This window comes from Sphingobium sp. AP49, assembly GCF_000281715.2.
In the GTDB taxonomy this organism is placed as follows: domain Bacteria; phylum Pseudomonadota; class Alphaproteobacteria; order Sphingomonadales; family Sphingomonadaceae; genus Sphingobium.
On sequence record NZ_CP124576.1, the window covers coordinates 458,203 to 569,835 of the forward strand.

Annotated in this window: 106 protein-coding genes, 1 pseudogene and 2 riboswitches (1 of these 109 only partly in view); of the genes and pseudogenes, 55 read left to right on the forward strand and 52 right to left on the reverse strand. The window is 63.2% G+C overall.

What is annotated here, in order from left to right:
* On the forward strand, nt 1-2,757 hold the 3' portion of the coding sequence (gene mobF / locus PMI04_RS02210) for a MobF family relaxase (protein ID WP_007711025.1). Its footprint begins 6 nt before the window's first position; the window shows 2,757 of its 2,763 coding nt (coding positions 7-2,763); the start codon falls outside the window, past its left edge; the stop codon is at nt 2,755-2,757.
* Between the two features lie 230 nt (nt 2,758-2,987).
* On the opposite strand, the gene PMI04_RS02215 is transcribed toward mobF, so the two are convergent.
* On the reverse strand, nt 2,988-3,557 hold the full coding sequence (locus tag PMI04_RS02215; protein ID WP_007711022.1) for a DUF4142 domain-containing protein: 570 nt from the start codon (nt 3,555-3,557) through the stop codon (nt 2,988-2,990).
* Between the two features lie 124 nt (nt 3,558-3,681).
* Between PMI04_RS02215 and PMI04_RS02220 the strand changes: the two genes are divergently transcribed.
* Nucleotides 3,682-4,119 carry a DUF3597 family protein gene (locus PMI04_RS02220; protein ID WP_007711019.1) on the forward strand — a complete coding sequence of 146 codons (438 nt, stop codon included), beginning with the start codon at nt 3,682-3,684 and terminating at the stop codon, nt 4,117-4,119.
* A 103-nt stretch (nt 4,120-4,222) separates the two neighbouring features.
* On the opposite strand, the gene PMI04_RS02225 is transcribed toward PMI04_RS02220, so the two are convergent.
* Complete coding sequence (locus PMI04_RS02225) at nt 4,223-5,116, reverse strand: SDR family oxidoreductase (protein ID WP_007711016.1); 894 nt, start codon at nt 5,114-5,116, stop codon at nt 4,223-4,225.
* A 368-nt stretch (nt 5,117-5,484) separates the two neighbouring features.
* Here PMI04_RS02225 and PMI04_RS02230 point away from each other — a divergent pair, with 368 nt between their 5' ends.
* Nucleotides 5,485-7,176, forward strand: a complete 1,692-nt coding sequence (locus PMI04_RS02230) for an FAD/NAD(P)-binding protein (RefSeq protein ID WP_007711013.1) — start codon at nt 5,485-5,487, stop codon at nt 7,174-7,176.
* Nucleotides 7,177-7,193: 17 nt separating this feature from the next.
* Nucleotides 7,194-7,673 carry a DUF1543 domain-containing protein gene (locus PMI04_RS02235; protein ID WP_238535929.1) on the forward strand — a complete coding sequence of 160 codons (480 nt, stop codon included), beginning with the start codon at nt 7,194-7,196 and terminating at the stop codon, nt 7,671-7,673.
* A 60-nt stretch (nt 7,674-7,733) separates the two neighbouring features.
* Here PMI04_RS02235 and PMI04_RS02240 read toward each other — a convergent pair whose 3' ends face one another.
* The 12 genes from PMI04_RS02240 to PMI04_RS02295 all read right to left on the reverse strand — a co-directional run bounded on the left by PMI04_RS02240 (nt 7,734) and on the right by PMI04_RS02295 (nt 16,922).
* Entirely contained in the window at nt 7,734-7,910 is a 177-nt protein-coding gene (locus PMI04_RS02240) for a hypothetical protein (RefSeq protein ID WP_007711008.1), read from the reverse strand.
* A 544-nt stretch (nt 7,911-8,454) separates the two neighbouring features.
* Nucleotides 8,455-8,601 carry a lmo0937 family membrane protein gene (locus PMI04_RS02245; RefSeq protein ID WP_007711003.1) on the reverse strand — a complete coding sequence of 49 codons (147 nt, stop codon included), beginning with the start codon at nt 8,599-8,601 and terminating at the stop codon, nt 8,455-8,457.
* A gap of 46 nt (nt 8,602-8,647) precedes the next feature.
* The gene (locus PMI04_RS02250) at nt 8,648-8,842 is read right to left on the reverse strand and encodes a hypothetical protein (protein WP_007711000.1); all 195 of its coding nucleotides are present in this window, start codon (nt 8,840-8,842) and stop codon (nt 8,648-8,650) included.
* Nucleotides 8,843-8,949: 107 nt separating this feature from the next.
* Nucleotides 8,950-9,426: a hypothetical protein gene (locus tag PMI04_RS02255; protein ID WP_007710998.1), complete on the reverse strand. Its 477-nt coding sequence runs from the start codon at nt 9,424-9,426 to the stop codon at nt 8,950-8,952.
* A gap of 260 nt (nt 9,427-9,686) precedes the next feature.
* Nucleotides 9,687-9,872, reverse strand: coding sequence for a hypothetical protein (locus PMI04_RS02260; protein WP_007710994.1), 186 nt, complete (start codon nt 9,870-9,872; stop codon nt 9,687-9,689).
* 117 nt (nt 9,873-9,989) lie between these two features.
* Nucleotides 9,990-11,054 (reverse strand): AI-2E family transporter, encoded by a 1,065-nt coding sequence (locus PMI04_RS02265; protein WP_007710991.1) that lies wholly within the window; start codon nt 11,052-11,054, stop codon nt 9,990-9,992.
* A 114-nt stretch (nt 11,055-11,168) separates the two neighbouring features.
* A complete protein-coding gene (locus PMI04_RS02270) occupies nt 11,169-13,388 on the reverse strand; it encodes an amylo-alpha-1,6-glucosidase (protein ID WP_007710989.1) in 2,220 nt (739 codons plus the stop codon).
* Between the two features lie 8 nt (nt 13,389-13,396).
* Entirely contained in the window at nt 13,397-14,491 is a 1,095-nt protein-coding gene (locus PMI04_RS02275; protein WP_007710986.1) for a glycosyltransferase family 4 protein, read from the reverse strand.
* Nucleotides 14,492-14,651: 160 nt separating this feature from the next.
* Complete coding sequence (locus PMI04_RS02280; RefSeq protein WP_007710982.1) at nt 14,652-14,852, reverse strand: hypothetical protein; 201 nt, start codon at nt 14,850-14,852, stop codon at nt 14,652-14,654.
* Nucleotides 14,853-14,909: 57 nt separating this feature from the next.
* Nucleotides 14,910-15,626: a Crp/Fnr family transcriptional regulator gene (locus PMI04_RS02285; protein WP_007710979.1), complete on the reverse strand. Its 717-nt coding sequence runs from the start codon at nt 15,624-15,626 to the stop codon at nt 14,910-14,912.
* Nucleotides 15,627-16,019: 393 nt separating this feature from the next.
* Nucleotides 16,020-16,310, reverse strand: a complete 291-nt coding sequence (locus tag PMI04_RS02290) for a hypothetical protein (protein WP_007710974.1) — start codon at nt 16,308-16,310, stop codon at nt 16,020-16,022.
* A gap of 60 nt (nt 16,311-16,370) precedes the next feature.
* The gene (locus PMI04_RS02295; protein ID WP_007710972.1) at nt 16,371-16,922 is read right to left on the reverse strand and encodes a type 1 glutamine amidotransferase domain-containing protein; all 552 of its coding nucleotides are present in this window, start codon (nt 16,920-16,922) and stop codon (nt 16,371-16,373) included.
* A gap of 297 nt (nt 16,923-17,219) precedes the next feature.
* Between PMI04_RS02295 and PMI04_RS02300 the strand changes: the two genes are divergently transcribed.
* Nucleotides 17,220-17,480 (forward strand): hypothetical protein, encoded by a 261-nt coding sequence (locus PMI04_RS02300; RefSeq protein WP_081491019.1) that lies wholly within the window; start codon nt 17,220-17,222, stop codon nt 17,478-17,480.
* A gap of 332 nt (nt 17,481-17,812) precedes the next feature.
* Here the strand turns inward: PMI04_RS02300 and PMI04_RS02305 are convergent, their stop codons facing one another.
* A complete protein-coding gene (locus tag PMI04_RS02305; RefSeq protein ID WP_007710970.1) occupies nt 17,813-18,307 on the reverse strand; it encodes a nucleoside deaminase in 495 nt (164 codons plus the stop codon).
* A gap of 185 nt (nt 18,308-18,492) precedes the next feature.
* Nucleotides 18,493-20,637 carry a catalase gene (locus PMI04_RS02310; protein ID WP_007710968.1) on the reverse strand — a complete coding sequence of 715 codons (2,145 nt, stop codon included), beginning with the start codon at nt 20,635-20,637 and terminating at the stop codon, nt 18,493-18,495.
* A 538-nt stretch (nt 20,638-21,175) separates the two neighbouring features.
* Here PMI04_RS02310 and PMI04_RS02315 point away from each other — a divergent pair.
* Entirely contained in the window at nt 21,176-22,024 is an 849-nt protein-coding gene (locus PMI04_RS02315) for a transglutaminase family protein (RefSeq protein WP_007710966.1), read from the forward strand.
* A 154-nt stretch (nt 22,025-22,178) separates the two neighbouring features.
* On the opposite strand, the gene PMI04_RS02320 is transcribed toward PMI04_RS02315, so the two are convergent.
* From PMI04_RS02320 to PMI04_RS02330, 3 genes are read right to left on the reverse strand one after another with little or no spacing between them, the layout of a single operon-like run.
* Nucleotides 22,179-24,200 carry a M3 family metallopeptidase gene (locus PMI04_RS02320; protein ID WP_007710963.1) on the reverse strand — a complete coding sequence of 674 codons (2,022 nt, stop codon included), beginning with the start codon at nt 24,198-24,200 and terminating at the stop codon, nt 22,179-22,181.
* The gene (locus tag PMI04_RS02325; protein WP_037486620.1) at nt 24,193-25,008 is read right to left on the reverse strand and encodes a transglutaminase family protein; all 816 of its coding nucleotides are present in this window, start codon (nt 25,006-25,008) and stop codon (nt 24,193-24,195) included. Before PMI04_RS02325 ends, PMI04_RS02320 begins: the two co-directional genes overlap by 8 nt.
* On the reverse strand, nt 25,002-25,952 hold the full coding sequence (locus PMI04_RS02330) for a transglutaminase family protein (protein ID WP_007710958.1): 951 nt from the start codon (nt 25,950-25,952) through the stop codon (nt 25,002-25,004). Before PMI04_RS02330 ends, PMI04_RS02325 begins: the two co-directional genes overlap by 7 nt.
* Before the next feature lie 32 nt (nt 25,953-25,984).
* On the opposite strand from PMI04_RS02330, the gene PMI04_RS02335 reads away from it, so the two are divergent.
* On the forward strand, nt 25,985-26,743 hold the full coding sequence (locus PMI04_RS02335; RefSeq protein ID WP_007710956.1) for an N-formylglutamate amidohydrolase: 759 nt from the start codon (nt 25,985-25,987) through the stop codon (nt 26,741-26,743).
* A gap of 60 nt (nt 26,744-26,803) precedes the next feature.
* Here the strand turns inward: PMI04_RS02335 and PMI04_RS02340 are convergent, their stop codons facing one another.
* Complete coding sequence (locus tag PMI04_RS02340) at nt 26,804-27,214, reverse strand: hypothetical protein (protein ID WP_238535928.1); 411 nt, start codon at nt 27,212-27,214, stop codon at nt 26,804-26,806.
* 167 nt (nt 27,215-27,381) lie between these two features.
* Nucleotides 27,382-27,936 (reverse strand): hypothetical protein, encoded by a 555-nt coding sequence (locus PMI04_RS02345; protein WP_007710951.1) that lies wholly within the window; start codon nt 27,934-27,936, stop codon nt 27,382-27,384.
* 465 nt (nt 27,937-28,401) lie between these two features.
* On the opposite strand from PMI04_RS02345, the gene PMI04_RS02350 reads away from it, so the two are divergent.
* Entirely contained in the window at nt 28,402-30,102 is a 1,701-nt protein-coding gene (locus tag PMI04_RS02350; RefSeq protein WP_037486637.1) for a GGDEF domain-containing protein, read from the forward strand.
* 78 nt (nt 30,103-30,180) lie between these two features.
* On the opposite strand, the gene PMI04_RS02355 is transcribed toward PMI04_RS02350, so the two are convergent.
* The gene (locus PMI04_RS02355; protein WP_007710939.1) at nt 30,181-30,342 is read right to left on the reverse strand and encodes a hypothetical protein; all 162 of its coding nucleotides are present in this window, start codon (nt 30,340-30,342) and stop codon (nt 30,181-30,183) included.
* A gap of 303 nt (nt 30,343-30,645) precedes the next feature.
* Between PMI04_RS02355 and PMI04_RS02360 the strand changes: the two genes are divergently transcribed.
* Nucleotides 30,646-31,374 carry a glutathione S-transferase gene (locus PMI04_RS02360; RefSeq protein ID WP_157178137.1) on the forward strand — a complete coding sequence of 243 codons (729 nt, stop codon included), beginning with the start codon at nt 30,646-30,648 and terminating at the stop codon, nt 31,372-31,374.
* 556 nt (nt 31,375-31,930) lie between these two features.
* Here the strand turns inward: PMI04_RS02360 and PMI04_RS02365 are convergent.
* From PMI04_RS02365 to PMI04_RS02375, 3 genes are read right to left on the reverse strand one after another with little or no spacing between them, the layout of a single operon-like run.
* The gene (locus PMI04_RS02365) at nt 31,931-32,158 is read right to left on the reverse strand and encodes a hypothetical protein (protein ID WP_007710937.1); all 228 of its coding nucleotides are present in this window, start codon (nt 32,156-32,158) and stop codon (nt 31,931-31,933) included.
* Nucleotides 32,159-32,187: 29 nt separating this feature from the next.
* Complete coding sequence (locus PMI04_RS02370; protein ID WP_007710936.1) at nt 32,188-33,483, reverse strand: sorbosone dehydrogenase family protein; 1,296 nt, start codon at nt 33,481-33,483, stop codon at nt 32,188-32,190.
* A complete protein-coding gene (locus tag PMI04_RS02375) occupies nt 33,480-33,908 on the reverse strand; it encodes a DUF2231 domain-containing protein (RefSeq protein ID WP_007710935.1) in 429 nt (142 codons plus the stop codon). The genes PMI04_RS02370 and PMI04_RS02375 overlap by 4 nt, the downstream gene beginning before the upstream one ends.
* Nucleotides 33,909-34,093: 185 nt before the next feature.
* Here PMI04_RS02375 and PMI04_RS02380 point away from each other — a divergent pair, with 185 nt between their 5' ends.
* The 5 genes from PMI04_RS02380 to PMI04_RS02400 are packed head-to-tail and all read left to right on the forward strand — an operon-like array spanning nt 34,094 to nt 39,585.
* Nucleotides 34,094-35,062 carry a cytochrome c oxidase subunit II gene (locus PMI04_RS02380; protein ID WP_007710934.1) on the forward strand — a complete coding sequence of 323 codons (969 nt, stop codon included), beginning with the start codon at nt 34,094-34,096 and terminating at the stop codon, nt 35,060-35,062.
* On the forward strand, nt 35,059-37,581 hold the full coding sequence (locus tag PMI04_RS02385; RefSeq protein ID WP_007710932.1) for a cbb3-type cytochrome c oxidase subunit I: 2,523 nt from the start codon (nt 35,059-35,061) through the stop codon (nt 37,579-37,581). Before PMI04_RS02380 ends, PMI04_RS02385 begins: the two co-directional genes overlap by 4 nt.
* A complete protein-coding gene (locus tag PMI04_RS02390; RefSeq protein ID WP_007710930.1) occupies nt 37,578-37,955 on the forward strand; it encodes a hypothetical protein in 378 nt (125 codons plus the stop codon). Before PMI04_RS02385 ends, PMI04_RS02390 begins: the two co-directional genes overlap by 4 nt.
* Nucleotides 37,952-38,548 carry a cytochrome c oxidase assembly protein gene (locus PMI04_RS02395; RefSeq protein WP_007710928.1) on the forward strand — a complete coding sequence of 199 codons (597 nt, stop codon included), beginning with the start codon at nt 37,952-37,954 and terminating at the stop codon, nt 38,546-38,548. The genes PMI04_RS02390 and PMI04_RS02395 overlap by 4 nt, the downstream gene beginning before the upstream one ends.
* A complete protein-coding gene (locus PMI04_RS02400; RefSeq protein WP_007710925.1) occupies nt 38,545-39,585 on the forward strand; it encodes a c-type cytochrome in 1,041 nt (346 codons plus the stop codon). Before PMI04_RS02395 ends, PMI04_RS02400 begins: the two co-directional genes overlap by 4 nt.
* Before the next feature lie 200 nt (nt 39,586-39,785).
* Here the strand turns inward: PMI04_RS02400 and ligD are convergent, their stop codons facing one another.
* Genes ligD through PMI04_RS02415 form a run of 3 tightly spaced genes read right to left on the reverse strand, consistent with a single transcriptional unit; the run spans nt 39,786 to nt 43,656 of the window.
* The gene (ligD, locus tag PMI04_RS02405; RefSeq protein ID WP_007710922.1) at nt 39,786-42,299 is read right to left on the reverse strand and encodes a DNA ligase D; all 2,514 of its coding nucleotides are present in this window, start codon (nt 42,297-42,299) and stop codon (nt 39,786-39,788) included.
* The gene (locus PMI04_RS02410; RefSeq protein ID WP_007710920.1) at nt 42,296-42,772 is read right to left on the reverse strand and encodes an MgtC/SapB family protein; all 477 of its coding nucleotides are present in this window, start codon (nt 42,770-42,772) and stop codon (nt 42,296-42,298) included. Before PMI04_RS02410 ends, ligD begins: the two co-directional genes overlap by 4 nt.
* The gene (locus PMI04_RS02415; RefSeq protein ID WP_007710919.1) at nt 42,772-43,656 is read right to left on the reverse strand and encodes a Ku protein; all 885 of its coding nucleotides are present in this window, start codon (nt 43,654-43,656) and stop codon (nt 42,772-42,774) included. Before PMI04_RS02415 ends, PMI04_RS02410 begins: the two co-directional genes overlap by 1 nt.
* Before the next feature lie 315 nt (nt 43,657-43,971).
* Between PMI04_RS02415 and PMI04_RS02420 the strand changes: the two genes are divergently transcribed.
* Both PMI04_RS02420 and PMI04_RS02425 read left to right on the forward strand, forming a co-directional pair.
* Nucleotides 43,972-44,580 carry an NAD(P)H-dependent oxidoreductase gene (locus tag PMI04_RS02420; RefSeq protein ID WP_007710918.1) on the forward strand — a complete coding sequence of 203 codons (609 nt, stop codon included), beginning with the start codon at nt 43,972-43,974 and terminating at the stop codon, nt 44,578-44,580.
* 5 nt (nt 44,581-44,585) lie between these two features.
* A complete protein-coding gene (locus tag PMI04_RS02425; protein ID WP_007710917.1) occupies nt 44,586-45,533 on the forward strand; it encodes a cation diffusion facilitator family transporter in 948 nt (315 codons plus the stop codon).
* On the opposite strand, the gene PMI04_RS02430 is transcribed toward PMI04_RS02425, so the two are convergent.
* The 3 genes from PMI04_RS02430 to PMI04_RS02440 form a co-directional block, all read right to left on the reverse strand.
* Entirely contained in the window at nt 45,530-46,465 is a 936-nt protein-coding gene (locus PMI04_RS02430; RefSeq protein ID WP_007710916.1) for a cation transporter, read from the reverse strand. The genes PMI04_RS02425 and PMI04_RS02430 overlap by 4 nt on opposite strands.
* Entirely contained in the window at nt 46,462-46,908 is a 447-nt protein-coding gene (locus tag PMI04_RS02435) for a hypothetical protein (RefSeq protein WP_007710915.1), read from the reverse strand. The genes PMI04_RS02430 and PMI04_RS02435 overlap by 4 nt, the downstream gene beginning before the upstream one ends.
* A 530-nt stretch (nt 46,909-47,438) precedes the next feature.
* Nucleotides 47,439-48,677 (reverse strand): site-specific integrase, encoded by a 1,239-nt coding sequence (locus tag PMI04_RS02440; RefSeq protein ID WP_007710914.1) that lies wholly within the window; start codon nt 48,675-48,677, stop codon nt 47,439-47,441.
* 678 nt (nt 48,678-49,355) lie between these two features.
* Between PMI04_RS02440 and PMI04_RS02445 the strand changes: the two genes are divergently transcribed.
* Nucleotides 49,356-49,859, forward strand: a complete 504-nt coding sequence (locus tag PMI04_RS02445) for a hypothetical protein (RefSeq protein ID WP_157178136.1) — start codon at nt 49,356-49,358, stop codon at nt 49,857-49,859.
* A gap of 446 nt (nt 49,860-50,305) precedes the next feature.
* Nucleotides 50,306-51,211 carry a LysR family transcriptional regulator gene (locus tag PMI04_RS02450; RefSeq protein WP_007710910.1) on the forward strand — a complete coding sequence of 302 codons (906 nt, stop codon included), beginning with the start codon at nt 50,306-50,308 and terminating at the stop codon, nt 51,209-51,211.
* A 34-nt stretch (nt 51,212-51,245) separates the two neighbouring features.
* On the opposite strand, the gene PMI04_RS02455 is transcribed toward PMI04_RS02450, so the two are convergent.
* The 4 genes from PMI04_RS02455 to PMI04_RS02470 all read right to left on the reverse strand — a co-directional run bounded on the left by PMI04_RS02455 (nt 51,246) and on the right by PMI04_RS02470 (nt 54,531).
* Nucleotides 51,246-51,671, reverse strand: a complete 426-nt coding sequence (locus PMI04_RS02455) for a putative quinol monooxygenase (RefSeq protein ID WP_037486610.1) — start codon at nt 51,669-51,671, stop codon at nt 51,246-51,248.
* 61 nt (nt 51,672-51,732) lie between these two features.
* Nucleotides 51,733-52,584, reverse strand: coding sequence for a VOC family protein (locus PMI04_RS02460; protein ID WP_007710903.1), 852 nt, complete (start codon nt 52,582-52,584; stop codon nt 51,733-51,735).
* A gap of 101 nt (nt 52,585-52,685) precedes the next feature.
* Nucleotides 52,686-53,699: an aldo/keto reductase gene (locus PMI04_RS02465; protein ID WP_007710900.1), complete on the reverse strand. Its 1,014-nt coding sequence runs from the start codon at nt 53,697-53,699 to the stop codon at nt 52,686-52,688.
* A gap of 283 nt (nt 53,700-53,982) precedes the next feature.
* Nucleotides 53,983-54,531, reverse strand: a complete 549-nt coding sequence (locus PMI04_RS02470) for a molybdenum cofactor guanylyltransferase (protein WP_007710898.1) — start codon at nt 54,529-54,531, stop codon at nt 53,983-53,985.
* A gap of 72 nt (nt 54,532-54,603) precedes the next feature.
* Here PMI04_RS02470 and PMI04_RS02475 point away from each other — a divergent pair, with 72 nt between their 5' ends.
* Both PMI04_RS02475 and PMI04_RS02480 read left to right on the forward strand, forming a co-directional pair.
* Entirely contained in the window at nt 54,604-55,821 is a 1,218-nt protein-coding gene (locus PMI04_RS02475) for a cupin domain-containing protein (RefSeq protein WP_007710890.1), read from the forward strand.
* Nucleotides 55,809-56,375, forward strand: coding sequence for a pseudouridine synthase (locus PMI04_RS02480; protein ID WP_007710887.1), 567 nt, complete (start codon nt 55,809-55,811; stop codon nt 56,373-56,375). Before PMI04_RS02475 ends, PMI04_RS02480 begins: the two co-directional genes overlap by 13 nt.
* Nucleotides 56,376-56,845: 470 nt before the next feature.
* Here PMI04_RS02480 and PMI04_RS02485 read toward each other — a convergent pair whose 3' ends face one another.
* Together PMI04_RS02485 and PMI04_RS02490 are read right to left on the reverse strand one after the other, a co-directional pair.
* The gene (locus tag PMI04_RS02485) at nt 56,846-57,652 is read right to left on the reverse strand and encodes a hypothetical protein (RefSeq protein ID WP_157178134.1); all 807 of its coding nucleotides are present in this window, start codon (nt 57,650-57,652) and stop codon (nt 56,846-56,848) included.
* A gap of 186 nt (nt 57,653-57,838) precedes the next feature.
* The gene (locus tag PMI04_RS02490) at nt 57,839-58,324 is read right to left on the reverse strand and encodes an Lrp/AsnC family transcriptional regulator (protein WP_004209492.1); all 486 of its coding nucleotides are present in this window, start codon (nt 58,322-58,324) and stop codon (nt 57,839-57,841) included.
* Nucleotides 58,325-58,418: 94 nt separating this feature from the next.
* Here PMI04_RS02490 and phhA point away from each other — a divergent pair, with 94 nt between their 5' ends.
* From phhA to bluB, 11 genes and pseudogenes are all read left to right on the forward strand, one after another.
* A complete protein-coding gene (gene phhA / locus PMI04_RS02495) occupies nt 58,419-59,285 on the forward strand; it encodes a phenylalanine 4-monooxygenase (protein WP_007710882.1) in 867 nt (288 codons plus the stop codon).
* A pseudogene (locus PMI04_RS02500) lies at nt 59,282-60,492 on the forward strand (amino acid aminotransferase). Before phhA ends, PMI04_RS02500 begins: the two are co-directional and overlap by 4 nt.
* Before the next feature lie 10 nt (nt 60,493-60,502).
* Nucleotides 60,503-61,543 (forward strand): 4-hydroxyphenylpyruvate dioxygenase, encoded by a 1,041-nt coding sequence (gene hppD / locus PMI04_RS02505; protein ID WP_007710877.1) that lies wholly within the window; start codon nt 60,503-60,505, stop codon nt 61,541-61,543.
* A complete protein-coding gene (gene hmgA, locus PMI04_RS02510) occupies nt 61,536-62,852 on the forward strand; it encodes a homogentisate 1,2-dioxygenase (protein ID WP_007710875.1) in 1,317 nt (438 codons plus the stop codon). Before hppD ends, hmgA begins: the two co-directional genes overlap by 8 nt.
* Nucleotides 62,849-64,141, forward strand: a complete 1,293-nt coding sequence (gene fahA / locus PMI04_RS02515) for a fumarylacetoacetase (RefSeq protein WP_283184842.1) — start codon at nt 62,849-62,851, stop codon at nt 64,139-64,141. The genes hmgA and fahA overlap by 4 nt, the downstream gene beginning before the upstream one ends.
* Complete coding sequence (gene maiA / locus PMI04_RS02520; protein ID WP_238535992.1) at nt 64,111-64,782, forward strand: maleylacetoacetate isomerase; 672 nt, start codon at nt 64,111-64,113, stop codon at nt 64,780-64,782. The genes fahA and maiA overlap by 31 nt, the downstream gene beginning before the upstream one ends.
* A complete protein-coding gene (locus PMI04_RS02525) occupies nt 64,779-65,156 on the forward strand; it encodes a Rieske 2Fe-2S domain-containing protein (RefSeq protein WP_007713519.1) in 378 nt (125 codons plus the stop codon). The genes maiA and PMI04_RS02525 overlap by 4 nt, the downstream gene beginning before the upstream one ends.
* A 30-nt stretch (nt 65,157-65,186) precedes the next feature.
* Nucleotides 65,187-65,429: riboswitch (cobalamin riboswitch) on the forward strand.
* Nucleotides 65,430-65,605: 176 nt separating this feature from the next.
* Nucleotides 65,606-66,658 (forward strand): cobalamin biosynthesis protein CobW, encoded by a 1,053-nt coding sequence (cobW, locus tag PMI04_RS02530; RefSeq protein WP_007713521.1) that lies wholly within the window; start codon nt 65,606-65,608, stop codon nt 66,656-66,658.
* Nucleotides 66,658-70,377: a cobaltochelatase subunit CobN gene (cobN, locus tag PMI04_RS02535; RefSeq protein WP_007713523.1), complete on the forward strand. Its 3,720-nt coding sequence runs from the start codon at nt 66,658-66,660 to the stop codon at nt 70,375-70,377. Before cobW ends, cobN begins: the two co-directional genes overlap by 1 nt.
* 2 nt (nt 70,378-70,379) lie before the next feature.
* A complete protein-coding gene (gene cobO, locus PMI04_RS02540) occupies nt 70,380-70,985 on the forward strand; it encodes a cob(I)yrinic acid a,c-diamide adenosyltransferase (protein ID WP_007713524.1) in 606 nt (201 codons plus the stop codon).
* Complete coding sequence (bluB, locus tag PMI04_RS02545; protein WP_007713525.1) at nt 70,985-71,620, forward strand: 5,6-dimethylbenzimidazole synthase; 636 nt, start codon at nt 70,985-70,987, stop codon at nt 71,618-71,620. The genes cobO and bluB overlap by 1 nt, the downstream gene beginning before the upstream one ends.
* On the opposite strand, the gene PMI04_RS02550 is transcribed toward bluB, so the two are convergent.
* Nucleotides 71,607-72,467, reverse strand: a complete 861-nt coding sequence (locus tag PMI04_RS02550) for an ABC transporter substrate-binding protein (RefSeq protein ID WP_007713526.1) — start codon at nt 72,465-72,467, stop codon at nt 71,607-71,609. The two genes, bluB and PMI04_RS02550, sit on opposite strands and share 14 nt — an antisense overlap.
* Nucleotides 72,468-72,534: 67 nt before the next feature.
* A riboswitch (cobalamin riboswitch) is annotated at nt 72,535-72,728 on the forward strand.
* Between the two features lie 141 nt (nt 72,729-72,869).
* Between PMI04_RS02550 and PMI04_RS02555 the strand changes: the two genes are divergently transcribed.
* From PMI04_RS02555 to cobU, 8 genes are read left to right on the forward strand one after another with little or no spacing between them, the layout of a single operon-like run.
* Nucleotides 72,870-74,825 (forward strand): TonB-dependent receptor, encoded by a 1,956-nt coding sequence (locus tag PMI04_RS02555; protein ID WP_037487094.1) that lies wholly within the window; start codon nt 72,870-72,872, stop codon nt 74,823-74,825.
* A complete protein-coding gene (locus PMI04_RS02560; RefSeq protein ID WP_007713529.1) occupies nt 74,825-75,232 on the forward strand; it encodes a DUF1636 domain-containing protein in 408 nt (135 codons plus the stop codon). Before PMI04_RS02555 ends, PMI04_RS02560 begins: the two co-directional genes overlap by 1 nt.
* Complete coding sequence (gene cobT, locus PMI04_RS02565) at nt 75,229-76,242, forward strand: nicotinate-nucleotide--dimethylbenzimidazole phosphoribosyltransferase (RefSeq protein ID WP_007713531.1); 1,014 nt, start codon at nt 75,229-75,231, stop codon at nt 76,240-76,242. The genes PMI04_RS02560 and cobT overlap by 4 nt, the downstream gene beginning before the upstream one ends.
* Nucleotides 76,239-76,808: a histidine phosphatase family protein gene (locus tag PMI04_RS02570; protein ID WP_007713534.1), complete on the forward strand. Its 570-nt coding sequence runs from the start codon at nt 76,239-76,241 to the stop codon at nt 76,806-76,808. Before cobT ends, PMI04_RS02570 begins: the two co-directional genes overlap by 4 nt.
* Nucleotides 76,805-77,524, forward strand: a complete 720-nt coding sequence (locus tag PMI04_RS02575) for an adenosylcobinamide-GDP ribazoletransferase (protein WP_007713536.1) — start codon at nt 76,805-76,807, stop codon at nt 77,522-77,524. The genes PMI04_RS02570 and PMI04_RS02575 overlap by 4 nt, the downstream gene beginning before the upstream one ends.
* Nucleotides 77,521-78,504 (forward strand): threonine-phosphate decarboxylase CobD, encoded by a 984-nt coding sequence (cobD, locus tag PMI04_RS02580; RefSeq protein ID WP_283184843.1) that lies wholly within the window; start codon nt 77,521-77,523, stop codon nt 78,502-78,504. The genes PMI04_RS02575 and cobD overlap by 4 nt, the downstream gene beginning before the upstream one ends.
* The gene (gene cbiB / locus PMI04_RS02585; RefSeq protein ID WP_007706648.1) at nt 78,497-79,450 is read left to right on the forward strand and encodes an adenosylcobinamide-phosphate synthase CbiB; all 954 of its coding nucleotides are present in this window, start codon (nt 78,497-78,499) and stop codon (nt 79,448-79,450) included. Before cobD ends, cbiB begins: the two co-directional genes overlap by 8 nt.
* Nucleotides 79,447-79,953 carry a bifunctional adenosylcobinamide kinase/adenosylcobinamide-phosphate guanylyltransferase gene (cobU, locus tag PMI04_RS02590; protein WP_007706652.1) on the forward strand — a complete coding sequence of 169 codons (507 nt, stop codon included), beginning with the start codon at nt 79,447-79,449 and terminating at the stop codon, nt 79,951-79,953. Before cbiB ends, cobU begins: the two co-directional genes overlap by 4 nt.
* 28 nt (nt 79,954-79,981) lie before the next feature.
* On the opposite strand, the gene dapD is transcribed toward cobU, so the two are convergent.
* The 4 genes from dapD to PMI04_RS02610 all read right to left on the reverse strand — a co-directional run bounded on the left by dapD (nt 79,982) and on the right by PMI04_RS02610 (nt 83,242).
* Complete coding sequence (gene dapD / locus PMI04_RS02595) at nt 79,982-80,821, reverse strand: 2,3,4,5-tetrahydropyridine-2,6-dicarboxylate N-succinyltransferase (RefSeq protein ID WP_007706655.1); 840 nt, start codon at nt 80,819-80,821, stop codon at nt 79,982-79,984.
* Nucleotides 80,818-81,489 carry a pyrimidine 5'-nucleotidase gene (locus tag PMI04_RS02600; protein ID WP_007706669.1) on the reverse strand — a complete coding sequence of 224 codons (672 nt, stop codon included), beginning with the start codon at nt 81,487-81,489 and terminating at the stop codon, nt 80,818-80,820. The genes dapD and PMI04_RS02600 overlap by 4 nt, the downstream gene beginning before the upstream one ends.
* Nucleotides 81,490-81,552: 63 nt before the next feature.
* Nucleotides 81,553-82,431, reverse strand: a complete 879-nt coding sequence (locus tag PMI04_RS02605; RefSeq protein ID WP_007706672.1) for a TIGR00730 family Rossman fold protein — start codon at nt 82,429-82,431, stop codon at nt 81,553-81,555.
* A 112-nt stretch (nt 82,432-82,543) separates the two neighbouring features.
* Nucleotides 82,544-83,242: an extensin family protein gene (locus PMI04_RS02610; protein WP_007706675.1), complete on the reverse strand. Its 699-nt coding sequence runs from the start codon at nt 83,240-83,242 to the stop codon at nt 82,544-82,546.
* Nucleotides 83,243-83,401: 159 nt separating this feature from the next.
* Here PMI04_RS02610 and PMI04_RS02615 point away from each other — a divergent pair, with 159 nt between their 5' ends.
* From PMI04_RS02615 to PMI04_RS02625, 3 genes are all read left to right on the forward strand, one after another.
* Nucleotides 83,402-84,562, forward strand: coding sequence for a phosphoserine transaminase (locus PMI04_RS02615; protein ID WP_007706678.1), 1,161 nt, complete (start codon nt 83,402-83,404; stop codon nt 84,560-84,562).
* A gap of 138 nt (nt 84,563-84,700) precedes the next feature.
* Nucleotides 84,701-86,281 (forward strand): phosphoglycerate dehydrogenase, encoded by a 1,581-nt coding sequence (gene serA, locus PMI04_RS02620; RefSeq protein ID WP_007706682.1) that lies wholly within the window; start codon nt 84,701-84,703, stop codon nt 86,279-86,281.
* A gap of 149 nt (nt 86,282-86,430) precedes the next feature.
* Nucleotides 86,431-87,561, forward strand: a complete 1,131-nt coding sequence (locus PMI04_RS02625) for an ATP phosphoribosyltransferase regulatory subunit (RefSeq protein WP_007706684.1) — start codon at nt 86,431-86,433, stop codon at nt 87,559-87,561.
* Here PMI04_RS02625 and PMI04_RS02630 read toward each other — a convergent pair.
* Complete coding sequence (locus PMI04_RS02630) at nt 87,555-88,415, reverse strand: alpha/beta hydrolase (protein WP_007706688.1); 861 nt, start codon at nt 88,413-88,415, stop codon at nt 87,555-87,557. The genes PMI04_RS02625 and PMI04_RS02630 overlap by 7 nt on opposite strands.
* Before the next feature lie 227 nt (nt 88,416-88,642).
* Between PMI04_RS02630 and PMI04_RS02635 the strand changes: the two genes are divergently transcribed.
* From PMI04_RS02635 to PMI04_RS02650, 4 genes are all read left to right on the forward strand, one after another.
* A complete protein-coding gene (locus PMI04_RS02635) occupies nt 88,643-89,932 on the forward strand; it encodes an adenylosuccinate synthase (RefSeq protein WP_007706690.1) in 1,290 nt (429 codons plus the stop codon).
* Between the two features lie 5 nt (nt 89,933-89,937).
* Entirely contained in the window at nt 89,938-90,120 is a 183-nt protein-coding gene (locus PMI04_RS02640) for a hypothetical protein (protein ID WP_007706693.1), read from the forward strand.
* Nucleotides 90,121-90,180: 60 nt separating this feature from the next.
* Complete coding sequence (locus tag PMI04_RS02645) at nt 90,181-90,750, forward strand: NAD(P)H-dependent oxidoreductase (protein WP_007706695.1); 570 nt, start codon at nt 90,181-90,183, stop codon at nt 90,748-90,750.
* A 73-nt stretch (nt 90,751-90,823) separates the two neighbouring features.
* Nucleotides 90,824-91,708 carry a bestrophin family ion channel gene (locus PMI04_RS02650; protein WP_007706696.1) on the forward strand — a complete coding sequence of 295 codons (885 nt, stop codon included), beginning with the start codon at nt 90,824-90,826 and terminating at the stop codon, nt 91,706-91,708.
* Nucleotides 91,709-91,771: 63 nt separating this feature from the next.
* Here PMI04_RS02650 and PMI04_RS02655 read toward each other — a convergent pair whose 3' ends face one another.
* Both PMI04_RS02655 and pdxH read right to left on the reverse strand, forming a co-directional pair.
* A complete protein-coding gene (locus PMI04_RS02655; RefSeq protein WP_007706698.1) occupies nt 91,772-93,103 on the reverse strand; it encodes a dicarboxylate/amino acid:cation symporter in 1,332 nt (443 codons plus the stop codon).
* 180 nt (nt 93,104-93,283) lie between these two features.
* On the reverse strand, nt 93,284-93,859 hold the full coding sequence (gene pdxH / locus PMI04_RS02660; protein ID WP_007706700.1) for a pyridoxamine 5'-phosphate oxidase: 576 nt from the start codon (nt 93,857-93,859) through the stop codon (nt 93,284-93,286).
* A 133-nt stretch (nt 93,860-93,992) separates the two neighbouring features.
* Between pdxH and PMI04_RS02665 the strand changes: the two genes are divergently transcribed.
* The 6 genes from PMI04_RS02665 (at nt 93,993) to PMI04_RS02690 (ending at nt 100,712) form a co-directional block, all read left to right on the forward strand.
* Nucleotides 93,993-94,916: a J domain-containing protein gene (locus tag PMI04_RS02665; RefSeq protein WP_007706704.1), complete on the forward strand. Its 924-nt coding sequence runs from the start codon at nt 93,993-93,995 to the stop codon at nt 94,914-94,916.
* 56 nt (nt 94,917-94,972) lie between these two features.
* Nucleotides 94,973-95,896: a YihY/virulence factor BrkB family protein gene (locus PMI04_RS02670; RefSeq protein WP_007706706.1), complete on the forward strand. Its 924-nt coding sequence runs from the start codon at nt 94,973-94,975 to the stop codon at nt 95,894-95,896.
* A complete protein-coding gene (fabI, locus tag PMI04_RS02675; protein WP_007706708.1) occupies nt 95,893-96,699 on the forward strand; it encodes an enoyl-ACP reductase FabI in 807 nt (268 codons plus the stop codon). Before PMI04_RS02670 ends, fabI begins: the two co-directional genes overlap by 4 nt.
* A 27-nt stretch (nt 96,700-96,726) precedes the next feature.
* A complete protein-coding gene (aroC, locus tag PMI04_RS02680) occupies nt 96,727-97,800 on the forward strand; it encodes a chorismate synthase (protein ID WP_007706710.1) in 1,074 nt (357 codons plus the stop codon).
* Between the two features lie 264 nt (nt 97,801-98,064).
* Nucleotides 98,065-99,846: an SLC13 family permease gene (locus tag PMI04_RS02685; RefSeq protein WP_007706712.1), complete on the forward strand. Its 1,782-nt coding sequence runs from the start codon at nt 98,065-98,067 to the stop codon at nt 99,844-99,846.
* Between the two features lie 80 nt (nt 99,847-99,926).
* The gene (locus PMI04_RS02690; RefSeq protein WP_007706716.1) at nt 99,927-100,712 is read left to right on the forward strand and encodes a PhzF family phenazine biosynthesis protein; all 786 of its coding nucleotides are present in this window, start codon (nt 99,927-99,929) and stop codon (nt 100,710-100,712) included.
* Here the strand turns inward: PMI04_RS02690 and PMI04_RS02695 are convergent.
* Nucleotides 100,709-101,833, reverse strand: coding sequence for a serine hydrolase (locus PMI04_RS02695; protein ID WP_007706719.1), 1,125 nt, complete (start codon nt 101,831-101,833; stop codon nt 100,709-100,711). The genes PMI04_RS02690 and PMI04_RS02695 overlap by 4 nt on opposite strands.
* Before the next feature lie 38 nt (nt 101,834-101,871).
* Here PMI04_RS02695 and PMI04_RS02700 point away from each other — a divergent pair, with 38 nt between their 5' ends.
* The 3 genes from PMI04_RS02700 to PMI04_RS02710 all read left to right on the forward strand — a co-directional run bounded on the left by PMI04_RS02700 (nt 101,872) and on the right by PMI04_RS02710 (nt 104,618).
* Nucleotides 101,872-102,192, forward strand: a complete 321-nt coding sequence (locus tag PMI04_RS02700; RefSeq protein WP_007706723.1) for a hypothetical protein — start codon at nt 101,872-101,874, stop codon at nt 102,190-102,192.
* Nucleotides 102,193-102,283: 91 nt separating this feature from the next.
* Complete coding sequence (gene recQ, locus PMI04_RS02705) at nt 102,284-104,056, forward strand: DNA helicase RecQ (RefSeq protein WP_007706724.1); 1,773 nt, start codon at nt 102,284-102,286, stop codon at nt 104,054-104,056.
* Nucleotides 104,057-104,189: 133 nt separating this feature from the next.
* Nucleotides 104,190-104,618, forward strand: coding sequence for a TIGR01244 family sulfur transferase (locus tag PMI04_RS02710; protein WP_007706725.1), 429 nt, complete (start codon nt 104,190-104,192; stop codon nt 104,616-104,618).
* A 161-nt stretch (nt 104,619-104,779) separates the two neighbouring features.
* Here PMI04_RS02710 and dmeF read toward each other — a convergent pair whose 3' ends face one another.
* The 6 genes from dmeF to crtY form a co-directional block, all read right to left on the reverse strand.
* Nucleotides 104,780-105,808, reverse strand: coding sequence for a CDF family Co(II)/Ni(II) efflux transporter DmeF (gene dmeF, locus PMI04_RS02715; RefSeq protein ID WP_037485650.1), 1,029 nt, complete (start codon nt 105,806-105,808; stop codon nt 104,780-104,782).
* Complete coding sequence (locus PMI04_RS02720; protein ID WP_007706727.1) at nt 105,805-106,077, reverse strand: metal/formaldehyde-sensitive transcriptional repressor; 273 nt, start codon at nt 106,075-106,077, stop codon at nt 105,805-105,807. Before PMI04_RS02720 ends, dmeF begins: the two co-directional genes overlap by 4 nt.
* Before the next feature lie 704 nt (nt 106,078-106,781).
* Nucleotides 106,782-107,771, reverse strand: coding sequence for a phytoene/squalene synthase family protein (locus PMI04_RS02725; RefSeq protein WP_283184844.1), 990 nt, complete (start codon nt 107,769-107,771; stop codon nt 106,782-106,784).
* Between the two features lie 54 nt (nt 107,772-107,825).
* Entirely contained in the window at nt 107,826-108,407 is a 582-nt protein-coding gene (locus PMI04_RS02730; protein ID WP_007713780.1) for a TIGR00730 family Rossman fold protein, read from the reverse strand.
* Nucleotides 108,408-108,438: 31 nt separating this feature from the next.
* The gene (locus PMI04_RS02735) at nt 108,439-109,920 is read right to left on the reverse strand and encodes a phytoene desaturase (protein ID WP_007713782.1); all 1,482 of its coding nucleotides are present in this window, start codon (nt 109,918-109,920) and stop codon (nt 108,439-108,441) included.
* On the reverse strand, nt 109,920-111,068 hold the full coding sequence (crtY, locus tag PMI04_RS02740) for a lycopene beta-cyclase CrtY (RefSeq protein ID WP_037487151.1): 1,149 nt from the start codon (nt 111,066-111,068) through the stop codon (nt 109,920-109,922). Before crtY ends, PMI04_RS02735 begins: the two co-directional genes overlap by 1 nt.
* Between the last annotated feature and the right edge of the window lie 565 nt (nt 111,069-111,633).

Genomic DNA, 111,633 nt, shown 5'->3' on the forward strand with positions numbered 1-111,633 from the left:
GCATCGGTATCGGCATTGACCAGTTCTGCGCAGGCCAGCAGCTATTATGAGGCCGACGACTATTATGCCCAGGGCGGATTATCCCCCTCCCTTTGGCAGGGACAGGGCGCTCAAGCGCTCGGCCTGTCTGGCGAGGTGGATCGCGACCAGTTTCGTGCCTTGCTGGATGGAAGGATCGGCGATCAGCAGCTTGGCACTTATCGAGGTGGTGCGCTTGAGCATCGTCCCGGCTGGGATGTAACCTTGAGCGCGCCCAAGTCGGTATCGATCATGGCCGAGGTGGCAGGTGACCGGCGCCTGATCGAGGCGCATCGTCAAGCCGTGAAAACGGCGATGGCCCATGTCGAACGCCATATGGCGGCCACCCGTGTCCGCGATGGCGGCACCGTTGCGCGCGCGGCGACCGACAATCTGGTCATTGCCAGCTTTCAGCATGGTACCAGCCGCGCCCAGGACCCGCAGCTTCATACCCACAATGTCATCATGAACGCCACGCAGGGTGAGGAAGGTGGCTGGCGCAGCCTCGAACCACGCGCGCTCTACCAGCTGCAAAAGCAGATCGGCGCGATCTACCGGCAGGAACTGGCTTTGAAGGTGCGGGAATTGGGCTATGAGATCGATGCAGGCAAGGAATCCCTGTTCGAGATCAGACACGTGCCGGCCGGCGTCATTGACGCGTTCAGCACCCGGAGCGCCCAGATCGAGGCAGCGCTTGTCGAACGGGGGACATCTCGTGATGCCGCCAGCGCTCTGGAGAAGCAGGTTGCCGCGCTCGACACGCGCGAAGCCAAGGTCGCCGCCGATCAGGTGGGACTTGTTGCGCAATGGCGCGAGACGGCAGCCAGAGCCGGATTCGGGCCGGAGGCACGGTCGATGATGGTAAGAGAAGCCCAGGCCCGAGCGGCCGATCCTTGCCATCGCGCAAGAATGGCATTTCAGGGTGAGACCGCCGCAGCCCGTGCGGTTGCCCACGCCGCCGAAAAGCTGGGCGAGCGACAGTCGCTATTCTCGGCGGCCGCCTTGAGACAGGAAGCTGGACGGATCGGACTGGGTCGGATCGGCTACGAGCACATCGGCGCCGCGATCGATACGGCCATGCAGCAGGGCGACTTGCTGGAGCGCATCTTTATCGACCGGCGCGGCGCCACGTTTGCCGGATTCACTACCCGGCAGAATGTAGAGACCGAAGCCAGGATGCTGCGGATCGAGGCGGACGGCCGCGGCGCGCTGGCCCCCATCGCATCCCCTCTTGCTGCCGCCAAGGCGGTAGCGGCCGCAGCAGCGCAGGCCGAACGCGCGGGTCATAGCTGGAATTCCGATCAGCGCTCTGCCACCCAGCAGCTCCTGACCAGTCGCAACCGGATCACGGCTGTTCAGGGCTATGCCGGCACGGCCAAGACCACGACCGTGCTGGCGACCTTTGCCCGTGAGGCTCAGGCACGCGGTGTGTCCGTCACCGCTCTTGCTCCCACGGCGTCAGCGGCGATGACGTTAGGGGCGGCGCTGGGCACAAATGGCGATACCGTGGCGCGACACCTGCTATCGCCAGAGCGTGGAGGACCTGGTCGCCCTGCCGCGTGGATCGTCGACGAGGCATCCCTGTTGTCCGCGCGCGACACGGCGAGACTGTTCGAACTGGCCGCAAAGCATGATGTCCGCATTCTGCTTGTCGGGGACGTGAAGCAGCTGGGTTCAGTCGAGGCGGGCGCGGCCTTTGCCCAGTTACAGGGCGCTGGCATGGAAACCGCCAGGCTGACCGAAATCGTGCGACAGATCAATGGCGCCACCAAAGAAGCGGTGCTGGCATCGGTCGAGGGGGATGCCAGGAAAGCCATGGCCGCGCTGGATCGAGGTGGTGGGCAGGTAATCGAGGGCGCGGACCGGATGGAGCGGTTCGCTGCCATAGCCCGGCGATATGCGGCGCTCGACAAGGCAGGGCGTGCCCGCACCATCATCATCGAACCATCGCGCGAAGGGCGCGATGCGCTGACTGCCGACATTCGCGCCGCCCTCGCTCGATCGGAGATATTGACCGGTTCCGCCGTCGCCGTGGAAAGTCTCGCCAACAAGGGACTGACTCGAGCCGATGCGCGCGATCCGCTGAGCTACGACAAGGGCGACGTCGTCCGCTTCACCCGTGACTATGCCGAAAAGGGAGTGGCACGTGGAGAGGCCTATCGCGTCGAGAGCATCGATCCGGCCAGGGCTGCCATCGCGCTCAGGGCCCAAGATGGTCGCGAGGTCGACTGGCGCCTGCGGCAATGGGGGGCTGGCCATTCCCAGGTCTTCTTAGCCCAGCCGATCGAAATCAGGGCCGGCGATGCCATCCGGTTCACCCGAAATGACCGCGAGACCGGCCGGGTCAACGGCGCGCGGGCGCATGTGCTTGCAGTTGATCGGGAGGCCCGCACTGCCACGGTCCGGACCGACCGAGGCAAAACCGGGACGCTCCATCTCGATTCCGCCCGCGACCGCCATATTGCCCATGCCTATGTCGATACCGCCTTCGCCGCGCAGGGACGGACCGCCGATCATGTCATCATCCATGTCGATAGCAGAGCAACCAATCTGGTCGATCAGAAGTCCTTTTACGTGGGAATCTCCCGCGCAAAACTGTCCGCGACCATCTACACCAATGATCGCGACAGGCTGGTGGCTGCGATCAACGAGCGGGCAGGCCAGGTGCAGACCGCGCTATCTCAGGCCAAGGTCCCGGCGCTCGCTGCTGGCGCCATGAAAGGCGCTGGTCTGGGGTGAGGCCCGGCCTGCATCAGTCACCCTTTCATCTCGCAGATGAAGGGCGGACGCGGGCAAGCGCTATGGCCCAAGGCTTCCTGTTCTGCGGACCTTGCATTCCCGGTCACTGCGTTCCGGACAGCAACATTGTCGGCTCGCCCCCCCCGATCCGACAAAGGGGCGCGAGCAGGGTAAGCAGTCACCTGACAAGACTGTCCAGCTTTATGTATATGCTCGGGCTTGGGTGCAGCTCAGGATTTGAGACCATTTGCCATATTGAGATGTCCGGTCACGACAGGCACCAGGCTGGATGCGAAATGCTTCAGCGACGCTACCTCGCCCGTTGCTGAATAGGCTTTGAGGGCATCGAGCATGCCTCGATGGGCCTTGACCTGCGCGTCAATATAGGCGGCATCGAAGTCGGCCCCCTTCTTGCCCTTGAGAGCATTCAGCGTTTCCTGCTGATCGGGTGTCAGCGCCGGGTTCGGCAGGATAGAGGGAGAGGCGCTGCGGGCAGCATCAGCCAGTTTCGCGCTGGAGTCGCCATGCGCCTTGATCATCGAGGCGGCGAACTTCTTCACCGACGCTGACTGGCTATTGGTCTCGGCCAGCTTGGAGCTCTCGATCTCGAAGGCGTCGCTTGCAGCCGCGACATTGGCAAATTGCTGTCCTTGCGTCTCTGCGACAGGCGCCTGCGCCGCGTTGGCGCTGTTGTACGCCATCGCGCCATTTTCACCGGACATGGTGTCGGCCTTCTTGCCACATCCGCCAAGCGTCAGGGCCGCCAAGGAAATTGCCACGATTGTGAGCTGCGTCTTCATCGATCGTCTCCGGGATTGGTCTGTGTTGGCGCTTCAACCCGTGGCTCTCAAGCGCGTTCCGCTGGAGCCTTCTTTGTCGCTCGTCGTTTGAGGATGGTTCAATCGAAATTTTGGAGGACGCGATATGGGCATCTTCAGCAAGATCAGGGACAAGATTTTCGGACATGCTGACGCGAAGGGGAGCGACAAGACTGCCGCCAACCCGACGAAGAGCAACACACAAGCTCCTGCGCCAACGCCCGCTGCAGCTCCCACCACCTCGCCGGCAGCCCCGGCGGCGACACCGCAACCAGCTTCCTCCGTCGAGGTCGATGTCGGCACGGTCCTCTCGGCAATGGCTCAAGCCAAGGGAGGCGGGGGAAATTATGAAAGCTCGATCGTCGACCTTTTGAAGCTGCTCGACCTTGATTCCAGCCTGACGGCCCGCAAGGAGCTGGCAGACGAGCTTGGCGTGCGGGAAGGCGCAGATGGCAGCGCGGAGCAGAATATCGCGCTTCACAAGGCGGTCATGTCAAAACTGGCTGAAAATGGCGGTCTCGTTCCGGAAAGTTTGCGTCACTGAGAATATTCGCGAAGGTCGGGTACGCAAAATCGATTGCGGCGGCATCCTCTCCAGATATTTGTCACGATAACGGCTCCGCAGTGATGCGGAGCCGTTATTTGCATCACGCGATACCGGCGCCCCCGGTGACGCCATAGACTTCGCCGGTGATATAGCTGCCCTCCTGCGAGGCCAGCAGCACATACACAGGAGCGATTTCGACCGGCTGGCCAGGACGACCGAACTGGCTCTGCTCCCCGAACTTTTTGACCTTTTCCTGCGGCTGCCCCCCGCTGGGTTGCAACACGGTCCAGAATGGGCCGGGCGCGACCACATTGGCCCGGACACCCTTCTCGATCAGTTGTTTTGCAAGCGCCTTGGTATAGGCGACAATGCCTGCTTTGGTCGTGGCATAGTCCAGAAGAATAGCCGACGGCTCATAGGCCTGCACCGATGCGGTGGTGATCACGGATGCGCCAGCTGGAAGATGGGGAACCGCCGCCTGCGTAATCCAGTGCATGGCATAGAGATTGGTCTTGAGCGTGCGATCAAAATCTTCCGAGCTCACGGCCGTGACGTCATCGCGATATTGTTGATGGCCAGCATTGATGACGAGGATGTCGATCCCGCCGAGGCCGGAAAGCGTCTCATCGACAAGCTTGTGGCACCAGCACTCGTCGGTGATGTCGCCCGGTAGCGCGACGGCCTTGCGCCCCTCTCGCTCGATCAGCTCGATCACTTCTCTTGCGTCAGCTTCCTCGCTCGGAAGATAGGAGATGGCGACATCGGCGCCCTCTCGCGCAAAGGCGATGGCCGCAGCCCGCCCGATGCCGCTATCGCCACCGGTAACGAGCGCCTTGCGGCCGCTGAGCTTTCCTGAACCGACATAGCTGTCCTCGCCATGATCAGGTTCGGGATCCATGTTCGCGGCGATGCCCGGAGCAGGTTGCGGTTGCTCGGGGAATGGCGGCCTGGGATATTGCGTGCGTGGATCCTGCATGGTGAGACGCTCTGCCATGTTCGCTCCTTGCTGAGTGCTATGATGGACATTGTCCGGTTCGCCTTTTGAGGCGACAGGGCAATTTACGAGCCGTCCCGGCATCTGGTTCCAATGATCAGGTTGCGTCGATCAGTTTGACGGAGCGCCAGATGAGGGCAGCGGTCGACCTGCTGCCGGGGCGCCATTGCATCACCAGCTGTCGCGACAAGCGCACAGGATATTGAGCTGTCATGGCGACGGGTCGGGCGGTTCTGAGTTTGAGGCCGCGCTCCGCATCCTGATGCGTTGCAGAGGATGGAAGTCCGGGTGGCGTTGAAAAGAGCTTAATTCGCATCAACTTTGACGGCATCCATGGCACTGAACTGCGTCACGGGAATTGCACCGACATGGCTACCGCAATTGCTTTCGTCGGCGCAGGTCCGACTACCATCTATACCTTGAACCAGCTGATCGATTCCCTTGGCAATTTTACTGGCCGGCCTGACGCCAATATCTCCATCTTTGAGGCCCAATCCCAGCCAGGTCTTGGCACCCCATATCGACCAGGCTGGAACGACCCTGCGATGCTGTCCAACATTGCGAGTGTCGAAATTCCCCCTCTGGCTGAGACATTAATCGATTGGCTCGGCCGCCAGGATGACGACCGGCTTCGCGCGCTCGGCATCGATCCATCGGGCGTCGACGAAAGAACCTTCTATCCTCGGCTAGCGCTCGGCCGGTTTTTTCTCGACCAGTTCACCCAACTGGTCGAGCGCGCCCGAGCGAAGGGAATCGATGTCAATGTCCGCGCACGAACGAAAGTGGTCGACATTGAAGCGGTCGGAGATGGCCTGAAGCTGACTGTCGCGTCCGCCCGCCTGCCCCGGTCAGAGGAATGGTTCGACTATGTCGTGCTGGCGACCGGGCATCAGTGGCCCGAAGAGCCCGAAGTGCGGCCCGGCTATTATCTGAGCCCATGGCCGGCAAGCGCGCTCCAGCGGATTGCCGCCACGAAGGTTGGTCTGCGGGGAAGCTCGCTGACAGCAATCGATGCCGTGGTGGCTCTGGCCGTCGCCCATGGCCAGTTCGAAGGCCATGAAGGCGAGGCTCTGACATATCGGTCAAAGGCCGACGGCGACGCGCTTCAATTGACGATGATGTCGCGCAAGGGGCTGCTTCCGGAGGCTGATTTCTATCATCCCATCCCCTACACACCGCTTGCGATCTGCACGCAGGCAGCGGTCATTCATCTGATCGAGGATGGAGAAGGCGATATTCTTCATCGAGCCTATGCGCTTTTCCGGCAGGAGCTGGAGGAGGCTGACCCGGATTATGCGACAGGCATTGCGCTTGCAGACCTCACGCTCGAGCAATTTTCTGATCGCTACTTTGGTGAGCGCGCGGATGTCGATCCGTTCGAATGGGCGCAGGCCAACCTCGCCGAAGCCAGGCGCAATTTCGCCAAGGAGATCACCGTTCCATGGCGCTATGCCATCTTGCGCATGCATGAGGTGATGGCGCTGATCGTCCCGCATCTCGAGGAAGATGAACTTGAGCGGTTTGATCGCTTTCTGAAGCCGATCTTCGTCGACGACTATGCCACGGTACCGCACCTCTCCATCGAACGCCTGATCGCTTTGCATCGGGCGGGTATTTTGGATGTGAAGGCCCTGGGCGAAAATTACAGGATCGATAGTCATGGCGCTGATCGTGGTGCGCATGTGTTGATCGATGGCGAGGATCATCATTATCCTGTGTTCATCGAAGCGACCGGACAGCGTCCGCTCGATGTTGACGCCTTTCCCTTCCCTACAATGATCGAGCAGGACATCGTGCAGAACGCTGCCGATACACAAGGCTGCAGCGTCAAAGGCATTGCGATCGACGAGGGCTATCATCCTGTCTCTGATGACCCGGTGACCCACCGCCTATACTGTCTGAGCCTGCCTTTCATTCTTGGCCGGCATCCGTTTGTCCAGGGCATCACCAGCTCGCATGAGATGGGTCTGGTGGTCGGCGCCGAACTGGCTGCCGCCATCGCGACGCGGGCTTCCCGGACGGCTGTCCGACCCGACCAACAGGCCGGAGCATCGATATGAAGCTTTTTGCAATATATGTGGGCGGCGAGCATCCCAAAGCCCACATCGAAATCCACGATATGCGGTTCGTCGTGGCCGATACGATCAAGGACACCTATGCCGCATTGCGGGAGCAATGGTGGGGAACACCAGGCACGCTTCACATCGATTGCTGGGCCATTATCGATCATGCCGATGGCTATGACGTCACGCTGCGCCCGGAGCGATGGACGGGCGCCGAGAAATTATATTATGTGAACCTAGGGGGATATGATCCGGCGGAATTCACAGAGCAGCATCGCAACATGTTCGTCGTTGCGACCAGCCTGACGCGAGCGAAGGCCAAGGCGATCGAAGCAGGGGTGGGCTGGAAGGACGCCCATCGCGACGACATATATGAAGCCGAGCAGGTTTTCGCGCTCGATGCCCTGATAGGGGAACAGCTCCACAACCATTTGACGCCAAGCATGCCAGCTCGCCCGACACGGTTCACATGCAGCTACAAGCCGCTCAGATAGATGAGCGCCAACGAAAAACGCCGCCCCGTCTGGGGCGGCGCATTCTGACCTTGAAGATTGTCAATCGCCGGTGCCGGGCTTGTCGGTCTTCGGCGGCTTGCCGTCTTCGATCCGCCCCTCATTGCGAAGGTCCCGGCCTTCCTGGGCCTTCTTCTGGCTTTCCGGCGATTTGCCGTGCTCGAAAGCTTCTTCCTTCACGTAACCGGCGGCTTCCTTGGCCTTGCCTTCAATGCTCATGATACTCTCCAATTTCGCCAGGGGCGGATGCCGCCCAACACCAAGATCAATCCCTGGCCAGGCAGGCCGTTCCCGGCCAATCGGCTGACTTTGATCTCGATCAGTACGATTTCGCGAAGAGTTTCCAGCGCGCCGGCATGACTGAGCATGCGTGCCAGGAGGCGGACCTGATGCACGTCGCGATCTACCGGGACCATGTGCGCGTCAATTGCCCGGCAACAAGCCAAGCGGGCGATAGCCATGATGGGGATACACGCCGTTTTAAAGCCCGTGGGCGACGGCGTTGCTCAGGCGCGCCCGAGTGCGGTGAACGCAAGCGTCAGGATCGGCCGTGCCCGCTTGGATGACCCGTCCGACTGTTCGATTGCAGAAACCGGACGTCGCGCCGCGCCGCAGCTACCCATATTCTCCGTTCTATCCCCGGCTTCTTCAGCTGTCTTTTCAGCGCGAACATCCTTGTGCGGCATGGCAGTCTTCCTCTTGGGCCGACCGCGCCATCTCCGATCGCGATTGGCATGGGTTTTCACGCGCTCGGTCGGGCCGGTCAGGCTCGTCGTCCGGTGACGAACTGATAGACCAGAACAATGACGGCGAGAACCAGGAGGAGATGGATCAGACCACCCCCGATCGGGATGACGAACGCGCCCAGAACCCAGAGAACCAGGATGACGAGTAGAATTGTCCACAACATGAAGGGGCTCCTGTTTGTGATTTTGGAGACGTTGCCCGGCCGGTCTTTACCGCAGCCCACGCGCGAGCAGCATGGCAGTGAGCAGCATCGCGCCACCCATTGCGACATATTGCCCGCTGACAGACCGGGTCGGCATATGGTCGTCCGAAAGCTGCAGCTCTTCCGCATCCGAAAACATGCCTATCTGCGGCAGCGGGGCGGGTAGCGTCTCAACGAAATGCATGACGGGGGGAAGGTGCATCGGCTTGGTCTCTCCTTGATGCAATGAACGCCCCAATGTCTGAAATGGTCCATCCTGAGCATCCACTTGTTAAGCGGTATCAGGCTGCAGGCCGGCGGTGATGGCCGCTAAGATGTGCTTCCGGTGACCGGATCATATTTCGGTAAAGCCAGGCTGTTGATCCGATCCAGCATCGTCTGGCTGGGCGCGACGCAACAAATGTCCCAATTCTGTCCCGCCGGATATGCGCCTACCGCCAGAAAGTCCCGGCTCTGCTCAATTGCGCGATGCCCGGTTCCAGCAGGCAGCAGCAACGCGTCGCCGGCTCTGACCTTGATTTCAAATGCCTTGGATCCTCCAAGCGCGAGAATGGCATGACCCGATGCCATCCCCAGCACCTCATGTGCGGTCGAGTGATAATGATCATAATCGTAGATCTGATCACGCCATTCGGGCTCCCAGCCATGTCTCTGAAAGCGTGCCTCGAAAGTTTCGGCCAGATCCGTCCGCTCACCTGGCTCCACTTCGAGATAAAGCTTGACCGGCAGGACGGGATTATTTGGCACCCACCCATTTCGTGGCAAGAGGATCGACTTAGGAACCATGCCTGGTCCCCGATGATATCGAGATGGCGCACCAAAGCTTGGGTGCGGCTTGTTCATGTGGCTGCGACGAATGGCTGCGCTTTCGCGCCGTAAAGAGTACGAACAAGATCGAAAAATGAGCGATGATGCTCATGTCACCATCGCTCCGAACATTTGAAAGGTATCGGTTCTGACTCGCTCGGGCTGCGCGAGACCGGAAACAGGATTTCGAACGACAAATGCCTGTTGGAGGACGCGGCCGCGCCAGCGTCCCGCTCGCGTCAAAGAGCCATCTCGACGATATCCAGGCGATTGTCCTGCGCGTAGATCATCGCGGCCTGCAGGGCATCCATGCGAGAGGCATAGCCCCCATTTTCGAGATTGAGAACAGGGTCTCCCGCCCGCCCGCTCTCGGCACTGACATGCCAGCGGCCCTTTTCCTGCCTGATCGCAACATATTTGAACATGATCGAAGACCTCGAGTGCGGCGCCTTTGGTCCGCCGACAATGCGGCAATCGTCCGATCGTTCCACTATTTCGATTTCGTGTTCCCGGGCACTTTGCGCGGACTGGCAATCGACGCTTCAGTCGCATGTGGAAGCGCCTTTCTGCTCTGACAATATATCCCATCCCGTGAGGAAGAATGCCGCACCGATCGGCCCCACCACGATGCCGCTAAGGCCAAGCGTCTCGATTCCGCCCAGAGTCGTCACCAATATGAGCCAGTCCGGCAGCCCGGTGTCCCGACCAACGAGCATTGGCCGCAGGAGATTGTCGACAAGACCGATCACGAAGACGCCTGAAGCAATCACGGTGATTGCCTGCCAAAGATCGCCCGTCGCAAGCAGATAGGTCGCCACAGGAAGCCATATTATCGCAGGCCCGATCGCTGGCAGCAGGGCCGCAATCGCCATGAGCACCCCCCATAAGAGGGCGGCCGGCATGCCGACTATCCAGAAAGTGGCGGCGCCCAGAACGCCTTGCGCCAGGGCAACGATTCCCGATCCCTTTATCGTCGCGCGCACAACGATCACGAAGCGGGCTACGATCCGATGGGATATGGCCTGTTCGAGAGGTAATCTCTTGATGATCTGAGGTGTCAGCGCCTCCCCATCTCGCAGGAGAAAGAAGCTCACATAGAGACCCACGCCGAAGGAGAGTACGAAAGCAGCAGCATCCGCGCCGATCGTCAGAGCGCGTTGCGTCAACATGCTGGCGCTGGCGCTCAACGCCTGAGAAATCTTTGCCTGCGCTCGTTCGAACGTGCCAAAGCCGGCATTCTCGACCCAATGCTGGATGCGCATCGGCAAGGCAGCATGAACCTGACCAAAATAGGTTGCGAAGTCGATCTGGCCGCTTCTGATCTTTGCGTAAACGCCGCTCGCCTGCTCGACAACGAGGCTTCCAATGATCAGGGCCGGCATGATGACGGCAATGATGATGATGAGCAGCGTCAGCGCTGCCGCCAGATTACGTCGTCCGCGACAATCGGTCAGGATATGCCTGTAAAGCGGCTGAAACAGCAAGGCTGCCAAAGCGGCCCATAGCAATGCCGAGATGAAACCGGAAATAATCAGACCAAGTCCGACCGTCGAGATAGCGATGAAGAGGATCAATCCTCCATTGTCGATACGCTCGCGTGATATCATTCGAAATCCGATCGATCATGGCTGACATGCGCAGTCCGGCTGGCGCCTTGTACGGGAGGAGACAATCCGCCTCTGCCATCCGGCTCGTCTCTGCGGCTTGGGCAAACAGGATGGTCACGCTATGGTGACGATCCTTACCCGACTGTCACGATGCTGCGGCTTGACGACCGCCGTATCTCCGAGGCGGTCGAGCATGATATCCGCTTCTCCCGCCCCCAATGGCAGCGACGCGATGAAAAGACTGTCGAGAAATGTCGGCAAGGTCGGTTGGCGGAAGATGATTTCGTTGGACGACACGTCGAACCCCAGCCCCAGACTGGCCTGAATGAGCGACAGGGGAGCCGCTGCCGACCATGCCTGGGGACTGCAGGCGACCGGATAGAAGGTCGGGCCCTGCGAACGCCGCCGCGGAAAACCACAAAACAGCTCCGGCAGGCGCAGGAGATCAACATAGGTTGCAGCGGCAAAGAGGCCTTCGAAAATCTGCGCCGCCTGACGCTGAAAGCCATATCGCGAAAAGCCCGCGGCAATCAGCGCATTGTCATGTGGCCAGATCGACCCGTTATGATAGCTCATGGGATTATAGCGTTTCTCGGTCGACGCTATCGTCCTTACGCCCCAGCCGGAAAATGAGGCGGGCGCCATCAATGTCGCCACAACCATGGGTGCGCGCTCTGGTCGGGCCAGACCAGTATAAAGGACATGGCCTGCGTTGGAGGAGCGAATGCGACAGGGCTGCTTCTGCCCATCGAGCGCGAGCACATATGTGCCCAGTTCCGCGTCGAAGAAAGTCGCGTCGAAACGATCCTGCAGATCTACGGCTCGAGCGAGATAGGATTCCGAGCGATCCAGATCCCCTTTTGCGCGATAAATGCTGCTCGCCGCCTGCCACGCGCCATAAACATAGGCTTGAACTTCGGCGAGAGCGATCGGGCCTTTGGCGATACTGCCATCAGCATGGAATATGGAATCATGGCTGTCTTTCCAGCCCTGATTCTGCAGGCCCTGATCCGTCAGTCGTCCATATTCAACGAAGCCGTCGCCATCGCGATCGCCATGATTGTCGATCCACTGCAATGCAGACTTGATATTGGGTAATATTCTGGCGAGAAACTGAAGGTCTCCTGTGCGTTCCAGATATGCACCGGCCAGCATGACGAAAAGCGGCGTGGAATCGATGCTGCCATAATAATGGCGGAAAGGAACTTCACCCAGTTCGGCCATTTCGCCATGACGCACTTCATGCAGGATTTTACCTGGCTCGGCATCGGCGGCTGGATCGAAATGCGTCGCTTGGTGCGCGGCGAGATATCCCAGCACGCCTCGACTGATAGCCGGGTCCATCCAGATCGTCTGGAGTGCGGTTATCAGTGCATCCCTGCCGAAAACCGTGCTGAACCAGGGAATGCCTGCATAGGGATATGGCCCATATTCCGTATCGGTGGAGAGCATCGAGATATCGGATACCGAACGTCGCGTCACAGCGTCGAAGAGGTCATTGGACGATCGCATCGATGCGCCGCGGCGGCGCGAAACCTGAAGCGCACGCATGGCCTCGCGCAGGGATTTGAGGAACAGCTTGGGCAGGGGCTGATCAACTTCGCTCACATGTTCGCAGGCAACACGTGCGAACAATGTGCATCGACCGCCGGGAGCAACAGAGACATCGAATAGCGCCTGCTCTGCCGTCAGCTGCGCTGGCGCGGGATCAAAATGGAGATGTGTCGACCGCTCAAGGCCATCACGCCCCTTATATCCCAGCAGGACATCGGCCTCTGCGACCTTGGGCTCGTGCATGGTACCACGGCGCATTCTTGTCATGCCGCGTATCTCGAACAGATCCGCGAAATCGGAAGCGAAGGAGAGGCCCACGGATACTCGGCGCTCTGCAATGTCAAAATTGCGCACGATGATCCGTTCGTAGATCGCGCCGTCCCACAGGAAGCGGCTGCGACGCAGATGGATCAGATCATGCTCCACTTCGACGCGGCCGTCTGATCCGAGGAAATCCGGGTTGGCCAGATCGCAGGTCAACATCGCATTGTCGTCGCGTAGCGCCGAACTCAGCAGTATCGGGCGCATGCCGTTGACCGTGAGATAAAGGTGCGAAAGGTGGCGCGTATCGCGATGATAGAAACCCTCGGGACTGCCGGGCCCGGATATGGCATCGCCGCTATGGTCAAAGACAGCAAAGCTGTCTCCATGCTTGAGTGTGCGTGGCCGACGCTCGTGCAATGAAGCGGCAGCAGGAATGAAGAACTGGGTCTGCGCCTGTGACAGCGCCTGTCCTCCTGCAATGCCGGGCACCCCTGGCTGCGGTTGGGTCAGCGACATGGCGACTCTTATGCGACGATCTGCAATTCCGACTCCTCGCCGCGCTGGCGACGCAGCCAGGCGGCATCCGTACGGGCGCCGGGCAGCCTGTGATATAATGCAGCATAGTCTGCGGCCATCCTGCCAGCCGTGAACCGTGCGTCGAACGCGCCACGCACCCTTGCGCGCTCAAGATGACGAAGTTGGCCCACCGCATCGACCGCCTGGTCCTCGCTGTCCACGATGAAACCCGAGCGCCCATGTTCGATGATCTCGGGCACCGATCCGCATCGGAACGCAATGACCGGTGTCCCACAAGCCATTGCTTCGATCATTACAAGACCGAAAGGCTCGGGCCAGTCGATCGGGAAGAGCAAGGCCCTTGCACCCCCGAGAAAATCCGCTTTCTGCTGTTCGTTGATCTCGCCGATAAAGCGAATATTGGGATAGAGTTTGATGAGGGGCGCGATTTCCTCTTCCCAATAACCCCTATCGACAGCATCGATCTTTGCGGCAATTCGCAGTTCGATGCCGGCCCGGGCTGCGATGCGAATGGCGCGGTCCGGTCTTTTCTCGGGTGAAATGCGCCCGAGGAAAGCGAGATACCCCTCATCGGCGCCGAGGCTCGGCTGTAGCAGATCGACCGGCAGACCATGGTAGATGGTCGCACCCCAATTGACCGGTGGCATGGGATGGCGCTGATGATCGGAGATCGACACGAGACAGTGATCGCCAAAACACCGGTAGAAGGGCGGCAGATCGGGAAGGTCCAGTCGACCATGTAATGTGGTGACGGTACGTCCGATAAAATCCTGGATCATGGGCAGATGCAGAAGATCGATATGGAAATGGAGCGCATCAAACTCGTCGGCCCTTTGCCGCACCGCATCTAGCATCATCATATGATAAGGTATGGTGTCGACGATCCCCGGGGTCAGTCGCAGCGCCGCCGGCGTAATCGGAACAAGCTCAGCCGATGTCTGAGAATCGCCGCTCGCGAACAAGGTCACTTCATGCCCCTGATGCACTAACGCCTCGGTGAGATAGGAGACGATCCGTTCGGTACCCCCATAAAGCTTGGGCGGCACACTTTCAGCAAGGGGAGCGATTTGAGCGATCTTCATGCGGCTATCCTCTACCGGAGATAGGCCTCGTTCATCCCCCTGAGCACGAGCCGCAAAGTAAAACCGCGCAAATGCCTAAAGTTGCATTGCAGCAATAATAAAAAATACAATCCAATACCGAAATGATTTCGAGTATTGATGTAGATCAATCACGACAATTTTACTCTTCCGGAAAATCCTCGTCCTCACCTGCGGCCATTTGCTCACGCGCTATTTCGGCGGCACGCAGGAGGGAAAGGCCCGTCCCCTCTGCTGCATTGGCTGTCAGCGTTATTGCGATACCGTTCGGACCATCCAGCATGATCAATCCGGCGTGGGCTGAGGCAATGCCGGCTTCTTCATGAATACCCGGGGTAGGCATAACGGCTCTGCTCCTTCTCAAGGACACAAGAACGATATGCCACCAGTGGCGGTTCCGTCAGTTCTGGTCGTCGAGGAACAGGTAGGCAGGATCAAATTCGCCCAACCGCGCCAGACCTCTCAGATCACGGATCTCAACATCATGGCGGTGGATTGCCAGGAGATTGCGATCTTTGAGTTCACGCAGCATCCGGTTCATATGAACCGGTGTGATCCCGCACGCCTCCCCCAGGTCAGCCTGGGTCATCGGGAGTGTAAAATGTGCCCCATCACTTCGCCCGATCGCGCGCAATTTCGCTTCGATTTCGCAGAAGAAGTGGCTGACCCGGGCAACCGCATCGAGACGACCAAGGCGAAATATCCATTCGCGATGCATGGCGGCATCGAGGAGCGTGCTGAACCACAATAATTTTGTGAGTGCCGGGCGCGTCGCGACAAGATGATCGAGCGCAACATGAGGCACCAATGCCACTCGACAGGCGGTCAGGGTGGCGAGGTCATGATCAAGATGCCCCAGCGGGTAGCCATGAAGATCGACAAAGTCACCTGCCACATGGACGGCAACCAGCTGCCGGTCTCCTTGCCGGTCGTCCATGTATCGGCACATGAAGCCTTCGATGAGATAGGTGCTCATGGTGACCTTTTGATCGCGAGATATGAAGGTCTTGCGGGCAGGCAAGGTCCTCAGATCGGTCACCATAGCCTCAAGTTCGCCAAGGTCGTGGGCACTCAGCAACTCACGCCTGCGACCGCGCAGAAAGTCGGCAAACACCATCATCATATCCAGCATTGCAAAATGGATGGTCAACGCATTCGCACATCACCAATGAAGGGTCGAGCGCAAAGGATCCCTCGAACTTCGTGCCCATTGACCTGTCAACAGCCGCGCGGATGACATCGGAGTGCCAGATTAATGAGCAGTAAGGGCAACCGGTTCGCGGTCAGTCAAAAGGGTGCAACAATCAATGAACTAAAAACCCTGCATCTTTCGATGCAGGGCTAGGGGGGCCGCAAATCAATGACTTGCCAAACAATAACCTGTGAACGCCCGCTTTGTATCCACGGAAATATCATGCTCCATGATATTCTTGTGGATGCACGCTATCGAGGTCGAACCTTCTGATTTCGATCGCTCTGCCAATCCATCCGGAATCCAACAGGCAACATGTCAGAAGTCGTTTGAATTATCCGTGTCAGTGCGCTTTCGCGTCTGCTTGTAGCTGACTGCAGGGCTGTTCGTCGCCATGGACGGCTTGGTCTTGCAGGCAGATTGCGCGGTTTGCGCCACCGTTTTCTCGAAGGTCCGCTTGAGGAGCCACCCCACTGCGAAAGTGACCGTCGCAGTGACGGCGGCACGTGCTGCGGTTTCCGCGATCCCGATCTTCACCGCATCCTGCATCGCCTCATCACGAGACTTGCCGAACGCCCGGTTCTGCATGGCTTTCTTAGGAAAAATCATCGACCCTCACCCTCTTGAAATATTGGCGGCGGCCACATTGCCGCCGATACTCGAACCCGTTCAGCGCGATGGCGCATCTGCAAATGCGTCCAGGAGCGCAGCACAAAATGCCGGCAGATCATCAGGACTGCGACTGGTGATGCATTGGCCATCAATCACGACTTCCTGATCTACCCAGCGACCGCCGGCATTTTTGATGTCGGTCTTGATCGAGGGGAAGGAGGTGAGCGAATGACCATTGGCAATCCCGGCTTCAATCAGAAGCCAGGGCGCGTGGCAGATCGCGCCAATTGGTTTTCCAGCATCGAAAATTGCCTTAACGAAGGCAATCGCGTCGCGGCTGGCCCGCAATTTGTCGGCCCCCACGCTGCCGCCGGGAATGACCAGGCCATCGAAACATGCTGGATCTGCCTCGGAAAAGTTCATGTCGACGGCATATTCGCCGCCTGGATCCAGATCGTGAACATTGGTCTGTGCCTGGCCAGATTGAAGGCCAATCACCTGGACGCGCGCTCCGGCCTTCTTGAGGGCGTTCATGGGCTCAACAAACTCGACTTCTTCCGTACCGCGCGGAGCGATGAGAAGGGCGATCGTACGGCCGCTGAGCGACATGGCGACTCCTTTGGAATAATTTCTCTGGGTGTGCGGATGACCAGTCAACGGCCAGAAGCGTCGCAGGATCCGATCGCCGCAAACATAAGCCTCGTGCTGCAAGACACCCGGGCGATCGGCCACTTGCACCCATGGACAATGACCGGGAACCGTGGCGGCCCGAGCGCAACTGCAGTTGGCCAGCTCCTGTGCTCGACGCCCTTACATACGCCTTGCGGCACCGCGAACGGGAAAAATCCGGAACCACGTCGCTCCAACAGAGATTGGAGAGGTTATGGAGACGTGAGAGGAACGAACATGTGGATATTCGTCCTAGCTATCGCGACGATGGCACAACCGCAAACCACGACGACACAGGGCAATGGTCACCATGCGGATGACGAGCGACGCTTGGAAACCGAGCGTCCCAGGAACACGCCGGTTCATGGCCAAGACGGATCGCAGCGTACCGATGCCCCGCCAGTTGAACGGACGGGACCTGCAGAAAACAGGGACGCTGATGGAGCCTTGATGCCCGGCGCGCCGGGGACGAACAATCCGGCCATTCCCGACGACTGAGCCACTCATTCCAAGGATGGCTCCTTCGGACTGATTTCCAAGCGCAGCATCGAAGGCGATGCCACAGCCCTTTGAGGGCTCCGACAGGCGCAGTCGCTATCTCCTTGGCAAATCGGCGCAACAGACCAGACCCGATTGATGACCATAGGCTCACCGATGCCGACCACCCCTCGGCGAGATGTTGTGCGGCGTTGGCATGATCGAAGGGCTGGTCTGGCGATGAGATCATGAAAGCGAGAAGCGACCCGAAATCGCAAGCGGATGATCAAGATCTCTTGCTGGCCGGGATAGCCGATTGATCCATCGGGACCTGCGGACGAAAGATGTTTGCTCTAAAGGTTGGCCTGCTCCTCCTGCGACAGTTTGGCATCAGGTGGATAATAAAGTTCAGCGCATTCCTTTCGCAGACATCCACCCTCTATCGAGATATCGTCGCGATATGATTCCGAGACAAAATCTAGCGTGTCGACATGCCTGGCCTCGAAATACATCTGATGAACATCATCCCGCCCGGCCCCATAAACAACCCTGCCGACCTTTGCCCAGATCGACGCCATTGTGCACATTCCACATGGCTGAAGCGTCGAGTAAAGCGTTGCGCCGCGCAGTTCCATCTCACCAACGCTCTCGCATCCGCGCCTGATCGCCATCATTTCGGCGTGGGCTGTCGCATCGGGCAGTTCCTGGGTCTGATTGCGCTCGCCGGCGATTATCCTGCCATTCAACACGATCACGCAGCCCAGAGGTGACGTGGCAGGGTCGGTTCCTTTCGAGCGCGCGATCGCGATAGCCTCGCGCATCCACTCTTCGTCTTCAGGCTGGATCATCTGGTCTTCCGCTCCCGTATAATTCCTCATGCAACTAGCGATGCTCGCATCACGAAGGCTGCTGACAAGCGCCGCCTGTCGGAGCAAGAACGTCATCCGGAAAGAATCTGTCTCGCCAATGGGCGGGCGGCACACAAAAAGCGCCGTTCAATTGCGCGACTGGCGCACTTGAACGGCGCTTGATCTCAGGCGAGATCGCGAATCTTGGGCTCTCGCGCCCAGTGTCGCTTGGGGCCCAGTTCCAGCAGCATCTCGTTTGGAATGACACCGTCATCCTTTTCTACGCCTGCCTTGTCGAGGATGATCTGCGTACCGGGGCAATGGGCGATGGTTTTGCAATGCCCATAGGCGTCCATGAACCACTGGACTGCAGCGCCCTGCTTCGACAATGCTTCCGCATTCTCAGGCATGAGCACGGACGCGATCGCATCGAACAGCACGGAAGGCGAGCCGTCGAGCTTGCCGTCAGCTTCGAGCGTTCCACCCTTTACCTTGAGGGCACCGACCCTGGGCGCAACGAGAAAGACGCTTCCGCCTGCTTTCTCCACGCCTGTCTTGAGCTTCTCCACCATTGCCTTGTCGGACCCCTCGGCAAACAGGATCCCCACCTTTTTACCCACAAAGCCATCCTTGGCGTTCTTCTGGATGGAGAGGGCATCGGAGACGGGCATCTCCACAAGCTCTCGGGCTGCGGGCGCCTTTTCAGGCAAGTCGATCGCAAGTCCATCAGCGACACGTTCTGCCAGTTTTTCATCAATGTTTCGCAGGCGCGCGAGAACGCGAAGCCGCACATGGGGCATGGCCACCTTCGAGAGCTCGAAAACAATGGCTGACGCGATGTGCGCCTGCTCGTTCTGTGTCTGTGACAAATAGAACATCCGAGCCTGACTATAATGGTCGGCAAATGCATCCGCACGTATCCGCATCTTGTCGGCGGGATCGTTGCGCTCGTCATTGTCGCTGAAGGACGTGAACCCGGTTTCGGGCGCTACGCGCGGACCGCTATCCTCGCCCGCTTCATTCAAGCTGTTGGGTTCGTAATTGGCGCGTCCTTTCGGGACCAGCGTCTGCATCAACCCGTCGCGCTGCATATTGTGGAACGGGCATTTTGGCGCGTTGATCGGAATTTGGTGGAAGTTGGTCGTCCCCAGACGCGATTTTTGCGTATCGAGATAGGAGAACAGCCGCCCCTGAAGCAGGGGGTCATTCGAGAAATCGATGCCGGAGATGACATTGCTTGGGAGGAAGGCAACCTGCTCGGTCTCGGCGAAGAAATTGTCGACATTCCTGTTGAGCGTCAGGCGCCCGATGATCTCGACGGGAATATCTTCTTCAGGGATCAGTTTTGTCGAGTCCAGCACATCATATGGCTGTTTTGCAGCCCAAGCCTCGTCGAAAATCTGGACGCCAAGATCCCAGGCGGGATAATCGCCGCTGGCGATTGCCTCGTAAAGATCGCGACGATGGAAATCTGGGTCGGCGCCTGCCGTCTTCACAGCCTCGTCCCAAACCTGAGAAGCAACACCCAGAACCGGCTTCCAGTGGAACTTCACGAACTTGCCGTCGCCATTTTCGTTGATGAAGCGGAAGCTATGGACGCCAAATCCTTCCATCATCCGCAAAGACCGAGGGATGGCACGATCGGACATGGCCCACATGATCATGTGCATGGTCTCGGGCATGAGCGAAACGAAGTCCCAGAACGTGTCATGGGCACTCGCAGCCTGGGGATAGCCCCGATCCGCTTCCATTTTGACCGAATGGATAAGATCAGGAAATTTCATGGCATCCTGAATGAAGAACACCGGGATGTTATTGCCTACCAGATCCCAGTTGCCGGCTTCCGTGTAGAATTTCACTGCGAAGCCTCGGACGTCGCGCGGCGTGTCGACGGAACCAGCGCCACCGGCCACGGTCGAAAAGCGAACGAACACGGGGCAGGTACCGCCCTTCTTCTGGAAAATACTCGCCTTGGTCACATCGGGAATGGCCTTTGTGCACTCAAAAATTCCATGGGCACCAGAACCGCGAGCATGGACAATCCGCTCAGGAATGCGTTCATGATCGAAGTGGAAGATTTTCTCGCGCAGCACGAAGTCTTCCAGCAGCGTAGGACCTCGCGCGCCTGCCTTCAGACTGTTTTGATTATCCGCGATCCGATGCCCGAAATTGTCCGTCAGGGCGTCCCCTGGTCGATCTGACTGCAATCGCTGCTGCGTTTCCCCGCCTTCTCCGACGCTGGTCTCATAATCGGGACTTCCGACCCCGGGCCGGTGATCAGCAAGACCATTTTCCAGAGCAGCGTCATCCTTCGAACCCGAAGCGGCCATATCAACTCTCCCTGAAGATCGCATAAGGCTGCGAATGCCGCAGCAGACAGCTCTCTAACCGGAAGGGGGGAACTGGGTTCCGGCATTCCACAAGAAGATGTCCAGAACCAATCTGGATCAATATGAATATGCTCTGGCGCCCGCGCAGCACCCGACTGCCTCTGATCAGCTAGAGTTTGCTCGAACGACGCATAGTGCCCGCAATCAGTTTGTTGTTAACGCAGGCCCGGTTCATTCCCGGCGCCTCATATGACCAAGCGGCCGCAACCTCGTCTCCGCTCGATAGGCGACTTGCTGTGTGAACGGCATCTTCCAGATTCACATAATGTCCGGGCAATCGAGAGACAGCTCGCCCAAACGATCCGACCAAGCTTGGTAAGCTGTCATCTTGGGTCGCGCGAAGCGACAGATATGAGAATGAAGGCTCGGAAACGCGCAATGGCGAACCATTCTTGCCGAAACAGCTCCTGGCGAAGAAACTATCGGCTGGGTTGTGACTTTGCACTTCAAGATCGCGTCTCGAATTTGAAAGTCACATATGCTCATTCGTGCTGGCTATGAACTGGTTCTGGAAACGGGCGCTCCTACGCCATTGATTTCCCTCCTCACGATCCGGCCATCCAGATTTCCCGATCTTCGCACGCCTCACAGGATCAGGACGAGCGCCCCGATCCCGACCCATGACTACCGCGACACGTTCGGCAACATTTGCACTCGCATGACCCTGCCGGCAGGCCGTACCACTCTGTCATGCGATTTCACGATTGCCGATAGCGGCTTGCATGATCGTCAGATTCCATCGGCAATCCAGCATGAAGTCCGGGATCTGCCCTCGGATGTCCTAATCTATCTCATGGGCAGTCGCTATTGCGAGACCGATCTCCTCTGCCAGAAAGCCTGGTATCATTTCGGTCATATCGCGCCGGGATGGGAGCGGGTGCAGTCCATCGTCGATTTCGTGCATCAGCATCTGACCTATGGCTATCGATATGCGCGGTGCACCAGGACCGCCTGGGAAGCATATAATGAGCGGGTCGGCGTATGCCGGGACTTTGCCCATCTTGCGGTGGCCTTGTGCCGGTGCATGAATATTCCTGCACGCTACTGCAGCGGATATCTTGGCGATATCGGCGTCGATCCAGTTGATGGCCCGATGGACTTCCATGCTTGGTTCGAGGTGTATCTCGGTGGAGAGTGGCACAGTTTCGACGCTAGGCATCGCATCCCCCGCATAGGGCGAATCCTGATGGCGTGCGGACGGGACGCAGCCGATACCGCTTTGACAACGGCGTTCGGATCGATGCGCCTGGCCGCCTTCAAAGTCCATACCGATGAGGTAATGCAGGCCGGGCAGGATGTGGCCACTCCGCTGACCATTGCCGCCTGACAAGAGGTCTGCCGCCATTGCTTGGGCGCAGCAGGCACGCGCCTGCGTGGCCTATATGTTCGCGATAGATTGCGTTATGCAGGACGATGGACGGAAAGGCGCGTTACAGCCTCAACTGGCGATCGCCTTCTGACGGAATGGCCATCTGGGTCGTTCAAGCATCGAGAAGATGCCTTGCTCGCATCAAAGCCGTTCCGTCGGGTGGACGCCCCAGGAAGGCCTCGAAAGAAGCCATGGGATCCCGACTGTTTCCTGTAGCGAGTATCTCGTCGCGGAATTGCGACGCGAGCCTGGGGTCAAATATATCACCTGCTTCGACAAATTTCTCGAAAGCATCGGCATCCAATGCCTCGGACCAGGCATAACTATAATAGGCTGCTGAATAGCCGCCATCGAAGATATGGGTAAAATAGGGAAAGCGGTGGCGCAGTCCGACCTCGGATGGCATTCCCAGCGCGTCAAGCTCCGCCGCAACAATCGCGCGCGGATCCAACTGGGCCTCCGATTTCTGGTGGACGGCAAGGTCGATCAATGCACAACCGATCAATTCTACGGTCGCAAAACCCTGGCCGTAAGCCTCCGCCTCGCGAATGGCAGAGATTAGATCCTCCGGCATTCCAAGACCTGCGAGCACCTGCCGGCTCACAATCCAGTTTTCCATGAATTTGCTGGGAAACTCTACGAAGTCGCGAGCAACAGCCGTTCCGGACTGACTGGGGTAGGTAACGCTCGACAGGAGCCCGTGCAATGCATGGCCGAATTCATGAAACAGGGTGCGTGCCTCATCAATCGATAGACGGGTCGCCCCCTGGTCGGGTGGCGGAGCAGGGGCGAAATTGGCAACAAGATAGATGATCGGGCGCACGTCACCATCCATCGCCTCTTGCACCCGAAGGCTTCCCATCCAGGCGCCACCATGTTTTTCCGGTCGGGCCAGATAGTCGGTGAAGAGCAGGCCCACTGCGCTCCCGTCGCCGTCCGTCACCTCCCAAGCCCAGACATCCGGGTGGTAACCTTCTATGTCCGCTCGCCTGGTGAAGCGGAGGCCGTAAAGTCGGCTGGCTGTATCGAACGCTGCCTGTCGCACCGCATCAAGCCGCAAATGCTCTGCAGCCGCAGCCGTATCGAGCGCGTAACGCGCGCGCCGCACCTGCTCCGCGTAAAAACGCCAGTCCCAGGGCGCGAGACGGAAATCGCCGCCCTCCCCATCAATCAACTTCTGCAATTCTGCCGCTTCTTCCGCTGCGCGGCGTTTTCCCGGCGCCCACAGTTGGCGCATCAGCGCGCTCGCCGCTGCAGGATCATGCGCCATGCTGTCGGCAAGCGCGTAATGCGCATGGTCGGCATAACCTAGCAGCGCGGCCCGTTCCCTGCGCAACGCCAGGATTTCCGCAATGACCGACCAATTATCATATTCATCGCCGTCGCAACGCGAGGTGAAGGCGCACCATAGGGCTTCGCGTAAATCGCGCCTTCTCGAGAATGTCAGAAATGCCTCCAGGTCGGTGCGATCAAGCGTTATATGATAGCGGCCCCTGTGCCCCTTGGCAGCTGCTCGCGCCGCGGCCGCCTCGCATATTGCGGGGGGTAAGCCCTCAAGCTCATTTTGCTCCAGATCGAGCACCCATGCGCTTGTGGCGGCAAGCACATTCTGCCCGAATTGAACCGATAGGGCAGACAGGCGAGCCTCGATGGCGGCAAAGCGTTGCTTACCAGCCCTCGTCAGTGCCGCACCGCCTTTCAGGAAGCTTGCATAGCTGTCCTCCACGAGCCGGACCTGTTCCGGTGTCAGGCCGCTCTCGTGCCGTGAAGCATGAACGGCGAAGATGCGCGCTGACAACTGATCATTATGGCTGATGGCAACGGCATGCGCGCTCAGACGAGCCGAAATTTCCGCCTCCACCTCACGGATGGTCGACGTGCCCCTTGCCGAGGATAGAGCCCAGAACAACCGGCGGACGCGCGCGAGCGGGTCGCCTGACCGCTCCAGCGCAGCGATCGTGTTTTCAAAGGTAGCAGGCGCGCTCTGCTCACAAATCGCATCAAGTTCAGCTTCATGCCAGGCGATGGCGGTGATGACTGCAGGAAGAAACTGCTCATCCCGTATTCGCGTAAAAGGCGGCGCGCCGAGCGGACCAGTCCAGCGTTGCAGGAGCGGATTGTCTGCCTCAGTCAAGGGAGGTCACTTCCTGGGTATGCACTTGAAATCGCACCAGCTTCGCCGGCCCAAAGGCCGTCGTCAAGGCTACGTCGGTGGCGTCGCGGCCGCGGGCCATCAGGATCCGGCCGATGCGCGGGCGATTGTGCCGCGCGTCGTATGTGTACCAGGCGCCGTTGATATAGACATCGAACCATGCGCTGAAATCCATCGGCGCATCTACCGGCGGCACGCCGATGTCTCCCAGATAGCCGGTACAATATCGTGCTGGGATGTTCATGCAGCGGCACAAGGCTATTGCGAGATGGGCAAAGTCACGACACACGCCCTTTCTCTCCTGATAGCCATTCCAGGCCGTCTTGTCGGCGCGGGCATGCTGATAGCCAAATTCGATATGATAGTGCACGAAATCCACGATTGCCTCGACACGTTCCCGGGCACCGGCCAAATGACCAAATTGAGCCCATGCGACGTCCATCAAACGGTCTGTCTCGCAATAGCGGCTGCCCAGCAGAAAAGGCATGACGGCATCTGGAAGTTCTTCGACTGGCAACTGAGCACCGCTGGGCGATCTGTCGTCGGGATCACCGCTATCTTCGATCACAAAGTCGCATGACAAGCGCACATTGCCCGGCGGGATGGTGAGCCGGGTGGCGACATTGCCGAACCCGTCCTCGAATTGATAAAGCGGAATGTCGGGCGCCGCTATCAGCCGCTGCGGCGTTCGCAGATCCTGATGGCGCGACGGATGCAGGCTGAGCATGGCCATCATCGCCGTCCGTCTTTCGGTCGAAAACTCAATATCGTAGCCGCACCGGATCAGCATGTCGGATTCTTTTCTTGATTGCCGGCGCACCGGCTGTTGATGGCGCCATGGCCAGAGAGAGGAAACAGGTCCGGATCAGCACGCCGGACGTTGACCGTCACGTCCATCCCCAGAAAGCTGGCAGGCAAACCGAACCAGGTGCCTGACAGCGGCAGCGCTTGATACGGGTCGCGCGCGATCGCTACGCGGATCAGGCCGCGATTCCCGATGATGCCATTTGTCGGATCGAACTCCACCCAACCAGATCCGGGCAGGAAGATGCGGACCCACGCGTGGGTGTTGCCGCCGCCGACCAGCCCTTCGCTGCGCGACGGATTATAGACATAGCCCGACACGAAGCGGGCGGCGAAACCCAGCGCCCGCACAGCCTCGATCATCAGCACGGCGAAATCGCGACAGGTCCCCTGCCGTTTGCTCAACGTCTCCATGGGCGACTGCGTGCCTTTTTCATGTCGTGGGACATAGGTGAAGTCACATTGGATGCCTGTCGCGATCCGGGTCAGGAGATCGACAGTCGCGGTATCACCATGATTGCTGACGAAACCTCTGGCCCAATTGTCGACGATCCGCTCGGGATCGAGATGGTTGCGTTCGATCGAACGCAACAGATCGGGCATGTCTTCCGACGAATATGTGAAGGGGAACAGCCGGGCATAGGGCTCGACGGCGACCTGCTGCTGCGTCAAGGGCGCATGTTCAAGCGTGACCTCGCTCGTGACGATCAAATGTGATGTGCGTTTGTCGAACAGAGCAATTGCCACGGGATTTCCGAAGACGTCATGCAGCCAGCGCAATTCGGCAGGTGCGGGATCGATATCGAGCCGCGCCCGGAGCAGTCGCTGGTCGAAGGCCTCGCGCGGCCGCATCATGATGCGATGTTCGCCCAGCGACACAGGTTGCTGATAGCGATAAGTCGTCACATGTTCGATTGTCAGCAACGGCATGAAAGGAAATTCCCGATGGTCAGGGAGAGACCGTGAATCTGCTGGGTCCAGGCGATCCTGCGCCGTCCACCATCGTCAACGCTGAGGGCTGCTCCCCGTTCCTCCTGACCGGAGATCATGCAGGGCTGGCAATTCCTTCGGCCCTGGGTGATCTCGGCGTAGGCCCGGCCGATTGGTCTCGGCATATCGCAATCGACATAGGCGTGAGAGAAATGGGCCTGGAACTGGCGCGCCTTCTCGATGCCCCTTTCATCTTCCAGAATTATTCGCGATTGGTGATCGACTGTAATCGCGATCCCGCGCGCGACGACGCGATACCTGCGTCTTCCGATGGGACCGATATCGGTGGCAATCAGGGTTTGATTGAAGCCGACAGGCTGGCGCGTGTCACCTCAATCCATGCTCCATATCATGCCGGCATTTCAGAAATGATCTCTGCTCGGTTGGCAGCGGGGCAGGAGACAATCCTGCTCGCGCTCCATAGTTTCACCCCGATACTGGACGAGATCAGGCGCCCCTGGTCGGTGGGCGTCTTGCACGCCGCCGGCCGGATCGATTTTGCGACCTGCCTGCTGGACGCGCTGCGCCGGTTGCCGATCGAGGTGGGCGACAATGCTCCCTATGCCATGGATGAAACCGATTACAGCATGCCCTTCCACGCCCTTTCAAATGATCTTCGCTACGCTGAAATCGAGGTCAGGCAGGACCTTATTTCCCAAGCCGAGGGGCAATCCTTCTGGGCGGCGCAACTGCGCGATGCGATGGAAGAGGCCTGGCAGCGGCTCACATAGAATATACTGACACAATGGTGAGCGCATCGCCTCGCGCTGTTCAAGAGAAGTCATAGGCCATCAGGCGTTGACGGCGACCAGAAGACACTGTTCCTGACCCAAAGCTGCTTCGTCCGACATTGTTACGATGCCCTGCCACCACTCGATGGCCGGACTGCGGAACATGGCAAGGCTACCCGTTCTGGGGCGCGCATTCCAATGCACGCCGTCAAACGCATAACGCCAATAGGAATCGCAGTTAAGCGGTACATGCCAGAATGCAGGCTCTTCGTTCGCGCTGTCTGCGTGCAGAATACGAAGTTCGCTCGGCACATCTCGACGGCTGCCATCGGGAAAGCGAACCTCAATCGTCACGCGCAAGCCTCCAAAATCCTGCAACGAGTGCAGTAGTCCTCGCAAAACACCTTGCTGTGCAACGGGTTCACGCTGCGGGAAGAAAATCTCCACATCATGTGGATCAGCCCAGCACATTCTGGCTCAATGGGAGAACGGGCCCGCTGTAGTTGCCCGCTCTACCCCATGGCAGCGCCCATCTTCCACTCAAGGCGCATGCGGCCCACAAGCGGCTATGCGATCAGCCTTTGCGTCCTGGGGGAAGGCCATGTGTTACTCCTTCCCCTGGAACTGTGTGGTAATTTTCAGAAGTGGAAAATGACGCCAGCCATGGGACGGAAACTGTCCCAATCATAGGTGTCGACCTGCACGCGCAGGCGCACGCCGCTGCTGCCAGTGACACCGCCGAGGCCGATCTCCTTTGGCCCCACTTCGACACCCGCACCGTACATCCAGTCCTTCTCGTCGGGCCAGCCGCCTTTGCCATTAACCCACTGATAGCCGGCCGAGGCGTAGATCAAACCGCTCTCGCCTGCGCGGGCGCCTACACGGCCCTTCACGCCATATTCCCAGTCGATGTCGCTAAAGCCCTTCGAGGCGTTTCCTTCCACCCCGACGAACACAGGCCCGAGCGGCACATTCACGCCCGCGATGCCGCTGATCAGGGCGCCGTTCATGATCGTCTCGCCCGGAACGCTGCCGAACTCGGTGCCGCGGTCGAAAGTGTGATAACCGCCGAGAATGCCGACATAGGGTTCGATACCGAAGGCTTTGCTGCCATCGGGTGCGGTGTCGTCCTGGGCCATGGCAGCAGTCGGCAGTGCCAGGCAGCCCAGCAATGAGAGAATGTTCTTCTTCATGATGTACGTCCCTGTTTGATTATTTCCACGAGGCTCAAACTAAATGGCATGCACCGGGGTTGCCGCATGCGAAAACAATAATGCTGATGTTGCAATTTTGACACTACCAGAGCGCCATAGCCAAGGTCTATTGAGGCAGAAGGCATAGATGGTAGAGCTTTCGAAATATTTATTTCGATATCGTCATGGATTTTGTGGTGAAATTTTTATGAGGCCGACCGCCGCAACATGATGGCCTTGCGTTTTAACTTGGATTAAATTTCTTGTTTTGTGATCGTGAGATGTTTTTCCGCCTCCGTCAGTTCATGGTGAGTGTTGACGCGAGCCGGGCGCATCGCTGCCCGCAGGTGAGCCAGTGGCAATGTGCCCAGTATTTTCAGGCATTTTCATGCTAGTGGCGCCGCGATGAATGCGCGGATCCTGACCAGGGTACTATCCCGACATAGGCTCGCGATTAGCTGCGCCATGCTCTCGATCGCACTGCTGATCCTGGGCGGGGCACAGCCTGCGCGCGCAGAATTGCTACGCATTGGCGATCCCCTATGTCACGCAGTGAGCCGGTCGATTGCCCCTGACGACACTCGCCCATCCCATTTTGCCTGTACTGGTAATCCTGATGGCTATCAGAAGGGCACATTGTGGCTCCATGCCGCGTTGCCCCAAGGCTCGCGCGATCATGAGGATCTGTCCCTGATCATCCACAGCTCTCGATTTGATCGACTGGTCGTGCGCTTCATCTATCGTGACGGTGCAGTCGAGCAGCAAAATGTTCGGAGCGGCAATTTCGGAACCTATTGGAGAGCTGGAGGCCAACTCGCGTTTCGCGCGCCCTATCGCGACGTTCCTGTCGTGGCCTTCACCTTGAGATTTGACAAAGTGGCAAGCGCGCATCTCCTGCGGATGAGGCTTGTCGAGCGCGGTGAAGAAGCCACCCAGACCACTGGCTTGGCTACCTTGACCGGTGCTGCGCTCGTTCTGTTGATTGTGGGCGCGATTTATAACGCCTCACTGGCTTTTGCCGTCCGTCGGCAACATGCAGGCTGGCAGGCTGCATGGGCATGTTGCATGGTCATATGGGGAGCGTGCTGGTCGCAACTTCATCTGTTCTTCTTTCCCTCCATGGCTGGCGCCGTATCGGCGCAAATCTGCACTGGTCTCTCTTGTCTCGCCATCACGCTCGCCACTTTGAGCGCCGTCACTGCTCTCGAAAAACGGCTTCTCGATGTGTGGTTGAGGCGCACAACCCTGGGCCTAACCGCAAGCGTTTGCGCATTGGGCGTCCCGCTTTCGCTGATGCGTTCCGGGCCGTTCGACATGCTCGGTAATCTGCTGGGGTTTCTGGTACTGGCCAATCTGACGGCTGTCGCATCTTGTATCGGCCAGGCATGGCGACGTGGCAGCAGCGCGGCGCGGAGCCTGGGTGGGGCTTGGGCACTGCCAATGATCGTCCTTGCATCGACAAGTTTCTTCGATGCAGACGCCATGTTCTGGGGCGGTGGGTCGCAAATTCTCGTCCTGTTCGCAACGGCTTGGCAAACATTGTGGCTCTCGGCTGCCGCTTCGCGTGCTCATGCCCGGCTGCGGATGGAACGAGACGTCGCGCGGCGCGCAGAGGCTAAGGCCCATGAGCTCGCCCGCCGTGACGTTCTGACAGGGCTGCCAAACCGACGGGGGTTCATGGAAAGAACCGGCAGGATGCTTGAAGGCTTGCCTGTGTCAGGCGCGCTGGTTGCCATGCTATTGATCGACGTCGATTGGTTCAAGTCGATCAACGATGTTTATGGACATGAAGCCGGCGATCACGTTCTGGCAGCTGTTGGCCGATGCATCGCCCAACATGAAGATTCCTCCTGTGCCGTATGTCGCCTGGGCGGGGAGGAATTTGCGATGATGGTCACAGGACCCGAAGTTGGGAACATCGAGCGATTTTCAGAAACCCTGCGCGGAACCTTGGGCAATCTGAGCCACGGCGACATCATCGGCAATCGCATGGTGACGGTGAGTATCGGCGTGACGGCCTCGGCATCCCGCGCTGACTTTGGCACGCTATACCGGCTGGCAGACGAGGCGCTTTACGACGCCAAACGTGGGGGGCGCGATCAGATCGCAATTCGCCTGGGTGAGAGGGAGGGCGCTCGCCAGAATGACAGACCGCTTTTCGCCTGACATGGTTGCAGCGGGCTGAGGTGCTCCGGCCCTGTAACGCCTCGCCTTCGACGGATGCGCCGGACCGGCGACCATATTTCAGAACAGAGGCTTGCCCGCGTCGAAGTTCCACATTCGAGGCCGGTTCGAAGCATCGCGCTGCTCGCGTGCGCCGCCACCAGCACGGCGCCGCATTTCTGCAAAAATTATCTCGTCGTCACTGGTATAGCGCTCGCTTTGAATGAGAAGAAGCGCTTCCATCAGGTCCTCCTCATCCCATTGCCGAACCGAACCTATTTCATGCGACATCCGTCCCAAGCTCCCTGCGCAACTACACCATCATTGGCGGCGAAGATCTTCTTTCGGGCTATGATCCTCATCGAAACTTCGGTTTCATCGCCTGAGCTGGCCCTCAAAACTGCTGGTGGCCGCTGCCATTGCAGAACGCTAACTCCAACACTGTGTTCCTGTGCATCGCTATAGCCCGACGCATGCCAGCATAATTTCAATCGCAACCAATTTGGCCAGGAGAACCTTTTGCAGAGGCACTGACGTAAAGGATAGATGATGGTGGCGAAGGATTTCGAGCTCTATTATTGGCCGTTGCCATTCCGCGGACAGTTCATCCGGGCCGCGCTCGCCTTTGCGGGGAAGAGCTGGAACGAACATAATGAGGATGAGATCGCCGCGCTGATGAAAATGGCTCCGGAGGGTCAGCCTGCGCCCTTCATGGGGCCCCCCCTCCTCATCGACAATGAGACGGGCTTTGCCCTGTCTCAGATGCCAGCAATCTTGGTCTATTTGGCAGAACGGCTTGCCCTTGTGCATGGCGGTACCCGCGAACGCGCTTTGACGGCCAAGCTCGTCAATGACGCGAATGATATCATTGACGAACTGACGCTGGATGGCGGCCGGCAGATGTGGACGGAGGATCGATGGGCCAGCTTTATCCCTCGGCTGGAAAAATGGATGCACATCTGGGAGGCTTTCGGCACGAGCAACGGCCTGGAAGGTGGAAAGGGTTTCATGCTCGGCACCGCAAAGCCGGATCTGGCCGATATCGTGACAGTGACGTTATGGGGCACCATGGCCAGCCGCTTCGGCGCGATCGCTGCCATGCTCGCAGAACATGCGCCTGCAACAATGGACCTGGTCCAGCGTCTGCGCGCTCAACCTGCCTTGGCGACACTCGAGGCAAAGAGCGTGAAGCGCTATGGCGACGCCTATTGCGGCGGAGAAATCGAGAAGTCTCTGCGCGCAGTTCTGCCTGCCGGCGACGGTTCTCCTGCTTGAGATAGTCCCAGGCTTCCTGCGACAGGTCGTGCGTTTCCCAGGTCATGCGCCAGTCGTCGATCATGCCGCACAGCTGTTCGACAGGACCATTCATGAAGGCCTGCTCCGCGTCGGTCAGCCGGGCGGGCGGCACGGCAAGGAGCTGATTCCAATCCGGATCGGTAAAGAGGGCCGCGTCCCACCAGCTGTTGCCGGCCTCGATCGCTTCGCTCTCCGTGGCGGAAAGGGCGGGCAGGGCTGCCTCGACGAGGGAGAAGATCGGGCGGGCCAGGATTTCACGGCGGGCGTTGGCAAGCATCATCTCTGTCCTTGCTCGCCCCATGGAAGCCCCCGCACATGATCCGTCGCGACCGGAAGCCTCGCCTGAAAGTCAGCCGCAATATGCCCGCAACCCAACAGCAGGTCCGGTAGCATGCGCTATGAAGCGCTCTACGGACAAAGAGGGACCTTTGCCTTGTTGACGACCGCCCGCAAGGATCAGGCTAGCTTGTCGCCAATCCACCTTGCCAGTGCGTCCTTTGCGACGGGTTTGGTGTCGAGTGCGATGTCGGTCACGTCAATTTGGCGTCGACGTTGGTTGCGAACTATTGTCGCTATTCACCTCGTCTGCGCCGGTTTGGTCGGCCCTGAAATAGCCGATCGCAACAACGATAAGCAGAACCGCGATGACCAGCGCCAGGCTTGTCACGAGGATGGATCGGGTCACGGTCGTTCGCGATCCGCTGCGCGCCTCGACTTTCGAAAGGTGGGTTACCGTTTCGCCGTCTTCCTGTCGTTTCTCCATATTCTCTCTCCTTGCCCCTTTGTCTCACCTCAGCGGCGGGTCGGGGCTATCCGCCAGATGCTGTTGGACAGATCATCCGCGACTAGCAGCGCGCCATGAACCGGATCATAGCTAACGCCCACCGGACGTCCGCGTGCATGTCCATCCTTGATGAACCCGGTCAGAAAGTCCTGGGGCTTGCCGGTCGGGCGGCCATTGGCGAAGGGGATGAAGACCACCTTGTAGCCGGCCAGATCCTGCCTGTTCCAGCTGCCATGCTGCCCGACGAAGGCGCCCTGCGCATAGGCCGGGCCAAGATCTGGTCCGGTTGCGAAACTGATGCCGAGTGCCGCGACATGGGATCCCAGGGCATAATCGGGTCGGATCGCGCGTCGCACCATATCGGGCTGCTGCGGACGCACGCGCGGGTCAACATTCTGTCCCCAATAGCTGTAAGGCCAGCCATAAAAGGCCCCTGGGCGAACCGCGGTCATATAATCGGGCACCAGTTGCGGTCCGAGCTCGTCGCGCTCGTTCACCACGGCCCAGAGCCGGCGCGTCTGCGGCTCCACAGCAAGCGCTGTCGGATTACGGATGCCGGAGGCATAGGTGCGATGCATGCCGGACCGGCGATCAACTTCCCAGATGACGGCGCGATCTTCCTCCACCGCCATGCCGCGTTCGCCGACATTGCTGTTGGAACCGATACCGACATAGAGCTTTGATCCGTCCGGGCCGGCTGCCAGCGACTTGGTCCAGTGATGATTTATGCGCGAGGGCAATTTGGTCACCTCGACGCCGGGCGTGGTGATGCGCGTTTCGCCTTCGCGATAGGGAAAGCGTAGCAGCGCGTCCTGTGTCGCGACATAGAGCTGGCCCTCGACCAGGGCGAGGCCATAGGGCGCATTCAATCCGGTGATGAGCGGACTGCGCAATTCGGCGCGACCATCGCCATCGGCATCGCGCAGCAGGGTGACGCGATTGCCGCCCTTGACCGAAGTCTTCCCCATGGCCTTGATATAAGTCGCGATCACATCCTTGGGCCGCAGGGCGGGGGCCGATCCCCCTGACCCTTCTGCCACCAGAATGTCGCCATTGGGCAGCACCAGCATCTGGCGCGGAATGGCAAGTCCCGTGGTGAAGGCCGTCACGGTAAAGCCGGCCGGGGCTGTCGGCTTTTCATTGCCCCAGCCCGCCGGTGTCGCGATTTTCATCGGCGGCAGCAATGTCTGGCGCTGATCGGGCAGGTCCGGCCGCGCGCCGGTCTGCTCAAGTCCGGGCTGGCTGCGGCCACAGGCGGCAAGGGCCAGAAGACTGGCGCTCAGGATGACGGCGCGCACGGTCATGGCCGAACCTCCCGATAGCCGGCGAAGGCAATCCAACCGGCGGCAAGGGCAGCCAAGCTGCTGAGGAGGGAGAGGATGAGGCCGTTGGTTCCGACCGAACTCCAGCCATCGCGACTATGCTGGAAGGCGTTGATGAGCCCGCAGACCCACATCAGCGCCAGCAACAGCAGATAAAGGCCATGCTGCCGACGTGCCGGCCCTTTGGCGCGCGCCAGCGCGATCAAGGTCCATAGCAGTACCAGGCCGCCGCCGATCAGCGCGCCGGTGATCAGCCAGGCCGAAAAGTTGCCCCACTGGATTTCGGCGCTGTTGAGATAGGTGATGTCCGACAGAAGGGCAGCGGGAAACAGGGCAACCGGCCACGCGAGCAGCAGGCCGTGAAGCGGATGGAGCAGGGGCCGGGTGCGCGGCGGGGCGCTGGGCAAGACAGGTCTCCGTGTCGAAGGAAGAAGGATCCCTCGCCAATGCGCCGAATGGCGTTTGGTTTCGCCGACACCGGCAATTCATCCACTTGTTACGAAACAGAAATGTTTGAACCGGATGTCGCTTCGCGTGTTGCACGGAAGACGCTGCGCATCGGATGCGGCGCGAAAGGGGTGACGCGGGCGCAATGCGCAATCCATGGTTCTGGAGCATTTCGCTGCTCGGCCTTGGCGCCTGCAATGCGCAGCAGTCGGCCCTCCATGTCTTCGGTGCCGAAGCACGGCAGGTGCGCGAGATGGCGATCCTGTTGACCATCGGTGCGGCGATCATCCTTTCGATCATGGTCCTTATCTATGTTCGCGCGCTTCGCGCTCCGGAAGGGGCGCTCAGCCATCGTGGCGGCATGCGGATCATCTTGTGGCTGGGCGCCATCGGCCCGGCCTTGATCCTTGGCGCGCTGCTTCTCTATGCTTTGCCTGCCATGCGCCCGCGCGACACGGCGCCTGGCGACCTCACCATTCGGGTCGAGGGCGAGCAATTCTGGTGGCGGGTCGCCTATGGGGCATCACGCGCAGGGCCTGGACTTGTTTCTGCCAATGAGATCCGCATTCCCGTGGGGCGGACGGCGATCCTTGAACTTGGCGCGCAGGACGTGATCCACAGTTTCTGGATTCCCGGTCTTGCCGGCAAGATGGACATGATTCCCGGACGGACCAACCGGCTGGTCGTGCGCGCCGAAAAGGCCGGCCGCTTCCGGGGCGTTTGCGCGGAGTTTTGCGGCCTGTCGCACGCGCTAATGGCCTTCGACGTGATCGCCATGAGCCCCGCGGATTTCGATGCATGGCTGGCGGGCGCGCGCGGCGCCGGCAAGGGCCTGGTCCCATCGAGGGGCCAGGCGCTTTTCGATGCGCATGGCTGCGGCGCCTGCCATGCCATCCGGGGAACCGCGCATGATGCGGCAATTGGGCCTGACCTTAGTCGTTTTGGACAGAGGCGGACGCTGGGGGCCGGGATATTGCCACCGACCACCGCCAATATCGCCGCCTTCATCCGTGCGCCCCAGATCGCAAAGCCAGGCGCGCGCATGCCCGCCTATCCCCAGCTGTCCGAGCAGGAGGCCATTGCCATTGCCCAGTATCTCAAGGGGCTGAAATGAGCCTCCATGATCAGGATGACCCGGCGCTCCGCGCTGCGCAGGAAGAAAGGTTGCGGGCAGTGTGGGCACCGCCCAAGGGGCTCTTCCTGCGCTGGACCGACTGCAACAATAATCGCGTCGGTGTCTGGTATGTGCTGACCGCCTTTGGCTTCATGCTCTTTGCCGGCGTGCTCGCGCTCATCATGCGCACCCAGCTTGCCGTGCCCGACAATGATCTGGTCGGGCCTGGTACCTTCAACCAGCTCTTTACCCTGCACGGCTCGATGATGATGTTTCTCTTCGCCGTGCCGATGTTCGAGGCGGTATCGATCATCTTGCTGCCGCAATTGCTGGGCGCGCGCGACCTTCCATTCCCCCGCCTGTCGGCCTTTGGCTACTGGTCCTTCCTGATCGGCGGGCTGTTCGTCGGGGGATCGATCTTCTTCAATGCCGCCCCTGACGGCGGCTGGTTCATGTATCCTCCGCTGACCACCCGGACCGACCTGTCGGGGCTCGGGGCCGATATCTGGATGCTCGGCCTTTCCTTCATCGAAGTGTCGTCGGTCGCCGCCGCAGTCGAACTGATCGTCGGCGTGCTCAAATGCCGACCGCCGGGCATGCGGCTCAACCTCATGCCGCTATATGCCTGGTATATTCTGGTCGTGGCGGTGATGATCCTCTTTGCCTTTCCACCGCTCATCGCCGGCGACATATTGTTCGAAATGGAAAGGCTGCTCGACTGGCCCTTCTTCGATGCGCGCCGGGGCGGGGATCCACTCTTGTGGCAGCATCTGTTCTGGATCTTCGGTCATCCCGAGGTCTACATCATATTCCTGCCCTCGATCGCGCTCTTCGCGATGCTGGTGCCGACCTTCGCCAACCGCCATCTCCTAGGCTATCCGTGGATCGTGCTGGCGGCCGTGGGCACCGCTTTCCTGTCTTTCGGGTTGTGGGTCCACCACATGTTCACCACCGGGCTGCCAAAGATTAGCCTGGCCTTCTTCTCGGCCGCCTCCGAAGCCGTGGCCATTCCGACCGGCGTCCAGATATTCGTGTTCATAGCGACGCTGTGGGCAGGGCGGGTCACCTGGTCGACACCCCTTCTCTATGCGACCGGCAGCCTTGCCATTTTCGTGATCGGTGGTCTTACCGGCGTGATGGTGGCGGTGGCACCGTTCGATTGGCAGGCGCATGACAGCTATTTCGTCGTCGCCCATCTCCATTATGTGCTGATCGGCGGCACGCTGATGCCGCTTTTTGCCGGCCTTTATTATTATTGGCCATTGGTGACGGGCAAGAAGCTGTCCGACCGGCTCGGCCGGATCGCTTTCTGGATGCTGTTTGTCGGTGCCAACCTGACCTTCTTTCCGATGCATCTTTCGGGGCTGATGGGCATGCCGCGCCGCGTCTTCACCTATCCTGCCGAATTGGGGCTGGGCGGGCTCAACATGGCTTCCACCCTGGGCGCCTGGCTGTTCGCTGCGGGGGTGGCGGTGATATGCGTCGATCTCTGCATGTCGCCGCGCCGGGTTCGGGCTGTCCGCAATCCCTGGAATGCGGGCACCCTGGAATGGCTCGCCCATCCCGAGGATGAGGATTGGGGCATAAGGTCGGTGCCATTGATCGAGAGCCGCTATCCGATCTGGGACCAGACAGATTTCGTGCGCAAGGTGGATGAGGGCCGCTTCTTCCTGCCCGATGCAGAGGAAGGGCGACGCGAGACGATCGTGACGAGCGTCCTCGATGCCAGGCCATTGGCGGTGATCCGTTTGGGGACGCCGAGCATCAGGCCCATGCTGACGGCGGTCGCGCTCGGCGGGGTCTTCATCCTCACCACCTATCATCTCTATTGGGCTGCGCTCGTCAGTGGCATCGCCACACTCGCGCTCGCCCTGTGGTGGCTATGGACCGGGACGGCTGAAATTCCGGAAAAGCCCTGCAAACCGATCGGACACGGCCTTGAACTGCCGCTATATCTGTCCGGGCCATCGGCGCCGGGCTGGTGGGCGATGTTCATTACGATGATGGCCGATGCGACGGCCTTTTCCGGGCTCGTCTTCGGCTATTTCTTCTTCTGGACCCGCCACGCGGATTTCCCGCCGGTGGCTCTGGCGGACGGGCCCGGCTTGGCCTGGCCGATGATTGCGCTCTTCCTGGGGATAGCAAGCTGGCTGCTGACGCTAGGCGCGCGCGAGGTGCATGCCCGCAAGTATGTGGGCATGGCCCGGCTTTTCCTCCTGGTCGCGCTGGTGCTCAGCCTTGCCGGAATTGGGGCGGGTCTGGCCGGACCATGGACCCATGGCATGGACCCGCAGGCGCACAGCTATCCTGCAATCGTGTGGACTCTCGCGATCTGGGCCACGGCCCATGCGGGCGTTGCCGCCATCATGCAGGGCTATGCGCTGGCGCGCAGTCTCGCCGGGCGGATGGACCCGGTGCATGACGCGGATCTGCGCAACGTCACCGTCTACATGCATTTCTACGCGCTGACCGCGATCGTCACCTATGCGACGATCGGCCTGTTCCCGGAGGTCGCATGAGCGAGCGACGCAGATGGCATGAGCGGCTCAAGGTCACGCTCTGGACGCTCATCATTCCACCAGCGATCTGGGCGGGACATTTCCTGGCGTCCTATCTCTGGGCGGCCATCTCCTGTGCCAAGGCCGGGCGCTTTGCCAGTTTCCCGATGCTGTTCGTCGTCGGCACGATGCTCGCGCTGCTGATGATAGGGCTTTCGGGATGGATCGCCTGGGCGCAGGCGCGCCTGCCCGGCAATCCGCCGCCCCATGAGGATTCGACCCGGATCGACCGGCTCCGTTTCCTGGCCAAATCCACCTTGCTACTGGCGGGGCTGAGCTTCGTCGGCGTGTTGTTCACGGCGCTTCCGGTTATTTTCCTGCGGGATTGCCGATGAAGCGCGCCGCACTTTTCGCCGGTCTGGCGCTGGTTCCGACAGGGTGGCTCCTGGCTGTGCTGCCGCTTGGCATGGTTGGTCATATGGCAGGCCATATGATTGCCGTAGCGATTGCAGCGCCTTTTCTTGCCCTTGGCCTGTCTCAAGGGCGGCTTGATCCTGCGCGTCTCTGGCCCGGCCTCACAAGCCCGATGGCGATGATGCTGGTGGAACTTGTCACGGTCTGGCTCTGGCACCTGCCGGCCCTTCGCGCGGCGACAATGACCTCCTTCCCATTGCTCGGGCTCGAGCAGCTCTGTTTCCTTGGCGCAGGTCTGCTGCTCTGGTCATCGGTGCTCCGCGCCGATCATCGGGCCGCTGGCATCGGTGCCTTGCTGCTGACATCGATGCACATGACGTTGCTCGGTGTCCTGATCGGCCTGGCGCCACGGCCTCTCTACGCGGCGGCGGATCATCATCATCTGGCCGGCATGGACCCGCTGATCGACCAGCAACTGAGCGGTGTCCTCATGCTGCTGGTCGGCGGGGCCAGCTATTTCATCGGCGGTCTCGTCCTGTTGGCGAGCCTCCTTCGCCAGAGGGGGGCGGCATGATCATTCGCATCAGCTTGAAGCGTGCAATTGTCGCGTTGCTCGGACTTGGGGTTCTCGGAATGCTGTTCGCCTGGTCCGGGGCCATGCAGATTTCCGCGTCGTCGGGCCATTGGCGTATTACCGACTGGTTCCTTCACTGGACGATGCGCAATTCCGTGCGGACTTATGCCTGGCTGGACGCACCGCCCGATCCGCTCGATGGTGAGGGCCTGGTCAGTGCAGCGGGGCATTTTCGTCAGGCCTGCCAGGTCTGTCATGGCGCGCCGGGTGTACGGCCATCACCCGTGATGCAGCAGGCAACCCCGCCGGCGCCTGATCTTGCCCGGACGGCAGGGGAATGGCGGGATCGCGAATTATTCTGGATCATCCGGCATGGCGTCAAATTCACCGGCATGCCGGCCTGGGCGGCGGCTGATCGACCGGACGAAGTAAGGCGCATGACCGCTTTCGTCCGGCGCTTGCCGCAGATGACGGCGGCGCAATATCAAGCGCTGACCCAGGCTGGCGAGGAGGGACGTCTGCCCGGCGTTGCTCCGGCAACCTTGTCGGCATGCACAAGCTGCCATGGCGTCGATGGTCGGGGGAGGGAGCAATCCGATATTCCGGTCCTGGCTGGGCAGAGCGCGTCCTATCTGTTCGCCAGCATGCGCCAATATGTGTCGGGGAAGCGCAGCAGTGCGGTCATGCAGACGGCGCTGGCAACGACCGGGCGCGAGGAAATGACGAGGCTCGCGACCTATTTCTCTGCGATGCCCGGTCTGGCGAATATTGCGACCACACGCAGTTCACCGGGGCTGGACCGTTTCGGCCAGCCCCTGCCCGCCTGCAGCAATTGTCATGCAGTCGGCAAGGCGGCGCCCATTCTTGCCGGGCAGAAGCCAGGCTATCTTGCTGCGCGCCTGCGGCTTTGGCAGCAAGACGATAATGTCATCGACGCGCGCCTGCCGCCAGACACCATGGCGATGATAGCAAGACGTATCCCGATCGATCAGATCGATGAACTGGCACGGACCGTGGCGCAGCCCAGGTCGGACTAACGGGTTATCGCCCGGTCAGGCGTGCATGTTGACCCAGATGAAAGCCAGGATGGCTGCAACGATGAACGCGAAGACGAGGTAGAGCGCAAGGCGACTGGTGGCCTTGCGGGCAGGACGCTCCTTGTGATGGGGCATTATGATCCTTTCATGCTGATCTTCTCCCATCAACGCATGGCGGGGTTCATGGTGCCCGAAACGGATCATAGATCCGGCAGGGTCTGCGCAGCGAAGCCCCAGCCTTTGAGCTTCCCCGCGCGCTCCCCCAATATTTCGGCATCTCCAATGTCGTAGGGATGGGCGTCCTGCAAATCGTTCAATTCGTCCCAGTCGACCGGTATGGCTACGGGCGCGCCGGCACGCGCGCGCGCCGAGTAGGGGAGGATGGCGGTGCTGCCGCGCTGATTGCGCAGCCAGTCGATGAATATGCGATCCTTGCGCTTGGCCTTGCTCATCGTGGCGACAAAGCGATCGGGTTCTGCCGCGCTCAAGGCCTGGGCGAAACGGGCGGCGAAATCCTTATGTGCGTCCCAGTCGTGAGTGGGGCTGAGGGGGACGACGACATGGACCCCCTTCCCTCCCGACAGCATGGCGAAGGAGATCAGACCGATGTCGCGTAGATGATCGCGAATATCCTTTGCCGCTTCACGCACCCGTGCAAAATCCATGCCCTCGTCGGGATCAAGATCGAAGATCATGCGATCGGGCTTCTCGACGGCATCGGCACGGCTCGCCCAGCCATGAAATTCAATCGTACCCATCTGGACGCAGGCGATCAGGCCATCGGCATCGTCGACATAGAGATAATCTTCCGAGCCGCCGTCTTTTTCGCGGATCGCAACATGGCGGACATGATCGCCAAAGGCGCCGCTGTCATGTTTCTGGAAAAAGCATTTCTTCGCGCGGCCCTGGGGGCATCGCACAAGACTGATCGGCCGATTGGCGGCGAAAGGTAGCATAAGCGGGGCGATCCGCGCGTAGTAATCGGCCAACTCCCCTTTGGTCTGCCCGCTCTCCGGGAAAATCACGCGCGCGCGATTGCTGATCTTGATGGCCGTGGCCGAAAGAGGAGTCGGGACCGCTTTTTCGGGCTTGACCGTCTTTGCCAACTTGTCGCTTCTTAGCCCCAGAAAACTGCCATGTCGCACGAGACCCTCCCTTGTGAACTCGGCAAAACCGACTTCCGCAACGAGCTTGGGTTTGACCCATTGGACGCCGCGCGCTTGGGCGGCGGAAATGATGATCTGCGACGTGCCGGTCGCAATCGGACTCATGGCCTCGGCCAGGTCGGTCATTGTGGCGGCATCGAAACCAGTGCCGACCTTGCCCTTATAGACCAGTTCACCGCCTTCATGCTGCCCCAGTAGCAGGGAGGAGAAGGCACGCCCTTTTACCTTGCTACGGGTCCAGCCGACGATCACGAATTCCTGCCGACGGGTGCATTTGACCTTCACCCAGGCGCGTGTCCGTCCGCTGCGATAGGGCGCATCGACGCGCTTTGCGATAATGCCTTCCTGCCCGGCCTGACAAAGCGATCGGTAGAGCTTCTCGCCCGAACCGATCAGGTGATCGGCAACGTGGATCGGTTGATCTGCATCCGCCAATAAGGCTTCGAGCCGCTCCTTTCGCTCGATTGCGGGGAGAGACTTCAAATCCATGCCATCAAGGGAAAGAAGATCAAAAGCGAAAAAATGGAACGGCGTGTCGGCTCGCTCCGCGCCATGGCCCCGTTTCAACACCGCCTGCAGCGCCGAAAAACTGGGATTGCCGTCAGCGTCAAAGGCGATGATCTCGCCGTCGATCAATGCAGGCGGGAGGTCGAGCGCTTTTATGGCACCGGCCAAAGCACCAAATTTGTCCGTCCAGTCCAGGCCGCTGCGCGTATATATTTTTATCGCTTCGCCACTGACTGCAACGAGCGCGCGATATCCGTCATATTTGATCTCGTGCAGCCATTCGTTGCCGACCGGTACATGGTCGACCAAAGTTGCAAGCTGCGGCTTGATGAAGCGCGGCATAGCCTCCGTTCTGGCCTTCGCCTTCATCTTCGTCTTGCCGATCTTTGCATTATGCGCGTTTGCCGCCTGCATCCTATCCGTGAATGTCTTGCCCCTCGCGCCTTTCAACGACTGCGTGCCGGCGATGTCCCCGGCGATTTGCGCCATTGAGCGGTCAGTCAGAACACTTGTCAGCGCGCGCTCGACCAGATCGCCATTCCGGCGGGCTTCGCCATCCTCAATCTTGCGGAGCAACCAATTCTCGCGCTTTTCGCCCGCGCGCCCCTTCATCCGTACCAGCAGCCATTCCCCCTTCATCCGTTCGCCATGCAGGATGAAATGGAGATGGCCATCCTCTATATCCTTCGCGCTCTTTCCCGGGATCGGTTCCCACCAACCGCGGTCCCAGAGCATCACACTGCCGCCGCCATATTCGCCCTTGGGAATATTACCCTCGAAACTGCCATAGCTCAGAGGATGATCTTCGGTGCGGACAGCAAGCCGCTTGTCATCGGGATCCAGGCTCGGCCCCTTGGTGACGGCCCAGCTCTTGAGCACGCCATCGACTTCCAGCCGGAAGTCCCAATGCAGCCTTGTGGCGGCATGTTTCTGGACAACGAAACTGTTACCGCCCTTCTTTGCCATCTTGCCTTCAGGCTCGCTGGTGCGATTGAAGTCCCGTTTGGCATTATAGGAGGCAAGGGGATGGAGCCGGCTCATTCGCCCTGTCGCTCCTCGGACGCGAGCCAGCGCCGTTCCACAAATCCCAGCAGGCTGAGCATGAGGATCGCGACGAGAGTGGCACTGGCGACCAGGGGCCAGAGGGCAGCGCCGGAAGCGATTCCGATCATCGACGCCAGCCAGATATGGGCTGCCGTGGTCAGATTCTTGATCTCACCCTTGCTGAATATGATGAGGCCAGTCGCTATGATGCCCGAAAATGCGGCAGAAGCTTCGAAGACCCGCAGGGGATCTATATTTCCCTCGCCTTGCAACTGATTGTGCAGCGCGATTGCGCAGACAGTCATGAGGGCGCTGGTGAAGCAGATGAGGCCATGGGTGCGTAGCCCCGCTGCATGGCCGCGTATCTGTCGGTCGAGCCCCAAAAGCAGGCCGAGCAGAGCAGCAATGCTCAGGCGCAGCATGACCGGCCCGTCGATAAGGTGGAGCGGGGTATCGGGATTCAGCGTCATCACGCACTTTTGCGCTTGGCTGCAGTCGCACGCCTATTGCCAGTGTCTGTCGCCGAACCGCTTTTCGACCTCTTCTTCGTCGCTGGGGTGCGAGCCGTTTCTCCTGCTGACTTCTTGAGCGCCGCCATCAGGTCGATGACATTGCCGCCCTTGCGCGCCGGCTCATCGTCCACCTCTTCTATTATCCGCTTCCCCTTGGCCTTTTTCTTCTTTTCGATCAGGCGATGGAGCGCATCGACATAGCGATCGCGAAACTCTTCCGGCTTGAAGGGCGCCGTTCGCTTGTCGATGATGCTGGTAGCAAGATCGAGCATGTCCTCATCCGCCGTATCGGCAGGCAAACCTCGGAAATATGTCTGCGCCTTGGTTACCTCGTCGGCATAGCGCAGAACTTCCATGACCAGCCCCCGTCCACAGGGTTTGATCGATACCAGCTGTTCCCGTCCACGGACCGACAATTGGCCAAGTCCGACCTTCTTTGCCTTTCGCAGCGCATCCCGCAGCACGGCATAGGCCTCTTCTGCGAGGTCATCGGCGGGTACGACGAAATAGGGCTTCTCGTAATAAAGAACGTCGATCGCATCGGCCTCGACAAACTGGACGAGGTCGAGGGTCTTGCGGCTCTCAATCTTGACCGCTTCGATTTCCTCCTGTTCGAGCAGCACATAATTGCCTTTTGAAAGCTCGAACCCCTTGAGGATCTCATCTCGGTCGACGGGCCCCACGCCGCTCACGACCTTTTCATAATGAATGGGTTTGCCGGTGGGCTCGTGAATCTGACGAAAGCTGACCGCCGCACCCGATTTGGTTGCGGGATAGACTTCGACCGGGATGGACACCAGTGCCAGCTTGATCTGGCCCTGCCAAAATGCGCGTGCAGCCATGTGCGACCTCCCCGATGAGAGCGTGCAATCGGCAAGTTGGTTCCGTGATAGCCTCCAACAGAAAGCCGACAGCACAGCTTCGCCATTCCCATGGGGTGGCAAGGCAAATCACTCATCTTCATGTTGCTACCATCTGGCACCGGCACCTGATCGGGGCGTGTCGCTGAACTTTCGTGCACGCGGAAGTTGCACAGCAGCGGCATCGCTCAGCCAATTCTCCCTCGATCCGCAGAACCCATTACGCGCCCAGGTGTTCTTTCCGCGAAGAAGGGATGGGCGCGTTCTGCTGATCCTGGCCCCTCAAGGAGATGACACATGCCGCTCAAGGCGCTGGCGCTTAACTGCACGCTCAAGGCGGACTCCCGCCAGGAGAGTTCGACCGACGCGATGATCGCCGTGTTGACGAAGGCCTTCAGCAAGAATGATGTGACGGTCAGCGAAACGGTCCGGGTTGCAGCCCTTGACATCAGGCCAGGCGTCAGCTCCGACGAAGGGGATGGCGATGCGTGGCCTGGACTGCGCGAGAAGATACTCGCTCATGACATAGTGATCTTCGGAGGACCGATCTGGATGGGGCAGATCAGCAGCATCGCCAAACGCGTCCTGGAACGGATGGATGCCTTCCTCTCCGAGACCGACGATGAGGGTCGGATGCCGAGCTATGGGAAGGTCGCTGTCGCAGCAATCGTGGGTAATGAAGATGGCGCCCACTTCTGCTCCGCTCAGCTGTTTCAGGCTTTGAACGATGTGGGCTGGACGATCCCCGCTGTTGCGGCCTGCTATTGGGTCGGCGAAGCGATGGGGGCGGTCGATTTCAAGGATCTCGGCGAGACGCCGGAGGCGGTAATGAAGACGGCGAAAATGGTCGCCGGCAATGCCGCGCATCTCGCAAGCCTGCTTCAGTCCAGCCCTTATCCAGGCTGAACGCGATGGCCGGTCTGTCAAGCCAAATCCGCGAGAATATCGTCCTCTATGGCGCGCTTTTCGCCAATGTCGGGATAGCGGTCGCCAAGTTCGTGGCGGCGGCGATCAGTGGCTCTTCTTCCATGCTGACCGAGGGTGTCCACTCGCTGGTCGACAGCGGAAATCAGGTTCTGCTGCTCTATGGTCAGGCAAAGGCCAGACGTCCCGCCGACGCCACCCATCCCTTCGGCTATGGCCGCGAACTCTATTTCTGGGCCTTCGTCGTCGCGATCCTTATCTTTGCCGTCGGCGCGGGCGTTTCGGTCTACGAGGGCTGGTTGCACATCGCCGAACCTGAGCCCTTGCGTGATCCGACGATCAATTATGTGGTGCTGGGTGTTGCTGTGCTGCTTGAAGGAACAAGCTGGTTCATCGCGGTGCGCGAATTCAACGGCAAGCGCGGTGCCAGCAGTTGGTGGCAATCGATCCGCCGATCCAAGGATCCCGCCGGGTTCATTGTCCTGTTCGAGGACAGCGCTGCGCTGATCGGCCTCGCCATTGCAGGCATCGGCGTCTGGGCCAGCCACTATTTCGCAAATCCACGGATTGACGGTTTTGCATCGATTGCCATTGGTCTCATTCTGGGTGGGGTCGCTATTCTGCTTGCGCGCGAAGCCAAGGGCCTGTTGATCGGCGAAAGCGCCGACCCGGCGATCATTTCGGTTCTATGGACCATTCTCGCCAAGCGGTCGCAGATCAGCGCGGTCAATCATGTCCGTACGATCCATACCGCGCCTGATGCCGTTTTCGTAGCGATCAGTGCTGATTTCGTCGACGATCTGCCGATGGGAGATGCAGAGCGTCTGATCGAGGATATTGAACGCGAAATGAAGGCTTGCGTCCCCGATCTGACGTCCATTTACATCCGGCCGGAAAAGCAGTCGGATGCTGTGCGACAAACACCGCCGGCCTAATTTCCTTCCTCGCGTCCAACAGGCGGGATGAAGCTCACCTGTGCCAACCGCCACGACCTGTCCTCACCCTCCGGCCAATAATGGCGCGGGTGACGACATTCGCCCGGTGGATGCGTGTCATGCACTTCGGCCCGAATAAGGCGGCCGGTTTCCCGTAGCCGTATTGTGGCACCGGGAAATTCAGCGCTGAGGCGATCACACAGACTTTGCGCATCATTCGAAAGATCAGTGCTGGAAAGCGCCCTTGGCGCACCATCGACCAGTTCTGCCGTGGAAGAGCGCAACGCCTTGATACCGTCATTGAGGACATCGAGCGAAATGATAGCTGCTGCCAACGAGTCAGCCCACCACCAGCCAAGCCCCAGCCCAATGACACCGGCGAGCCCCGCCGCCCCGGTCAGCCAATTGGCCTTGTTCATGAGTGCGTCGGTATGCAGCAGCTTGTCGTTGAGAGCCTGCGCCAGCGGAAGTTCCTTCCGGCCGATGAAGAGCGGCGGGATGAGGGAGTAAATCTGGGCGGCGATCATCAGCCATCCCAACCAGATATCATGCCCCAGAATGACGATCGATCCGACGGTCGCGTGCTCCTGCGAGCCCAGCGCCATCATCGCATTGTAGAGGAGCAGCGCGCCGACGGCAGTCAGTGCAACAGCCGCCACAAAGAAACCAAGGCCGTTGACCCGCTCGAAACCGAAAGGAAAGCGGCGCGATCGATGGGCGCGACGCTCCAAATGCGCGGCGATCAGGAACATGACAGGCGGAACCAGGCCCAGCGTGTCCTCTATCCACGCGGTCTTCATCGTCTGGCTCTGACCAAGCACTAGGCCCATCGTCACGATGATGGTTAGAGTCCAGAAGATGTTCCAATATTCCAGGCGCACCGCCCGCGCCATCGTCTCGCGCAGTTCATCGGGAAGACTTGTATCGCTCATTCGTCGCGCGCCTCCTGCGAAATCGCGCGGCTCGCACGCTCGACTGTCATGATCCACCGGTTCTCGCCGTTGCGCATGGCCGCCTTGAGTTGCAGCGGCGTGTCTTTCGTTCCTGTCGTCGAGAGAGGCGGACCAAATGCCACATCCATCGCCCAGGGGCTCTCGGCCGAAAAACGTCCGATCACCAGGTCAAGCGTACCGTCGTCAAGCTGCTGGAAAAGTGCCTCGCCCGCGCCTGGCCGCCATTGTGCCTTCGCGCGGGTTCGCCGCTCAATTTCATGTACCAGCGTCCGGACTTGTGCGGCTTCGTGCACAGTTGGATCGGCGAGTGCGACCGTGAAGGTTCGTTGCTCTGCAATCCGCTTCGATGTGCCGGCCGGATCGCGAGGCAATATATCGCATGCGGCGAGGAGAGAAACGGAAAGGATTATCGCGCGCTTCATTGTTCGCGCGTCCTGTGATCGATGCGAATGTGGAGGCGGCAAGAATGGAATTCATTTCGAGCCCGGTCGACTTTGCCAGCCTGCCAGGCCTGGATCATCTGTGCTGTTAGAGTGGCATCGGGGATATTGTCGCCGCCACAGTCCTGCGCTTTCCTGGGCCGTGCCCTGAGCGAGCTCGCGTCGAGGGCCGCTGCTCCGCGCGTCGAAGCACAAACGAAGGCAATCGAAGAGCGATTGATGATTGGGGATGCTAACTGGGCGGTTTCCGTCCTGCCGCTGAATAGGGCTGCGCTTTGCGGGACCAGAGCATCGCGCATCTGGGCATCTGCCTCTTCCATATGTCTCACCGCCTGGGATGATCCGGCTCGCCTCCTCGGCGCGAAGAGGACACCATCACATTCTTCGGAATAGTTGCAGGCTGATAACGTCTGGTAGCGAAAAAGAGCCATCGCTCTGGCGGAGAGGCTTCGCTGAAAAACGGCCGACCTCGTATAAGGGGCTCATCTCCATGTCATGATGGTGGAGGGCGATCATCTGCACCCTCGCAAAAGTTCATCGATATACTCGGCTACCGCCGTTGCGGCCGCGCGCAGCGGCTCGTCGATATGGATGTAGCGCTGCGTGACGCCGCGGGACGCGTGTCCCAGCAGTGCCGCAATCGTGAGTTCGGAGTAGCCAAGCCCGCCTGCGACACTTGCGAAAGTGTGGCGCAAGACATGCGGTGTCACGCCTTCGACTCCTGCTCGATGGCAAATTCTATCCAAGACCCGCACTATGCCGATGAAGTGGCCTTCTCCCCAATCGGCTGGGAAGAAATATCGCGAACCCGAATCGGCCTGCGCCGAAAGAAGCTGGAGAGCAGGCTGACCTATCACGCGTCGTTGCGCCCCCGTTTTTGTCGTCCTGAAGTGAATCGCGCTCTCCTCATCAAGGAGCCAGTCGCGCTCAAGACTGAGTGCTTCGAGCCGACGAAAGCCAGTCAGCAACAGCAATCGGATCACGGCTATCCCGGTAGGATGCTCGTCATCTGCCTCAGCTTCTCTGAGCGCTATGCCGAGCTTCCTGATCTCAGCCTGAGAGAGCCACCTCATTTTGGGCGTGCTCGCAATTCTGCGAATGCCCCTCGCGGGATTTTTGTCGATTTCGCCAAGTCGCACGGCATGTTCGAAAATCGAGTGAAGCGTAGACATGCAGCGCGAGGCTACGCCTTCGCCGCCTTTGGTGGCTCCCCCACGACTGCCCACCCTGGGCTTGGAGGTCGCACCAGCAGCGATGTCGGCTTGGGCGCCTTCGATATCACCGAGCTTCAATGTGGCAATTATTCTGTGGCCTAGCAACGGACGGATGTGGGCATCGACACGACTTCGATCCATCGTCAGAGTGGATGCCTTGATCGGTTTGCGGCTTCTGCCGATGATTTTGCCGGCTGAGGCTCGCTCAAGGTACCAGTCACAAATCTGGTCTACAGTATAGCCCTGCCCGCTCGACCGGGCATCCTCGACAGGGTCTCGCCCATTGGCGACATCGCCAAGGATGATGCGAGCCTGCCGCCTGGCTTCCTCCACGGTCATCAACCCGAACCGACCAATCACCTTTCGACGGCTCTGTCCGTTCGGCAAACGGTACTGAACGACGAAACTTCGCCGGCTCTGGCCGATAGAAACACCGAAGCCACGCAGCTCGCTGTCCCACAGAAGATGATTCGAACCCTTGACCCCATCTTTCGAAGGTTTCTGAGCTTCGATGAGCGTTTTTGTGATTTTCGCCATGATTTCAGTCGCCTGCCAAATGACCCAAAAATCTGCTTACTTTTTCCGGATTTCGACCTGATTTTGCTTATTTTATAAGTCCTGGAGGTCAAATCCGGGCGCAGGGCAGGATAACACTGACGAATCCCGATCGCAAATAAACGGCAGAAATACGTGCTTTTTGCCGTTGTAGCGTAAAATCGAAAAAGACAGAAAATACGCTTCTGGCGAATTGCCAAGGTTGGGGTCGAGGGTTCGAATCCCTTCGCCCGCTCCAGTTTCTCTCATCTCATTGAGAGAACAAGAAAAACTGTCGCACAGACGGTCCAGCACCAATATCGTATCCACAGTGATGCCGGTCGAGGTGTATCAACCCCTCTTAAATGCCGGAGCCGCTGCCTCGCTCATTTGCTTCCACTCGTTCCGCCGCAACTTTCGGGACGGACTGCGTGAGGCGAAAATCGATCGCGATGTCGCACTGGTGCTTGGTGCATCGGCTATCATACTGATCACCAATGGTCCCAGGGGCGAGGCCATTGCGCTCAACGCGCCGGCGGATGCGCCGCTGTCGGCTATACCCACCGCCTGTCTTGCATCCTAGGCCGCGCCATTTCTTGCGGCGGCTCGGGCCGGGGACGAAGCAACGCTCCAGATTCAGGGCCGGGCCGGACGGCGGCCGGCCTTCAACATCGTGGGGCGATGGGCGGCGCCAGCCTCGTCACGAAGGCGACCGTGGAGCAGGATGGGCAGTTGCGCCTATTGTCCAAGCCGAACGAGAAGCGCGCCTGCATCGTGACCGGACGAGAGGCAGCGCGCGCCAGGGAATATTTCGCCGGCTGGCCCGGCTGGATCGATCCCGGCATCGTCACCGATGGAGGCGCCGGTGAGGCAGGAACCGCGATCAAGGCGGGCTATTCCAACGTTATCGGGCTGATCGGGGCCAATCCCTACGATCATGTCGCCAGCGATACAGGGCGATCGTCGATGCGGGCTATATCCGCCAGACAGCGCAGGCGAGCCGCAAGTTGCCGCAATCGCTGTAAGGGAGAGCGAGCGAAAATATGGCTGACCACGGCCATGATCGGACGCTCAGCTGTGATCGTCCGATCACCATGTGCGGAGCGTCCGCATTTTTCAAAGCAATATATGGAAGTTAGGGATCAATCGGATGACTGTCGTTCCTCGTCCGAGGGCACTCGGTAGAGTTTGCGAGGAGATCTCTACCAAAAAATCCAGTATTTTGACTGATTTGGTCCTTTCATAATGAAACCATGCGGCCACCTGATTGCAGGGTAGGCGCGACCGACTTCCAATTTTTTACCCTTATTTATCCCGGAGGCAGAGACCTGCGATGTAGCCCGATTTCCGAGGTGCTGATGTTGACCTGCACCAATCTCGGAAAGGTAAGGATCATGAGGAAACATCTCGTTAGCGTCATCGCCGTCCTCGCGGCGATCAGTCCTGCTGCAGCTTATGCTGCTTATGTGCCACGGAGGCGATTGGTTGACGCCATGGACGCATGAGGATGCGTCGGTGATTAGAGGGCGATTTTCACTTCATTTGATAGATCGCTTCACAGATGGCGCGACGCTCCCGGTAAAACAGGCTATGTTCGCCGCGCTTTCTGGACGCTCGATCACAGGTGGGGCATGGACAATCGCGCAGGCGAGATGATGGTGTTCGTTCGGGTCGTCGAGGCGGGCAGCTTTTCCGAAGCCGCGCGGCTGATGCTGATGACGCCCTCGACCGTGTCCAAGCTGATCGCCCGGCTGGAAGCGCGGCTGGGCGTGCGCCTGATCGAGCGATCGACCCGGCGACTGGCGCTGACCGGCGAAGGTCAATTTTATTATGAACGCAGCCAGGCGCTGCTGGCCCAGATCGACGAGACCGAACAGCAGATCGCACAGGGCGGCGCGGAAGCCGAGGGGCTGGTCCGTGTCACCTCGTCCGTGACCTTCGGCACCACCGCGCTCGAACCGATCCTGCCGGCCTTTTTCGAGGCCTATCCCCGGATCATCGTCGACCTGTCGCTGTCGGACGAGGTGGTCGATCTGTATCTCGACCGCACGGATGTCGCGATCCGCGTCGGCAAGTTGCAGGATTCCAACCTGATGGCGCGCAGGATTGGTGAGACGCGGCGCCGGATCGTCGCCTCGCCCGCCTATCTCGCCCGGCATGGCACGCCGCGCACGCCGGAGGAACTGGTCGGCCATAACTGCCTTGGCTTCAATTTCCGGCGCGCCATGCCGGTCTGGCCGATGCGCGAGGGCGGCCGGATCGTCGAGCGGATGCTGAGCGGGTCGCTGCTGGCCAATAATGGCGAGACGCTGCGACGGATGGCGCTGGCGGGTGTCGGCATCGTGCGGACGGCAGACTATCATCTGCGCGGGGCGATCGCGCGCGGCGAACTGGTCGAGCTGTTGGTCGACAGCGAGATTGGCGAGGTGGACGATATCCATGCGCTGTTTCGCGGGGCGCAGTTCCTGCCCGCGCGGGTCAGGGCCTTCCTCGATTTCACCGTGCCGCGGATGCAGGCCTTCCTGGCCGAGGGATGAAGCGGGCGGGCGATCGCCCGCCCGCGCCGATCGTTCAGCGGGTGCCATGTCCCAATATCGCCATGTGCATCACTTCGACACCGCCCTCCGCCAGTTCGGGTAGTCTGGCGAACCAGGCCTGGACATAAGGCATGGCGTTATGCGCCTCGAAATCGGCCTCGCTCTCGAATATTTCATAGAAGATGAAATGGCCTGGCCGGGCGCGGTCCTCCTGCAGGAAATAGACGAGATTCTTGGGGTCGCTGCGGACCAGTTTCACCAGCGGCAGTGTTGCCGCGCGCAATGCGTCTTCCTTGCCGGGTTTCGCGCGCACCTGTGCCACGATCGACCAGGCGCCCTCTGGAATGCGGGTATAGCGGACCGTGTCGGCGACCGGCGCCGCTGTTTGGGCGAGTGCCGGGGCGGTTACTGCCAGCGGCAGCAACAGGGCCGACAGCGCCATGAATATGTTGCGCATCATGCGTTCCTTTGCTTGGCATGCGGGGAAGGGACCGGGGCGGGCAGCGCCGCCCCGGTTCGGTTCAAAGCCCGGCGCGGGCCTTCTGGCGGCTGGCCAGCGTGTTGGCGAAGCGCTGCTTCACCGGACCCAGCGCCTTCACGAATTCGAGCTGTTCGCCCTCCGGCCCCTTGCAATAGATCAGCTCCCATCCGTCCGACGGGGCGACCGTCACTTTGTTGGTATTGCTGCTCTGGGGCGCGGCCTTGCGCTCGGCCTCGCTGCGCACGCGGATGATGCGATTGGCGCGGACCTGCGTCATGCCGCGCCGGGCGGACTCCGCTTCCAGGTCGGTGATGAACTGGTTGAAGTCGATATCGTCGCGCACATGGAAGCAGATGTGCATCATCCGCGGAAAGGCCGGGCTCATATGCTGCACCGGTTCGGCAAAGGCCTTCGGCCCGCCCATCGGCTGGTCGGCATCGCGATATTGCAGCAACTCGATCACGACATTGTCGAACTGGATGAAGCGGACGTCGAGCCGCTGCGCCCCGCCGCGCAGGTCCGGCACACCGATGGTCCGCGGATTGACGCCCAGCTCATTGGCGACGATCTCCTGATCGGCCAGCAGGGTATTCTGGACCGCATCGCCCGAAAAGTCGCCATGGCGGAACACCTCGGTCCCGCCCAGCACCTGGGTGTAGAATTCATAGGCCCTCTCCATATTCTGGACCGTCAGCCCGAAATGCTGCACGCCCTGAAGACGGGCGCCCAGCGATGCCCGGCTGGGCGTTGCGGACGATGATGCGGCGCTGCTCTGGGCTTGGGCCGGTGCGGAAAAGGGGGCGCCAGCGGCACCGGCGAGGATCGCGGCGCCGGCCGCGTGCAGCATGTCGCGACGCCCAAGGGCGGTCGCATCCTTGTTCACTTCGGTCATGGTCAATTCCCTCCTGTTGGTAGGCGCCGGACAATGGCGCGGGGTGCGCCCCGACCGGCACACAGCTTGGTCGGGGACGCGTATCAGGCCGACCGCGCGGGTCAGTCCGTGATGGGCAGCGGCGCAGCCGGATTGACGAGGCCGGCGGCCCGCAGCGCACGCCAGAAATCGGCGGGCACGACTTCATTGAGCGCGGCGCGATCCTCGGCGATCCGTTTGGGTTGGCTGGCACCGGGAATCACGGCGGCGACCGCCGGATTGGCAAGGGCGAATTGCAGGCCCGCCGCCTTCATGCTGATGCCATGCCGATCGGCCAGCGCCTTGATGCGGGCGACCTTGTCCAGGATCGCCGGGGTTGCGGGGGCATATTCGAAATTGGGACCGCCCACGAGCGCGCCCGAACTGTAGGGGCCGCCGACCACGATACCCAGGCCCTGTTCGGCAACCATAGGCATCACCCGCTGGAGCGCGCGGTCATGGTCGAGCAGCGTGTAGCGCCCTGCCAGCAGGAAACCGTCCGGCCGGGGTTCGTCCAGCGCCAGCAGCAGTTCGATCGGCTCGACCCGGTTCACGCCCAGGCCCCAGGCCTTGATCACCCCTTCGTCGCGCATCCGGTCGAGCGCGCGAAAGGCACCGCGCCGAGCGGTCTCGAACATGGCCAGCCATTCGTCGCCATAGAAATCCTGCGCGATGTCATGCACCCAGGCGATGTCGATATGATCGGTCTTCAGCCGCTTCAGGCTGTCCTCGATCGAGCGATAGGTCGCGTCCTCGGAATAATCGTTCACGATTTTGTTGGGGCGGCCATATTTGAAGACCTCGCCCTTTTCGCCCAGGTCGCGGGCGCTCACATCCTCGACCTCATCCAGGATCAGGCGGCCGACCTTGGTGCTGATGACATAATCGGCGCGCGGCTTGTCCTTCAGCGCCTCGCCCATGCGGATTTCGGCCAGGCCCGCGCCATAGAAGGGGGCATTGTCGAAATAGCGGACGCCATCGTCCCATGCCGCTTCGACCGTCGCGCGCGCTTCCGCTTCGGGAATGTCGCGGAACATGTTGCCAAGCGGTGCTGCGCCAAAGCCGAGCTTCCCCGGCAGAATATCCTTGAGAGCCATCGTCCCAACCTTTCAATTCCGTCCCGGACCCAATGTCCGGCGTCGGACTTGGAATAAGCGCAGGCGGCACGCGGCAGTAGCCAGGCGGCGATCCCAGAACTTTGGAAACGGGTTCACAAGCCAGCGCGGCATCGGCCGGATCTGCGGGAAATCGTCGAAAAAGATCAGACCCGGATCATGTACCAGAGTTTATGCCGAGCGGCTATGCAGCTCCACCAGGATCGCCGCCTGCGCCGCGTCGCGGATGTTGCCGAGCGGCGGCTTTTTTGCATTTCCGGCCCGGTTAGCCTCGCCTGCCTGGCAGCGATCGCAGCGCGTCGATATCCTCGGGCCGGTTGATATTGGGCAGGATCAGCCCCGGCAGCGCCACGATGCGCGCGTCGATCCGCGCCAGCCAGCCCCGGATCGATCGGTTGTTATCCTCCGCCAGATGGGCGTCCAGTTCGGGCGCCAGCGCGGCGGGCCACCAGCCGAGCAGTTGCTGCCCGTCGAGGATGGCAGCCCGCTCCCCGATCAGCATCGCAGGCAGCTCGGCGGGATAGAAGGGCATGTCGCAGCCGCTGGTCAGCACGCCGTCAAAGCCGTGGGCCTGCGCATGATGCAGCGCGGCGTTGAGGCCGCCCAGCGGCCCCATGTCCGGCCCCGGCCGGTCGGGCAGGCTCAGATAGGCTTCCTCGGTCCGGCCACAGATCGCGATCGCGGCGACATGGGGGGAGAGCGCGTCGATCGCATGGTCGATCAGCCGCCGCCCGTCGAGCAGTGCCGCCGCCTTGTCGCTGCCGAAGCGGGTCGCGCGTCCGCCCGCCATTATCGCCCCCAACAGCCTGGCCATGCCCGCCCCTCCTGCCGATCCGGTCCCGTCTGCTTTGACATTGGCAGGGCAGGGGGGCAAGGGTTCGGACCGATGGCAGGCGCGCCCCGCGCGCCGCCCCTTCCCGGCGAGACCCCGATGCAATTGCGTGATTTCGATATCGACCTGTTCCTGCGCGACTATTGGCAGCAAAAGCCGCTGCTGATCCGCAATCCCTGGGCGCAATGGAGCAATCCACTGGCGCCCGAGGAACTGGCGGGCCTGGCCTGCGAGGAGGGCGTCGAGTCGCGGCTGGTGGTGCAGGCGGACGGCGACTGGACGATGGAACAGGGGCCACTGGCCGAGGATCGCTTCGCCTCGCTCGGCGCCAGCCCCTGGACCCTGCTGGTGCAGGCGGTCGATCATCAGGTACCCGATGTCGCGGCGCTGATCGCCCCGTTCCGCTTCATCCCCGACTGGCGGATCGACGATGTCATGGTCAGCTATGCCAGCGACGGCGGCGGCGTCGGCCCGCATTTCGACCAATATGACGTCTTCCTGATCCAGGGCGCGGGCCGCCGCCGCTGGCGCATCGGCCAGGCGTGCGACGATAGCAGCCCGCTGCGCCCCCATGCCGATCTGCGCCTGCTGGCCGAATTCGACGCGACCGACGAATGGGTGCTGGAACCCGGCGACATCCTCTATGTCCCGCCCGGCATCGCCCATGATGGCGTCGCGGTGGGCGACGACTGCATGACCTATTCGGTCGGCTTCCGCGCGCCGGCGCGCAGCGAACTGATCGAGGGCTGGACCGACCGGCTGCTCGAAGCGCTGGGCGAGGATGACCGCTATGCCGACCCCGCCTTGCCGCGCCAGGCCAATCCCGGCGAGATCGCCCCGGTCGCGCTGGCCCGGTTGCAGGCGATGGTGCTGGAGCAACTGGCCGATCCCGCCGGCTTTGCCCGCTGGTTCGGCGAATATAGCAGCACCCGCAAATATCCCGAGATCGACTGGTCGCCCGAAGCGGCGATCGACCCGGCATCCATGCAGGCGCTGGTGGCGGAAGGCGCACCCCTGCGCCGCAATCCGGCCAGCCGCTTCGCCTTCGTCCGGGCGGAAGAGGCCATAATGCTGTTCGTCGATGGCGCGTCGCATGACTGCACCGGCGCCTGCGCGGCGCTGGCGGAGCGATTGTGCGCGGACGACGCGCTGGAGCTTGATCCGGCGCTGGCGGACGATGATGCCGTGATCGCTCTGCTGGTGCTGCTCCATGATCAGGGCAGCATCGCGTTCGAGGACGACGATGAGGAGGATGACGCATGGGACGACTGATCCTCCTCAACAAGCCCTATGGCGTGCTCTGCCAGTTCAGCCCGGAAGCCAACGGCCCGCCGCGCCCGACCCTGGCCGACTATGTCGACCAGCCCGGCGTCTATCCCGCCGGTCGGCTCGACCTCGACAGCGAGGGGCTGTTGCTGCTGACCGATGATGGCCGGTTGCAGGCGCGCATCGCCGATCCGCGCTTCAAGATGCCCAAAACCTATCTGGCCCAGGTGGAGGGCGACCCCGACGATGCACCGCTGGCGGCGCTGCGGCGCGGCGTGCAGCTGAAGGACGGCATGACCCTGCCGGCCGAGGTCGAGCGGATCGACGATCCCGCGCTCTGGCCGCGCGACCCGCCGGTGCGGTTCCGCAAGAGCGTGCCCGATTGCTGGCTGCGTCTCACCATCCGCGAAGGGCGCAATCGCCAGGTCCGCCGCATGACCGCGGCGGTCGGCCTGCCGACCTTGCGCCTGGTCCGTTGGCGCATCGGCGACTGGACGATCGACGACATCGCGCCGGGCGCCTGGCGGGAGGCGCCGGCGATCCTGCGCCAGGGACGATAGAAGAGGCCTCTCCCGAAGTTCACAGTGTAAACGGGCTTTTGGGGGTTTTTGCGCCGGTTTTGCGCCTGCGACGCGCCTGTCACGCGTCGGGGACGCGTCACTTCCAACAGGGGGTGGGTCATCGTGCCGCGCCCGGGTCGCTTCCGCTACGCCCCCCTGACGCGACACCCACGCGCCGGTTTCGCACCGGGCAGGCGCCGGGCGGAGAAGGTGGGTTGATGAGGAAAAGCGCTGTCGCATCGCCAAGGGTAGAACAGAGAAGCGCGCAGTAGGAAAGCGGTGGGCGATGGCGACTATTTTCGGCCATCGTCACCCCGGCCTTGAGCCGGGGTCTCGCTTCTTATCGGTTACGAGGAAAAGCGGGATGCCGGCTCAAGCCCGGCATGACGGATGTGGGTAGGGCGATTAGCGACCAGAGGTAGTCAAAGGGAGAATTGGGGAAACCCGAGGGCGGGTGCCCCTTTATTCCGCTAGGCCATTGCATTTACAGCCAATTCCCGCACTTGAGGGGAATCGCAGACTGTTCGGAAGACGGTTTCAGCATATCGGAAAGCCGAGCTGAAGACTGAGTCCGGGCTGACCGGCTCCTCTGAAATTCCGGTGAAGCGTAGGCCTATGGCCGCAGTCACCCGAGAGTTTCCAAGAGGGTGTGGCCCCGTATAAAATTCGTAGTATAGCTTTTCTTCGATGGCCTTGGGAGGAAGGTTAAATATCTCCGGCGGACCGCCCGGTCGGTGGATGATTACGGCAGGGACCGTTGCGGAGGAAGGCACTAGTTCCCAGTGCTTACCGGAGTTGGATATGTCTTTTGCCAAATGGGCGTGAGGGATCCACAGAGCGCATTCGGCGCGTGCGGCACGAATACATTCAACAGCATGGTTCGAGATCCACTTCGATAGCTTCGCCAATGCCTTTTCGAATTCCGCATCGTCAGCCTTCCAAGGGAATTGAAGCCTCTCGGAGTTATCATTCCCATTAGCTCGTGTGAGCGCTCCGACCAACTGATCGAGCGCATGGACCACATTGTTGCAGAGATCGGCAGCGACTGGTTTGAGTTCGCGTAACTGTTGGCACTTGATGACCAACGAGTAGCTGAAACCGTCGTCGCTTTCACTTTGTTCGATCCCCCACCATTGATCAGCACCGGTTCCTGAAATGAGAGAGTTGATTTCCCGTTGGTGTTTTCTGGCGCGGTTGAGCATCAATTGAACATCGCCGAACAACTCTTCGAGGCTACACTGCTCAAGCTCCCCACGCTCAGTATCGTTAGCTGTCATTCTTTTGCCCATGAAATGAGAAGCAATGCATTAGGCTATATGTGTTCGACCAAACATTCTCCAGCCTCCATGATTTCGTGTGGAGGCAGACACAAGCGCCCGCAAACCACCCCCTTTCGTTATTCCCGCGAAAGCGGGAACCCATCCCCTGCGTCCAGCACCTGGCCGCGCGGGGATGACGGCATTCTACCGCCCCGCTTCCCCCACCGGCAGCACCGTGGTGAATTTCGTGACCGACAGGGCGAAGTGGGAGGAGGCGCCGCCGACCGAGGGGTGTTTGAGCAGGTTGCGCATCAGGAAATGCTCATAATCGGCGACGTCGGAGGCCACGACCCGCATCAGATAATCCCATTCGCCCGACATGAGGTAGCATTCCATGATTTGTGGATGCGCCTCGACAAAGGCGTGGAAGGCGTCGACGCTTTCGCTGGTGTGGCTCTTCATCCGTACGCTGCACAAGATGTTGACGGCATGGCCCAGCTTCTCTGCATCGGCGAGGCGAACCGCGCCCTTGAGCACGCCCATCTCCTCCAGCGCCCGGATCCGCCGCCAGCAGGAAGGGGCGGTGCTGCCGACCCGTTCGGCGAGGTCCGCATTGCTGAGCGAGGCGTCGCGCTGCAGCTCTGCGACGATGCGGCGGTCGAGTGCATCGAGATTGACGGATTTGTTCATGATATTGCCGATCGGTGAATTGGTTTTCCAAAATCCTTTGTAAATCCCGCCCGATTGAAAGGCAATTACGCCCGGTCTGTGAGAGATTGGCGTGATGGTAGAGGATATTGCACCGCCCGCTGGCGCCGCCGCCGACTGGACGATCCCGCAGGCGTGGGACCGCTACAGCGCGGCCGAGCATGCGATGTGGGACACGCTCTTCGCGCGCCAGTCCGCCATGCTGCCCGACCGGGTGGTGCCCGAGTTCATGGCCGGGCTCGACATATTGCGTATCAACCGCCCCGGCATCCCCAATTTCGAGGAATTGTCCGATCGGCTGATGCGGGCGACCGGCTGGCAGGTGGTGGCCGTGCCCGGCCTCGTCCCCGACCGGGTCTTCTTCGAGCATCTGGCCAATCGCCGCTTCGTCGCCGGCCGCTTCATCCGCACCCCCGACCAGATCGACTATCTGCAGGAGCCGGACATTTTCCACGATGTCTTCGGTCATGTGCCGCTGCTCGCGAACCCGGTCTTCGCCGACTATATGCAGGCCTATGGCGAGGGCGGCCTGCGCGCCGCCGATCTGGGCGCGATCGAGCGGCTGGCCCGGCTCTACTGGTATACGGTCGAATTCGGCCTGATCCGCCGGCCCGAGGGGCTGCGCCTCTATGGCGCGGGCATCGTCTCCTCCTATGGCGAATCCGTCTTCGCGCTCGACGATCCCTCGCCCAATCGGCTCGGCTTCGATCTCAGGCGGCTGATGCGCACCCGCTATCGGATTGACGATTATCAGCAGAGCTATTTTGTCATCGACAGTTTCGAGGATCTGCTGCGCCAGACGGTCGAGACCGACTTTGCCCCGCTCTATGCGCAGCTGGCAGGGCAGCCCGATTTCGCGACTGACGCGATCGCCGACACCGACATCATCTACACCCGTGGCACCCAGGCCTATGCCCGTGCCCGCGCTTCTGAGGTACTATGACAGATACGACCCTTCTTGCCCCGGCGCCCGGCCGGTCCCTGTTCGGTGCGCTCGATCGCCAGGCGCCCGACGCGCTGCTGGGGCTGATCGCGCAGTATCGTGCCGATCCGCGCGCTGACAAGATGGACCTGGGCGTCGGCGTCTATCGCGACGAGGCCGGCGCGACCCGGTGATGCGCGCGGTGAAGGCGGCCGAAGCGGTGCTGCTCGCCGAGCAGGGCAGCAAATCCTATCTTGGGCCGGAGGGCGACACGGGCTTTGTCGACCTGCTCGCCGCCATCGTCTTTGGTCCGCTCGCCGGCTCCGACCGGATCGCCGGGGTGCAGACGCCCGGCGGCACCGGCGCGCTGCGGCTGGGCGCCGACCTCATCGCCCGCGCCCGCCCCGGCGCCACCGTGTGGATCGGCGATCCGACCTGGCCCAATCATGCGCCGATCTTTCGCGAGGCCGGGCTGACGCTGGCGCCGCACCGTTTTCTGGATGGCGCGGGTGCGGTCGATTTCGACGCGATGCTGGCCGATCTGGCCGCGGCGCAGGCCGGCGACGTGCTGCTGCTCCATGGCTGCTGCCATAATCCGACCGGCGTGGATTTCAGCGCCGAACAATGGGCGGCGATCGCCGATCTGTGCGCGGCGCGCGGCCTGATCCCGTTCATCGACCTTGCCTATCAGGGGCTGGGCGACGGGCTGGAGGCGGATGCCGCAGCCACGCGCCAGATGCTGGCCGCCGTGCCCGATGCGCTGGTCGCCTATAGCTGCGACAAGAATTTCGGCCTCTATCGCGAGCGGGTCGGCGCGCTGTGGGTACAGGGGGCGAATGCCGCGCTGACCACGCTCGCCTTCTCCAACATCGTGGCGCTGGCGCGCGGCATCTGGTCGATGCCGCCCGATCATGGTGCGGCGATCGTGCGCACCATATTGGAACGGCCGGCGATGCGGGCGGAATGGACGGGCGAGCTGGACCAGATGCGTACCCGCATCAATGCGCTGCGCGCCGCGCTGGCGGCGGCCCATCCGCAGCTTGCCGCCATTGCCGGCCAGCGCGGCATGTTCGCGATGCTGCCGGTCAGCGCCGCCGCCGTCGCCGCGATGCGCGCCGACCATGGCATCTACATGGCCGGCAATGGCCGCATCAACATCGCCGGGCTGCGGCTCGACACCATCCCCGCCTTTGTCGCCGGCCTTTCGCCGCATCTGCCTTCTGCCTGAGGAACCCGTCATGACCAATGATCCCGCCAACCCGCTGGGCCTCAACGGCTTCGAGTTCGTCGAATTCACCTCGCCCGAGCCCGAGAAGATGGCCGCCCAGTTCGAGCAGCTGGGCTTCACCGCGACGCACCGGCACCCGACCAAGAATATCACCCGCTACAAGCAGGGGCGGATCAACCTGATGCTCAATCGCGACGATGCCGGGCGGGTCGCTGCGTTCCGTGGCGAACATGGCCCCTCGGCCAGCGCCATGGCCTTTCGCGTTGCCGATCCCGATGCGGCGCTGCGCTGGGCGCTCGACCATGGCGGCAAGCCGACCGACGAGAATGACACGGTGATCCAGGGGATTGGCGGCTCCTATCTCTATTTCATGCCCGATGGCGGCGATCCCTATGCCGACTGGGCCGAGTTCCCCGGCTGGCAGGAGGCGGAGGCGCGCAACAATGTCGGCCTCGACCTGCTCGACCATCTGACCCACAATGTGAAGCGCGGCCAGATGCGGGTCTGGAGTGAATTTTACCGCACCCTCTTCGGCTTCGAGGAGCAGAAATATTTCGATATCAAGGGCAAGGCGACCGGCCTGTTCAGCCAGGCGATGATCGCCCCGGACAAGGCGATCCGCATTCCCCTGAACGAGAGCCAGGACGACAAGAGCCAGATCGAGGAGTTCATCCGCGACTATAATGGCGAGGGCATCCAGCATATCGCGCTGACCACCGCCAATATCTATGACACGGTCGAGCGGCTGCGCGCGCGCGGCGTGCGGCTGCAGGACACGATCGAAACCTATTATGAGCTGGTCGATCAGCGCGTGCCGGGTCATGGCGAGGATCTGGAACGGTTGAAGCGCAACCGCATTCTGATCGACGGCAATGTCGGCGAGGAGGGCATCTTGCTGCAGATCTTTACCGAGACGATGTTCGGCCCGATCTTCTTCGAGATCATCCAGCGCAAGGGCAATGAAGGCTTTGGCAATGGCAATTTCCAGGCCCTTTATGAATCGATCGAGCTGGACCAGATCCGTCGCGGCGTGATCACCGTCGATGAGTGACGCGCCGCCCCGGATGATGAGCGGCTTCGGCAATCATTTTTCGACCGAGGCGGTGGCCGGCGCGCTGCCGGTCGGGCGCAATTCGCCCCAGCGCGTGCCCTATGGCCTCTATGCCGAGCAACTGTCCGGCACCGCCTTCACCGCGCCGCGGGCGGAGAACAGGCGTAGCTGGCTCTATCGCATGCGGCCGGCGGCATCGCACCCGCCGTTCGCGCCCTATGATGCTGCAGCCTTGCTGCGCAGCGCGCCGTTCGACGAAGTGCCGCCATCACCCAACCGCTTGCGCTGGAATCCGTTGCCGCTGCCTGTGGATGATGTCGATTTCATCGACGGCCTCACCAGCTATGCCGGCAATGGCGATGTCGCGGCGGGCCAGGGCTGCGCCGTGCATCTCTATGCCGCGACCGCCTCGATGGTCGACCGCGCCTTCGTCTGCGCCGATGGCGAGATGCTGATCGTGCCGCAGCAGGGCGCGCTGCGTATCGTCACCGAACTGGGGATAATGAGCGTCGCGCCGTTGCAGATTGCGCTGATCCCGCGCGGCGTCCGCTTCCGGGTCGAGCTGACGGATGGCACGGCGCGCGGCTATGTCTGCGAAAATTACGGCGCGCCCTTCCGCCTGCCCGATCTGGGGCCGATCGGCGCCAATGGCCTGGCCAATCCCCGCGATTTCGAGGCGCCGGTCGCGGCCTATGAGGATGTCGAGCGGCCATTCGCCCTGATACAGAAGTTCATGGGCCGCCTGTGGATAACCATGCTGGACCATAGCCCGTTCGATGTCGTCGCCTGGCACGGCAATCTGACGCCGCTGCGCTATGATCTCACCCGCTTCAACACGATCAACACGGTCAGTTTCGACCATCCCGATCCGTCGATCTTCACGGTGCTGACCTCGCCGAGCGAGACGCCGGGCACCGCCAATATCGATTTCGTCATCTTCCCGCCGCGCTGGATGGTGGCGGAGGACACGTTCCGGCCGCCCTGGTTCCACCGCAATGTGATGAGCGAGCTGATGGGCCTGATCCAGGGCGAATATGATGCCAAGGCGGGCGGCTTCGCGCCCGGCGGCGCGTCGCTGCACAATGGCATGGCTGGCCATGGCCCCGACCGGGCGAGCTATGACAAGGCGATCGCCGCCGACCTCGCGCCCCAGCGCATCGCCGACACCATGGCCTTCATGTTCGAAAGCCACATGGTGCTGCGCCCGACGCGCTGGGCGATGGAAAGCCCGCTGCTGCAACCTGATTATGATGATTGCTGGTCCGGCTTCCGCAAGGCCCAGCTTCCCCCGATGAACGAGACCCCATGAGCTATTGGCACATAGACGAAACCCATGATCCCGCCCGCACCAGCTGGGTTGCGAGCGCGCAGAATCATGGCGACTTCCCGATCCAGAATCTGCCCTACGGCCTGTTCTCGCCCGCAGGAGCTTCGCCGCGCGCCGGTGTCGCGATTGGCGACGCCATTTTGGACCTGGCCGCCTGTGTCGGCGCCGGGCTGATCGACTGTGCGCCGCTGCTGGAAGACCAGCTCAATGCGCTGATGGCGCTGCCGGTGGCGGTGCGGGTCGCCCTGCGCCGCCGGATCAGCATTTTACTGTCGGACCCGGCCCATCGCCCGGCGGTCGAACCGCTGCTGCACCGGGCGGCGGACTGCATGTTGCACCTGCCGGCGCGGATCGGCGACTATAGCGACTTCTATGTCGGCATCCATCACGCCAACAATATCGGCCGCCAGTTCCGGCCCGACAATCCGCTGCTGCCCAATTATAAATATGTGCCGATCGGCTATCATGGCCGGGCGTCCTCGATCCGCCCGTCGGGCGATCCACTGGTCCGCCCGCGCGGCCAGCGCAAGCCGCCCGAAGCCGATGTGCCGGTGGTCGGCCCGACTGCCCGGCTCGACTATGAGCTGGAACTGGGCGTGTGGATCGGCGCCGGCAATGATCTGGGCAGCCCGATCCCGATCGGCGCGGCGGCCGATCATGTCGCCGGCTTCTGCCTGCTCAACGACTGGTCGGCGCGCGATTTCCAGGCCTGGGAATATCAGCCGCTCGGGCCGTTTCTGGCCAAGAATTTCCATTCGACCATCTCCCCCTGGGTGGTGACGCCCGAGGCGCTGGCGCCGTTCCGCATCGCCCAGCCGCCCCGGCCGCAGGGCGATCCCGCGCCGCTGCCTTACCTCAGCGATGCCGACGACCGGGCCCATGGCGCGCTGGCGCTGACCTTGGAAGTCTATCTCTCGACCCAGGCGATGCGCGACGCCGGGCTGGCGCCGATGCGCCTGAGCCAGGGGCCGGCGAGCAACATGTACTGGACCGTCAGCCAGATCGTCACCCATCATGCGTCCAATGGCTGCAACCTTATGCCCGGCGACCTGCTGGGCAGCGGCACCATCTCGGCGCCGACGCGCGCCGGCTATGGCAGCCTGATGGAGATCAGCAGCGGCGGGCGCGAGCCGATCAGCCTGCCATCGGGCGAGACGCGCTGCTTCCTGGAGGATGGCGACGAGGTGACCCTGCGCGCCACCGCGTCGGCCCCTGGCCATGTGTCGATCGGCTTTGGCGAATGCCGCGCGATGATCGTGCCGGCGCGATGAGTGCCCTCACCCTTCATGGCTATTGGCGGTCGAGCGCGAGCTATCGCGTGCGGATCGCGCTGGCCCTGAAGGGTGTCGACTATGCGCAGGTCACCCATGACCTGCGCAGCGGTGCGCAGCGGGCAGCCGACTATCGAACACTCGCGCCGCAGGGGCTGGTGCCCGCGCTGGTCGCGGGCGACAGCGTGCTGACGCAGAGCGGCGCGATACTGGAATGGATTGAGGCCCGCTGGCCGCAGCCGCCTCTACTGCCCGCCGATCCGGGCGATGCGGCGATCGTCCGCGCCATGGCCGGCATCATTGCCTGCGACATTCATCCGCTCGGCAATCTGCGCGTGTTGCAGGTGCTGCGGCAGGATTTCGCGGCAACCGATGTGCAGGTGCAGGGTTGGATCGCGCGTTGGATCGGCGAGGGCTTTTTCGCGCTCGAAACGCTGGTCGCGCGTCATGGCAGCACCCATGCCTTCGGGGACAGCCCGAGTTTCGCCGACTGCCATATCGTGCCCCAGCTCTACAATGCCCGGCGCTTCGGCGTCGACCTGACGCCCTTTCCACGGCTGTGTGCCGTGGACGCGGCGGCATGCGCGCTCCCCGCCTTTGCCGCCGCGCACCCCGATCGCCAGCCCGACGCGGACGCATGAGCGACGCCGACACGCGCCTGTTCGCGACACCGGCGGGCGTGCGCCTCTGCCCGATCGAGCAGATCGCCGATGGCAAGGCACGCAATTTCGTGCTGCAGATGCGCGCCGGCCGCTTCCATGGATTTGCCGTGCGGGATGGCGATCATGTCGCCGGCTTTGTCGACCAATGCCCCCATGCCGGCCTGCCGCTGGCGCAGCAGTTGGACGATTATCTGACCCCGGATGGCAGCCATATCCGCTGTAGCTGGCACGGCGCCATTTTCCGCCGCGACGATGGTGTCTGTGTCGGCGGACCCTGTGTCGGCCAGCGCATCGCGCCCTGGCCGCTCGCCATCGCCGATGGCTGGATTGTCACCGCTGCCCAAAGCGACTAGGAACCGGCCCAGGGACGGCGCTTCGCATCGTCCCGACATGATCGCGCCGGTGCCCCTTCGGGGGCTTAAAATGGGAAGGCGGTGCGGATGCCATGGCATCCAAATCCGCAGCTGTCCCTGCAACTGTGAGCGGCGAGCGTGATGAACAAAGCTGTCCCCGATGCGGGATCGGCAGCCACTGGGCCGGACGCTAAATCCTGCGAGGCCTGGGAAGGCCGTTCCTCCCGCTATGACCCGCAAGCCAGGAGACCTGCCGGCGTTTAGGTCGCTCTTGCTTTGGTCCAGGGGATGGCCGGGGCACGGTGTTCCGTCTGAGCGACAGGTTGGCGGCTGGAGCCGCGCGGTCACGCATCTGCGGGCGAACAAGCGCCCGTCCGCGATGCTGGCCGGCCGTGCGTGCGCGCCCGGTTCGCTCCCGCCCCGGTTGCTCCGGCGCGCGAGTATTTGTCATGGCCAACACTGCATCTGCCAAGATTCCGACCACCGTCATCACCGGCTTCCTGGGCGCGGGCAAGACCACGCTGATCCGCCATCTGCTGGAAAATGCGCAGGGGCGCCGGCTGGCCCTCATCATCAACGAATTTGGCGATGTCGGCGTCGACGGCGAACTGGTGAAGGGCTGCAACGATGCCACCTGCCCGGAAGAGAATATTGTCGAGCTGGCCAATGGCTGCATCTGCTGCACCGTGGCCGACGATTTCCTGCCGACCATGACCGCGCTGCTCGATCGGCCGAGCCCGCCCGACCATATCATCATCGAGACGTCGGGGCTGGCCCTGCCCAAGCCGCTGGTCAAGGCCTTCCAATGGCCCGCCATCCGCACCCGCGCCACGGTCGACGGCGTGGTTGCGCTGATCGACGCCGATGCCGTCGCCGCCGGTCGCTTCGCCACGGACGAGGCGGCGCTGGCGGCGGCGCGCGCGGCCGACCCCAATCTGGACCATGACAGCCCGCTGGAGGAATTGTTCGAGGATCAGCTCGCCTGCGCCGACATGGTGGTGCTGAACAAGAGCGACCTGGTCGATGCCGATACGCTGGCCGCGGTCGAGGCGCGGGTCGATGCCGAAACGCGGCCCGGCGTGAAGATCGTCCGCGCCGCCCATGGCGCGGTCGACATCGGCGCGCTGCTGGGCATCGTCGCGGCGGCGGAGGATGATCTCGATGCGCGCCCTTCGCACCATGAGGCGGAGGGCGAGGATCATGACCATGATGATTTCGACAGCTTCGTCGTCGTCGGCGATGCGGTCGCCGATCCCGACACGCTGGTGCAAGCGCTGTCCGCGCTGATCGCTGCCCATGACGTGCTGCGCGTCAAGGGCATGGTCGCGGTCGCGGGCAAGCCGATGCGCCTCGTCGTGCAGGCGGTCGGCCCGCGCATCCAGCATTTCTTCGACCGCCCCTGGCAGGGACAAGAAGCGCGCCGCACCCAGCTTGTGGTGATCGGCCAGAAGGGGCTGGACCGCGCCGCGATCGAGGCCGACATCCAGGCCGTGCTCGGCTGATGCATCTCTTGTCCGCCACGCCGGGAACGATCAGCGACGGCGAGGAGGCGATCGACCTCGATCAGCCGCCCGGCGACATCGTCATCCTGACCGTGGCGGACAGCGACCTGGCCTGTTTCGCCGCCGCTGCCGCGCGCCTGCCCGATGACGCGCCGACCGTGCGGCTGGCCAATCTGCTGCAGCTCAAACATCCCTATTCGGTCGACCTCTATGTCGAGAAGGTGATCGCCAAGGCGCGCTTCGTCTGCGTCATCCTGCTCGGCGGCAAGAGCTACTGGCCCTATGGCGTGGACGAGATTGCGCAGGTCGCGCGCGAACGGGGCATCGCCTTCGCCGCGATCGCCGACGGGCGCGAGGGCGATCCCGCGCTGGATCTGGCCTCTACCGTGCCGGCGGCGATGCGCGAGCAGTTGCGCGACTATCTGCGCCAGGGCGGCACCGCCAATGCGCTGTCCTTCCTGCGCTGCGCCGCCCGGCTGACCGGTGCGGATGCGGGCGAACCCGACCATCCGCTGCCGATCGCCGACGCGGGCCTCTATCTGCCCGGCCATGACCGGCCGGGCGTGGCCGAACTGCGCGCGACCTGGACTGAGGGCCGGCCGGTGGCGCTGCTGATCTTCTATCGCGCTTTGGTGGTGGCCGGCACGCTGAGCGCGGTCGATGCGATGGTCGCGGCCCTTGGCGCGCGCGGCTTCAACGTCGCCGCCGTGCATGTCCGTGCGCTGCGCGAGCCGTTCGTGCGCGACTGGCTCGGCGGACTGCTGGCCGACATCGCGCCCGACATCATCGTCAATGCGACCAGCTTCGCCGCCTCGTCGTCGTCCGAGCCGCGCGTGCCGGGCATATTGGAACAGGCCGACTGCCCGATCCTGCAGACCGCCTTTGCCGGGGTCGAGGAAGGGAGTTGGCGCGGGTCCGCCCGTGGCCTTGGCCCGCGCGACCTGGCGATGAATGTCGCTCTGCCCGAAGTGGACGGGCGCCTCTTCACCCGCGCCGTCGCCTTCAAGGCGGCCGAGCGGTTCGACGCGCGGACCCAGTGCGGCATCGTCGTGCCGCGCGTGGCACCCGACCGGGTCGCCTTCGTCGCCGATCTGGCGGGCAACTGGGCGGCGCTGCGCCGCACCGCGCCGGCGCAGCGCCGGGTCGCGCTGGTGCTGGCCAATTATCCCAATCGTGACGGGCGGATCGGCAATGGGGTCGGCCTCGACACGCCGGCCAGCGCGGCCGCGATCCTGTGCCAATTGGGCGATGCCGGCTATGCGATCGGCGACGCCCCGCGCGATGGCGCTGCGCTGATGCGGCTGATGACCGGCGGTGTCACCAATGATCTCGCGTCGATCGACAGGCCGGGAGAGGTCAGCCTGTCGCTCGATGTCTATCGCGCCGCCCTTGCCGCTCTGCCGGCCAGCGCGCGTGACGCCATGGTCGATCGCTGGGGACCGCCCGAGGCCGACCCCTTCGTGCGCGACGGCGCCTTTCGCCTTGCCGTCCATCGCTTCGGCCATGTCGCGATCGCGGTGCAGCCGGCGCGCGGCTATAATATCGATCCCAAGAGCAGCTATCATGACCCCGCGCTGCCGCCGCCGCACGCCTATCTCGCCTTCCATGTCTGGCTGGCGCAGGATTTCGGCGCGCAGGCGCTGGTGCATGTCGGCAAGCATGGCAATCTGGAATGGCTGCCGGGCAAGGCGGTGTCGCTCTCGGCCGATTGCTTCCCCGAAATCTGCGCCGGGCCGGTGCCGCAACTCTATCCCTTCATCGTCAATGATCCGGGCGAAGGGACGCAGGCCAAGCGCCGCATCGGCGCCGTCATCCTCGACCATCTGACCCCGCCGCTGACCCGCGCGGAAAGCTATGGGCCGCTCAAGCAGCTCGAAGCGCTGGTGGACGAATATTATCTTGCCGCCGGCATGGACCCGCGCCGGCTCGACCGGTTGCGCCGCGATATCCTCGACCTCGCCCGCAGCCAGGGGCTGGACAAGGATGCGGCCGCCGCCGGTGATGATGACGACGCGCTTGCTGCGATCGACAATTATCTGTGCGAGCTGAAGGAATTGCAGATCCGCGACGGGCTGCATGTCTTCACCGCATCGCCGGAAGGGCGACTGCGGCGCGACCTGCTGATCGCGCTGGCGCGCACGCCGCGCGGCCTCGATCATCCGGGGCAGGCGTCCTTGCTGCGGGCGCTGGCCGATGATCTGGGGCTGGGTTTCGATCCGCTCGATTGCGTGCTGGGGGCGCCGTGGCAGGGGTCGCGTCCGGCGACGCTGGCGGACTTATCCACAGATGCCTGGCGCACCCATGGCGACATGGTCGAGCGGCTGGAATTGCTGGCGGCGGCTCTGGTCGATGGCGGGGCGCCGGTCGGCCTGGCCAGCGCGGCGGTGCTGGCGTCGATCGCCGATGATCTGGCGCCGCGCGTCGATGCCTGTGGCCCGCGCGAGGCGGCCGCCCTGCTGGCCGGGCTGGATGGGCGCTTCGTGCTGCCGGGGCCATCGGGCGCGCCAACGCGCGGCCGGCCCGACGTGCTGCCGACCGGGCGCAATTTCTTCTCGGTCGATACCCGCGCCGTGCCGACCGCCGTCGCCTGGGATCTGGGCCAGCGATCGGCGCAATTGCTGGTCGACGATTATCTCCAGCGCGAGGGCGACTATCCCCGCGCCATCGCCCTGTCCGCCTGGGGCACGGCGAACATGCGCACCGGCGGCGACGATATTGCGCAGGCGCTGGCGCTGATGGGGGTGCGGCCGCGCTGGGAATGGAGTTCGGGGCGGGTCGTCGGCTTCGAGATGATGACGCTCGCTGAGCTGGGCCGGCCGCGCGTCGACGTGACATTACGTGTCTCCGGCTTCTTCCGCGACGCCTTCCCCGAACAGATCGACCTGATCGACAGCGCCGCCCGCGCGGTGATGGCGCTCGATGAGCCGGACGAGGATAATCCCGCCGCCGCCCGGCATCGCGCCGAACAGGCAGCGCTGGTGGCGGACGGCGCTGATGCGGCGGAGGCCGCGCGCCGCGCCGGTGCCCGCGTGTTCGGATCGAAGCCCGGCGCCTATGGCGCGGGACTGCAGGCGATGATCGACGAGAAAATCTGGCACAGCCGCGCCGATCTCGCCCAGGTCTATCTCGACTGGGGCGGCTATGCCTATGGCGCGGGGGTGGAGGGCGACAGCGAACGCGACCTGTTCGCCACCCGCCTGGCGCAGGCCGATGCCGTCGTCCAGAATCAGGATAATCGCGAGCATGACCTGCTCGACAGTGACGATTATTATCAGTTCGAGGGCGGCATCGCCGCCGCCATCGAGCATCTGAAGGGCGCCAAGCCGCTCAGCTATCATAATGACCATAGCCGCCCGGAACGGCCGGTGATCCGCACGCTGGAGGACGAGATCGGCCGCATCGTCCGCGCCCGCGTCACCAACCCCAAATGGATCGCCGGCGTCATGCGCCATGGCTACAAGGGCGCGTTCGAGATTGCCGCCTCGGTCGACTATCTCTTCGCCTTCGCCGCCACCACCCATGCGGTGCGCGACCATCATTTCGACGCCGTCCACGCCGCCTTCATCGAGGATGAGGCGGTGCGCACCTTCATGGCCGACGCCAATCCCGCCGCCCTGCGCGAGACCGCCGCCCGGCTGGCCGAGGCGCTGGAACGCGGCCTGTGGAAACCCAGATCGAACAGCGCGGGCATGCTGCTCGCCCAGCTCGCAGGAGAGTGACGATGGCCGAACGCACCGACGAACAGCATGCGGAAAAGATGAAGAAGAAGCAGGCCGCCCATGACAAGATCATGGCGACCAAGACCCAGGAAAAGGGCCTGCTGATCGTCCATACCGGCAAGGGCAAGGGCAAGACCACGGCGGCGCTGGGCATGGTCGTCCGCATGATCGGCCATGGCAAGAAGGTCGGCGTGGTCCAGTTCGTCAAGGGCGCGATGACCACCGGCGAGAAGCTCGTGTTCGACGCTTTCCCCGACCAGATCGAGTTCAAGCCGATGGGCGAGGGCTTCACCTGGAACACCCAGGATCGCAGCCGCGACATCGCGCTCGCCCGCGAGGCGTGGGACGAGGTGAAGCGCATGGTCGCCGACCCCGATTATGCCATGGTGCTGGCCGACGAGCTGAATATCGTGCTGCGCTACGACTATCTGCCGCTGGACGAGGTGCTGGCGGTGCTCGACGCCAAGGACGCGATGAAGCATGTCGTCGTCACCGGCCGCAACGCGCCCGAGGCGCTGATCGAGGCGGCCGACCTGGTCACCGAGATGACCATGATAAAGCATCCCTTCCGCAGCGGGGTGAAGGCGCAGGCCGGCATCGAATATTGATGCAGGCGTTCGCCCCCGATTTCTGCGCGACGCTGACCGACCTGCTCACCTGGCGCCGCGACGTGCGCCATTTCCGCAGCGATCCGCTGGACGAAGCGATGGTGCTGGAGCTGCTGACGCTGGCGCAACTGGCGCCGTCTGTCGGCAACAGCCAGCCCTGGCGCTTCGTCCGGGTGAAGACGGCGGCGCTGCGCGCGGCGCTGGCCGGCCATGTCGATGCCGAGCGCGAGCGCGCGACCAGCCAGATCACCGATGCCACCCGGCATGATGCCTATCGCGCGCTGAAGCTGCACGGGCTGCGCGAGGCACCGGAGATTATCGCGGTCTTCTGCGACGATGCGACTACGGCCGGCGCGGGGCTGGGCGCCGCGACCATGCCGCAGACCCACCTCTATTCGGTGGTGCTGGCGATCCACACGCTGTGGCTGGCAGCGCGGGCACGCGGCCTGGCGCTCGGCTGGGTATCGATCCTCGACCCGGCCTTTGTCGCGGGCCTCCTTGAGGTACCGCCCGGCTGGACCTTCGTCGCGCTGCTATGTCTGGGCCATCCCGAAGCCGTCGCCGACACGCCCGAACTGGACCGGCTGGGCTGGCAGGCGCGGCTCGATCCGCTGGCGCAGATCAGCGCGCGCTGACGGCGCGCGACAGGGCTTGTGCCGCCTGCACATAGGCCGGACCACCGCACACCGTCCAGGCCTGCGGCAGGCTGATCCGCGGGATGCTGCGCAGCGCGGGATGGTGCAGCATTTCGGTGCCCTGGTCGCTGATCCGGTCGGTCGCGCTTTCGACGATCAGATAGTCGGGCCGGGCCGCGACCATTTCCTCCAGGCTGATCTGCGCGATCGCCGGCTTGCCCAGATCGGCCGCCAGATTGCGCAGCCCTGCGCGCGTCATGAGGTCGTCGACCAGCGTGCCCGTGCCGGTCATATAGCCGCGCCGCTGATAATAGGCCGCCACCTTGGGCCGGGGTGCGCGGGGCAGGGCGGCGAGGTCCCGGTCCATGCGCGCGATCATCGCCTCCCCGCGATCGGCATGGCCGATCGCCTGCGCCACCGTGCGGATCGACGCAACGATGTCGGCATAGCTGTCCGCGCTTTTCAGGTCGACGGCGGGATAGTGCTGCGCCTTCAATATCGCGATCGCCGGGTTGCGCCGGGCCGGCATGCCGATCACCAGATCGGGATTGACGGCCAATATCTGCTCGGCCGATCCGTCCAAAATCGGCAATCCCTTGGTGGCGCCTGCCACGGCTGACATTTGCTGATCGCCGGCATTGTGGGTCAGGCCGGCAATCTGGTTGCGGTCGGCCAGCGCCACCAGCAACTGATCGGCGCACAGGTTCAGCGAGACGATGCGTTGCGGACGTTTTTCGTCCCTCGGCGCGCCATGCGGTGCGGCTGCCCACAAGCCCGTTCCGACCAGAACCGTCATACCCAGCGCGATCATCGCCTGGGCGGATCCACGAGAAAAGCATCGTTGCATCACGATCCGTCCTTAGCCGGCATGACCGTTCAGGCAAGGGTGATTGACGCTTCTGTCGCGCTCCCGTATCGCGCAACTTGCGACAGGTTCTCCGGCAACGGGGATGAAAAGGGAATGGGGTTCAAGACCCCGGCTGCCCCTGCAACTGTGAGCGGAGAGTCCTCGCACCATATGCCATTGGGATCGCAAGATCCTGAGAAGGCGGCGCGAATTGGCGATGACCCGCAAGCCAGGAGACCTGCCCGTCGCGGTCGTCCTTCGTGCGGACAGGGTGTGTCGGACGAACGGGGGTGAACCCGCGTGACGACAGGTGGACCGCATCGGATGCGGGGACCATGTCGCGCCCTTTCGGGTATCGATATCGTTCCCATGATGTGGCCCTTTGTCTGCTGGGGTCTCCTCGTGTTGAAATATCTGACTTTCTGTTCCTTCCTTCTCTCCACCACCGCCTTTGCCGAAGACGCGCAGCAGGCCCCGCCGCCCGATGCCGCCGCCGATGCCGGGGCATCCTCGATCCTCGTCACGGCGACCCGCCTCGCCACGCCGGTGGATCAGGTACCGGCCTCCGTCACCGTGCTCGACAAGGTCGCGATCGACCGCGCGCAGGATATGGGCGTCACCGAATTGCTGCTGCGCACGCCGGGCGTCAGCATCTCGCGCAATGGCGGCTATGGCACGGCGACCTCGCTGCGCATTCGGGGCGCGGAATCCGACCAGACCGTGGTGGTGATCGATGGCGTCAAGCTCAACGACCCGTCCTCGGCCGGCGGCGGCTATAATTTCGCCAATCTGCTGGTCGGCGATGCCTCGCGCATAGAAGTGTTGCGTGGTCCCCAGTCGACCCTGTGGGGCAGCCAGGCGATCGGCGGTGTCGTCAATGTCGTTACCGCCATGCCCGAAAAGGCGCTGGAAGGCAGTTTCGATATCGAGGCCGGATCGCGCGACACCGTCAGTGCCCGCGCGGCGTTGGGCGGCAAGGCGGGGCCTGTCAGCTGGCGGATCGGCGGCCAGAGCTTCTCCACCGAGGGCATTTCCGCGATCAGCCCGGCCTTTGGCGGCAAGGAGAAGGACGGCTATACCAACCGCAGCGTAACCGGCCGGGTCGAGGTCGCGCTAGCGGACGGGATCAGCGCCGACCTGCGCGGCTATTATTCCGACGGCCATGTCGATTTCGACGCGACCAGCGCGGACAGCCCGGCCTATGGCACCAATCGCGAATTTGTCGGCTATGCCGGCCTGAACGTCGCGCTGCTCGACGGCCGGTTCCGCAACCGTTTCGGCTATGGCTATACCGACACCGATCGCGACAATTATGATCCGCGCAACCAGCGCCGTCAGACCTTCGACGCCGCCGGGCGCAACCAGCGGTTGGAATATCAGGGCAGCTTCGCCATCGCCGACGGCTGGACCGCGCTGTTCGGGGTGGAGAATGAGAATAGCCGCTTCCGCAGCGTGTCACCTTCGGCGTCGCTTTCGGTGCCCATTCCCGACCCGGCCCGCGGCAAGGCAGAGATCACCAGCGTCTATGGCCAGATCAATGCCCAGCCGATTGCCGGCCTGACCCTGACCGGCGGGCTGCGTTACGACGATCATGATCGCTATGGCGGCCGCACCCTCTTTTCGGCCGGCGGGGTGTGGGCGTTGCCGACCAGGACGGTGCTGCGCGCCAGCTATGGTGAGGGCTTCAAGGCGCCGACCCTCTATCAGCTCTATTCCGAATATGGGAACCAGGCGCTCGATCCCGAACGCGCCCATGGCTGGGAAGCAGGTGCGGAGCAGCGCTTCTTTGGCGAAACATTGCGGCTGGGCGCGACCTGGTTCGACCGGACCACGACCGACCAGATCATCTACAACAGCTGTTCGTCGAGTTCGACCGATCCGCTCTGCTTCACGCCGGGCACCACGACGCGGCGCTTTGGCTATTATCTCAATGTGTCGCGCGCGAAGGCGCATGGCATAGAGGCGCAGGCGGCGATCGAGCCGGTCAAGGGGCTGGTGATCGACGGCAATTACAGCTGGACCGTGGCGGAGGACCGTTCGGACGGCACCGCCAATGACGGCAACTGGCTGCCACGCCGGCCGCGCAACAGCGCCAATGGCTCGATCAGCTATGCCTGGCCCTTCGGCCTCACCACCGGGGCGGCAGTTCGCTGGTCGGGGCACAGCTATGACAATGCGGCCAACACCATCCGGCTGGACGATTATACGCTGGTCGACCTGCGCGCCGAATATGCGCTGACCCCGGCGCTGCGCCTTTTCACCCGGGTCGAAAATCTCTTCGACGAGGAGTATATGACGGCCTATCGCTACGGCACGCTCGGCCGCAGCATCTATGCCGGTTTCCGGGGGCGCTTTTGATGTTGCGCCCTGTTGAACCCGGCCCGGCCATCGTCGCCTGCAGCACCTGCCGCCATTCGGCCGATGCACGAGAGGATGGCGAGGGCGTGCGCGGTGGTGCGCGACTGGCACAGGCGCTGCGCAGCGTGCAGGCCTCCGACCCGCGCTATGCCGCCGTCGCGGTGCAGGACATGCCCTGCCTGTTCGCCTGCCAGGATCATTGCACCGTCCATCTGCGCGCGCCCGGCAAGGTCGGCTATGTCCTGGGGCGCTTCGCCCCGGAGGAAGAGGCGGCGCGCGCGATCCTTGATTATGCCGTCGCCTATGCCGCCAGCGAGCATGGCCGCGTCGCCTTTCGGGAATGGCCCGAAGGGGTGAAGGGCCATTTCATCACCCGTACCCCACCGGAAGGATTTGTCGTCGAATGACCTTCGCCTCGATCGCCGATTTTGAAACGGCCCTTGCCAGCCTGCCTCCAGCCGAGGCGCTGGCCAGCGCGGCTGCACGGGCGCGGCAGGCGAACTTGACCAAGCCGCTCGGTGCGCTCGGCCGGCTGGAGGATATCGCCGTCTTCATGGCAAGCTGGCAGGGGCGCTGCATGCCCCGGCTGGAACGGGGGCGAGCGGCGATCTTTGCCGGCAATCATGGTTTCACCATCCATGGCGTCAGCGCCTATCCCGCCGCCGTGACCGCGCAGATGGTGGCCAATTTCGCGGCCGGCGGTGCGGCGATCAATGCGTTGTCCCAGGTCGCGGGCCTGGAACTGGTCGTGCGGCCGATCGATCTTGACAGCCCGACGGCCGATTTCACCGCCGCCCCGGCGATGACCGAGGCGGAATGCCTCGCCGCGCTGTCGATCGGCGCGGAGGCGGCCGAGGAGGATCTGGACCTGCTGGTTGTTGGCGAAATGGGAATCGGCAATTCGACCGCCGCTGCGGCGCTGAGCGCACGCTGTTTCGGCGGCGATGTGCGCGACTGGGTGGGGCCGGGCACCGGTGTGGATGGCGCGGGGGTCGCTCGCAAGATCGCGACGATCGAGCGGGCGATCGCCTTTCATGCTGATGCGCCCGAGGGGGCTTTTGAAGTGCTGCGCCGGCTGGGCGGGCGCGAGCTGGCGGCGATTGCCGGCGCGGTGCTGCGCGCGCGCCAGCTCGGCGTGCCAGTGCTGCTCGACGGGTTCATCAGCTGTGCGGCGATAGCGCCCCTGGCGGCGCAAAGGCCGGGCATCGCGGATCATTGCCTGGCCGGCCATTGCTCGACCGAACCGGGGCATGCGTTGCTGCTCGATCGGCTGGGGCTCGACCCGTTGCTGCGCCTAGACATGCGATTGGGCGAAGGGAGCGGCGCGGCCGTCGCGGCCAATATCGTCCGCGCGGCGGTGGCGGCGCATGCCGGCATGGCGACCTTTGCCGAAGCGGCGGTGTCCACCGCGACATGATGGGCATGCCGCTCCATCTGCTGCGGCATGGCGCACCCGAAACGCCCGGCCTGTTGCTGGGGCGGACCGACAGCGCGCCGACCCGGGCGGGTATCGACGCCTGTCTGGCGCAGGTGGTGGGACTGGAGTTCGAGATGATCGTGACGTCCGACCTGCAGCGGGCGCGCCAGGCGGCGACCGCGATCGGGCAGCGGGCCGGGCTGCCGGTATGGGTCGATCCGCGTTGGCGCGAGCTGGACTTCGGCATCTGGGACGGCCTGGCCCCGGCCGATGTCGATGCCGAAGCGCTGGCGCGTTTCTGGCAGGATCCGGACGGTTTTGCGCCGCCGGGCAGCGAGGGCTGGACGGCGCTGCTGGGGCGGATTGCCGATGCTGTCGAGGATCTGCCGCGCGTGCCCACTTTGGTGCTGACCCATGGCGGGGCGATGCGGGCGGCGCTGGCGCATCTGTGCGGGTTCAGCGTGCAGCAGAGCTGGAGCTTCGGCTTGCCCTATGCCGCGCTGCTGTCGCTGGAGCGCTGGACCGGGGAACCGTCATTTGCCCGCATCACCGGGCTGCGCCCATGAAGGGACTGATCCTTGCCATCCAGTTCCTCACCCGCCTGCCGATGCCAAAAGTGACAGCGAACGAGACAGAGTTCGCACGGTCCATCCGGTGGTTTCCGGTCGTCGGCGCCATGGTCGGTCTATGTGTCATGTTCGCTGTCAATCTTGGCGTGCGCATCGATCCTTGGATCGGGGCGCTCGCCGGGCTGCTCTGCTGGGTCGGCGTGACCGGGGCGCTGCATCTCGACGGACTGGGTGACATCGCCGATGCCTGCGGCGCTGTGCATAAAGGGCGGGAGCGGTTGTTGGCGGTACTCGCCGACCCGCATGTCGGCAGTTTCGCTGTGGTGGCGATCGGCCTGCAACTGATCGCCAAGCTGCTGCTACTCCATGCGCTGGTCGAGCGGGGCATGATGTTGCCGCTGCTGCTCATGCCCTTTGCCGCGCGGATCGGGCCGCTGCTGTGGGCGCGGATGCTGCCGGCACTGCATGCCGGGCTGGGCGCGCGCTTTGCCGATGCCGCCAAAACTATCCACATCGCCCTGTGGATAAGTCTGTTGATAATCGCGGCCTGGTGGTTGCCGGCCCTGCTCGCAGCGCCGCTGTTGATGCTGGTCTGGGGATTGTGGCTGAAGCGCAGGCTGGGCGGCATTTCCGGCGATGGCCATGGGGCAGGCATCGAACTGGTTGAAAGCGGCCTGCTTTTCGTCGCCCTGATCGCCGGTGGCACGGCATGACGATGCGCTGGACCTGGCATGGCGGCGGCGTCGCGGCGGCGCGCGCGCATTTTGGCGGTGCACCGGAAAGCTGGCTCGACTTATCCACAGGCATCAACCCTCATGCCTGGCCGGGGGCAAGCGAGCAGGCGATCGACTGGCGCGCCTTGCCCGACGAGCAAGGGCTGCGCGCGCTCGAACAGGCGGCGGCCGACCATTTCGGCGTCGCTGCCGATCATGTCTGCGCGCTGCCGGGGACGGAGGTGGGCCTGCGCCTCGTCGGCACATTGCTCGACGGTTCGGTCCGCCATGCCAGCCCCGCCTATCGCACCCATGGCGCGATGGTGCAGGGCGCGGCGCCGGTCGATCTTGACCATCTGGGCGACGCGGACGGGCAGACGCTGATCCTTGCCAATCCGAATAACCCCGACGGGCGTCTTCATGGCCTGGCCGATCTTGTGGCCCTGCTCGACCGGCGCGGGCCGGACGGCTGGCTGGTGGTGGACGAGGCCTTTGCCGATTGTCACCCGGCTAGCAGCCTGGGGCCGTTCATTGCCGATGATCGCCGGCTGATGCTGCTGCGCTCCTTCGGCAAGTTTTTCGGGCTTGCCGGCCTGCGCCTGGGCTTTCTGGTGGCGCCGCGTGCGGTCATTGCGCGGGTGCGGGACCGGCTCGGCGCCTGGCCGGTGTCGGCGGCTGCCATTGCCATCGGCACGGCCGCCTATCGTGATAGTGGCTGGATAGGGGCGATGCGCGACCAACTCGGCCACGAGGCGCAGGCGCTCGATGCGCTGCTGATGCGCTGCAGCCATCAGCCCATGGGCCAAAGCCCGCTCTTCCGCCTGATCGACACGCCCGATGCCATGGCCCTGTTCGAGCGGTTGGCGGGGCAGGCGATCCTGACCCGGCCGTTCGAGGCCCAGCCGCGCTGGCTACGCATCGGTCTGCCATCGGATGCGGCGGGCCTTTCTCGGCTGGAACAGGCGCTGCGCCATGGCTGATCCTGTTGCGTTGCTGGCGCTCGCGCTGGATGCGGTGGTCGGCTGGCCGGCGGCGCTCTATCGCCGGGTTGGTCATCCTGTCGGCGGCTTTGCGCGGCTCATCGATCATTGTGCTGCGCGCTGGAATGATCCGGCGCATAGCGCTCTCGCCCGGAAAATGGGCGGAATAGCGACGGTATTGGTCCTGCTGCTGGTGTCAGGCGGTGACGGATGGCTGGTCCAGCATCTGCTGCGCCTATGGTTGCCGGAGCCCTGGAGCTGGATACTGATCGGCCTGCTGGCCTATCCGGCGTTGGCGCTGCGCAGCCTGTACAGCCATGTCCATGCGGTCCATCGCGCGCTGGCGGCTGATGATCTGCCGGCCGCGCGGCAGGCGGTCGGCATGATCGTCGGGCGCGACACCGCCAGCCTGGATGCGGGCGGCGTGACTCGCGCCGCGATCGAGAGCCTGGCGGAAAGCTTCTGCGACGGTGTCGTCGCCCCCTTCTTCTGGCTGCTCTTGTTCGGCCTGCCGGGTGTGTGGGCCTATAAGGCGGTCAACACCGCCGACAGCATGATCGGCCATCGCGAGGCGCCCTGGGGGCCGTTCGGCTGGGCGGCGGCACGGGCTGACGACCTGATGAACCTAATTCCCGCCCGGCTGGCCGGCTGCCTGCTCTGTCTGGCCGGGGGTGGCGGCTGGCGGGTGATGTGGCGCGACGCGCGCAACCATGCCTCGCCCAATGCCGGCTGGCCCGAAGCGGCGATGGCGGGCGCGCTCGACCTGCGGCTGGCCGGACCGATCCGCTATGATGGTGTAGCGCATGACAAGCCCTGGATCGGCAGCGGGCGGATCGATGCCGATCCGCTCGACCTGCGTTGGGCGCTGGCCATTTATGGCCAGGCCTGTTTGCTGCTCTGGCTGGTGGCGGGGCTGCAGGCGCTGTTTGCGGGAGACATGATATGACAAGCAGCCTGCTGGTGCTGGGCGGCGCGCGATCGGGCAAGAGCCGCCACGCCCAGGCGGCGGCCGAAGCGGTGCCCGGCGCACGCCGCTTCATCGCCACCGCCGAGATTTGGGACGCGGAAATGGCCGACCGGATCGCCCGGCACCGGGCCGATCGCGGGCCGGAATGGGAGGTGGTGGAGGCGCCGATCGACCTGCCGGGCGCGATCGCGGCGGCGCGGAGCAAGACGGTGCTGGTCGATTGCCTGACCTTGTGGGCCAGCAACCTGCTGCTGGCGGAGAAGGATGGGGAGGCGGCGGCCGATGCGCTTTGCGCCGCGATCCTGGACCATGACGGGGCGATCATCCTGGTCGCCAACGAGGTCGGGCTGGGCATCGTGCCCGACAATGCGCTGGCGCGGCGCTTTCGCGATCTGGCGGGCACCTTGAACCAGCGGGTCGCGGCGGCGGTCGATGAAGTCGTCTTCGTCGCGGCGGGCCTGCCGCTGACGCTCAAGGGGTGAAGGGGCGGCGCACCGCCCCTTCGTTCACTTAGTCGCGCAGCAGTTCGTTGATGCCGGTCTTGCTGCGGGTCTGCGCGTCGACGCGCTTGACGATCACGGCGCAATAGAGGCTGGGGCCGGGCGTGCCGTCGGGCAGTGGCTTGCCGGGCAGCGAGCCGGGGACGACGACCGAATAGGGCGGCACTTCGCCGATGAAGACTTCGCCGGTGGCGCGATCGACGATCTTGGTCGACATGCCGATGAACACGCCCATCGACAGCACCGAACCCTTGCCGATGCGCACGCCTTCGACGACTTCGGAGCGCGCGCCGATGAAGCAGTCATCCTCGATGATGACCGGGTCAGCCTGCAGCGGTTCGAGCACGCCGCCGATGCCGACGCCGCCCGACAGATGGACATTCTTGCCGATCTGGGCGCAGCTGCCGACCGTCACCCAGGTGTCGACCATCGTGCCTTCATCGACGAAGGCGCCGATGTTGACGAAGCTGGGCATCAGGATGACATTCTTGGCGATATGGCTGCCGGCGCGGGCGAAGCTGCCCGGCACGGCGCGGAAACCGGCGGTGCGGAAGGCGGCCTCGTCCCAGCCGGCGAACTTGCTGGGCACCTTGTCCCACCAGTGGCCAGCGCCCGGGCCATTGTCGATCATGACATTGTCGTTGAGGCGGAAGGAGAGCAGCACCGCCTTCTTCGCCCACTGGTTGACCTGCCAGCCGGCTTCGGTCGGTTCGGCGACGCGCAGTTCGCCCTTGTCGAGCAGGGCCAGTGCCTTGTCGACCGCCTGGCGGACTTCGCCCTGGGTCGACAGGTTGATGTTGGCCCGGTCCTCCCAGGCGGCGTCGATGATCGCGATCAGATCTTGGCTCATGGTCTTTCCCCAAAAATATCCGCCAGGAACGGCGTCAGATGGTCGGTTTCAAAATCGATGAAATCGGGATGATGGTCGTGATTGCCTGCTTCCGAGCCGTTATTGACCCAGATGGTGGTCATGCCGATCGCCTTGGCGGGCTTGAGATTGCGGGCCATGTCCTCGAAAAAGGCGGCGCGGGTCGGGTCGACGGCGTGGACGCTGCACAGTTCCGCGTAGCCCGACGGATCGGGCTTGGGCACATAGCGACAGGCATGGATGTCGTGGATGAGCTCGAACGCGCCGGCTAGGCCTAGCCTGTCGAGCACGCGGCCGGCATAGGTCGCATCGCCATTGGTGAAGATCAGCCGGCGGCCGGGCAGGGCGGCGATATGGGCGTTGAGGGCGGGATCGACCGTCAGCCGCTCCATCGAAATGTCATGGACATAGTCGAGAAATGCGCGCGGTTCGATGTCATGATGGTGCATCAGCCCCGACAGGGTCGTGCCATGCTCCATGAAATAGCGTTTCTGGACGATCCGCGCCTCGGCCGGATCACAGCCCAGCAGGCCCTGGATAAATTCGCCCATCTTCACGTCGATCAGCGCGAACAGGTCCGCCTTCGCCGGATAGAGCGTATTGTCCAGATCGAAGATCCAGGTGTCGACATGGGCCAGGTCCGCGCGCATGGCCGCGCCCTAATCCCCGCCGGGGATTAGGGCAAGGGCGCAAAGGCCCACGGACCGGCCGCATCAGCCGCAGCCGGGCGTTTCGCTGTCGTGATAGAAGGCCTGTACCGCGGCCCAGGCATCCTCGGCGGTCTCGACCCAGGTCAGCAGGTTGAGATCGGCATGGGAAATCACGCCTTCGTCGGCCAGCGCCTCGAAATCCACCACCTTGTTCCAGAAATCCTTGCCGAACAGCAGGATCGGGATCGGCTTCATCTTGCCGGTCTGGATCAGGGTCAGCAGCTCGAACATCTCGTCGAACGTGCCGAAGCCGCCGGGGAAGACGGCGAGTGCACGGGCGCGCAGCAGGAAATGCATCTTGCGCAGCGCGAAATAGTGGAACTGGAAGCTCAGTTCCGGCGTGACGAACAGATTGGGCGCCTGTTCGTGCGGCAGGACGATGTTCATGCCGATCGTCGTCTGGCCGACATCGACCGCGCCGCGATTGGCCGCTTCCATGATCGAGGGGCCGCCGCCTGAGCAGACGACGAAGTGGCGGCAGCCGGCGGCATTCACCGGATATTGCGCCGCGATCCGCGCCAGCTTGCGGGCTTCCTCATAATAGCGGGCTTTCTTGCCCAGATTTTCGGCAATCTTCTTCTGCTGCGGGGTGGTCGCGGCGTCGATCCGCGCCTGGACCTGGTCCGGCTCGGGGATGCGGGCGGAGCCGTAGAAGACGAAGGTGGATTCGATCCGGGCTTCATCCATCAGCAACTGGGGTTTCAGCAATTCGAGCTGGAAGCGCACCGGCCGCAGATCCTCGCGCAGCAGGAACTCATTGTCCTGGAAGGCGAGCTTGTAGGCGGCGCTGCTGGTCTGGGGAGTTTCGATCGCCTTCTTGGCGTCGTCCGCTTCCTGGCGTGCGGGGCGGAATTTGCGTTCTTCAATTTCTTTCTTGGTCATTCCCAACAAGCTAGGCGCGGCAGGTGACAATGCCAAGACCGTTCAGTGGCAAAATCCGCCAAGTTTCCGATTTCCGCTCAGCGGCAGAAGCCGCCGCGTTTGTGATTCCCGCTCAGCGGCAGAAGCCGCCGCGGCCGCCCATGTCGAAATGGAAATGGTCATGATGGGCAGCGTTGTAGTCGGGCGAGAGAACCGTGTTGAAGCGCTTGCAGGCGCTGGCATGGACCACTTCCAGGAACTGGCGGGTCCGCTTGTCACCATTCCAGTCCTTCTCGACACTGATCCGCCGCCCGTCGCTCAGGACGAAGGCGGAAACGTCGATTGCATTGCTGTGGGCATGTTCGCTGAGCTTGCCGCTGCCCGCGATCGGCCGGCAATTATAGGTGCCGAACGTCTCGATCTTCTCGATCTCCGCGCCCAGGATCAGTCGGGCGGCGGGCTGTACGGCATAGCGCGACCAGGCGGCGAAATTGGCGGCCAGGTTGCAGGTCATGGCACCCAGGCCCGAGGTCGGCACGCCGATGTCGAGCAGCTTCACGCTGCCGACCGCGCTGCATCCGCCACCGAAATTCTGGTCGGGCAGGGGGGTGAAGGCGACCGACTGGGATTGCAGCCTGGCAAAGCATTGTCGGGTTTCGAGTGGCGGCGGCGCGGGCGGTGTGGCCGGGCGCGCGCTCTTCACCGGCTTGGATGCACGCGCGACTCGGCCCTTGGGGACCAGGTCGCCGCTACAGGCCGCCAGCATGGCCGCCATCGTCGCGGCCAAGGCCACGCTGCGCCATGCCGAATATCTCGTCACCCGCTCTACCATCAATCCAGCATTTACCACGGCTTGCCCAGCCGAAGGTTAACGGCGCGGTCGTTTCGTCGCATTTTGCTGCGGCTTGACTCTTTTTCGGAAATCTTTAGGGCGGCCGACGGGCCACGCGGTCCCAACGCCGCGCGTGCTCTCTGCAAGGAGACGCATTACATGACTGATCTGACTGCCGTTGACGCCATCATTGCGCCTGTCGCAAAGCCTGCCACCCGTCCGGCTCGCCCCTTCTTCTCTTCCGGTCCCTGCGCCAAGCCTCCGGGCTGGGATGCCGCCAAGCTGGCCACGCAGTCGCTCGGCCGTTCGCACCGCGCCAAGATCGGCAAGACCCGTCTCGCCTACAGCATCGACCTGATGCGCGAGTTGCTGAACCTGCCCGACACGCACCGCATCGGCATCGTGCCGGGTAGCGACACCGGCGCCTTTGAAATGGCGATGTGGACGATGCTGGGCGCCCGCCCGGTCACCACGCTCGCCTGGGAAAGCTTCGGCGAAGGCTGGGTGACGGACGCCGCCAAGCAGCTGAAGCTCGACCCGACCGTGATCCGCGCCGATTATGGCCAGCTGCCTGACCTTGGCACCGTCGACTTCTCGAACGATGTGCTGTTCACCTGGAACGGCACCACCTCGGGCGTGCGCGTGCCCAATGCCGACTGGATCCCGGCTGACCGCGAGGGCCTGACCTTCGCCGACGCCACCAGTGCGGTCTTCGCCTATGAGATCGACTGGACCAAGATCGACGTCGCCACCTTCTCCTGGCAGAAGGTGCTGGGCGGCGAGGGCGGCCATGGCGTGCTGATCCTCGGCCCTCGTGCGGTCGAGCGTCTGGAAACCCACACCCCGGCCTGGCCGCTGCCCAAGCTGTTCCGCCTGATGGCCAAGGGCAAGCTCGCCGAAGGCGTGTTCAAGGGCGAAACCATCAACACCCCGTCGATGCTGGCCGTCGAGGATGCGATCTTCGCGCTGGAATGGGGCAAGTCGCTGGGCGGCCTCAATGGCCTGATCGCGCGCAGCAACGCCAATGCGGCGGCGCTGGGCAAGATCGTCGCCGAACGCGACTGGCTCGGCCATCTCGCCGTCGATGAAACCTCGCGCTCGACCACCAGCGTCTGCCTGACCGTCGCGGGCGCCGACGAAGCCTTCATCAAGGCCTTCGCCGGCCTGCTCGAGAAGGAAGGCGCCGCCTATGACGTCGCGGGTTATCGCGACGCCCCGGCCGGCCTGCGCATCTGGTGCGGCGCGACCGTCGAGACCGCCGATATCGAGGCGCTCGGTCCCTGGCTCGACTGGGCCTATGCCCAGATCAAGGCTGCCTAACTTCATATAAATTCCGATCGCCCTGAGCGAAGTCGAAGGGCTCGGCCGACCGATAGGGAGGCCACTTCGCTTCGCTCAGTGGAGGGCTTCGACTTCGCTCAGCCCGAACGGTTACAGATATTCCAGAAGGATATTCCCATGCCCAAGGTTCTTATTTCCGACAAGATGGACCCCCGCGCCGCCGCGATCTTCCGCGAGCGTGGTGTCGAGGTCGACGTCATCACCGGCCAGACGCCCGAAGAACTGGCCGCGATGATCGGCGCCTATGACGGCCTCGCGATCCGCAGCTCGACGAAGGTCACCAAGGCGATCCTCGACGCCGCGACCAATCTCAAGGTTATCGGCCGCGCCGGCATCGGCGTCGACAATGTCGATATCCCGGCTGCATCGGCCCAGGGCGTGATCGTGATGAACACGCCGTTCGGCAACTCGATCACCACCGCTGAACATGCCATCGCGCTGATGTTCGCGCTGGCCCGTCAGATCCCCGAAGCCAATGCCCAGACGCAGCAGGGCCTGTGGCCCAAGAACGGCTTCATGGGCGTGGAAGTGACCGGCAAGACGCTGGGCCTGATCGGCGCCGGCAATATCGGCTCGATCGTTGCCAGCCGCGCGCTCGGCCTCAAGATGAAGGTCGTCGCCTTCGATCCCTTCCTGACGCCCGAGCGCGCCGTGGAAATGGGCGTGGAAAAGGCCGATCTCGACACGCTGCTGGCGAAGGCCGACTTCATCACGCTGCACACGCCGCTGACCGACCAGACCCGCAACATCCTGTCGAAGGAAAATCTGGCCAAGACCAAGAAGGGTGTGCGTATCGTCAACTGTGCCCGTGGCGGCCTGATCGACGAAGCGGCGCTGAAGGACGCGCTGGATTCGGGTCATGTCGCGGGCGCCGCGCTCGACGTGTTCCAGACCGAGCCGGCCAAGGAATCGCCGCTGTTCGGCACGCCCAACTTCATCTGCACCCCGCATCTGGGCGCATCGACCGACGAAGCGCAGGTCAATGTCGCGCTGCAGGTTGCTGAACAGCTCAGCGATTATCTGCTTGATGGCGGCATCACCAATGCGTTGAACGTGCCCAGCCTGTCGGCCGAGGAAGCGCCCAAGCTCAAGCCCTATATGGCGCTCGCTGAAAAGCTGGGCAGCCTGATCGGCCAGTTGGAAGGTGATCAGATCACCGGCGTGGCAGTCGAGGTCGAGGGCCATGCCGCCGAACTGAACCAGAAGCCGATCACCGCCGCTGTTCTCGCTGGCCTGATGCGCGTCTATTCGGACACGGTGAACATGGTCAACGCGCCGTTCCTGGCCAAGGAACGCGGCCTGGACGTGCGTGAAGTCCGCCATGACCGCGAGGGCGACTATCAGACGCTGGTGCGCGTCACCGTTTCGACCGAAGCAGGCGATAAGTCGGTCGCCGGCACGCTGTTCGGCCATGCCCAGCCGCGCCTGGTCGAACTGTTCGGCATCAAGGTCGAAGCCGATCTCGACGGCCACATGCTCTACATCGTCAACCAGGACGCGCCGGGCTTCATCGGCCGCCTGGGCTCGAAGCTGGGCGAGTCGGACGTCAATATCGGCACCTTCCATCTGGGCCGTCGCAACCAGGGCGGCGAAGCCGTGCTGCTGCTGTCCGTCGACGGCACCGTCACCGAACCGCTGCGCTGGGCGATCTGCAACCTCGCCGGCGTGAAGCAGGTGAAGCTGCTGCGCTTCGCCTGATTCTCAATTCCGTTCGTGCTGAGTAAGGGCTGAGCCTGTCGAAGCCCCGTATCGAAGCATCCCTCGATACGGGGCTTCGACTTCGCTCAATGGCTACTCAGGACGAACGGAGTAGAATTGGCCGCGTTTTGCGCTAAAGGGCCTGTCCCATGACCATGATCCCGCCAAGCCTGCTCCCGGAGGGGCTATCCGATCGCCTGCCGCCGCAGGCCGAAGCCTCTGCGCGCCTGGCGCGCCGCGTGCTCGATACGGTCGCGACCCATGGCTATGAACGGGTCATGCCGCCGCTGGCGGAGTTCGAGGATACGCTGACCCAGCGGCTCAAGTCGATGCGCGCGCAGGATCTGGTCCGCGCCGTTGACCCGGTGTCGCAGCGCACCCTGGCCTTCCGCCCCGACATGACCGCGCAGGTTGGCCGCATCGCCGCCACCCGCCTGCGCAGCGCGCCGCGGCCTTTGCGCCTGTCCTATGCCGGGCCGGTGATCCGCCAGAAGGCGAGCCAGCTGCGCCCCGAGCGCGAGAAGATGCAGCTGGGCGCCGAACTGATCGGCAGCGACAGCAGCGCCGCCGCGGTCGAGATCGTCAACATCGCGATCGAGGCGCTCACCGCTGCCGGCGTAACCGGCATCACCATCGATTTCACCTTGCCTGACCTGATCGACGCGCTGGCCGCCGGTCCGTTGCCGCTGGGCGCCGAAGAATTGGAAGCCGTCCGCGCCGAACTGGACGCCAAGGATGCCGGCGCGCTGGTGGCGATCAGCCCGGCCGCCGCCGCCTATCTGCCGCTCATTGAGGCGACCGGCCCCTTCCACGCCGCGATGGCGCGGCTGGAGGCGTTCAGCGCCAGCCTGGGCGGCGCGATCGACAGCCGGATCGCGGGCCTGCGCGCGATCGCCAAGCCGATCGGCTGGGACATCACCCTGACCCTCGATCCGACCGAACGGCATGGCTTCGAGTTCCAGAACTGGTTCGGCTTCTCCATCTTTGCCGAGGGTTTCATCGGCGAGATCGGCCGTGGCGGCAGCTATGCCATCGCCCGTGCCGGCGAGGCGGACGAACCCGCCATGGGTTTTTCGCTCTATCCCGATCCGCTGATCGACGCCGGCTTTGGCGACGAACGGCCCCGGCGCCTGTTCCTGCCGGTGGGCCATGATGCCGTGCGCGCCGCCGTGCTGCGGGCCGAGGGCTGGCACACGGTTGCGGCCCTGGCGGACGGCGAAGATGGCGCGGCCCAGCGCTGTTCGCACTGGCTGGATGGCGTCGAGCCCCGCGCCTACTGACCGAACAGGCGGCGCAGCCAGGCGTCCACGATGCCGGTGCCGGCATAGTCGGCGTCGCCCATCTCGCGGTTGATCTGCATATGGCCGCGCAGCCCGCGTCCGGGCAGGGCATGGATTTCCACTGGCGTGCCCGCCTTGCGCAGCGCGGCGGCGAGCGCATTGGACTGGGCGGTGCCATCGACCCGATCGACATGGAGCAGCAGGAAATCGGGGGCATTGGGCTTTGCCGCCTGCAAGGTGGGTGATAGGCTTTTCTGGCGTACCGGGTCGGTGCCGAATGCCTGTTCATAGGTCTTGGCCATGAAGCGGCCGCCCTGCGCCATCTGGGTCGGTACATCATAGGCGGCGCCGTCCAGCGCGATGATGCCGCGCACGGCATCGGGCTTCAGCCCGGCCTTGGCGAAATAGCGCATGTCGGTGCCGACCAGCGCGACCAGATGCGCGCCGGCGCTATGGCCCATCAGGATGATACGGTTGGGGTCGATGCCCAATGCCGCAGCCTGGCTGCGCAGATGGGCGACCGCATCGGCGACATCCTGCGCTTGGCTCTCGACCGTGGCATCGGGCACCAGCCGGTAATTGATCGAGGCAAAGGCATAGCCAAGGCCGGTATAATGGGGCGCCTTGGCCGCGCCCGTCGCATTGTCCTTGCTGCCGCGCTTCCAGCCGCCGCCATGGACGAAGATGACGAGCGGTGCCTTCGTGCCCTTGCCCGGCCAGAAGTCGATCGCCTGCAATGGATCGCGGCCATAGGTCATGGCTTGCGGCGCGGTGGCGGCCGTCTGGGCCTGCGCGGCCAGCGGTGTACCCGCGAGCAGGGAGAGAATCAGGATGGGAATCAGCCGTCTGCGCATCTGGTCGTCCTTTGCTGCCCCTGTGCCGGCATGATCGCGAGGGTGCGTCGCGCCGTAAAGCCGGCACCTGGTATCAAAGTGTAATGGCGCTCCAACCTTGACGCATCGGCCCTGCCCGGCTAACGCGCGCCCCGCACAGGGCGTGTCCCGCCCATCCTATTCCACCGGCATGCCGAGTCCCGTCGAAGGGCATGGCCGGTCCGCGCGGCGGGCGGAGGAGTGTATCCATGGCAAATGTTACCGTGATCGGCGCCCAATGGGGTGACGAAGGCAAGGGCAAGATCGTCGACTGGCTGTCGGAGCGTGCCGATGTCGTTGCCCGTTTCCAGGGTGGCCATAATGCCGGCCACACGCTGGTCGTCGGCGAAAAGGTCTACAAGCTCTCGCTGCTGCCGTCGGGCATCGTACGCGGCACGCTGTCGGTGATCGGCAATGGCGTGGTGCTGGACCCCTGGCACTTCCGTGACGAGGTCGCCAAGCTCAAGGGGCAGGGCGTCGAGATCACGCCGGAGAATCTGCAGATCGCCGAGACCTGCCCGCTGATCCTGCCCTTCCACCGTGACCTTGACGGGCTGCGTGAAGACGCGTCGGGCGCCGGCAAGATCGGCACCACCCGTCGCGGCATCGGCCCGGCCTATGAGGACAAGGTCGGCCGCCGCGCCATCCGCGTCTGCGATCTGGCCCATCTCGATGATCTCGACCTGCAGATCGATCGCCTGACCGCCCATCATGACGCGCTGCGCGCTGGTTTCGGCGAAGCGCCGATCGACCGCGCCCAGTTGATGGCCGACCTGACGGAGATCGCCGCCTTCATCCTGCCGTTCGTGAAGCCGGTCTGGCTGACGCTCAACAAGGCGAAGTCGGAAGGCAAGCGCATCCTGTTCGAAGGCGCGCAGGGCACTTTGCTCGACATCGACCATGGCACCTATCCCTTCGTCACCTCGTCCAACACGGTGGCGGGTACGGCGGCGAGCGGCACTGGCCTTGGCCCGAACGCTGCCGGTTTCGTGCTGGGCATCGTCAAGGCCTATACCACCCGCGTCGGCTCCGGTCCGTTCCCCAGCGAGCAGGAAAATGACGTCGGCCAGCGTCTGGGCGAGCGCGGCCATGAATTCGGCACCGTCACCGGTCGCAAGCGCCGCTGCGGCTGGTTCGACGCGGTGCTGGTGCGCCAGTCGGTCGCGGTTTCGGGCGTGACCGGCATTGCGCTCACCAAGCTGGACGTGCTCGACGGTTTCGAGGAACTGAAGATCTGCGTCGGCTACAAGATCGGCGACCAGAGCTTCGACTATCTGCCCGCCCATGCGCAGGACCAGGCCAAGGCCGAGCCGATCTATGAAAGCATTGCCGGCTGGAGCGAAACCACCGCCGGCGCGCGAAGCTGGGCGGACCTTCCGGCGCAGGCGATCAAATATATCCGCCGCATTGAAGAGCTGATCGGCTGCCCGGTCACGCTCGTGTCGACCAGCCCGGAACGCGACGACACCATCCTCGTCCGCGATCCCTTCGCGGATTAAGGGGCATGGGAGAGCAGCGCTTCGAGCGGCACAAGCAGCCCTGGACCCAGGATGAGGTCCAGAAGCTGCACACGCTCGCCAAGAAGGGCATGGCGCTGAAGGCGATCGCCAAGGCGCTGACCCGCAGCGAGGAATCGGTGAAGACCCGCGCCAAGCAGGACGGGCTCTCGATCGCCAAGCTGCGCTGATACTGGACCTGATCGGGCGTCGGTGCGACAAGCCTTTCTGCATCAACAGGAAGGCATCGCATGGCGCTCGACATCCTCGTCCTCTACGGCTCCTATCGGCGCGGCCGGCTTGGTATCCGACTGGCCGACTATCTGATCCGTGGCTTTGAAGATTTGGGCCACAGGGCAGAACTGATCGATGCCAAGGCAGTCGACCTGCCGATGCTCGACCTGCGCCATAGCGACTATCCCGCCGGCGAGGCGCCTGCAGCCATGGCGCAACTGTCGCAGCGGTTGTCCGCTGCCGATGCCTTCGTCTTCGTCGCGGGCGAATATAATCGCGGCATGCAGCCTGGCCTCAAGAATCTGGTCGACCATTATCTCAAGGAATTTGATCGCCGGCCCGCCGCCATCGCCAGTTACTCGATGGGGCGCTTTGCCGGGGTGAACAGCCATGCCGACTGGACGGTGACCCTGTCAGCCATGGGCATGGCGGTGGTGCCCGAGCGGCTGAGCGTCGGGCAAATCGGCCAGACGCTGGATGAAGATGCGCAGCCTCAGGGCGAGGGTGGCGCGGCGCTGGAACGGGGTTTCTCCAATTTTGCCAGCAATCTCATCTGGTGGGCGGAGGCGGCCAAGGCCGCGCGCTGAGCGGTTTCGCCAACGGTCATGGGAGCATGTGCCGTTGCCATTCGTTGCCGCAGCCCATTGTCCGGAGACCTGCATGATCGTTGATCCCGTTCCCAGCCTGCGCCGCATCGCGGCAGAAGTGTGGAAGCCGCTGACCGCCCTGTTCGTATGGGACTGTGCCGTCACGGCGGCCTATTATCTGCTACCGTTCAAGGCACCATCCCTGCCGCTGACCATTTTCGGTTCGGCGCTGGCGCTCTTCCTCGGCTTCCGTTCCAACAGCGCCTATCAGCGCTGGTGGGAAGGACGGGTGTTGTGGGGGGCGATGATCAATGCTTCGCGCAGCCTGTCCCGTTCGGCCCGGAACTTCCTGCCCGACCCGGACGGGCGCGACCTTAAGCGCGAAATCGTCAAGCGCCAGATTGCCTATGTGAACGCCCTGCGTTGCCAGTTGCGGCGCCAGCCGATCGGCGAGGATGTGACGCAATTCCTGCGCGAGGAGGACAAGGGCAAGGCGCTGGCCCGTGTCAACCCGGCCAACGGCCTGCTCGACAGCACCGGCCGGCGGATCGACATGGCCCGGCAGGAAGGCTGGATCGATACCATCCAGCAGACCCAGATGGAGAAGGTGCTGGTCGACATCGCCAATGCGCAGGGCGGGATGGAGCGGTTGAAGAACACGCCGCTGCCCTTTCAATATCGCCTGTTGCCCGTCGTCTTCACTCACCTCTTCTGCATTTTGCTGCCGATCGGGCTGGTCGAATCCCTTGGTCTTGCGACTCCGCTGGGTTCGACGGTCGCGGGCGTGATGTTCCTGGCAGTGCTGCGGATTGGTGACGACCTGGTCGATCCCTTTGCCGACAGCGTGCATGATGTGCCGCTGACCGCCATGTGCCGCACCATCGAGATCGACCTGCTCCAGTCGATTGGTGATTCCGCGCCCGAACCGATCAAACCGGTACGCGGTGTCCTCTGGTAGGCAAGAAAAAGCCCCGCCGGCATCGCGCTGGCGGGGCTTTGTCTTTGGGGGCGGCCGATGGCCTCAGCCGTTGCGATCCTCGTCCACCATGTCGGACGCCAATTCCAGCCCGCGCCGGCCATCGGCGGGCGTATGGGCCGGGGACTTGGGGTGGGGCACATCGACCGGCTCTTCCACCTCCAGCATGCCTTCCCATTTGGTGATGACCGACGTGGCGATGGCGTTGCCCAGCACGTTGGTGGCGGTGCGGCCCATGTCCATGAAATGGTCGACGGCGAGGATGAAAGCGACACCCTCGACCGGCAGGTCGAACTGGCCGAGCGTGGCGGCGACCACCACCAGCGAGGCGCGCGGCACGGCGGCGATGCCCTTGCTGGTCACCATCAGGACGAGCAGGATGGTGATCTGGGTCGCGATCGGCAGGTCGATGCCATAGGCTTGGGCGATGAAGATGGTCGCGAAGGTCGCATACATCATCGAGCCATCGAGGTTGAAGCTGTAGCCCAGCGGCAGCACGAAGCTGTAGATGCGGCGCGGCACGCCGAACCGGTCGAGCTGCTCCAGCATCTTGGGGTAGGCGGCTTCGGACGAAGCGGTCGAGAAGGCGATCAGGATCGGTTCGCGGACATAGCGGATCAGTTTGAACATCCGCTTGCCAAGGAAGATCGCGCCGGCGCCGAACAGCAGTAGCCACAGGCAGATGAGGGCGATGTAGAATTCGCCGACCAGCGCGCCATAGGTCTTGAGCACGCCCAGGCCCTGCACCGTCACGGACGAGGCGAGCGCGCCGAACACGGCGAGCGGCGCGACCCGCATGACATAGCCCGTCACCTGCAGCATCAGCTCGACCAGCGCCTCGATCACGGTGATGATCGGCTTGCCCTTGTCGCCGATGGCGGTCAGCGCCACGCCGACGAACAGCGAGAAGACGACGATCTGCAGTATCTGGTTTTCCGCCATCGCCCCGATCATCGACGTCGGGAAGACGTGCAGGATGAAGTCCTTGAAGTTCAGCGCCTCGGTGTTCACGCCGGCATCGGCGCCGGAGCGCACCAGGTTGAGGCCTGCGCCAGGCTCGAAGAAATTGACGAAGATCAGGCCCAGCGTCAGCGAAATCAGGCTGGCGATGATGAACCAGGCGAGTGCGCGCCCGCCAATCCGCCCCAGCGCTGCGCTGTCCCCCATATGGGCGATGCCCGCGACCAGCGTGGAAAAGACCAGCGGTGCAATGATCATCTTGATGAGGTGGAGGAAGATGTCGGCCAGAAGGTGGAAATAGCCCGCCACATCCTTGGCCAGCGCTTCGTCCCCGCCGACCCAGAGATTGGCCATAAAGCCCACGATCACGCCCAGGACCATGCCTGTCAGAATGTAGGCCGTCAGTCGATTTCGCATTATATTCCTCTAGCCAGCGGACGGTTGGTCCGCGCATTCATTCTGGTTCTGCCGGGTGGTGACACCTAACAGGCGCCCGCCGGACCCGCAATCGGGCACGCCAGGGCTGTGTGGGGATAGACGAATGAGCCACCATATTCCGCGCCCTGTTTTACGGCGGGACAATGGCGAAGGCGTCGATCAGGGGTAGAGCAGACCCTCGGTCCAGCCATTTTCGTTATGGGTGAAGACGCGGCGTTCGTGCAGGCGATGTTCGCGATCCTGCCAGAATTCGATCCGTTCCGGGACGAGGCGGAAGCCTGACCAATGGGGAGGCCGCGGTACCGGGCGGCCATCGAACCGGGCGGCGACTTCCCCATAGCGCGCCATGAAGACATCGCGCGAGGGGAGGGGGCGGGATTGGTCCGACGCCCAGGCGCCCAGTTGGCTGTCGCGGCTGCGCGTCGCGAAATAGCCGTCGGCGGTGGCGTCGTCGACCGGGCCGACAGGGCCTTCGATACGGATCTGGCGGCGAACCGATTTCCAGTGGAACAGCAGGGCGGCATGCGGGTTGGCGAACAGGTCACCCGCCTTGCGCCCCTCGAAATTGGTATAGAAGATGAAGCCATCCGGGCCATGGCCCTTGAGCAGCACCATGCGGACCGATGGCCGCCCCTGCGCATCGGCGGTGGCCAGCGCCATCGCATTGCTGTCGTTGAGTTCGGTCTCGCGCGCCTGCGCGTACCATTCGTCGAAGAGGGCGAAGGGATCGGTCATGCCTCTGCCTTAGTTTCCCGGCACTCCGCTGTCGATACGGGTGCGCGCATGCTTGAACGCAGCCCACGCTTCCGCCACATAGGAGCGCATTCGACCGCATAAACAGTATAAGTCAGAAGGTAGCACGACATCGATGGCCGATCCTTATTCCACCTTGGGCGTGGCGCGCAGCGCGAGCGAGGCAGAGATCAAGTCGGCCTATCGCAAGCTGGCCAAGCAACTGCATCCCGACAAGAATCAGGACAATCCCAATGCGGCGGAAAAATTTTCGGCCGTGACCAATGCCTATGACCTGCTGTCGGACAAGGACAAGCGCGCCCGGTTTGATCGTGGCGAGATTGACGCCGACGGTAACCCGACTGCGCCTTTCGGATTTGGCGGAGGTGGGCGCGGACGCCCAGGCGGTCAGCCGGGCGGGTTCGAGTTCAACGAGGGCGGCGCCGATTTCGGCGACATCTTTGAAGGCCTGTTCGGCGGCGCCGGGCGCCGTGCGGGCGGGGGCGGCTTTGGCGGCTTTGGTCGCGGCGCACCGCCTGCGAAGGGGGCTAATGTCGCTTATCGCCTGGCGGTGCAGTTCGTCGATGCCGCCAGCCTGGCGCCACAACGCATCACCCTGCAGGATGGCAAGACGATCGACCTGAAGCTGCCGGCCGGGGTCGAGACCGGTACGCAGATGCGCCTGACCGGCAAGGGGCAGCCGGGCGCTGGCGGGGCCGGCGATGCGATCGTCACGATCGAGGTGAAGCCGCATCCCTTCTTCAAGCGCGACGGCGACAATGTGCTGCTGGACCTGCCGATCACCCTGGGCGAGGCGGTGAAGGGCGGCAAGGTCAAGGTACCGACCGTCGATGGCCCGGTGATGCTGGGCGTGCCCGCCGGCACGACATCGGGCAAGACTTTGCGTCTGCGCGGCAAGGGCTTCACCGGCAAGGACGGTCAGCGCGGCGATCAGCTGGTGACGCTGCTGATCGACGTGCCTGCCGATGATCCGGCGATCCTCCAACTGGTCGAGGATTGGCAGGACAATCGCGCGGTCCGGACCCATTTGGGCGTGTAGGACGTTCCCGACGGGTGCCGCTGCCATCCCCTTATAGCCCTGAGTCGCGCCGCCATATGGCGGCGCAGGCCCAGGCAAGGCTCCATCGCCAGATCGATCGGGTCCGCCCCGGGTCGCGCAGTTTCGAGATTGCCAAGCGGGTGGTGGTGGGCGTCTATAGCGACGGGTTCATCCATGCCGGGAACCTCGCCTATCTTTCGTTGATGACGCTGTTCCCCTTCTTCATCGTCGCCGCCGCTGTCGCCAGCGTCTTCGGCCGCACATCGGACGGGCTGTCGGCGGTCAATGCCTTTCTCTATACGGTGCCGCGTGGCGTGGCCGACGTCGTCCGCCAGCCGATCAGCGATGTGTTGCAGGCGCGTTCAGGCCACCTGCTCTGGTTCGGTGGTCTGGTCGGCCTGTGGACCGTCGGCAGCCTGATCGAAACGATCCGCGATATCCTGCGTCGTGCCTATGGTACCAAGAGCACCAAGCCTTTCTGGCGCTATCGCCTGGTGGCGGTGGGGATCACCCTGGTCAGCGTCCTGGCGGTGATGTTCGCCTTCTCGCTCCAGGTGGCGATCACGGCGATCGATCAGTTGCTCCATCGCCTGTTCCCCTTCGCGGACGAGGCGATCGCCTGGGTCTCCTCGGCCAAGCTGGTGCCGATGGCGATATTGTGCGTCGCGCTCCATTCACTCTATGTGTCGCTGACACCCTCCCTTTATCGCGACAAACGCTTCGCCAAATGGCCCGGCGCCATCGCTACCGCGCTCTGGTGGTATGCCGTCACACTGCTGTTGCCCGTCACCTTGTCGATGCTTGGTGGCTATGACCGGACCTATGGCAGTCTGGCCGGTGTCATGATCACCCTCATTTTTTTCTTTCTCGTTGGGCTTGGCGTGGTAATTGGCGCGGAATTGAACGCGGCGCTGGCGGAATTCCCGGAAGAGGAACTGGACGCGGTGCCTGATGACCAAGGGAACGGAACGAACAGATGAACGGCTTGATGGCGGGAAAGCGTGGGCTCATCATGGGTCTTGCCAACGACAAGTCGCTGGCCTGGGGGATTTCTAAGGCGTTGCACGCGCAGGGCGCGGAACTGGCCTTCTCCTACCAGGGCGAAGCATTGGCGAAGCGGGTGAAGCCACTGGCCGAACAGGTCGGCTCCGACTTCCTGATCGACTGCGACGTCACCGACATGGACAAGCTCGATGCGGCCTTTGCCGAGATCGAGGCGCGTTGGGGCACGCTCGACTTCGTGGTCCATGCGATCGGCTTTTCCGACAAGAATGAGCTGCGCGGCCTCTATGTCGACACCACGCTCGACAATTTCCTGCTGACGATGAACGTGTCGGCCTTCAGCTTCGTTGCCGTGACCAAGCGGGCGCGTGCGCTGATGCCCAATGGCGGCAGCATCCTGACGCTGAGCTATTATGGCGCGGAAAAGGTCATCCCCCATTATAACGTGATGGGCGTGGCCAAGGCGGCGCTGGAAACCAGCGTCAAATATCTGGCGATGGACCTGGGGCCGGAAAATATCCGCGTCAACGCGATTTCGGCCGGCCCGATCAAGACGCTGGCGGCCAGCGGCATTGGCGATTTCCGCTATATTCTGAAGTGGAACGAACTGAACTCGCCGCTGCGTCGCAATGTGACGATCGAGGATGTCGGTGGTGCCGGGCTCTACCTGCTGTCCGACCTGTCGTCGGGCGTGACGGGCGAAATCCACCATGTCGATGCTGGCTATAATGTCATCGGCATGAAGGCCGAGGATGCGCCGGATATCGCGCTGGACAAGTAAGAACGACGCGGCCGGATCGGAACAGAGATGAGCTTCAACACATTCGGCCGCGTTTTTCGGTTTTCGACCTGGGGCGAGAGCCATGGTCCGGCCATCGGCGCGATGGTCGATGGCTGTCCTCCGGGACTTGACCTCAGCGAGGCGGACATCCAGCCCTGGCTCGACCTGCGCAAGCCGGGCACGTCGAAGTTCACCACCCAGCGGCGCGAGCCGGACGAGGTGCGCATCCTGTCGGGCGTGTTCGAGGGCAAGACCACCGGCACGCCGATCAGCCTGATGATCGAGAATACCGACCAGCGATCCAAGGATTATTCGGAGGTTGCCAAGGCCTATCGCCCTGGCCATGCCGACTATGCCTATGATGCCAAATATGGCTTTCGCGACTATCGTGGCGGCGGGCGGTCCTCGGCACGCGAGACAGCGAGCCGGGTGGCGGCCGGCGCGGTCGCGCGGCTCGTCATCCCTGACGTCGACATCTTTGCCTATGTGAGCGAGATTGGCGGCGACGCGATCGACTATGACAATTTCGACGCGGCGCAGATCGGCCAGAATCCCTTCTTTTGCCCGGACCCCGAAGCGGCGGTGCGCTGGGAAGCGCTGGTCGATGGCGCGCGCAAGGATGGCTCTTCGCTGGGCGCCGTGGTCGAATGCGTCGCATCGGGCGTGCCGGCCGGCTGGGGCGCGCCGCTCTATGCCAAGCTGGACAGCGAACTGGCGAGCGCGATGATGAGCATCAACGCGGTCAAGGGCGTGGAGATTGGCGATGGGTTTGCGGCCGCCCGGCTGCGCGGCGAGCAGAATGCCGATCCGATGCGCCCCGGACAGGATGGCCCGGTCTTCCTTGCCAACCATGCCGGCGGCATTGCTGGCGGCATTTCCACCGGCCAGCCGGTCAAGGTGCGGATCGCCTTCAAACCGACCAGTTCGATCCTGATTCCGGTCGAGACGGTGACGCGCGAGGGCGATGCGTCCGACATCATCACCAAGGGGCGCCACGACCCCTGCGTCGGCATTCGCGGCGTACCCGTGGTCGAGGCGATGATGGCGCTGGTGCTGGCCGACCAGAAGCTGCTGCACCGCGCCCAGTGCGGGGGCGACTGACGCGCCGAAGCGCGCCAATCCCGCGCCGAACGCGCAAAAGAGAGACGAGACGACTCAGCCTTGTTACGCTAGGATGACATGGTCACCCGCGGGAGGGTGAGCGGCAGCGCGTAAGCCTGGGGAGCGTCAACATGCCAAGCGTGGTTTGACGGTCAAAACGTCCCCTGACGCCGCGACACGGGCCAGCCATGCAACCATGGCTGGCCCATTTCGTTTCACCTCCGTTAGAGACGCGATCACGCGATCAAACGGGGGCAAGACGAGATGCATTTCATCACCGCGCTATTGGGCATTTACCGCGCGGAAATCGGCCTGTTCATTCTCGCCTGCATGTTCGTCGCCTTCGTGCGCGAACGCTATTCGCCGACCGTCGTCTCGGTGCTGGGGGCCTGCGCCTTCGCGCTGCTTGGCCTGCTCAACGAAAAATCGCTCTTCTCCGTCTTCTCCAACAGCGCGCCGCTGACCGTGGGCGCGATGTTCGTGTTGTCGGGCGCGCTCATTCGCACCGGAACGATCAATCGCATTGCCGAACTCGTCATGGCGCGGGCGCAGAAGCGACCCCGGCTGGCGCTGGTAGAGGTGGCCGTTGGAACGGTGCTGCTGTCCGCCTTTCTCAACAATACGCCGGTCGTCGTGCTGCTGATCCCGATCATGTTCCGGCTGGCTCAGGCGACCGCCTATCCGGTCAAGAAGCTGCTGATCCCGATGAACGCGGTGGCGGTGATGGGCGGCTGCATCACGCTGATCGGCACATCGACCAACCTGATCGTCGCGGGCATCGCCGCCGAACAGGGGATGCAGCCTTTCGGCATTTTCGACATCACCCCCTATGGCCTGGCCGGCACCATTGCCGGGGTCGTCGGCCTGGCCGGCCTCAGCTTCCTGCTACCCAGCGACCCACCCTCGATCGCGGGGGAGAATGGCGGCAATGTCCAGGAATATCTGACCGAACTGGTGGTCACGCCGGACAGCGAACTTGTCGGTCGGGAGATTGGTGGCCTGTCGCTGCTCGGTCGGTCGGTCACGCTGCTCGGCCTCAAGCGGGCGGGCGAGATTCGGCGCCATGATCTGGACGGGGAAGAACTGCATGTCGGTGACCGGCTGATCGTCCGCGCCGACGGTACGGCGATCATGACCCTGCGCGAATCAGGCGATTTCGAACTGGGCATCGCCGCCGATTCCGAGACTTCCGCGCGTGAGGGCACGGTGATCGAGGCGATGGTCGCGCCCAGCCACCCGTCGATCGGCGAGCGGCTGATCGACATTCCCTTCCTCCATGCGCTGCGTGTGCGGTTAATCGGCATTCATCGCGCGCGCCATCTGCCCGGCCCCGACCTGGCCGATACGCGGGTGCGCGGCGCGGACCGGCTGCTGGTGGCGGGCAGCGACGACGCGATGCGTTCGCTGAAAGACAATCCCAACCTGATCGGCGTCGACATCAGCCGCACCCGCGCCTTCCGCCCGCGCAAGGCGTGGATCGCGATCCTGGCGATGGCGGCGGTGGTGATCCTGTCGGCGCTGGACGTGATCGGCATCGGCCTGGCCGCCTTCATCGCCGTTGGCGTGATTCTGGTCACTCGCTGCATCGATGCGGAAGAAGCCTGGGCGGCGATCGACGGCGATGTGCTGATCCTGATCTTCGCCATGCTGGCGGTCGGCCTGGCACTCGAACAGGCGGGCAGCGTCGCGCTGATGGTTGGCTGGATCACGCCGCTGATGCAGGTCGCGCCGCAATGGAGCCTGGTCTTCATCGTCTATTTCGCCGCGCTGATCCTGTCCGAACTGCTCAGCAACAATGCGGTGGCGGCGCTGCTGACCCCGCTCACCATCGCGCTGGCGCATCAGCTGGGCACCGATCCACGCCCGCTGGTGATCGCGCTGATGATCGGTGCGTCGGCCTGTTTTGCGACGCCGATCGGCTATCAGACCAATGCCCTGGTCTATGCCGCCGGCGATTATCGCTTCGCCGATTTCGTGCGCATCGGCGTGCCGCTCAACCTGATCGTGGGCGGCGCGGTGTGTGCGGCGCTCGTGATTCTGGGCTAGGGACCAATTGCCCGCATCCGGCCCTGTCGGCGCTGGCGCCTGCCCGGCATGAAGGCGGCGATCCATCAGGAGTATCGCCCATGACCCGCCTTCGCTTCACCCAGGTCGACGCCTTTGCCGACGCGCCCTTTACCGGCAATCCGGCGGCGGTGATGCCGCTCGACGCCTGGCTCGACGATGCGGTGCTGCAGGCGATCGCGGCGGAAAACAACCTGTCCGAAACCGCCTTTACCGTGCCGACGCCGGACGACGCAGAGGCCGATTATGCGCTGCGCTGGTTCACCCCGGCGGTCGAGGTGAAGCTGTGCGGCCATGCCACGCTGGCGAGCGGCCATGTGCTGATGCAGGGTGAGACCATCCGCTTTCGCACCCGCCATGCCGGGGTGCTGACCGTGACCCGTGCGGGCGAGGGATATGAGCTGTCGCTGCCGGCCTGGACCAGCGATCCCAAGCCCCTGCCGGAACTGGCGGCGGGGATGGGCGGCGACATCGTCGAGACGCGCTGGCGCGATGGCGGCTATGCGATTTTCGTCTATCGCGATGCGGCAGCGATCCGCGCGCTGGAACCCGATTTCGCGACCCTGCGCAAGCTGGGCGACAATCTGCTGATGGCGACCGCGCCGGGCGACGACAGCGACATCATCAGCCGCGTCTTCGTGCCCGGCGGCGGCATCGACGAGGATCCGGTGACCGGATCGGCCCATGGCCTGCTGACGCCCTATTGGACGGAGCGCCTCGGCAAGACTGCGATCAGCGCCTATCAGGCGTCGGCGCGCGGCGGGCGGCTGGGCTGCCGGCTGGAGGGCGAGCGGGTGGTGATGACCGGCGCCTGTCGCACGGTCATCGAGGGCATATTCACCCTTTAACCGGGGAAGAGGCCGATCAGCCGGGCCAGTTGCGCCTTCACGGCGGTGCGTTGTTCCCTTTTCGGCGACATGCCGATCCGCACGATCGTCAGCCGCTGGCCGGGCGCGACCAATATATATTGGCCGTTATGGCCGACGCAGCCGAACAGGCTGGCGGAGGCCAGGCCCGGCATCAGCGCGCTCTCGCTGCTGTCCCGGTTGAGCCAGAGATGCGCGCCATAGGCCGCGTTCCGGGTCGATGGCGCGCGCATATAGTCGACCCATTTTTCCGGCACGATCTGATGGCCGACGGGCGAGCGGCCATGGTTGCGCAGCAATTCGCCGAAGCGACCATAGTCGCGTGCGGTCATGTGCATCATCGACCCGCCGATCAGCGTGCCATGGGCGTCATATTCGGGGGTGAGGCTAGCGAGCTTGCCCGGCGCCTTCAGCCGGCCGTCGATGAACATCTGCATCGCCCGGCGGCGCATGTCGGGATCATCGCTGTTGGTCAGCATCCGCGTCATCAGGTCCGACAGGATCATCGTGCTGCCGGTGGAGTAGGAGAATGTCTCGCCCGGAACATGCGCCAGCGGCTTGGATTCGGCATAGGCCGCCATGTCCTGCGCGCCGTCCATGAACAGCATGCGGACGGTATCGCCGTCGGTAATCGGCTCGCCATCTTCGGCATGGTCGAGGCCCGATGTCATCGACAATAGTTGGCGCAGGGTGATGCGGCCACGCGGATCGCCCGGCTGGCTCCAGGCCGCGACCGGCACCGGCGAATCGAGCGCCAGTCGTCCGTCCGACACCATCAGGCCGACCAGCACCGCGGTCACGCTCTTGGCCATCGACCAGGATAGCAATTTCGTGTCGGGGGTGATGCCGGGGGCATAGCGTTGTGCGATCACCTTGCCGTCGCGCATCACCAGCAAGGCGCGGGTTTCACCCATTTCCTTGTCGTCGAACAGCGGATCGATCGCGCCGCGCAGTGCGCTGGCGCTGACCACCGCATCGGTATCGACCGTGTAGACGGGTTCGGGTGCATGGGCGGCGCGCCCCGCCAGCGTGCCGGCCAGGACGAGCGCCACCAGTCCGGCACCCATGGCAAGGCGCTTTACGATTCGCTTCTCGATCTGCATAAGCCGGCGCCCTTAGCATGGAGGCGCGAAGAAGGGCCATGGCGGTTCGTGGTAAATGGTGGATCGTCGCGGCGGTGATTGTCGTCGCGCTGCTGGTCGCGCTGGCGTGGAACTGGTCGACCTTGCGCGCACAGGCGCAGTTGGGGTCGGCCTATGGCGCGCGGCTGACCTGTTCCTGCCGCTATGTCGAGGGGCGTGCTATGGGGAACTGCCAAGGCGACAAGGAACCGGGCATGGCGATGGTGCGGCTGACCGACAAGCCGGAGGAACGGGCTGTCGAGGCCCATGTGCCGTTGCTGGCGTCGCGTACCGCGCGCTTCAAGCCGGGCTGGGGCTGTCTGCTCGATCCGGTGGGGTAGAGGGCTGGTGCCGGAATGCGCCGGATGGCGCATCTCAAACAGACACTCCGCGCCACTGGCACCTGTGGCCCTGAGTCGCTAAGGCCGGTCCATGCCCCGCGACATTCCCACGCTGCTCCACGATATTTTCGGCTTCACGACGTTTCGCGGGGTGCAGGAACAGGTGGTCGGCCGGGTCATGGCGGGGCAGCCGACCCTGGCGATCATGCCGACCGGCGCGGGCAAGTCGCTCTGCTACCAGTTGCCGGCGGTGGCGCTAGACGGTTGCTGCGTCGTCGTCTCGCCGCTGATCGCGCTGATGCACGACCAACTGCGCGCCGCGACCGCCGTGGGCATCCGCGCCGCCAGCCTGACCAGCGTCGATGCCGACTGGCGCGAGACGCAGGATCGCCTCCGCAATGGCGAGCTGGACCTGCTCTATGTCGCGCCGGAACGGGCGAGCGGCGAAGGGTTCCGCAATCTGCTGCGGTCGGCGAAGGTCGCCCTGTTCGCGATCGACGAAGCGCATTGCGTGTCCGAATGGGGGCATGATTTCCGCCCCGACTATCGGCTGCTGCGGCCGCTGCTCGATGAGTTTCCCGATGTCCCGCGCCTGGCGCTGACGGCCACGGCGGACGCGCATACCCGCAAGGACATATTGGTCCAGCTCGGCATTCCCGAGGATGGCCTCATCATCTCCGGCTTCGACCGGCCCAATATCCGCTATGCCGTCCATCCGCGCGATGGCCTCACCCGCCAGCTGGCCGACCTGCTGGCCGCCAATCCCGGACCGGGCGTCGTCTATGCGCCGACCCGCGCCGCGACCGAGAAGCTGGCCGAGACGCTGGGGCGCGGCGGCCGGGCGGTGCGCGCCTATCATGCCGGGCTCGATCCGGCGGTGCGCGCCCGCAATCAGGCCGCCTTCATCGCCAGCGAGGATATGGTGATGGTCGCCACCGTCGCCTTTGGCATGGGGATCGACAAGCCCGACGTGCGCTTCGTCGCCCATGCCGGCCTGCCCAAGTCGATCGAGGGCTATTATCAGGAATCGGGCCGCGCCGGCCGCGATGGCGAACCGGCGGTCGCGCATCTCTTCTGGGGGGCGGAGGATTTCGCCCGTGCCCGCCAGCGCATCATGGAGCTGGAACCGGCGCGCCAGCAGGGCGAGCGGGCGCGGATCGCGGCGCTTGGGGCGCTGGTCGAGACGGCGACCTGTCGCCGGGCGATCCTGCTGCGGCATTTCGGTGAAGATCCGCCGGCGACCTGCGGCAATTGCGACAATTGCCTGACCCCGCCGGCCAGCGTTGATGCCACCGAAACGGCACGCAAATATCTGTCGGCGGTCTATCGCACCGGCCAGAGCTTTGGCGCGGGCCATATCGAGGCGGTGCTGAGTGGCGCCGTCACCGACAAGATTCGCGAGCGCGGGCATGACAAGATATCGGTCCATGGCATTGTCGATGGCGACGAGACGGCGCTGCTGCGGCCGGTGTCGCGCGCGCTGCTGGTGCGGGACGCGCTGGAGACGACCGAGCATGGCGGGCTGATGCTGGGGCCGAATGCCCGGCCGATCCTGCGCGGCGAGGAAGAGGTGCGCATCCTGGTGCCGCCGCGGCGCGAGCGGAAGAAGCGCAATGCCCGTAATGGCAGCGATGCCAATCCGATCGGCGATCCGCTGTTCGATGCGCTGCGCACCTGTCGCCGTGAACTGGCGCAGGAGGCAGGGGTGCCGCCCTATGTCATCTTCCATGATTCGACGCTGCGCGAAATGGCGGAGCAGCGGCCCGCGACCATCCATGAGCTGGGCATGGTGAGCGGCGTCGGGCAGAAGAAGCTGGACGCCTATGGTGATGCTTTCCTGGCGGCGATCCGGCCCTATCTGTAGCGGCTGAGCTTGTGGCCCCGTTTCTCGACGGGCTCGAAACGAACGGATGGCGGGGCATCGATGCCGGTTGGGCGTGCAGACGCTTGAATCCTGGGACGGGCGGGCGCATGGCGGGGGCGAAGGAGATTTGCCCATGTTCCGCCAGCTAACCGATCGCCTCTATGTCTCGCCCCAGATCAGCGTCGATCAGGTCGAGACCGCCAAGGCGCTGGGCGTGACCATGATCATCAACAACCGCCCCGATGACGAGGAGCCGGGCCAGACCAACGGCGCTGCGGTCGAGGCGGCGGCGATCGACGCCGGCGTCGCCTATGCCGCCGTGCCGGTCGCCCATGGCGGCTTTGCCCCCTGGCAGCTCGACGGCATGGCCGCCGCGATCGAGCAGGCGGGCGAGGGCAAGATCCTGGCCTATTGCCGGTCGGGCACGCGCAGCACCCTGCTGTGGGCGCTGACCCGGGCGCGGGCGGGCGACAATGCCAATGTGCTGGCCGCCCAGGCCGAGGCGGCCGGCTACGACCTGACGCCGGTGCGTCAGATCATGGATGCCTTGAAGCCCGCCTGAAAATAGGATTGCGGTCGCTTAACTTCGCATATTTCCCGCACATTTCGACTTTATCTTGCTCCGGTAGGAAATCATCTTGCGAGGAGATGGGCGCGCCGGACGATGGGAAAGAGCCGGGCGCAGCCTAACTAGGCCGGGCTTTGTAGGACAGATGGCGGCGTTCAGCTGCACTCCACCGTGACATGCTCCATGCGCGGCAGGCTGCGCACCCGTTCGCGGACCCTGGCGCCGTCGGCGCCGGGGGCGAGGCTGATGATCGCGGCATGGGCGTGCGGGCCGATGCGCCAGACATGGAGGTCGCGGATGGTGGCGCCTTCGGCTTCGACCAACCCGCGCACCCGAGCCATCAGCGCGGGTTCGGCGGTGTCGAGCAGGATCGCTGCGGTATCCTTCATCAGGCCCCAGGCCCAGCGCGCGATGACCGCCGCGCCGAGCAGGCCGACCGCCGGATCGAGCCACCACCAGCCAAGATAGCGGCCGGCCAGCAGCGCGGCGATCGCCAGCACCGACGTCAGCGCATCGGTCAGCACATGGACATAGGCGGCGCGCAGATTATTGTCGGCATGGCCGCTCTTGTGGTCGTGATCATGATCGTCATGCGTATGGCCGTGCGAATGGCCATGATCATGGCTGTGATCGTGGCCGAGCAGCAGGGCGCTGACCAGGTTGATGACCAGGCCGACGACCGCGACCAGCGTCGCCTCGCCAAAGGCGACCTGCACCGGCTCGAACAGGCGCATGCCGGATTCGATCGCGATGAAGAGCGCAGTCAGCAGCAACAGCAGCGCCGAAGCGAAGCCGGACAGGTCACCGACCTTGCCGGTGCCGAAGGTGTAGCGCGGGTTGCGGGCATGGCGCCTGGCATAGCTGTAGGCGGCGGCGGCCACGGCCAGTGCGCCGGCATGGGTCGCCATGTGGAAACCGTCGGCCAGCAGCGCCATCGATCCGGTGATCCAGCCGAAGGCGATTTCCACCACCATGGTCGCGGCGGTCAGCCAGACGACCCAGAGGGTGCGTTTGGCATTCTTGTCATGCCCGGCGCTCAGATAGATATGGTCGAAATAATGGCGTTCCTCGCCATCGTCATCGATCGGCGGCGGCGCGGCCGGGGCAGAAGCATGGGCGTGGTCATGGCTGCAGCCGGCACCATGATGATGGTGCCCATGGGCGTGATCGTCGTGCATCGTCATTTCCCGTAGCGGCGGATCAGCGCCAGCATTTCTTCCGTGGCGGCGGCCCGTTCTTCATCGGTCAGGCCGGGGCGGGCGACATGTTCGCGCATATGCTGCTCGATCAGTTCCTCCATCAGGCTGCCGACCGCGCCGCGCACCGAGGCGACCAGTTGGAGTGTTTCCGAGCAGCCGGCGTCGCCCGCCAACTGGCGCTCGACGGCGTTCACCTGCCCCGCGATGCGGCGCACCCGCGCCAGCAATTTGTCCCGATCCGCGATGATGTGCATAGGGTACCCCCCTATACTATGTGGATAAGTGGCGCAAGGCGTGGGGGATGGGGCGGGAATGCCAATCGGAGCCCTGAACCGACGCGACAGTCGAAGTTCACAGTGTCGTGCGGGTGATTTCGGGCCAACGCGCCGGCCAAGCGCCTGTCCCGCGCCGGTGAAGCGACAGGCGCGCGACAATCGGGTCATGATGACGCGCCTGCGACGCGACAGGGGGAGGACAACGAGGCGACAAGGAAGCGACACTCGCGCGCCGGTCGGGCGACAACCGGCTGGCGGCAAGGGCTGGAAAGAGGGCCGGGCGTCCATCGCCCAAGGTGGATCAGAAAAAGGCCGAGTAGGAAAGCGAAGGCCAGCAGGGTTGGAGCGGGTTTAAGAAGAGACTCCGCTTCTCGGTCCGTTACGAGAAAAAGCGGGATGCCGGGTCAAGCCCGGTATGACGGACGAGGAGATGGCAACTAACGACCGGAAGTTGCCCTCACCATCATCGTCACCCTGAACTTGTTTCCGGGTCCATTTTTCCTAATGCGCCAATGGCCTGTTGGGCCTGATAGATGCTGAAACAAGTTCAGCATGACGTTGGTGAAATGGCGGAACGCCAACTCTCTCCTGCCCCTTTTATCTTCTCCGCGTTCTTCGCGGCTCCGCGCAAAAATGAATCGTCCGGACGCGCGGAGAGAGGGAATGATGGCTCTCTACCCCAATCAGACAGTCGGTCGTGTCCACAGCCCGGCAGACCGCGCCGCATCGGCCGGCCAGCGTCGCGCCCGCCCTGGCACCTGTCGGCCCGCGCGGATCACCCAGCCTAGCTTCTCGCGCCCCGGCGTCACCACGCGATGGTCCCAGGCATGCTCGCCCCGCCGCGCCACTTCGCGCGCGATGTCGCCATAGATGCCGGCCGCCGCCAGCACCGCCCAGGCCGCCCGCGCCGGCAGCGCGCCGGTGCCATGGCGCGCGCTGTCCTCATAGGCGGCCGCCATATCGGCCAGCCGCCGCCCCAGCAGCGCTAGGCGCGGCCGCAGCCAGGGCTTCATATGCTCGCCGGGCGGCATGTCCATTTCCACCAGCCATTCGACCGGCAGGTAACAGCGATCGGCTATCTCATCCTCGCTGATGTCGCGGGCGATATTGGCGAGCTGAAAGGCGATGCCCAAGTCACAGGCCCGGTCCAGCGTCGCCTCGTCATCGGGATCGACGCCCATCAGCACCGCCATCATGCAGCCCACGGCGCCCGCGACATGATAGCAATAGCGCAGCATGTCGGCCTCGCTGCGCGGCCGCCAGTCACGCGCGTCGAGCGCAAATCCCTCCAGCAGGTCATGGGCAAAGCGGTGCGGGATCGCGCATTCGCGCATGACGACGCCAAAGCCGTCAAAGGCCGGGTCGCCGGTCGGATCGCCGCGCAGCGCCGCATCGGTCAGCACCCGCAGCGTCGACAGCCGCGCCTGCCCGTCGGCAACGCCCCGCATCGTCCCGCCATGGTCCTGCCCATCGGCGATATCGTCGCATTTGCGGCACCAGGCATAGAGCAGCCAGGCCCGCTCGCGCGTCACTCGGTCGAACAGCTTCGACGCCATGGCAAAGCTTTTGGAACCCCGCGCGATGCTGTCGCGGGCATGGGCGACCAGGGCGGGGCGATTCCATTCTCCCCTCCTGCCTGCGGGAGGGGCCGGGGGAGGGCCTGTTAAGTCCATGAAGCGGACATGCCCTCCCCAAACCCCTCCCGCAAGCGGGAGGGGAATATTATTTCAGAGCCGTGCGGCCTTCATCGCGAAGATCGTCTCATGCGGCTTATACGCGGCCATCTGGTCCAGCAGCGCCTCGATGCTGTCATCATGGATCATGATGCCGGCATGCTGCGGCCGGATGAAGCCGGCGTCCACCATCTGCCGGTTGAAACCGATCAGCTGGTCATAGAAGCCCGCGACGTTGAGCAGGCCGACCGGCTTGTTGTGATAGCCCAGCTGCGCCCAGCTGATCGCTTCCCACAGCTCGTCCATCGTGCCGACGCCGCCCGGAATGGTGACGAAGCCGTCCGACAGGTCGGTGAAGAACTGCTTGCGCTGGTGCATGGTCTCGACCACGTGCAGTTCGGTGCAGCCGCGATGCGCGACTTCGGCGCCGACCAGCGCCTCGGGGATCACGCCGATCACCTCGCCGCCCGCTTCCAGCGCCGCGTCCGCCACCGCGCCCATCAGGCCCAGCCGCCCGCCGCCATAGACGACGCCGATGCCGCGCTGTGCCAGGGTACGGCCGACATGGCGCGCCGCGTCGATATAGGTGAGGTCGGCCGGCGTCGCCGAACCGCAATAAACAGCCAGTCTTTTCATCATCTTCCAGTCCCGAAGCGTCGCGCGCTCCTCAAGCCATGTCCTGCAGCATCAGCGCCGCGGTCGCCTTGGCGCTGCCCACCACGCCGGGGATGCCCGCGCCGGGATGGGTGCCGGCCCCTACCAGATAAAGGTTGGGAATGACATCGTCGCGATTATGGGCGCGGAACCAGGCGCTTTGGGTCAGCAGCGGCTCCAGGCTGAAGCCGCTGCCCAGATGGGCATTGAGATCGCGGCCGAAATCGGTGGGCGCATAATGAAACTGGGTCACGATGCGCGACCGGATGTCGGGGATCAGCCGATGCTGGATCTCGTCCAGGATACGCTCGGCATAGGCCGGCGCGAAGCGGTCCCAGTCGATCGGCAGCTTGCCCATGTGCGGTACCGGGGCGAGTGCATAGAAGGTCGAATGTCCTTCCGGCGCCATCGACGGGTCGGTCACGGTCGGGTGATGCAGATAGAGCGAGAAATCGGCCGGCAGCACGCCATGGCTGTAGATATCGGTCAGCAGCCCCTCATAGCGCGGGCCGAACAGGATCATATGGTGCGGGATGCCCGGCCAACTACCCTTGATGCCGAAATGCAGCACGAACAGGCTGGGCGACCATTTCTTGTGCTGCAGCTTTTCCGCCTGCTTCTGTCCGCGCGGATGATGGCCCAGCAGGTCGCGATAGCTGTGCATCAGGTCGCCATTGCTGGCGATCGCATCCGCCTCCCCGCGCCAGCCCGACGCGGTGCGCACCGCCACCGCCCGGTCGCCATGGGTCTCGATCTCGACGACGGCATCGCCCAGCCGCAGCACGCCGCCCAGCCGCTCGAAATGGGTCGCCATGCCCTGCACCAGCCGATTGGTCCCGCCCTTGGCGAACCACACCCCGCCATCCTTCTCCAGCTTGTGGATCAGGGCATAGATGCCGCTGGTCGTCATCGGATTGCCGCCGACCAGCAGGCTGTGGAAGGACAAAGCCTGGCGCAGCTTCTCATCCTTCACATGGCTCGACACGATCGAATAGACCGATCGCCAGGCCTGATATTTGGCCAGGCTTGGCCCCGCCTTGATCATCGAGGCGAAATCGAGAAAGGCAACCGAGCCGAGCTTGCGATAGCCCTCCTCGTACACGCCGTCAGCATAGTCGAGGAACCGCTCATAGCCCGCGACATCCTCGGGATTGAGCTTGGCGATCTGCGCGCGCAGTGCCAACTCGTCATTGGAATAGTCGAAATTGGTGCCGTCACGCCAGTTGAGCCGGTAGAAGGGCGATACCGGTACCAGGCTGACATCCTGCGCCATGTCATGGCCCGACAGGCGCCACAGTTCGGCGAGGCAGGCGGGGTCGGTGATGACCGTCGGACCCGCGTCGAAGGTGAAGCCGTCCTTCTCCCACATATAGGCGCGGCCACCCGGCCGGTCGCGCGCCTCGATCAGGGTGGTCGCCACCCCGGCCGACTGCAGCCGGATGGCCAGCGCCAGGCCGCCAAAGCCGGCGCCGATGACAATCGCTTTCCGCTCCATCAGGCGGGTGGGTTCAACAATGCGCGCATGGCGCCCCTTATGCGCACGGGTGGACGCCCGCACAAGATGCGGATGCGATCGGCGATGGTCGATCGCCCGGCATAGAAGCGCTGGATCAGCGCCGGCCGCAACCGATAGAAGCGCGCAAAGATGCGCCAGCGCTGGTCCGGCGCCGCAGCGCCGAAGAGCATTCGGCCAAGCAGCCGATAATAAAGCCCCTTCTTCCAGTGCGCCGCAGCATAGGTCCGCGTCGCCGCCGGCAGGCCCTTCAAGGGCTGCTCCACCAGCCAGGCCGCGAATCGGACGGCATCGGGCAGCGAGTAACCGGTCATCGGCTGGAACAGCCCAGCCTTCACCCCGGCCCGCGCCATCGGGTCATCGACCGGCCAGTATCGATCGAAATCGCCGCCATGCACCACCGGCAGCACGCCGCTCTCGCTGTGGATAAGTTTCTCCACCTGCCAGCCCTGCGCCTGCGCATAGGCGGCGATCCGGTCCGCGATTCCCGCTGCGTCCAGTTCCGGCTCGTCGCTATAATAGGTGTCCTCGACAAAGATCGTCCGGGCATCGCGCGGCAGCAGATAGACGAAGCGATAGCCGTCGATCTGTTCGACCGTCGCGTCCATGATGATCGGCCGCGCGATCCCGTGCGGCTGCGCCAGCCGCAGCGTCTGCCCGACGAATTTCTGCCAACCGCAACGCAGCGCCGACAGGTCGCCCGCCCCGCGCGCGTCGATCATCGCATGGGCGTTGATCCGCCGCCCGTCCTCCAGCATCAGAGATTGCCGGCCGATCGCTGCCACGCGCGCGCCGGTCAGCAGCCGATCGCCCAGCGCCGCCCGCACATGCGCGTCGAGGCGGGGGGAGGCGATGCTGTTATAGGGTGTGTCGAGCTGCCGCCGATAGCCGGGAAAGCGCACTTCATGCCCCTGCGACCAGCGGCTGCTGACCAGCGGATCGATCAGCCAGCGATCGCGCGCTTCGACATCGCCGTCGAAGAAGGACCAGATATGATTGCCACCGACATGATCGGCCTGCTCGATCAACAGGATGCGCGTACCCGGCCGCCGATCGGCAAAGGCAAGCGCGATCAGCCCCCCGGCAAGGCCCCCGCCCATAATCGCAAGATCGCATTCCAGATCAGCCACCCTCCCCTGTTAGCGACGCCGACACCAAAGGCAAAGCGGGACGGACAGGCGCTACGGCTGAGAAGGGGGCTTCCCGACCGCTCGCCGATCCCGCCACGCCAGCCGAAATCGTTGAGATGACAGATTAAGGTGGAGAGCCGTCATTCCCTCTCTCTCCGCGCGTCCGGGCGATTCATTTTCGCGCGGAGCCGCGGAGAAGATAAAAGGGGCAGGAGAGAGTTGGCGTTCCGCCATTTCACCAACGTCATGCTGAACTTGTTTCAGCATCTATCAGGCCCAACAGGCCATTGGCGCATTAGGAAAAATGGACCCGGAAACAAGTTCAGGGTGACGATGATGGTGAGGGCAACTTCCGGTTGCCAGCCGCCATCCCTATATCCTTCATGCCGGGCGTGACCCGGCATCCCGCTTGTCCTCGCAACAGATAAAGAAGCGGGACCCCGGCTTGAGGCCGGGGTGACGGTGGGGGGTGGCCCTTGCCGGACCCGCCAGGTTCGATCTCGCCATCTGCCCGGTGGATAAAAATAGGGCCGGTACTTTCGTACCGACCCCAAGGCATGTTCGC

Excerpts from the sequence above, each read along its gene's own strand:
- PMI04_RS02215 (WP_007711022.1), bottom strand. The coding sequence starts at position 3,557 with ATGAAGACGCAGCTCACAATCGTGGCAATTTCCTTGGCGGCCCTGACG.
- PMI04_RS02220 (WP_007711019.1), top strand. The coding sequence starts at position 3,682 with ATGGGCATCTTCAGCAAGATCAGGGACAAGATTTTCGGACATGCTGAC.
- PMI04_RS02225 (WP_007711016.1), bottom strand. The coding sequence starts at position 5,116 with ATGGCAGAGCGTCTCACCATGCAGGATCCACGCACGCAATATCCCAGG.
- PMI04_RS02230 (WP_007711013.1), top strand. The coding sequence starts at position 5,485 with ATGGCTACCGCAATTGCTTTCGTCGGCGCAGGTCCGACTACCATCTAT.
- PMI04_RS02240 (WP_007711008.1), bottom strand. The coding sequence starts at position 7,910 with ATGAGCATTGAAGGCAAGGCCAAGGAAGCCGCCGGTTACGTGAAGGAA.
- PMI04_RS02245 (WP_007711003.1), bottom strand. The coding sequence starts at position 8,601 with ATGTTGTGGACAATTCTACTCGTCATCCTGGTTCTCTGGGTTCTGGGC.
- PMI04_RS02250 (WP_007711000.1), bottom strand. The coding sequence starts at position 8,842 with ATGCACCTTCCCCCCGTCATGCATTTCGTTGAGACGCTACCCGCCCCG.
- PMI04_RS02255 (WP_007710998.1), bottom strand. The coding sequence starts at position 9,426 with ATGGTTCCTAAGTCGATCCTCTTGCCACGAAATGGGTGGGTGCCAAAT.
- PMI04_RS02260 (WP_007710994.1), bottom strand. The coding sequence starts at position 9,872 with ATGTTCAAATATGTTGCGATCAGGCAGGAAAAGGGCCGCTGGCATGTC.
- PMI04_RS02265 (WP_007710991.1), bottom strand. The coding sequence starts at position 11,054 with ATGATATCACGCGAGCGTATCGACAATGGAGGATTGATCCTCTTCATC.
- PMI04_RS02270 (WP_007710989.1), bottom strand. The coding sequence starts at position 13,388 with ATGTCGCTGACCCAACCGCAGCCAGGGGTGCCCGGCATTGCAGGAGGA.
- PMI04_RS02275 (WP_007710986.1), bottom strand. The coding sequence starts at position 14,491 with ATGAAGATCGCTCAAATCGCTCCCCTTGCTGAAAGTGTGCCGCCCAAG.
- PMI04_RS02280 (WP_007710982.1), bottom strand. The coding sequence starts at position 14,852 with ATGCCTACCCCGGGTATTCATGAAGAAGCCGGCATTGCCTCAGCCCAC.
- PMI04_RS02285 (WP_007710979.1), bottom strand. The coding sequence starts at position 15,626 with ATGGTGTTTGCCGACTTTCTGCGCGGTCGCAGGCGTGAGTTGCTGAGT.
- PMI04_RS02290 (WP_007710974.1), bottom strand. The coding sequence starts at position 16,310 with ATGATTTTTCCTAAGAAAGCCATGCAGAACCGGGCGTTCGGCAAGTCT.
- PMI04_RS02295 (WP_007710972.1), bottom strand. The coding sequence starts at position 16,922 with ATGTCGCTCAGCGGCCGTACGATCGCCCTTCTCATCGCTCCGCGCGGT.
- PMI04_RS02300 (WP_081491019.1), top strand. The coding sequence starts at position 17,220 with ATGTGGATATTCGTCCTAGCTATCGCGACGATGGCACAACCGCAAACC.
- PMI04_RS02305 (WP_007710970.1), bottom strand. The coding sequence starts at position 18,307 with ATGATCCAGCCTGAAGACGAAGAGTGGATGCGCGAGGCTATCGCGATC.
- PMI04_RS02310 (WP_007710968.1), bottom strand. The coding sequence starts at position 20,637 with ATGGCCGCTTCGGGTTCGAAGGATGACGCTGCTCTGGAAAATGGTCTT.
- PMI04_RS02315 (WP_007710966.1), top strand. The coding sequence starts at position 21,176 with ATGCTCATTCGTGCTGGCTATGAACTGGTTCTGGAAACGGGCGCTCCT.
- PMI04_RS02325 (WP_037486620.1), bottom strand. The coding sequence starts at position 25,008 with ATGCTGATCCGGTGCGGCTACGATATTGAGTTTTCGACCGAAAGACGG.
- PMI04_RS02330 (WP_007710958.1), bottom strand. The coding sequence starts at position 25,952 with ATGCCGTTGCTGACAATCGAACATGTGACGACTTATCGCTATCAGCAA.
- PMI04_RS02340 (WP_238535928.1), bottom strand. The coding sequence starts at position 27,214 with ATGTGCTGGGCTGATCCACATGATGTGGAGATTTTCTTCCCGCAGCGT.
- PMI04_RS02345 (WP_007710951.1), bottom strand. The coding sequence starts at position 27,936 with ATGAAGAAGAACATTCTCTCATTGCTGGGCTGCCTGGCACTGCCGACT.
- PMI04_RS02350 (WP_037486637.1), top strand. The coding sequence starts at position 28,402 with ATGCTCTCGATCGCACTGCTGATCCTGGGCGGGGCACAGCCTGCGCGC.
- PMI04_RS02355 (WP_007710939.1), bottom strand. The coding sequence starts at position 30,342 with ATGGAAGCGCTTCTTCTCATTCAAAGCGAGCGCTATACCAGTGACGAC.
- PMI04_RS02360 (WP_157178137.1), top strand. The coding sequence starts at position 30,646 with ATGATGGTGGCGAAGGATTTCGAGCTCTATTATTGGCCGTTGCCATTC.
- PMI04_RS02365 (WP_007710937.1), bottom strand. The coding sequence starts at position 32,158 with ATGGAGAAACGACAGGAAGACGGCGAAACGGTAACCCACCTTTCGAAA.
- PMI04_RS02370 (WP_007710936.1), bottom strand. The coding sequence starts at position 33,483 with ATGACCGTGCGCGCCGTCATCCTGAGCGCCAGTCTTCTGGCCCTTGCC.
- PMI04_RS02380 (WP_007710934.1), top strand. The coding sequence starts at position 34,094 with ATGCGCAATCCATGGTTCTGGAGCATTTCGCTGCTCGGCCTTGGCGCC.
- PMI04_RS02385 (WP_007710932.1), top strand. The coding sequence starts at position 35,059 with ATGAGCCTCCATGATCAGGATGACCCGGCGCTCCGCGCTGCGCAGGAA.
- PMI04_RS02390 (WP_007710930.1), top strand. The coding sequence starts at position 37,578 with ATGAGCGAGCGACGCAGATGGCATGAGCGGCTCAAGGTCACGCTCTGG.
- PMI04_RS02395 (WP_007710928.1), top strand. The coding sequence starts at position 37,952 with ATGAAGCGCGCCGCACTTTTCGCCGGTCTGGCGCTGGTTCCGACAGGG.
- PMI04_RS02400 (WP_007710925.1), top strand. The coding sequence starts at position 38,545 with ATGATCATTCGCATCAGCTTGAAGCGTGCAATTGTCGCGTTGCTCGGA.
- ligD (WP_007710922.1), bottom strand. The coding sequence starts at position 42,299 with ATGAGCCGGCTCCATCCCCTTGCCTCCTATAATGCCAAACGGGACTTC.
- PMI04_RS02410 (WP_007710920.1), bottom strand. The coding sequence starts at position 42,772 with ATGACGCTGAATCCCGATACCCCGCTCCACCTTATCGACGGGCCGGTC.
- PMI04_RS02415 (WP_007710919.1), bottom strand. The coding sequence starts at position 43,656 with ATGGCTGCACGCGCATTTTGGCAGGGCCAGATCAAGCTGGCACTGGTG.
- PMI04_RS02420 (WP_007710918.1), top strand. The coding sequence starts at position 43,972 with ATGCCGCTCAAGGCGCTGGCGCTTAACTGCACGCTCAAGGCGGACTCC.
- PMI04_RS02425 (WP_007710917.1), top strand. The coding sequence starts at position 44,586 with ATGGCCGGTCTGTCAAGCCAAATCCGCGAGAATATCGTCCTCTATGGC.
- PMI04_RS02430 (WP_007710916.1), bottom strand. The coding sequence starts at position 46,465 with ATGAGCGATACAAGTCTTCCCGATGAACTGCGCGAGACGATGGCGCGG.
- PMI04_RS02435 (WP_007710915.1), bottom strand. The coding sequence starts at position 46,908 with ATGAAGCGCGCGATAATCCTTTCCGTTTCTCTCCTCGCCGCATGCGAT.
- PMI04_RS02440 (WP_007710914.1), bottom strand. The coding sequence starts at position 48,677 with ATGGCGAAAATCACAAAAACGCTCATCGAAGCTCAGAAACCTTCGAAA.
- PMI04_RS02445 (WP_157178136.1), top strand. The coding sequence starts at position 49,356 with ATGGGCGGCGCCAGCCTCGTCACGAAGGCGACCGTGGAGCAGGATGGG.
- PMI04_RS02450 (WP_007710910.1), top strand. The coding sequence starts at position 50,306 with ATGGACAATCGCGCAGGCGAGATGATGGTGTTCGTTCGGGTCGTCGAG.
- PMI04_RS02455 (WP_037486610.1), bottom strand. The coding sequence starts at position 51,671 with ATGATGCGCAACATATTCATGGCGCTGTCGGCCCTGTTGCTGCCGCTG.
- PMI04_RS02460 (WP_007710903.1), bottom strand. The coding sequence starts at position 52,584 with ATGACCGAAGTGAACAAGGATGCGACCGCCCTTGGGCGTCGCGACATG.
- PMI04_RS02465 (WP_007710900.1), bottom strand. The coding sequence starts at position 53,699 with ATGGCTCTCAAGGATATTCTGCCGGGGAAGCTCGGCTTTGGCGCAGCA.
- PMI04_RS02470 (WP_007710898.1), bottom strand. The coding sequence starts at position 54,531 with ATGGCCAGGCTGTTGGGGGCGATAATGGCGGGCGGACGCGCGACCCGC.
- PMI04_RS02475 (WP_007710890.1), top strand. The coding sequence starts at position 54,604 with ATGGCAGGCGCGCCCCGCGCGCCGCCCCTTCCCGGCGAGACCCCGATG.
- PMI04_RS02480 (WP_007710887.1), top strand. The coding sequence starts at position 55,809 with ATGGGACGACTGATCCTCCTCAACAAGCCCTATGGCGTGCTCTGCCAG.
- PMI04_RS02485 (WP_157178134.1), bottom strand. The coding sequence starts at position 57,652 with ATGACAGCTAACGATACTGAGCGTGGGGAGCTTGAGCAGTGTAGCCTC.
- PMI04_RS02490 (WP_004209492.1), bottom strand. The coding sequence starts at position 58,324 with ATGAACAAATCCGTCAATCTCGATGCACTCGACCGCCGCATCGTCGCA.
- phhA (WP_007710882.1), top strand. The coding sequence starts at position 58,419 with ATGGTAGAGGATATTGCACCGCCCGCTGGCGCCGCCGCCGACTGGACG.
- hppD (WP_007710877.1), top strand. The coding sequence starts at position 60,503 with ATGACCAATGATCCCGCCAACCCGCTGGGCCTCAACGGCTTCGAGTTC.
- hmgA (WP_007710875.1), top strand. The coding sequence starts at position 61,536 with ATGAGTGACGCGCCGCCCCGGATGATGAGCGGCTTCGGCAATCATTTT.
- fahA (WP_283184842.1), top strand. The coding sequence starts at position 62,849 with ATGAGCTATTGGCACATAGACGAAACCCATGATCCCGCCCGCACCAGC.
- maiA (WP_238535992.1), top strand. The coding sequence starts at position 64,111 with ATGCCGCGCGATGATCGTGCCGGCGCGATGAGTGCCCTCACCCTTCAT.
- PMI04_RS02525 (WP_007713519.1), top strand. The coding sequence starts at position 64,779 with ATGAGCGACGCCGACACGCGCCTGTTCGCGACACCGGCGGGCGTGCGC.
- cobW (WP_007713521.1), top strand. The coding sequence starts at position 65,606 with ATGGCCAACACTGCATCTGCCAAGATTCCGACCACCGTCATCACCGGC.
- cobN (WP_007713523.1), top strand. The coding sequence starts at position 66,658 with ATGCATCTCTTGTCCGCCACGCCGGGAACGATCAGCGACGGCGAGGAG.
- cobO (WP_007713524.1), top strand. The coding sequence starts at position 70,380 with ATGGCCGAACGCACCGACGAACAGCATGCGGAAAAGATGAAGAAGAAG.
- bluB (WP_007713525.1), top strand. The coding sequence starts at position 70,985 with ATGCAGGCGTTCGCCCCCGATTTCTGCGCGACGCTGACCGACCTGCTC.
- PMI04_RS02550 (WP_007713526.1), bottom strand. The coding sequence starts at position 72,467 with ATGCAACGATGCTTTTCTCGTGGATCCGCCCAGGCGATGATCGCGCTG.
- PMI04_RS02560 (WP_007713529.1), top strand. The coding sequence starts at position 74,825 with ATGTTGCGCCCTGTTGAACCCGGCCCGGCCATCGTCGCCTGCAGCACC.
- cobT (WP_007713531.1), top strand. The coding sequence starts at position 75,229 with ATGACCTTCGCCTCGATCGCCGATTTTGAAACGGCCCTTGCCAGCCTG.
- PMI04_RS02570 (WP_007713534.1), top strand. The coding sequence starts at position 76,239 with ATGATGGGCATGCCGCTCCATCTGCTGCGGCATGGCGCACCCGAAACG.
- PMI04_RS02575 (WP_007713536.1), top strand. The coding sequence starts at position 76,805 with ATGAAGGGACTGATCCTTGCCATCCAGTTCCTCACCCGCCTGCCGATG.
- cobD (WP_283184843.1), top strand. The coding sequence starts at position 77,521 with ATGACGATGCGCTGGACCTGGCATGGCGGCGGCGTCGCGGCGGCGCGC.
- cbiB (WP_007706648.1), top strand. The coding sequence starts at position 78,497 with ATGGCTGATCCTGTTGCGTTGCTGGCGCTCGCGCTGGATGCGGTGGTC.
- cobU (WP_007706652.1), top strand. The coding sequence starts at position 79,447 with ATGACAAGCAGCCTGCTGGTGCTGGGCGGCGCGCGATCGGGCAAGAGC.
- dapD (WP_007706655.1), bottom strand. The coding sequence starts at position 80,821 with ATGAGCCAAGATCTGATCGCGATCATCGACGCCGCCTGGGAGGACCGG.
- PMI04_RS02600 (WP_007706669.1), bottom strand. The coding sequence starts at position 81,489 with ATGCGCGCGGACCTGGCCCATGTCGACACCTGGATCTTCGATCTGGAC.
- PMI04_RS02605 (WP_007706672.1), bottom strand. The coding sequence starts at position 82,431 with ATGACCAAGAAAGAAATTGAAGAACGCAAATTCCGCCCCGCACGCCAG.
- PMI04_RS02610 (WP_007706675.1), bottom strand. The coding sequence starts at position 83,242 with ATGGTAGAGCGGGTGACGAGATATTCGGCATGGCGCAGCGTGGCCTTG.
- PMI04_RS02615 (WP_007706678.1), top strand. The coding sequence starts at position 83,402 with ATGACTGATCTGACTGCCGTTGACGCCATCATTGCGCCTGTCGCAAAG.
- serA (WP_007706682.1), top strand. The coding sequence starts at position 84,701 with ATGCCCAAGGTTCTTATTTCCGACAAGATGGACCCCCGCGCCGCCGCG.
- PMI04_RS02625 (WP_007706684.1), top strand. The coding sequence starts at position 86,431 with ATGACCATGATCCCGCCAAGCCTGCTCCCGGAGGGGCTATCCGATCGC.
- PMI04_RS02630 (WP_007706688.1), bottom strand. The coding sequence starts at position 88,415 with ATGCGCAGACGGCTGATTCCCATCCTGATTCTCTCCCTGCTCGCGGGT.
- PMI04_RS02635 (WP_007706690.1), top strand. The coding sequence starts at position 88,643 with ATGGCAAATGTTACCGTGATCGGCGCCCAATGGGGTGACGAAGGCAAG.
- PMI04_RS02640 (WP_007706693.1), top strand. The coding sequence starts at position 89,938 with ATGGGAGAGCAGCGCTTCGAGCGGCACAAGCAGCCCTGGACCCAGGAT.
- PMI04_RS02645 (WP_007706695.1), top strand. The coding sequence starts at position 90,181 with ATGGCGCTCGACATCCTCGTCCTCTACGGCTCCTATCGGCGCGGCCGG.
- PMI04_RS02650 (WP_007706696.1), top strand. The coding sequence starts at position 90,824 with ATGATCGTTGATCCCGTTCCCAGCCTGCGCCGCATCGCGGCAGAAGTG.
- PMI04_RS02655 (WP_007706698.1), bottom strand. The coding sequence starts at position 93,103 with ATGCGAAATCGACTGACGGCCTACATTCTGACAGGCATGGTCCTGGGC.
- pdxH (WP_007706700.1), bottom strand. The coding sequence starts at position 93,859 with ATGACCGATCCCTTCGCCCTCTTCGACGAATGGTACGCGCAGGCGCGC.
- PMI04_RS02665 (WP_007706704.1), top strand. The coding sequence starts at position 93,993 with ATGGCCGATCCTTATTCCACCTTGGGCGTGGCGCGCAGCGCGAGCGAG.
- PMI04_RS02670 (WP_007706706.1), top strand. The coding sequence starts at position 94,973 with ATGGCGGCGCAGGCCCAGGCAAGGCTCCATCGCCAGATCGATCGGGTC.
- fabI (WP_007706708.1), top strand. The coding sequence starts at position 95,893 with ATGAACGGCTTGATGGCGGGAAAGCGTGGGCTCATCATGGGTCTTGCC.
- aroC (WP_007706710.1), top strand. The coding sequence starts at position 96,727 with ATGAGCTTCAACACATTCGGCCGCGTTTTTCGGTTTTCGACCTGGGGC.
- PMI04_RS02685 (WP_007706712.1), top strand. The coding sequence starts at position 98,065 with ATGCATTTCATCACCGCGCTATTGGGCATTTACCGCGCGGAAATCGGC.
- PMI04_RS02690 (WP_007706716.1), top strand. The coding sequence starts at position 99,927 with ATGACCCGCCTTCGCTTCACCCAGGTCGACGCCTTTGCCGACGCGCCC.
- PMI04_RS02695 (WP_007706719.1), bottom strand. The coding sequence starts at position 101,833 with ATGCAGATCGAGAAGCGAATCGTAAAGCGCCTTGCCATGGGTGCCGGA.
- PMI04_RS02700 (WP_007706723.1), top strand. The coding sequence starts at position 101,872 with ATGGCGGTTCGTGGTAAATGGTGGATCGTCGCGGCGGTGATTGTCGTC.
- recQ (WP_007706724.1), top strand. The coding sequence starts at position 102,284 with ATGCCCCGCGACATTCCCACGCTGCTCCACGATATTTTCGGCTTCACG.
- PMI04_RS02710 (WP_007706725.1), top strand. The coding sequence starts at position 104,190 with ATGTTCCGCCAGCTAACCGATCGCCTCTATGTCTCGCCCCAGATCAGC.
- dmeF (WP_037485650.1), bottom strand. The coding sequence starts at position 105,808 with ATGACGATGCACGACGATCACGCCCATGGGCACCATCATCATGGTGCC.
- PMI04_RS02720 (WP_007706727.1), bottom strand. The coding sequence starts at position 106,077 with ATGCACATCATCGCGGATCGGGACAAATTGCTGGCGCGGGTGCGCCGC.
- PMI04_RS02725 (WP_283184844.1), bottom strand. The coding sequence starts at position 107,771 with ATGGACTTAACAGGCCCTCCCCCGGCCCCTCCCGCAGGCAGGAGGGGA.
- PMI04_RS02730 (WP_007713780.1), bottom strand. The coding sequence starts at position 108,407 with ATGAAAAGACTGGCTGTTTATTGCGGTTCGGCGACGCCGGCCGACCTC.
- PMI04_RS02735 (WP_007713782.1), bottom strand. The coding sequence starts at position 109,920 with ATGGAGCGGAAAGCGATTGTCATCGGCGCCGGCTTTGGCGGCCTGGCG.